Source organism: Streptosporangium sp. NPDC000095 (assembly GCF_042899335.1).
Lineage (GTDB): Bacteria > Actinomycetota > Actinomycetes > Streptosporangiales > Streptosporangiaceae > Streptosporangium.
In genome coordinates this window covers 57672-173014 of the sequence record NZ_JBIAZS010000013.1, presented here as the reverse complement: position 1 = coordinate 173014, position 115343 = coordinate 57672, and the positions used below count along the sequence as shown (strand labels likewise).

The window sequence follows — 115343 nt, the reverse complement described above, 5'->3', positions numbered from 1 at the left end:
TGATCGAGTAGACGACCCGGCCCTGCTCGTCCTGCTCGCCGGGGCTCACCAGGCCGTCGCGTTCCAGGCGGGAGAGCGTTGTGTAGACCTGGCCGATGTTGAGCGGCCAGGTCGCCCCCGTGGACGCCTCGAACTCGGCACGCAATTGGTAGCCGTAACGAGGCCCCTGACTCAGCAGGGCGAGAAGCCCCTGTCGGATCGCCATGAATACCGAGTATGCATACTCAGTATTCATGGCGCAAGAGATCTGCATATTCTGGACAGGCTCCGCCCTCGGGGCCGATACTCGGAGGATGAGCTCGACGCATCCCCCGGCCCGTGCCTCCGACGGGGACCGTGATCGCGCGATCAACGAGCTGCGCGACCGTGCCGTCGAGGGGCATCTGTCGCACGACACCTTCCTCGGCCGCGTCGACATGGCTCTGCGCGCACGCAATCAGAACGAGCTCGACAATCTGGTCGCCGATCTGCCGCAACGCGGCCGGTTTCGCCGCATGGTCACCGAGGCCGTCGCCTCGGCCTCCGACTTCACCAAGCGGGTGGAGTCGGCCTGGCGGCGCCCGCGGCTGCCCCGGCTCGCGCTGCCCGGCGACGGCAGGACCCGCTACGTGGTGGGCCGGGGGTCGTCCTGCGATCTGGTCCTCGCCGACCTGACCGTCTCCCGGGTGCACGCCGAGCTCCGCCGCGACGAGGAGGGCTGGGTCCTCGTCGACCTCGGCTCACTGAACGGCACCCGCCTGAACGACTGGCGCCTGGTCGGCCCGGCCAAGGTCCGGCCGGGCGACGTCGTCTCCTTCGGCGACTGCGGCTTCCTGATGATCACGCCCTAGAGGCAGGGGGATCCTCTCAACCCTCCTGGCCCCTGGCCGCTCCGGCTTCCTGGGCTTCCTTGATCTTCGCCGCCGTCAGGGTGTAGCGCATGGTCAGCAGGATGCTGAGCCCCATCAGGATCGCGGGCAGCAGCGTCGAGCCGTACAGTGCCGCCGTGGTCGCCGACTCGGGCTGGGCGACCGGCGTGGAGGGGTCGGACTCGACGAATCCGGTCGCGCCCAGCAACCAGCCGAGCACGAGCGCGCCGAACGCGAAGACCACGGTCTCGGCGGCCGTCCAGAGCCCGGTGAACACCCCGGCCCTGCGCTTGCCGGTGACCAGGGCGTCGTGGACGATCACGTCGGAAAGCATCGAGAACTGCAGCAGCTGCAACCCGGCGTAGCCGACGCCGACGAGGAACACGCACGCGTGCGCGTACGCCCAGCCGAGCGGACCGGCGAAGGCCATCCCGACGGCGCCCACCATGAACAGCGCCGACGCCAGGATCATCGCGCCGCGCTTGTCGTAGCGCTTGGACAGCCGGACCCAGAGCGGCATGGTGATCAGCAACGGACCGACGATGCCCAGGAAGAGCGTGGTGGTCGCCGCCGGGTCGCCCAGCGTGTAGGTGGCGAAGTACGGCGCTCCGGCGAGCATGGCTCCGGCGGCGAACATCTGGGCGCAGCTCAGACCGAGCAGCACCATGAACGTCGTGTTCGAGCGGGCGGCGGCGAACTGGGCGGCGATCGACGGCTCCGTCTCGGCCCGCGCGACCATCGGGGCCCGGGCCGTGCCGAAGAAGGCGCCGAGCATCGACAGCAGCAGCACGGCACCGATGACCAGCCCCATGGTCCGGTAGCCGGCGGCCTCGGTGCCCGCGATCACCGGCGCGACCGCCCCGGAGAGCAGGATCCCCAGGCCGACGAAGACCATCTTCCACTGCAGCAGCGAGGAACGCTCGTGGTAGTCGTCGGTCATCTCCGCGGGCATCGCCTTGTAGGGGACCTCGTAGAAGGCGTAGGCCGTCGCGGTGAGGAAGTAGAAGAAGGCGACGTACAGGGCGGCGGAGAGGCCGGTGAGCGGGGGGCCCGCGAAGGTGAGGGCGAACGTCACCGGCAGGGTGACCGCGCCCATGAGCAGCCAGGGACGGCGGGCGCCGAAGCGGGAGACCGTCCGGTCGGAGCGCTGGCCCACCCAGGGGTTGATGAACATGTCCCAGAGCTTGGGCAGGAAGACCACGATGCCGGCGATCCACGCGGGAACCGCGAGCACGTTCGTCATGTAGAACAGCAGCAGCAATCCGGGGACCGTGGAGAAGGTCGCGGTGCAGATCGAGCCGACACCGTAGCCGACGCGCACGCCGCGCGACACGGTGACGACGGCCGGTGAGGGCGCCGGGGAGACCATGCCACATTCAATCGCAGCGAGTGGACGTCCGGTAGGCCCCGGAACCTCGTGATCGCCGGAAGACGAGAATATTTCGGCTCCTGTCGGTCCGGGAGAGCCCGGCGACGAAACCGCCGTCCGGCCCGGATGACCCCCGCGGGACCACCTCCCTTCATGCGGCATATATCCAGCTCAAGTGGCCCATAGAGGGAAATTTCATCTCTCGGGCATCCCTGACGCCGACCGGAGCACCATCGGCCCCAGACGCCTATGCGATCACTCTGGTTTACCTGGGACTCACAGTAAATGTCCGGAATTTGCTGACAAGACGGATCTGTCACCGACAGAATGCGGGGGCCATCCAGCGTCTAACCAACCGGAGGAACCGACATGCGCAGACCGCTAGGGGCGGCACTGCTCTGCCTCGGGAGTCTGGCGGCCATCAGCACGCCGATCGCCACGGCTCACGCCGCGTCCGCTCCGCAGGCCGAGTGCCGTGTGTACGCCGCCAAGCCGTACGTCACCGCGGCGGGACGGATCCAGGCCTCCGCCGCGCGGCTCGGCTGCGACGACACCGCCCTGGTCCGCATCCGCGTCAAGCGCGCCGTTCCCGGGGCCGACCCGATCGTGAAGAGCGCGTCCCGGAAGGGCACCAACGGACGGGTGACGGTGAGACTGCGCTGCGCTCCCGGCGTCTACTACGCCGTCGTCACCGACTACCGGGGAAACAGCGGCCGCTCCAAGCCCGTCAGGCTCGGCTGCTCCCCCACCGACACCCCGGCCCCCACCCCCGCGCCGACCACTACCACCACCCCCAGGCCGACCCCGACCCCGTCGGCCAGCGCCACCCCCACCAAGCCCACCCCCACCCCCAGCTCCACTCCCAGCTCCGCACCGGGATCCTCCCTGTCCGAGGAAGTGGTGCGCCTGACCAACGTCGAGCGGCAGAAGGGCGGCTGTGGCCCGCTCATCTCCGACCCGCAGCTGCGTTCGGCCGCGCAGGGCCACTCGGACGACATGGCGGCCAAGAACTACTTCAGCCACACCTCGCAGGACGGCCGTGACATGACCGCCCGGATCAAGGCGAGCGGGTTCAGCCCGATGCGCGCCTGGGCCGAGAACATCGCGATGGGCCAGCGCACCCCGGCCGACGTGGTCACCGCCTGGATGAACAGCTCCGGGCACCGGGCCAACATCATGAACTGCGCCTACACCCACCTCGGCGTGGGCGTGGCGAACAGCTCCCGGGGCATCTACTGGACCCAGAACTTCGCCAAGCACTAGGAATCAGGCACAACCGGACCGCGAGGCACCCGGTGTGAAACGGCCCGTGCCCCTGGTGACGAGTTCTCGTCACCAGGGGCACGGGCCGCTGCTTTCGGCTCGGCGCCGTCACATGAACGCCGTCACATGAACGCCGTCACCCGAACCTCTACTTGAGCCAGCTCATCATCGGGCGGAGCTTGGCGCCGGTCTTCTCGATCGGGTGCTCGGCCAGCTCGTCGCGGTAGGCGGTGAACTTCTTCTGGCCGCCGTCGAACTCGTCCACCAGCTCCTTGGTGAACTCGCCGGACTGGATCTCGGCGAGGATGCGCTGCATCTCCTTCTTCGTCTCCTGCGTCACGATGCGCGGGCCACGGGAGTAGCCGCCGTACTCGGCGGTGTCGGAGACCGACCAGTACATCTTGTGGATGCCGCCCTCGTACATCAGGTCGACGATCAGCTTCATCTCGTGCAGGCACTCGAAGTAGGCGACCTCGGGCTGGTAGCCCGCCTCGATCAGGGTCTCGAAACCGACCTTGATCAGCTCGGAGACGCCGCCGCACAGCACGGCCTGCTCACCGAACAGGTCGGTCTCGGTCTCCTCCTTGAAGGTCGTCTTCAGCGCGCCGGCGCGGGTGCCGCCGATGCCCTTGGCGTACGACAGGGCGAGGTCCAGGGCGTTGCCGCTCGCGTCCTTCTCGACCGCGACGAGACACGGCACGCCGCGGCCCGCCGTGTACTGGCGGCGTACGAGGTGGCCGGGGCCCTTGGGAGCGACCATGGCCACGTCCACGCCCTCGGGCGCCTCGATGAGGCCATAGCGGATGTTGAGGCCGTGCCCGAAGAAGAGCGCGTCGCCCTCGACGAGGTTCGGGGCCACGTGGTCGGCGTACAGGTGGCGCTGGATGTGGTCCGGCGCGAGGATCATGGTCAGGTCGGCCTCTTCGACGGCCTCCGAGGGAGTGAGCACGCGCAGGCCGTCGGCCTCCGCCTTCTCCTTGCTCTTGGAGCCCTCGGGCAGGCCGACCCGCACGTCCACGCCGGAGTCGCGCAGCGAGAGCGCGTGGGCGTGGCCCTGGCTGCCGTATCCCAGAACGGCGACGTGCCGGCCCTGGATGATCGACAGGTCGGCCTGGTCGTCGTAGAAGATCTCAGTCACTTGCTTAACCTTTCGGGTTTCTCGTACGCGTTACGCGGTCCGGTCCAGGGCCCGGAGAGAACGGTCGGTGATGGAACGGGCACCGCGGCCGATGGCCACCATGCCCGACTGGACGAGCTCCTTGATGCCGAACGGCTCCAGGACCTTGATGAAGGCCTGCAGCTTGTCCGGAGTGCCGGTGACCTCGATGGTCACCGCGTCGGAGGAAACGTCGACACAGCGTGCCCGGAACAGGTTGACCAGCTCCAGCACGCTGGACCTGTTGTCGGCGTCGGCCCGCACCTTGATCAGCGTGAGCTCGCGCTGCACCGACTGCGCCGGGTCGAGCTCCACGATCTTCAGCACGTTGACGAGCTTGTTGAGCTGCTTGGTGACCTGTTCCAGCGGCAGGTCGGCGACGTTGACCACGATGGTCATCCTGGAGATGTCCGCGTGCTCGGTCGGGCCGACCGCGAGCGAGTCGATGTTGAACCCCCTGCGGCTGAACAGCGCCGCGACGCGCGCGAGCACGCCGGGCTTGTTCTCCACCAGCACGGAGAGCGTGTGCCTGCTCATGCCTAGTCCTCGCTGTCCCAGACCGGCGCCATGTCGCGCGCGAACTTGATGTCATCGTTGCTGGTCCCGGCCGCGACCATCGGCCACACCATGGCGTCCTGGTGCACCACGAAGTCGACGACCACCGGCACGTCGTTGATCTCCATGGCCTTCTTGATCGTCGCGTCCACGTCCTCGGGGCGTTCGCACCGCAGCCCCACGCAACCGTAGGCCTCGGCGAGCTTGACGAAGTCGGGGATGCGGCGGACCGTCTGCAGGTCGGTGTTGGAGTAACGCTGGTTGTAGAACAGCGTCTGCCACTGCCGGACCATGCCAAGGTTACCGTTGTTGATGATCGCGACCTTGATCGGCACTCCCTCGATCGTGCAGGTGGCGAGCTCCTGGTTGGTCATCTGGAAGCAGCCGTCGCCGTCGATCGCCCACACCGTGGTGTCGGGGCGGCCCATCTTGGCCCCCATCGCCGCCGGGACGGCGAAGCCCATCGTGCCCGCGCCGCCGGAGTTGATGAACGTGCCGGGGTTCTCGTAGCCGATGAACTGCGCGGCCCACATCTGGTGCTGTCCGACACCCGCGGTGTAGATCGCGTCCGGGCCGACGAGCGCGCCCAGCCGCTCCATGACGTACTGCGGGGCGAGGGAGCCGTCCTCGAACTCGGTGTAGCCCAGCGGATAGGTCGCCTTGTAGGCGTTGAGCGCCGTCCACCAGTCGGCGTAGTCGCCCTTGCGCCCCTCACCGCGCACCGCGGCGATCAGGTCGGAGATGACCTCCTTGCAGTCGCCCACGATCGGGACGTCCGCGTGCCGGTTCTTGGAGATCTCCGCCGGGTCGATGTCCGCGTGGACGACCTTCGCGTGCGGCGCGAAGCTGGACAGCTGGCCGGTGACCCGGTCGTCGAAGCGGACACCGAGCCCGATGATCAGATCGGACCTCTGCAGCGCGCCGACCGCCGAGACCGAACCGTGCATACCGGGCATGCCCATGTGCTGCGGGTGGCTGTCGGGGAAGGTGCCCCGCGCCATCAGGGTGGTGACCACCGGGATGCCGGTCAGCTCGGCGAACTCCAGCAACTCCCCCGACGCCCCGGCCCGGTGCACGCCGCCGCCCACGTAGAGGACGGGCCGCCTCGCCTCGGCGATCAGCTTCGCCGCCTCGCGGATCTGCTTGGAGTGCGGCCGGGTCACCGGACGGTAGCCGGGCAGCTGCATCGCGACCGGCCACTCGAAGGTCATCTTCGCCTGGAGCGTGTCCTTGGCGATGTCGACCAGCACCGGCCCGGGACGCCCCGTCGAGGCGATGTGGAAGGCCTCCACGATCGTCCTGGGAATCTCGTTCGGGTCGATGACCAGGAAGTTGTGCTTCGTGATCGGCATGGTGATGCCGGAGATGTCGGCTTCCTGGAAGGCGTCCGTGCCGATGGCGGCGCTGGCCACCTGACCGGTGATCGCGACCATCGGGACCGAGTCCATGTAGGCGTCGGCGATCGGGGTGACCAGGTTGGTGGCGCCGGGGCCGCTCGTGGCCATGCACACCCCGACCTTGCCGGTGGCCTGCGCGTAGCCCTGAGCCGCATGCCCCGCACCCTGCTCGTGCCGTACGAGCACGTGCCGGACCTTGGTCGAGTCGTAGAGAGGATCGTAGGCGGGGAGAATCGCGCCGCCCGGGATCCCGAACACGGTGTCGACCCCGACGAGCTCCAGCGCCCTCACGAGGGCCTGGGCTCCTGTCATCTGTTCGGTCATCGGCTCGTTCCTTGTGGCTGAACATGCTTAATGGCATAAAAAATGCCCCATCCCGCCTGGTCGGCGGAGCTGGGGCGGCGCGCAGGTCGTAGTGATTCGCTATCGGCCCGCGCGCCGGCGAAGTACTACGAGAATCCCACGGTGAAGCTGCATGGCTCCACCATGGCCGACGGAGTACCCCCGCGTCAAATTCATGGGACACATATCTCAGAGTCCGAGATGCGAGGTCACGCGGGAGACCCGAGGCTGGAGAGGCTGGTGCGGATCAGCGAGTCGACGCCGCGCGCGGCCATCGGGCGCGCCACCAGGAACCCCTGGCCGCGGGTGCAGCCCATCTCGCGCAGCAACTCCAGCTGCTCGGGCCGCTCGATGCCCTCGGCGACCACGATCAGCCCCAGGTCGTGCCCCAGCCGCACGATCGTCCGGGTGAGCAGGGTGAGCGTCTCGTCACGGCCGAGCCCGGACACGAAGGACGGGTCGATCTTGATCATGTCGACCGGGAGCTGCCGCAGGAACGCCAGCGAGGCGTACCCGGTGCCGAAGTCGTCGATGGCGAGCCGGACGCCGAGGGCACGCAGCTCGGAGAGCCGGGTGATGGTCTCCTCCGCGTCCTCGACCAGCATCTCCTCGATGACCTCCAGGGTGAGCGCGCTGGGCGGCAGCTCGCTCTCGGCCAGGACCGCCTCGACGGTCTCCACGAAGCGCGGCGCCATGATCTGCCGGGCCGAGAGGTTCAGCGAGAGCCCGATCTCCCAGGAGGAGGCACGCCAGGCGGCCACCTCCCTGCAGGACTCGCGCAGGATCCACTCGCTCAGCGGCACGATCAGGCCGGTGTCCTCCGCCGGGCCGAGGAACTGCTCGGGCGGGACGAACTCGCCGCCCCGGCACCAGCGCACCAGCGCCTCGACGGCGGTGACGCGCGAGGTGGCCAGATCGACCACCGGCTGGTACTCGATCGCGAACTGGTTCTCCAGCAGCGCCCGCTGCAGGTCGGCGGCGAGCTCCAGGCGTCGTACCACGTCGGCGTGCATGTGCGCGGCGAACACCTCGACCCTGCGCCCGCCCAGCTCCTTCGCCCTCGCCATCGCCACGTCGGCGTTGCGGATCAGGTCGGCGGAGGAGACGTCCGCGGTGGAGAAGGCCACCCCGACGCTCGCGGTGAGCGCGACGTCGCGGTCGGCGACCCGGAACGGCTCGGACGAGACCGTACGGACCAGCAGCTCGGCCAGGTCGACCGCTGTCTGGGCGTCGACCGGCGCCTCGAGCAGCACCGCGAACTCGTCGCCGCCCCAGCGCGCCAGGGTGTCGTCGGCCCGTACGGCGGCGCGGAGCCTGCGGGCCGCCTGACCGAGCAGGTAGTCGCCGCTGGCGTGGCCGACCGAGTCGTTCACCGCGGTGAAGCCGTCCAGGTCCAGGAAGACCACGGCGACGTTGCTCGCGCCGGGACGGGCCAGCACCTCCCGGGTGCGCTCCTCGAAGTAGGCCCGGTTGGGCAGGCCGGTGATGCCGTCGTGGAAGGTGAGGTGGGCGACCTGGCTGCGCAGGGCCTCCTGGTCGCTGATGTCGCGGGTGGTGACGAGGAGCAGGTCGTCGCCGCGCACGTGCCGGGTCGCCACCGACTCGGCGGGCCGCCACGTCCCGTCGGAGGCCCGGACCCGGCAGGCGACCATGCAGGCGCCCGGCCCCTCCTCGGCCTCCTCCTCCAGGCTCATCGCGCTCAGCGCCGCCTGGATCCCCGGCACGTCCTCGGGGTGGATGTAGTCGAAGATCTTCCGGCCGACCAGGTCGTCAGGACGGTAGCCGTACGTGATCTCGACGCCCTCGCCGATCTCCCGCACCACGCCGTCGTAGCCGCACAGCATGACCACGTCCCCCGCGCTCTCCGCGAGGTCCCGCAGCTGCCGCTCGCCGAGATGCAGCAGGCTCCGCATCCGCCCGGTCTCCATCAGCATCACGAACAGGCGCACCACCAGGACGGCGACGATCGACGCGCACACCGAGGCGAGGACCGCCGGGGGGCCCTGCACCCCGCCGCTGATCACGCGCAGGAGCACGACGACGGTGGCCGCTCCCACGAGGAACAGCGGCACCGCCGCGATCAGCGAGGACGTGCTCTCCCTGACGAACGGCTCGTCGTCCCTGGGCGCGACAGACCGCGTCGCGGGCCCGCTCCACGGGACCGCGGCGAGCACCAGGAACGCGGCGGGGGCGAGCCACACCCAGGTCAGGGACGGTGTGTCGCCGTTCACCCGGGCCACCGCGGTGATCGTCTCGGAGGTCGCGATCGCGGCGAGCACGGCGAGCGCGGCGAGACCGACCGGCCAGGCCGAGCGCCGGATCGGCACCACGGCCGGGCCCACGACGCTGGCGAGGATCAGGCAGAACAGCGGCGAGGCGAAGGTGACCGCGGCGTCGCCCGCGTCACCGCCGGTGCCGTAGAGCGGACCCACCAGCGACACCCAGACGATCACCATGATGGCCGCGGCGCACACGTAGGAGTCGGCGAGGTCACGCAGCAGGGCGTGCCCCCGCGCGGGTCTGGCCGCCGACAGCGCGGTGCCGACAGCGAGCATCGCCGTACCGGCCAGGAGCACCAGGTCGGCGAAGGTCACCACGAAGGGTGTGCCTTCCGCGATCGGCCGTACCCCTACCCCGGCCAGCCAGGTGAGCGATCCTCCGGCCAGCCAGCGCCAGGCCAGCGCCCTGCGCCGGTCGGTGATTTTGGAGGCGGCGGCGAACAGCGAGCCCGCGGCCGCCGCGGCGGTGACGACGCCCGCCACCGCCTCGACGACCACGGCCGGAGCGCCGCTGACGAGCGCGGCAACGAGCCCCACCACGCCCGCGGCGGCGGCGGTCAGCGGTACCCGGGGGTCACGCCAGCGGATCAATGTCGTCTGCCCATCAATGTCGTTTGGTGTTTTTCGCTTTCGCAGCTTCCCTTGCTCGCTGCGCCCGCGCTGCCGGTGCGAGCGCGTCGTCCTTCGTCCTCGGCGCTCGTACCGGCACAGGGCCAGTGTGTGCCGTCCGACCCGCGCGGGTGGTGACAACGCCGTAGTCGTCACCGATCTGATAACCACGCGAGCAACGGTGATCGCTTTTACCGACGGTACGCACCGCAGGTCACGGGGCAGCCACGGCCCGGATTCCTTTGCCGGTCAGTACGAACCCGTGATCACATCTTTGAGCGGCTCCCTCGCGAGGTGACGCGACGGCTGGGAGCGAGGGCTTGCCACAGGGGCCCCACCCGTCAGTACGAACCCGTGATCACGTTTTTGAGCGGCTCCCCCGCAAGGTAACGCAACAGCTGGGAGCGCAGAAGCTTCAGCGTGCGCCGTACGGACGCCGGAGTGCTGCCCGCGACGTGCGGGGTGATGAGAACCCCCGGCGCCGTCCACAGCGGGTGGCCCTCCGGCAGCGGCTCGGGGTCGGTGACGTCGAGCGCGGCGAGGATCCGGCCCGCCCGCAGCTCGGCGACGAGCGCGTCCGTGTCGACCACCGTGCCTCTGGCCGCGTTCACCAGGAGGGCGCCGTCCCTCATCGCGGCCAGGAACCCGGCGTCCACCATGCCGGTGGTCTCGGGCGTCGAGGGGACGAGCAGCACCACCACGTCCGCCTCCGGCAGCAGCCCCGGCAGCTCGTCCAGGCCGTGCACACCGGCCCTGGCGGTCCTGGCCACCCGGACGACGTCGACCTCGAAGCCGTCGAGCCGCCGCTCCAGCGCCTCACCGATCGAGCCGTAGCCGACGATCAGGACCGTGGAGTCGGCCAGCACCCCGGTGTGGTGGTAGGTCCACTCGCCCTCGCGCTGCGCGTGGACGAACCCGGGAAACTCCCGCAGCACGGAGATCATGGCTCCCACCGCCCACTCGGCGGTGCCCGCGTCGTGCACCCCCCTGGCGTTGCACAGCGTCACCCCCTCCCGCACGTGCGGCCGGTAGGCGTCGACACCCGCGGTGACGGTCTGCAGCAGCCGCAGGCCGGTCATGCGGGCGAGCAGACCGGGAAGATCCGCCAGCGGCGTGAGCGGCGGGATCCAGACCTCGGCCTCCTCCACGCCCTCGGGCACCGGCTCCGTGCCGTCGTAGACGACGCACTCCACTTCCGGGAGATCACACAGGACATCGGCGATGGCTTTGGAAGGTACCCAGATCTTCATGTGCGCATTATCCAGCCGTACGGCCGGTGGCGCCGCCCCTCACGACCGCACCGTCCGGCCGTGCGGGACGCGCCGGCACCGTGATTATTCGGACACGCACTTCAGGTCGAGTTCGGGGCGGTAGACCGTGGTCTTCTTGACGCGCTTGATCTCCTTGCCGTCCTGCTTGAAGACGCGCCAGACATCGATCGTGAACCCGTTCTGGCCGACCATCGGGATGCAGGTGGGGCCGCTGTCGGTCTCGCTCTTGAACGGGGTGACGTTGTATCTCTCCGAGGAGATCGACTCGATCTCGTAACGCTTGGTGCTCCAGAAGGCGACGGTGACCCCGCTGTCGTTGTAGGAGGTCTTCACCAGCACCCCGTACGGCGAGTCGTTCTTCCAGCGGAAGTCGGGCTGGGGCCAGGAGACCGTGGACTCGCGTCCGGCCGGGTAGCGGGAGATGTAGAACTCGTGCGCCATGTGCTGGACGTCCTCGAGGCCGCCGAAGAACACCGCGTTGTACATGGTGGTGACGAACTGGGAGATGCCGCCGCCGACCGAGTCGACCAGCCTGCCGCCCTGGATCATGGGGGCGGGGACGAAGCCGCGTGCCGTGTCGCGCTGGCCGACGACGCCGTTGAGCGAGAAGGTCTCACCCGGCTTCACCAGGTGACCGTCCAGGAGCTTGGCGATCGTCCTGATGTTGGTGACCCGCGGCGGGCAGCAGGTGTAGGGGGTGGTGAACTGGCTGATCCGCTCCTTGATGCCGAGCTTGCGCGCGTCGGCGTCGGACATCCTCGGCTTGACGGTGGCGAGGAGGACCGGGATCGTCCGGTCGCCGTCACGGGCGACCATGTTCGCCACGTCGGTGGCGAGCCGCTCGTCGTCGACGCCCTTGCCCTTGCGTCCGGGCACCAGCTTCGGCTTTCCTCCGACGATCTGGAACGTGGGGTCGCGGGGGGCGAGGGCCGAGTCGATCAGGTCCCCCTCCACGGAGGCCACGGCGTTCTTGGCGTCGAACTTCGGGCTCATACCGCCGGAGCTGTCCGGTTCGAAGGACAGGTGGGCGGCGAGGGTCTCCACCGGCAGCTGGGTCTGCTTGCCGGCGAAGGTCAGCGTGACCGGCCCCGACAGCGCCTTCCGCGCACTGGCCGCGGCCTGCTTGACCGTCTCCGCCCCGGCCATCGGCTTGATCACCGAGACCGGGAGGCGGACCTCCTTCTCCGGGCCGAGGAAGGCCTTCGTGATCGCGGCGACCGCGGCCTCCCGCTCCAGCTCCCGGCCGTCGCGGGGCGTGACGACGACGGGCTTGACGCCTTCGAACGTGACCGAGCCCTCACGGACCTTGAGATCGACCTTCTTGGCCAGGCCGGCGACCGCGGCTCTCATCTTCTCAAGGTCGGAGGAGACCTTGGGCTCCAGGTCGGTGGTGCCGGTGAAGGCCCGCCAGACCTCGGCGGGGCTGGGAAAGCCGCTGGGCGCCTGGGCGATGGTGGCGACCACGTCGAACTCCAGGCCCGACTTCGCGGGGTCGAAGTCGTAACGCTTGCCCGCCGCCAGCAGGGTCATCTTCTCGCCGGCCTTGCCCGACAGACGGTCTCTGAGCTTGTCGGCCGCCTCGGTCGCGGTCAGGCCGCCGATGTCGATGCCCCGCACGGTGGTGCCCGGCAGCATCTTTCCGGACATGATGACGGCGGGCACCGCGTAGGCGAGCGCGACGACGAAGAGTACGGCGAAAACGATCAGGAAGAGCCTGCGGGCCCCGCGGCGACGCGGAGGCGGCTCCTCGTAGCGGAGCCCGTCCGGTTGCGGGAACCCGCCGTCGCCACCGGGGACGAGCGTCGGCTCGTCGCGCCGGAAGGGGCGTTCCGGAGTGGCCATCTGCCAGGGCTGCGGGGGCTGGGCCGCGGGGGGAAGCGTCGTCCCGCGGGACGGTGCGGACTGACCACCGGGGCCGGGCCTTCCTGCACCCGGAGATCCTCCGTGGCCGGTGGGGCCGAAGATGTCGGGCGAGACACCGGGGGGAAGGCGCGAACCCCCCTGGGGTTGGGCGGCCTGAGTGCCGGGAGCTCGTCGCGGGTCGCGGGCGCCCGGTGGTACGGGGCGTGAAGGAAGGGGCATTGCCTCAAAGGGGTCCGTCGGTGGGTCCACAGACGCTCCGGCGTTCCGCACGGCCTCCGCATCCTCCTGCTTCGCAGCTTCCACCTCCGGCAACCTTAAACCACATTGGTCAGCCTCCGCCCAAAATGAAATAACAAATCATCCTGTCCATCGGTAGCGATGCTCGGGTCTTCCCGCCGTGCCGTACTTCGGGCGGAGCTCCGCCTGGCCCACCGCGCACAGGTGTTCCAGATACCGGCGGGCGCTCACCCTGGACAGACCGGTCACCGTCGCCGTCTCGGTCGCCGACAGGTCGCCGCCGCTCTCCCTGAGCGCCTCGGCGACGAGGGAGCACGTGGTGCCCGACAGCCCTTTGGGCAGCGGTGGCGGAACCCCCCTGACCGCGCCGAAGAGCCTGTCGACCTCGTCCTGACGGGCCTCGTCCCCGAGGGTGGCGAGCCGTCTGCGGATCTCGGCGTACTGTTCGAGGCGCTCGGTCAGGGCGCGGGCGGTGAAGGGCTTGATCAGGTAGTTGACCGCGCCACCGCGCATCGCCGCCCGGACCGTGGTGACGTCGCGCGCGGCGGTGATCACCAGGATGTCCACCGGTTGCGCGGCCCCCCTGAGCTTCCTCAGGACGTCGAGTCCCGACATGTCCGGCAGGTAGATGTCGAGCAGCACCAGGTCGGGCCTGCGCGCCGCGGCCGAGGCGATCGCGGCGCCCCCGGTGTGGACGACACCGGCGACCGTGAAGCCCGGCGTCCTGGTGACGTAGCCGCCGTGGATCCTCGCCACCATGAAGTCGTCGTCCACAACCAGGACGCGGATGTCGCCCATGTGCGTGTCCCCGGTCAACTCGGCACCTTCCGTTCCGTGGAGGCGGATTCCCCCGCTCCTTCCGCGAGAGGCGGGGCGGGCGCCGGCCGCGCTCGATCGCCCCACCCACCGAGGGCTCCTTCCGCGGCGGGCGGGGCGGGCTCCCTGGTGGGAAGGAGCGCGGTGAAGACGGCGCCGCCCGCGTTGTGCGCCCGCACCCAGCCGCCCCGGCGTGCGCACGTCTGGCGGGTGAGGGCGAGGCCCAGGCCGCGCGGTCCCGCGTGGGCCGCCTTCGTGGTGAAGCCCTCCCTGAACACCTCGTGGACCAGGCCGGGGGTGATCCCGGGACCGGAGTCGCCGACCCGGACGCGCAGCCCGTCCGCCTCGGTACGGACCGAGACCTCCACCGTTCCGCCGGTCTCCTGCAGCGCGTCGAGGGCGTTGGCGACCAGGTTGCCGACGACCAGGACCGCGTCGTGCGGGTCGCCGAGCATGCCCTCCTCCACCCGGGAGTCGTCGGACAGCACCAGGGTGGCGCCCCGCTCGGCCGCCTCGGCCGACTTGGCCAGCAGCAGGGCGGCCAGCGTCGGGTCGGCGACCTTCTCCCTGATGCCCGAGGCGTGCCTGCTGTAGGCCTCGGTGGTCTGGGTGATGTAGCTGACGGCCGTCTCGTACTCGCCGAGTTCCAGCAGGCCGACCACGGTGTGCATCCGGTTGGCGAACTCGTGGGCCTGCGCGCGCAGCGCGCCGGTCGTGGTGCTGGCCCGGTCGAGCTCGCGGGTCAGGCGCACCAGTTCGGTACGGTCCCGCAGGGTGACCACCCAGCCGCTCTGCAGTTCCCGTACCGCCACCGGGGTCCGGTTGAGTACGAGCACCCGGTCTCGGTGGAGCACCACCCTGTCGTCGCCGGGGTCCACCCCGTCGAGCACGTCCCGCATCCGGTCGGACAGGGGCATCTCCCGCAGGCTCCGGCCGACGTCGTGCCGGGAGAGGCCGAGCAGTTCGCGCGCCGCGTCGTTGACGAGCGTGACCCTTCCCTGGAGGTCGAGGGCGAGCACCCCCTCCTTGACGCCGTGCAACACGCCCTCGCGCTGTTCGAGCAGGGCAGCGATCTCTCCCGGTTCCAGGCCGAACGTCTGGCGGCGTACCCGCCGGACGATCAGCGCGGCGGCGCCCGACCCGGCGACGAGGACGGCGAGGACCGTCCACAGCAGCGGCGGGAGCGCCTCGCCGAGCTGGTCGGCGAGACGCTCCTCCAGGATCCCGACCGAGGCCAGGCCGATGACCCGCCCCGAGGAGTCGAAGATCGGGGCCTTGCCGCGTACCGAGCGGCCGAGGGTGCCCGTCTGGACGCCGGTCCAGCGCCGCCCGTTCGTGAGGATCTCCGAGCCGTCGGTGGACAGCCTCTTGCCGATCAGGCTCGGGTTGGGGTGGGCGTAGCGGATCTGGTCGCGGTTCGCGATCACCACGTAGTCGGCGCCGGTCGCCGCCTGCACCCCGAGCGCGATCGGCTGCAGGCTCAGCTCGGGTCTGGGCAGGGCGAACGCCTCGCGCACCTGGGGAAGCCCGGCCACCGACTCGGCGATCGCCAGGGCACGCTGCTGGTACTGACGGTCCAGCAGGGCGCGGGTGTGCTCCATCCAGACACCCGCCGTGCCGGCGACCGCGAGGAACACGATGACGGTCTGCAGCACGAAGAGCTGGGTGCCGAGCGAGGCGTCGAGTAAGCGTCGCACGAGTTGACTCCTGGTCGGAGACCTCGATGAAAGCAGTCCGAGATAACGGCGCGGTCGAGGACGTGTGACCAATACGACCGATACGACGGCAACCACGCAAAGCATCGACAGGCTGCCCTCCTGAGGTCAGCATCCTCACCACGCTTTATTGACGTTTGTTTGGAGCTGACCATGCGACTTCGGAGACTGGCCGCCCTCGCGGTGCTGTCCCTCGCCGCCCTCACCGCCTGCGGTTCCGATGGTGGCTCGGGAACGAGCGCGCTGAGAATCATGGCTCCGGCCTCACCCGGAGGCGGCTGGGACCAGACCTCCCGCGTCGCCGGCGAGGCGCTCAAGACCGCCGAGCCGTCGCGCAAGATCGAGGTCTACAACGTGCCCGGCGCGGGCGGCACCATCGGCCTGGCCCAGCTCGCGGGCGAGAAGGGCAACGGTGACCTGCTGATGACCATGGGCCTGGTCATGGTCGGCGCGATCGAGCAGAACAAGTCGAAGGTCACCCTCGCCGACACCACGCCGATCGCGAAGCTCACCGAGGAGTACGAGATCGTCGTGGTCCCCGCGGGGTCGCCGTACAAGACGCTCGGCGAGCTGGTGACGGCGTGGAAGGCGGATCCGACGAAGATCGCCATCGCGGGCGGCTCCGCCGGGGGCACCGACCACATCGTGGCGGGCCTGATGGCCAAGGCCGCGGGCATCGACCCCAGGCAGGTCAACTACATCGCCCACTCCGGCGGCGGCGAGGCGCTCAACGCGCTGCTCGGCGAGAAGGTCGCTATGGGGATCTCCGGCATCGGCGAGTTCGCCGAGCACGTGAAGTCCGGCAAGCTGCGCGCTCTCGGCGTCAGCTCTCCGGCGCGGCTCGGCAACGTCGACGCGCCCACTCTCAAGGAGGGGGGTCTGGACGTGGAGCTGGCCAACTGGCGGGGCTTCGTCGCGCCCGGCGGGCTGGACGACGAGGCGAAGAAGAGCCTCACCGACCTGGTCACCAAGATGCACGAGTCCTCCGCGTGGAAGGAGGCGGTGCTCAAGAACGGGTGGGCCGACGTCTTCCAGACCGGTCAGCCGTTCGCCGACTTCCTCGCGGCCGAGCAGACCAAGGTCAAGGGCATCATCGCGGAGATGGGCCTCGTCTCCTGATGCCTCCCGTGGAAGACCCGTCCGGCCGTACCGGCACCGGCGCGACCGGTGCCGGTACGGCCGGCACCGGACCCGAACCGGCCGCCGTCACCCGCGTGGGCGACGGCGGCGCCGATCCCGCCCTGGATTCCGGCTCGGGTTCCGGCTCGGGTTCCGGCCCCGATCCCACCCTGGATTCCGGCTCGCCTTCGGGAGGCGGGGTGGCGACCGCGGCCGGGTGGTCGTGGCGGCGGCCCGAGCTGGGGCTGGCGGTGCTGGTCCTCGCGCTGGGAGCGTTCGTGATCGTCGGTACCGCCGACGTCACCGCCGCGGGCTCCGTCCTCGGTCTCGGCCCCCGGTTCTTCCCCGCCCTCGTCGGGGGGGCGATGCTGCTGATCGGGCTGTTCTACGTGATCGACGTGCTCAGGGGAGGTCACGGCGACCCCGAGGACGCCGAGGACAGCGAGGACGCGGACTCGGCCGCGCGGGCGGACTGGCGTACGGTCGCGCTGGTCAGCGTGATCTTCCTGGCCTTCACCGGGCTGCTCGACCTGCTCGGCTGGATCATCGCGGGTGCGCTGCTCTTCTTCGGCCTGTCCGTGACCCTCGGGGCGACCCGGCGGCTGCGCGCGGGGGTCGTCGCGATCCTGGTGTCCTTCCTCACCTACCTGCTGTTCGTCAAGGGCCTCAGCGTGACGCTGCCGGCCGGGCTGCTGTCCGGGGTGATCTGAGTGGACTCCCTGCGGCTGTTGCTGGACGGCTTCGTGACCGCGCTCACCCCGGTGAACCTGCTCTACGCGCTGGTGGGCGTCACGCTGGGCACGCTGGTGGGCGTGCTGCCCGGCATCGGCCCGGCCATGACCGTGGCGCTGCTGCTGCCGATCACGTTCACCGTCCCTCCGGAGAGCGCGTTCATCATGTTCGCCGGGATCTACTACGGCGGCATGTACGGCGGGTCGACCACCTCGATCCTGCTCAACACGCCCGGCGAGAGCTCCTCGATGATCACCGCCCTTGAGGGCAACAAGATGGCCAAACGCGGCCGGGCGTCCCAGGCGCTGGCGACGGCCGCGATCGGCTCGTTCGTCGCGGGCACCATCGCCACCACGCTGCTGGTCGTCGCGGCGCCTCTGGTGGTGGACTTCGCGATCTCCTTCGGCCCCGAGGACTACTTCGCGCTCGCCGTCCTCGCCTTCACCGCGGTGTCGTCGGTGCTGTCCCGCTCCGTCGTACGAGGGCTCGCCTCGCTCGGCCTCGGCCTGGTCGTCGGGCTCATCGGCATCGACCAGCAGACCGGGCAGGCCAGGCTCACCCTGGGCGTCCCCCAGCTGCTCGACGGCATCGACGTGGTGATCGTCGCGGTCGGGCTCTTCGCCATGGGCGAGGTGCTCTACGTCGCCTCGCGGCTGCGGCACGACCGGCCGGAGGTGATCCCGGTCGGCCGGGCGTTCCTCGGCCGCTCCGACTGGTCGCGTTCCTGGCGGCCGTGGCTGCGCGGCACCGCGCTCGGCTTCCCGTTCGGCGCGCTGCCCGGCGGCGGCGCGGAGATCCCCACGTTCCTGTCGTACTCGGTGGAGAAGCGGCTGGCGCGCGGGGTCGCCCGCGAGGAGTACGGCAAGGGCGCGATCGAGGGGGTCGCCGGTCCCGAGGCCGCGAACAACGCCTCGGCGGCGGGCACGCTCGTCCCACTGCTCACGCTGGGCCTGCCCACCTCGGCGACGGCCGCGATCCTGCTCGCGGCCTTCCAGCAGTACGGGCTGCAGCCGGGCCCTCAGCTGTTCGACCACAACCCGGCGCTGGTCTGGGGCATGATCGCCTCACTGTTCGTGGGCAACACCATGCTGCTGGTGCTCAACCTGCCGCTCGCCCCGCTCTGGGCGCGGGTGCTGCAGATCCCCCGGCCCTACCTCTACTCGGGGATCGTGCTGTTCGCGGCGCTCGGCGTCTACGCGCTGAACTCCTCCTGGGTGGAGTTGGTCATCCTCTACATCCTGGGCATGCTCGGTTTCGCGATGCGCCGCTTCGGCCTGCCGGTGGCCCCGGCGGTGATCGGCCTGATCCTGGGCCCGATGGCCGAGATCCAGCTCCGCCGGGCCCTCGCGATCGGCGCGGGTGACGTGACGGTCCTGGTCAGGAGCCCGATCGCGGCGACGCTGCTGGTCATCTCGCTTCTGGCGTTGTTCACGCCCCTCGTCAGGAAGGTGGCCGCCCGCCGCGGCGCCTGACCGGAACCGGCCGCACCGGGTGCGGCACACGCGGGCACGGACGGAGGTCCGTGCCCGTTTCCGTTCCGGCCCCCGTTCTCCCGTCTGTCGCGCGGGCGTACGCTCCGTCTCCGCCCGGAGCGTACGCCCGCGCGGACCGTCGGAAGGCGTCCGGGCGCTCAGGGGGTGAAGGCGGCCAGCAGGTCGTCCAGCCCCGCCTTGACGCGCTCGACCGTCACCCCGTGCTCGCGCAGGCGGTGGGCGAGCAGCGGCGCGGCGAGCGGGGCGAGCAGGGCGTCGGCGAGGACGTAGGCGTCGGAGCCGGGGCCGGCCTGGGTGACGAGCATCGACAGGTGGGCGTGGTATGCCTCGTAGGCGCCCCCGAAGCGGGCGAACGGTGTCGCCGTCTCGGCCATCACCAGCAGGTCCAGCTGTTCCACCGTCCTGTCGGCGAGGGCGTGCAGGAAGCCGCGGATGCGGGCGGGCGCGTCGGCCCCTGGCCCCAGCGGCGGCGGTCCCTCGATGAAGGCCGCCTGGAACTCGCGTTCCCGTTCGTCGATGAGCGCGTACGCCAGCCCTGAGCGGTCGCCGAACCTGCGGTACAGCGTGCCGACCCCGACCCCCGCGGCGGCGGCGACCTCCGCCATCGACAGCCCGTCGACGCCGTGATCGGCGACGATGCCGGCGGCCGCGGCGAGGATCTTCGCCCGGTTGCGCGCCGCGTCGACCCGTTCGCGGCGGGGATTCGTGACGACGTCCACGATCACAGGCTACTGGAGGGTTGTAAGCGGAATCAGTTCCGCTTTATGGTTAAGCGGAACTGATTCCGTTTAAGGAGCACACCATGACATGCAGGGTCGCCCTCGTCACCGGGGGAAGCCGTGGGATCGGCTCCGCCATCGCCGCACGCCTCGCCACGGAGGGCACCGACGTGGCGATCACGTACGCGCGTTCGGCGGAGCGGGCGGCGGCGGTCGTCAAGGAGATCGAGGCCGCCGGCGCCCGCGGGCTCGCCGTGGCGGCGGAGGCCACCGACGCGGACGCGCTCGTCGCCGCGGTCGAACGGACCGTCACCGAGTTCGGGCGGATCGACATCGTGGTGAGCAATGCCGGCATCGCCCCGTTCGGACCCCTGGAGGAGGTGACGCTCGCCGAGGTCGACCGCACCCTCGCGATCCACTCGCGCGCCTCGTTCGTGCTGGCCCAGGCCGCCGCCCGGCACATGGGCGCGGGCGGCCGGATCATCTGCATCGGCAGCAGCCTCGCCGAACGCGTGCCGTACCCGGGGTGGACCCTTTACGCGATGAGCAAGTCCGCGCTGGTCGGCCTGACGAAGGGTCTCGCCAGGGACCTCGGCCCGCGGGGCATCACGGCCAACCTCGTCCAACCCGGCTCGACCGACACCGAGATGAACCCCGCCGACGCCCCCGAGGCGGAGGAGGAACGGCGCCTCACCGCCCTGGACCGCTACTGCGACCCCGGTGACATCGCCGCCACCGTCGCGCACCTGGCCGGAGAGGGTGGCAGGAACATCACCGGCGCCACCATCACCGTCGACGCGGGCACCACGGCCTGACCGGGCCCGCGCCGGGCCTGCGCCGGGGAAGACGACGGGTCCGTGACGGGAAAACGGGAAACGGCCGCCCGGTTGTGGGGAGCCGGGCGGCCGGGTCTTGTCCGGGAAAGTTCGGGGAAAAGGCTATTCCCGCAGGGTGTCGACGGCCGGTCCGTTGAATTTCAAGCCGTCCTCCCTCGCCAGATAGCTGCACGAAACCCATCCCGTGGTGCCGGAGGGCAATCCCGAGGCCGACCTGGCGCCCAGCCGGAAGTTACACCAGCCGCCCGTCGAGTTCGGGTTGAGAATCTGCCCGTAATCGCCGTAGTAGAGATAGCCGATGACCGTTGAGCCTCCCGCGCTCGATCGCAGGCGCACCCCGTCCGCCACCACCACCGCGTCCACGCCCGGGGCCGCCGACAGGACGAAAGCGCTCCTCACCGGGTCCGCATGAGCGGGAACGGCCGCAACGGCCATCCCCGCGGCGGCCGTCAACGTCGCGGCGGCGAATGCCAGAAGCTTTTTCATTGGACGTTCTTCCGATCGTGAGGTCAGGTCATGCCGGAGTTAAAGGTGAGACTGCAGTGATTACTGTGCAAGCCATCAAGAATTTCGTCAACACCTGTTCAGTTTCAGAAATGTGAATTACCACATAAAAGAGGCCCTTCCGATTAAGGGCACGCAGGCGACCGGAAGGATCCTCGACATCCGTCACCGGGCCGGTCCCGCCGACGGTCCAGGTCGCGTCGCAGGCCTCGCTCCGGGCGGCCACGGCGCCCGGCCCCTCGCGCTCCCAAGCGGAACACAAGTGGTCCACAAGTGATCGTTCCTAGGTTCCTCCGTAGAACCGGGGGCCGAAAGCGGCAACCCGGTGACCGGTTCTCGACACCGAGGCCGGAGGACCAGCCGGGGTCGCGACGACGCGGCCGAGAGGAATGATCATGTCGAAGATCACGATTGACGACCTGCCCTTCGAGGGTGCCGAGCTCGCCGAGGCCGAGCTGGGCGAGGTGTCCGGCGGCAAGTGGTCGGTCAGCGCGTGGAAGAAGGACCTGCCGTGCGAGTGGTGGCAGTACTAGTCCGCGGATCCAGCGGCTGATCGGGCCGGCCCACCGACGGGACCTTCCCCCCGGTGAGGCGGGCCGGACCCTTCGGCGGACGGGCGCATCGGACGAACACGGCGCGGTGGGACGGGAGACCCGTTCCGCCGCGCCTTCGAGACGGGACCGGACAGTGATTCTGATCATCAGCAGGCGGGGTGACGGGGCGGTCGAGAGGGTCGTGGCCGCACTCCGGCGGCGCGGCGCTCACCTGGTGGGAGCGGACGGCGACGCGAACACCACCGCGACCTGCTCGGGGACGCCCGTGCTGTGGTGGGACACCGGTGACTTCCCGAGCCGCAGCCGGATCACCGTGTCGTTCGCCGGCGGGGAACGACGGCTGCTGCTGGACACCGGCGCGGAGACGATCGACCTGTCCCGGATCACCGCGGTCTGGCGCAGCCGTCCGAGCGCGCCCTCCGCGGCCGACATCGTGACCGAGCCGAGTCACCGCGCGCACGTCGACCGGCAGGCGGAGTTCATGCTGGACGGGGTGTGGAGCCTCCTGCCCGCGCGCTGGCTGCCCGGCCGCCGGGCGGACGAACGCCGCGCGCACAACAAGATCTTCCACATGGCGCGTGCGATCGAGCTGGGCTTCTCCGTACCCGACACGGTCTACACCAACGATCCCGCCGAACTCGCGGGCGCGTACGAATCGGCGGAACGGCTGGTCGCCAAGCAGATCACCGCCGAGCCGTTCCAGGTCGACGGCGCCGAGCACCGCGCGTTCACGACCGTGGTCACCCGCCGCCACCTGACCTCCCGGCACCGCCTCCAGGACGAGCCGGTGATCCTGCAGCCCTACGTTCCCAAGGCGGTCGAGCTGCGGGTGATCGTCGTGGGAGAGCGCGTGTTCGCCGCGGAGATCGACGCGTCGGCCTCCCGGGCGGCGAGGGACGACTGGCGGCACTACGACAACGACCGGGTCAGGTACGGCGTACACGAACTGCCCGCCGAGGTGGCGTCGCGCTGCACCCGGCTGGTCGCCGACGTCGGCCTCACCTACGCGGCCCTGGACCTCATCGTCACCCCCGGCGGCGAGTACGTCTTCCTGGAGCTGAACTCCAACGGCGCGTGGGGGTTCGTCGAACTGTGGAGCGGACTGCCCGTCAGCGACGCGATCGCGGGCTGGCTCATGGACGGAGAGAAACCGTGACCGATTTCGCGCAGGCCCTGCGATCCGGGGTCTCCCTGCTCCGTACGCTGCCCCGCCGCGACGCGGGCGTCGCCGACGCCCACCGTGCCGTCGGCGAGTGGGCGGCGCGGCACCCGGAGATCCGGGCACAGCTCGTCGTCGACCGGCGCCCCGGAACCCCGGTGGTCGACTACGACCTGCTCCTCGACCATCCCGAGGGCGGCACGGTCGCACTGACCGCCCCTGCCGAGGACGGGGTGCCCTGGCTGATCGACCACTCGACGCACTGGGCGGCCGGGTATCTGGTCAGCGTCAACGACGTGGACGTGACGGTTCCCCAGGCGCTGACCATGCTGCGCTCGCTCTCCCGGAGGGACGCGTCGCCGTACCAGGAGATCGTCGACCAGTGCCTGCTCGTCGAGGCCACCGAAGAGGCCGCCGGCACCGAGCCGCTCACCGCCGCCGACCTCCAGGCGACGGCCGACGAGTTCCGCAGGAGCAGAGGGCTGCACGACCGCGCGTCGACCCTGGCCTGGATGACCGAGGCCGGGATGTCCGGCGAGCGGTTCGAGGCGTACATCACCGAGATCGCCCGCCGCCGCCGCTTCCGCCGGGACAAGGAGGCGGAACTCGCCCCGGGCCACCTGGCCGCGAACCCCGGCGCCTTCGCCCGGGTCAGGGCCGTGTGGGTCACCGGCGAGGAGAAGGTGTCCGCCGCCGGCACGACCGACCTCCTCTCCGCCCTGACCTCGTTCGGGGAGGGGACGTCGGCGGAGGAGACGGTGGTGACCTTCGCGACCCGCTGGGAGACGGATCTGCCCGAGGCACTGCGCGGCGCGGCGCCCGGCCGGGTCGTCGGCCCGGTGGAGCTGCCCGACGGCGGCTTCCTGACCGGAGCCGTCCTGTCCAGGAGCGCGGCCACCGGCGACGCCGAGACCCTCGCCGCCGCCGGACGCGCCGCGTTCGCCCGCTGGCTGGCGGAACGTCGCGCCTCGGCCACGATCGAGTGGCACTGGTCGTGATCGATCCGGACAGCACACAGGCCGTCCCGGCGCCTGGCCGGCACCGGGTGCGGCACTGGGAGGACAGCGAGGGGTACCGTACGCGGCCCCCCTACGCCCCTCCCGCCTCCCCTCCGCACCCCGCGGCCGACGCCGACGACCCCCGAACGCGTTTTCCCGCAACCGCCGACGCCACCGAGACGCGGACGCAGCCCTCCACCACCGCCGACGCCACCGACCCCCGGACGCGCCCCCCGGCCACCACCGGCCCCGGGGTGCCCTCCTCCGCGGCCGGCCCCGCCGCGCCGACGCCGTCCACACCGGCCGGTCCCCCCTCGGGGAGCGGTCACGGGCGGCCCATCTACCGGGAGGAGGCGCTGCGCCGGCACGCCGACTCCCGCGCCGCCGCCAAGATGCCGCTGGTGATCAGCGGTCCGTCGTTCCTGCTGCTGTGGATCGTGGTGGCCGCCGTCCTCGCGGCCGGTGCCACGCTGATCACGCTCGTGCTGGGAGCGGGCGGATGAGGAACCGCGTACCGGTCCTGCTGCAGAACAGCGTCACCGAGTGCGGCGCGGCGTGCCTGGCGATGGTGCTCTGCCACCACGGCCACCGCACCACGCTGCACCAGGTGTCCGAACGGCTGCAGGTCGGCAGGGACGGGCTGAGCGCCAAGGCCATCGTGGAGGGCGCCCGCGAACACGGCCTGAAGGCGCGTGCCTTCTCCCTCGCGCCCGAGGACCTGGCGCGTGTGCCGCTGCCCGCGGTCGCGCACTGGGAGTTCAACCACTTCGTGGTGGTCGAGCGCTGGTCACCCGACCGGGTTGACCTCGTCGATCCCGGGCGGGGCCGCCGCCGCCTCACCGCGGAGGAGTTCGGCGCCGGGTTCACCGGCGTACTGCTGGTCTTCGAACCCGGCGAGGGGTTCCATCGCGGCACGTCCTCGATGGCGAGCGCCTGGCGGCGCGAGTTCGTCCGCACCCTGTTCCGGCGCCGCCGCGGCCTGCTCGCGCAGGTCATCGCCGCCTCGCTGCTGCTGCAACTGCTGGGCCTGGCGCTGCCCCTGCTCTCCCAGCTGCTGATCGACAAGGTCATCCCTTCCCGGGGAGCGGACCTGCTCCCCCTCCTCGGCGGGGCCGTGCTGCTGGCCGGGGTGGCCCAGTTCGTGATCGGCTACCTGCGGGCGGCGCTGCTGGTGGCGGTACGGGCCCGCGCCGACCAGGAACTCACCGAGGGGGTGATCGGCCACCTGGTGACGCTGCCGTACCGGTACTTCGCGCAGCGCGGCAAGGGCGACCTGCTGACCAGGGCCGCCAGCGTCTCCACACTGCGCGACATCCTCACCGGCCAGATCGTGGCGGCGCTGCTGGACGGCCCGCTCGCCATCGGCTACCTCGTGCTCGTCTACATCTGGGATCCCGTCTTCGGGCTCGCCCTGACCGGGGTGGTCGTGGCTCAGGGGCTCCTGGTGCTGGCCACCACCCGCCGGATCAACCTCCTCACCCAGCGGGAGCTGACCGCCTACTCCGCGTCGCAGAGCAGCCTCATCCAGGCGATCACCGGCATCGAGACGCTGAAGGCATCCGGGGCCGAGAGCCGGGCGGTTGAGCAGTGGTCGGCCCACTTCACCGAACAGCTCAACGCCGACGTGCGCAGCGGCCTCACCCGGGGCCTGGTGGAGGCCGCGCTGTCCGCGATCCGGGTGGTCGCCCCGCTCGGCCTGCTGTGGCTCGGCACCTGGCGGGTCCTCGACGGGGAGCTGACCGTGGGCGCGCTGATCGCGCTCAACGCCATCGCGCTCGGCGCCCTCACCCCGCTGGGCTCGCTCATGACCGGCCTGCAGAGCCTGCAGCAGGCGGGCGCGCACTTCGACCGGCTCTCCGACATCCTGGCCTCGGAACCCGAACCCAGCGAAGGCATCGAGGTGCTCCGGCTGCGCGGCGCGGTGGAGTTGCGCGGCGTGAGCTTCCGGCACGACCCCCGCGGCCCGTGGGTGGTGAGGGACGTCTCGGTCTCCATCCGGCCCGGGCAGAAGGTCGCGCTGGTGGGCGCCTCGGGCTCCGGCAAGAGCACGCTGGCCAGGCTGCTGCTCACCCTGCACACCCCGGTGGAGGGCGAGATCCTGTACGACGGCGTTCCGGCCTCCGAGCTCAACCTGCGCACCCTGCGCCGCCAGTTCGGCGTGGTCGGCCAGGACTCCTCCCTGTTCAGCGGATCGATCAGGGAGAACATCGCACTGAACCTCCCCGACGCCCCCCTGGAGCGGGTCGTCGCCGCGGCCGAGGTGGCGGCACTGCACGAGGAGATCATGGCCATGCCGATGAAGTACGAGACGGTGCTGACCGACGGCGGCGGTCTCTCCGGCGGCCAGCGTCAGCGGCTCTCGCTCGCCCGCGCGATCCTGCCGCGACCGAAGATCCTGCTGCTCGACGAGGCCACCAGCAACCTGGACAGCGCCACCGAGGCGACCATCGAGTCCAACCTGTTCTGGCTCACCCAGACCCGCATCGTGATCGCCCACCGGCTGAGCACGATCAGGGACGCCGACCTGATCCTGGTGATCGACTCCGGACGCGTCGTGGAGCGCGGCACCCACGACGAACTGATGGCCGCCGCCGGCAAGTACGCCGAACTCGTAACCGCCCAGAGCAGTCCCACCTGACTTCGCTCCCCGCACGACACGAACCGACTCGATTTTCGAGATAACGCAACCGAACGGACGGCGCTTACCAACCTGCGGTCGAGTATTCGATCACCCGGCATGCATAAGAAGGCCAGAAGAATCGCGGATCGCGTCATCCGAGCGGACATCCGGTCCAACTCATCCTCAAAAACACCGGGCAGCCCGTCCAACGGCGCCATGTTGATCGACACCGAGGGCCAGCAATACCGAACAACGTACGGCGATATACAGGAAGGCGTCTCGTTCGCCGGATCGGTCACGATGAGCAGCGGCGACAGCCGCAAGGGGGTCCTCGTCTTCGAGGTCCCCAAGACCATGAAAATCAAAAAGCTTCAGTTCGCACTGGACAGTGGATTCGCCGACCACAAGGGCGAGTGGCTGACCGAATAGAAATACGTTCACAACGCGCTGATCCCAGCGAGATCAGCGCGTCCGCCAACGCGTTGTCAGCACGGGAGCGGTTGGCCGCGGTCCTCGCCGTCGATCCGGGCGAGCCGGCCCGTGATTGCGATCCGGGCCCCCGATAGGTCATCATGGCGGTCATGACCTACAGGAAGGGCGGCCACCGCCCCAGCCGATGAACCCCGGCACGTGGAAGCCGGGCGACGATCCTCTCGACGAGCGCCCCACCTTCCTCGCTCACGCCCTCGCGATGTCCCTGCGTTACGGGTCCGGCCCGTGGCCGCAGGACGCGGACCGGCTCCCCGATGACCAGCCCCGCCCCACCGGCGACGAACCGTTCATCAGCAGCGTCGTCATGGACGGCATCCAGAGCCATCACTTCGGTATCGAGTCCGACGACGACGCCGTCATCGAGATCGCCGACCTGCTCGGCAGGATCGTCACCGGCGATCCCGCCCATGACGATCTTCTACGGCTGCATGCTCGGTCAAGCGCCGTTTCGGCGCTCGGTATCGCCGACGATCTCGTCGACCGAATCCGGCGACTACGACTCCCCAGAGACCGCATAGGCGCGGTCGGCAGACATCTGGCCGAGCACGGCACCCACCGTGAAGCCGTCAAGATCGGCATTGTGCTGCTCGGCGCCTGTGGGGACGAACGGGACCGCGAGCTGCTGCTCCTGCTCGGCACACTGGAGGAACTCACCCTGTACGCGGTGGTGGCCCTGCAGCGCACCCAGCCCGACCGCCAACGCGCCACCTACGAACTGGCCCGCCGAGTGCGCGGCTGGGGCCGCATCCACGCGGTGGAACGACTCAAAGGGTGCGACGATCCACAGATCAGGGCCTGGTTGCTCCGCGACGGCTTCCGCAACGAGATCATGGACGAATACCTGGCCCACCTCGCGGCCACGACCGGTGACCTGTACTCGGCCCTGCTGGAGCCGGACATCGACGACGCCTTACTGGACGGCGCCGCGGACATCCTGGCAGCCCTGGCCCTGGGCGGCCCGGCCGAGGACATGAGCGACTACGCCGACGCCGTACCGGCCATGCATCGCCTCGCCGACCTCCTCGCCGACCGGGGAGCCACGATCGGCAGGCTGGACGCCGCGCTGAGAATCCTGGCCTTCCTCCGCGAGCTCGACGACGATTCGCCCTGGCCGCCCGACACGATCGCGCGGCTCCGCCGCCGCTACGAGGAACTCACCGCCCAACCTCGGTGGAACGACCTCGTACTGGAGTGCCTGACCGACCCGCACCACGCCCATTTCCACCACGCGATGTGGGTTGCCGACAGACTTCGGCTGCGGGTGGTCCCGCAGATCATCGCCCGGCTGAAGACCGATCCGCTGGACGAGTCCGCCTGGTACCACGCCATCCGGCTCGCCACCGCCGAGGAGGCCGAACAACTCGGACACCTGGCCGAACGGCTCCTTCCCCTCGCCGATCTGGCCGACGGGCCTGGTGATCACCGCGGCATCGGCAAGGAGTACCGGCCGGATCGAGCGCTGGAGTCCGTCGTAGGCGGACTGGAGGCCTTCCCCGGCATCGGACTGACACTGATCGACGTGGCGCTGCGCGGCCGACTCACCAGAGTCCGGCGCGCTGCCCTGGCCACACTGACCGGCTGGCCGAGCTCAGCCGTACCAGACGAGGCCAGACACTGGCTGCGGCAGGCGGCGTCGGTCGAACCCCACGAGAAGACCAGAACCGAGATGATCGACTTCCTTCGAAACTAACGCTGGTCAGCCGCTCGGCGGAGCGTTCGTCTCACATGGCGAAGGCCGACGTGTGGAACCTCCGGCGCGCCCACCCGGACGCCGGCGCACGGTCTTTTCACGGAACCTCCGGCGGCCACCTCCCGGACGCCGGCGCGCGGGCTCCTCGCGGAACCTTCCGCGTGGGCCTCCCGGAAGCCTCACGCGCGGGCCACTCTCAGCCCGTCGCGTGAGCCTCCGGGAGACCCCGCACGCGGATCGCCCGGTCAGCCGGAGACGCCGAGGCGCTCCAGGATGAGCTCGCGGGCGCGGCCCGCGTCGGCCTTGCCCCTGCTCGCCTTCATGACACCGCCGACCAGGGCGCCGACGGCGGCGACCTTGCCGCTGCGGACCTTGTCGGCCGCGTCGGCGTTGCTCGCCAGGACCTGGTCGATGATCTCCATGAGCTCGCCCTCGTCGTTGACGATCTGCAGGCCGCGGGCGGCCACCACCTCGTCGGGCGAGCCCTCACCGTTCAGCACGCCCTCAAGCACCTGGCGGGCCAGCTTGTCGTTCAGCGCTCCCCCGGCGACCATCGCGCACACCCTGGCGATCTGGTCGGGGGTGATGCTCAGCGCGCTCAGCGGGAGCCCGGCCTCGTTGGCGCGGCGGGCCAGCTCACCCATCCACCACTTGCGGGCGTCCGCGGGCGGGGCGCCCGCGGCGACCGTCGCCTCGACCAGGGAGATGGCGTCGGCGTTGTGCATGGAGGCCATGTCCAGGTCGGAGACGCCCCACTCCTGCTGGAGCCGCTTGCGCCGCGCGCCCGGCAGCTCGGGCAGGGCGGCCTTGAGGGTCGCGACCCACGCGGGGTCGGGGGCGATCGGCACCAGGTCGGGCTCGGGGAAGTAGCGGTAGTCCTGCGCCTCCTCCTTGGACCGTCCCGAGGTGGTGGTGCCGGTGTTCTCGTGGAAGTGACGGGTCTCCTGGATGATCCGGCCGCCGTCGGCCAGGATCGCGGCCTGACGCTCGATCTCACCCCGTACGGAACGCTCGACGCTGCGCAGCGAGTTGACGTTCTTGGTCTCGGTGCGGGTGCCCCACTCCGAGGAGCCGCGCGGCATGAGGGAGACGTTCACGTCGAAGCGCATGGAGCCCTCCTCCATGCGCACGTCGGAGACACCGAGACCGCGCACCAGCTCACGCAGCTCGGTGCCGTAGGCGCGGGCGACCTCGGGGGCGAGCCTGTCGGTCCCCGGGATCGGCTTGGTGACGATCTCCACCAGCGGGATGCCCGCCCGGTTGTAGTCGACGATCGAGTAGTCGGCGCCGTGGATGCGGCCGGTCGCGCCACCCACGTGGGTGGACTTGCCGGTGTCCTCCTCCAGGTGGACGCGCTCGATCTCGATCCTGATGGTCTTGCCGTCGACCTCGACGTCGAGGTAGCCGTCGAAGCAGAGCGGCTCGTCGTACTGGCTGATCTGGTAGTTCTTCGGCATGTCCGGATAGAAGTAGTTCTTCCGGGCGAAGCGGCACCACTCGGCGATGGAGCAGTTGAGCGCGAGACCGATGCGGATCGTCGCCTCGATCGCGGCGGCGTTCGCCGTCGGCAGCGAGCCGGGCAGCGCCAGGCAGACCGGGCAGACGTGCGTGTTCGGCGGTGCGCCGAACGCGGTCGGGCAGCCGCAGAACATCTTCGACGCCGTACCCAGCTCGACGTGCGTCTCCAGGCCGAGCACCGGCTCGAAGCGCTCCAGCGCCTCGTCGTACGGCATCAACGTCTCAGCGCTCATTGTCGTTCACCGCTCCTCGCTCGCTACGCGGAGCGCTCGTCCCTCGCGCGCCACTCCGCTCACTGCGTCGGGCTCTCTCAGCGCTCATTGTCGTTCACCGCTCCTGTGTTCATAGATATCCAAGTCCCTTCAACGCGTTCCTCGTCTCGGCCACCCAGTTCGCGTAGGCGGGCACCTGGGCCAGAACGGCGAGGTCGATGTTGCGTCCTATGTACTCGAAGTAGTCGCGGGCGGGCTTGCCGCGCTGGGGGACGGTCGTGGCCAGCACCCCCGCGGGGTCGGAGATCCTCTCGACGTCGCGAGGTCGCGCGGGCAGCCTGCTGAGGTCGCTGCCCTCCAGTTTCGCCCACGCGGCGGGGTCGGCGAGCATCCAGCCTTCGGTCTCGCCCATCCCTATCACCGGCACGAGGTAGTGCGAGTGATAGCGGACACCCTCTCTGCGGCGGCGCTCCCGCTCGTCTTCGTGCGTGAAGAGCAGGTGGCAGTCGGCCGCGAGCTCCTCCAGCGCGGTGACCAGGTGCTCCCGGTCACAGGAGACGACCTCCGTCGCCTCGACGTCCACGGCGTACGGCGACATCCAGGTGAGCTCGCGCAGCTGCCTGGAGATCAGGACGCCGAGGAAGCCCTCGTCGACCTCCCCTTCCGCGATGAGTCCCGGCACCAGGGGGCGGCTGCTCATGCCGCCGCTCCCAGGTATTCGCGGACCTGCCGGGGCGAGACGAACGTTCCCGGCTCGCCGTCCGGCTGGATCGACTTGGCCACGGTCACCCGCGAGACCCGGTCGTTGTCGGGGTCGACGCGGACCGCGGTGTCGAGGAACGTGAGCGCGTCCGGCTCGGTCCGGTAGACCTCGGCGACGACGATCGGGGACTGACTGGTGAGGATGAGCTGCCGCAACGGCTCGGGACCTCCGGGCACGGTGATCCGGCGGCGCACCCGCCGGAGCAGCTCGCCGAGACGGGCCGGGTGGACACCGTTCTCGATCTCCTCCACCAGCAGCGTGCCCGGGTGGTCGGGATCGTGCAGGGCGGTGAGAAGGCCGAGGATCCGCAGGGTGCCGTCGGACAGCAGCGCTGCGGGAACCGCTCCCTGGCCGTCGACGAGCAGCTCGAAGGAGCACTCCCCGCGCTCGACGCGCGGCACCAGGTCGATCACGTCGGGAACCACCCCGGCGAGATCGGCCGCGAGGTCGGCCAGCGCCCCCGTACCCGCCATCCGCCCGAGCACCGCGGCCAGGTTCGCGCCGTCGGCCGCGAGCGGCCCCCGGTCGGCCGAGGGGCACCGGCGGCGCATCGCCGCGGGTGACGGCGAGTATCGCCGCCACGACTGGACCGTACGGCGAGGCGTGCCCTCCGGGTCGGGGTCCTCGACCATGAGCTCCAGCAGCTCCTCGGGGATCCGCTGGACCGCGTGGCTGACGACGGCACCGCTGGATCTGGGGATCTTCAGCACCATCTCCGCGCCCACGTCGAACCTGACCGGGACCACGGAGCCCGGCTCCGGGGTGACCAGCGCCTCCACCGAGACGACGAACCCCGGCACCGCCGAGCCGTGGGCGACCCGGTGGAACTGCTCCCCGGGCAGCCCTCGGGTCGCCCCGAGCAGCCCCCCGGAACCTTCGATCTCGGCCGCCACGAACCCCACGGCGTCGAAGAGGTTCGACTTGCCGCTCGCGTTGGGACCGACCAGCGCGAGGAAGGGCGGCACATCGAGATCGAAGCTCAAGAAGGACTTGAACCCGTCGATCTCGATCCGAGTGATCATGCCACCGTTCTCCCTGTCACCTGTCTCCCCCTCGCCCCACGATCCCGGAAAAGCCCTACAGCTCCGGTGCTTTGGACAGCAGGTCGCCGCCCCACCGGCTCTGGAGCGCCTTCTCCACCGCGGCGCCGACCCGGTAGCAGCGGTCGTCGCCGAGCACCGGGGCCATGATCTGCAGACCGACGGGCAGTCCGTCCTCGTCGGCCAGGCCGCACGGCACGGAGATCGCCGCGTTGCCCGCCAGGTTGGTCGGGATGGTGCACAGGTCGGCCAGGTACATCGCCATGGGGTCGTCGGCGCGCTCGCCGATCGGGAACGCCGTGGTGGGCGTCGTCGGCGAGATGAGCACGTCCACCTGCTGGAAGGCGGCCTCGAAGTCGCGCGCGATGAGCGTGCGGACCTTCTGCGCCTGCCCGTAGTAGGCGTCGTAGTAACCGCTGGACAGCGCGTACGTGCCCAGGATGATGCGGCGCTTGACCTCGGGGCCGAAGCCCTGCGCGCGGGTCAGGGCCATGACCTCCTCGGCGCTGCGGGTGCCGTCGTCGCCGACGCGCAGGCCGTAGCGCATCGCGTCGAAGCGGGCCAGGTTGGAGGAGCACTCCGAGGGGGCGATGAGGTAGTACGCCGGGAGCGCGGTGGTGAACGACGGGCAGGAGACCTCGAAGACCTTCGCGCCCAGCGACTCCAGCAGCTCCACGGTCTCGTGGAAGCGCGCGAGCACGCCCGCCTGGTAGCCGTCGCCGCCGAACTCCTTGACCACGCCGATGCGCAGCCCGGCCACGTCGCCGTTGCGCGCCGCCTCGACGACCGAGGGCACCGGGGCGTCGACGGAGGTGGAGTCCATGACGTCGTGCCCGGAGAACGCCTCGTGCAGCAGCGCCGCGTCGAGCACGTTGCGGGCGAAGGGGCCCGGGGTGTCGAGCGAGCTCGCGAAGGCGATCAGGCCGTATCGGGACGAACCACCGTAGGTGGGCTTCATGCCCACGATGCCGGTGACCGCGGCGGGCTGGCGGATCGAACCGCCGGTGTCGGTGCCGGTGGACAGCGGGGCCTCGTACGCGGCGACCGCGGCGGAGGAGCCGCCCGAGGAGCCGCCGGGGATGCGGGAGAGATCCCAGGGGTTGTGGGTGACGCCGTACGCCGAGTTCTCGGTGGAGGAGCCCATCGCGAACTCGTCGAGGTTGGTCTTGCCGAGGATCACCAGCCCGGACTCGCGCAGGCGGCGGGTCACGGTCGCGTCGTACGGCGGCTTCCAGCCCTGGAGGATCTTCGATCCGGCCGTGGTCGGCATGTCCCTGGTGGTGAAGACGTCCTTGTGCGCGATCGGCACCCCGGCCAGCGGGCCGAGCTCCTCGCCGGCGGCCCTGCGGGCGTCGACGGCGCGCGCCTGTTCCAGGGTCGTCTCGGCGTCGACGTGGAGGAAGGCGTTCACCTTCGGCTCGACGGCGGCCATCCGGTCGAGGTGGGCCTGGGCGACCTCGACGGCGGAGACCTCACCGCTCGCGATCAGCGCGCCGAGGTCCGCGGCGGACTTGCGGATGAGGCTCATGCTTCCTCCCCGAGGATGCGCGGGACGCGGAAGCGGTCGTCCTCGACCGCCGGGGCGCCGGACAGCGCCTCCTGCGGCGTCAGACTGGGTCGCACCTCGTCGGGACGGTAGACGTTGGTGAGAGGGAGCGCGTGCGAGGACGGCGGGATGTCGTCGGCCGCCACCTCGGCGACGCGGGCGACCGCACCGATGATCACATCGAGCTGGGCGGCGAAGTGGTCGAGCTCCTCGTCGGCCAGCGCCAGCCGGGACAGCCGGGCGAGGTGAGCGACCTCGTCGCGGGTTATGGCGGACATGAGTCGTTGAACCCGTTTCGTGGAATGGCAATTGGACACTGTCATCCTATGGCTCGCGACCTGAGGGTCCCGACTCATTAACACGGCCGCAACCGAGCGAAGATCTCTTACTCAGGGCGGTCAGACCGCGTCCGGGCCGTCATCCCTCGCGGGAAACCCCCCGAAGTCCGCCGGTGCGGGTCCGGACGGGGTCGCGACCACGATCCCGACGGGCCGTCGATCGCGAATCGGCTTCCGTCACGGACTCGGGCGACGTCCGGCGAGAACCTTACGCCCCGGAGGGAGCGGCCCGTCTCGTCCCGTGCGAACGGTCGGCCGTGCGCCTTTCCTGAGGAGATCGCGGAGCACGCTCCTCATCGCGTAGAAGCGTACTTCTTAGAAGTACGCTTCTACCTTCCTTCGCCGACAATACTATCGCCAGCGATAGTATTGTCGGCGATAGTATCGCCGTTGGAAGTATCGGGGGAGGCGTGGGCGAGTTCATCGGCAGGGAACGCGAGCTGGCGGCTCTCGGTTCCCTGCTCGACCGCGTCCGGACGGAGGCGACGACCGGGCGTCCCGGGCGGTGCGTACTGATCCGGGGACGCAGGCGGATCGGCAAGTCGGCCCTGGCCGAGGAGTTCATCGCCCGCAGCGGCCTGCCGTCGCTCTTCTACACCTCTGCGCGGGCGGACGCCCAGAGCGAGCTCCACCAGATCATGGCCGATGTCGCGATGTCGGACCTGCCGGGCAGGAACACGTTCCTGGAGGCGGCACCCGGCACCTGGAACGGAGCACTGCAGCTGCTGGCGGACGCGCTTCCCGACGACAGCCCGTCCATCGTCGTGATCGACGAGGTCCCCTATCTCATGGACCGCGTCGACGCCTTCGAGGGACTGCTCCAGCGCGCCTGGGACCGGTTTCTCAGCCGCAAGCCCGTGCTGCTGATCCTCATCGGATCCGACCTGTCCATGATGGAGGCGCTGAACAGCTACGAGCGCCCCTTCCACCAGCGTGGCACCGAGATGATCGTCGGGCCGCTCAACCCCGGTGAGATCCAGCAGATGCTCCGCCTCACGGCCGCCGACGCGTTCGACGCGGCCCTCGTCACCGGCGGTCTCCCGCTCGTCTGCGGGGAGTGGCCTCGTGGGGCGTCGCTCTGGGAATATCTGCACGCCGCCCTGACAAACCCGGTCTCGGCCCTTCTGGTGTCCGCCGAGCGCTCCCTCGCGGCCGAGTTCCCCTCCGCCGCCCAGGCGAGTGAGGTGCTCCGGGCCATCGGCAGCGGCGAGCGCACGTTCACCAACATCGCCAGAAGCGCGGGCGGGATCTCGCACAGCACCCTCTCCAGGGCGGCCGAGCTTCTCACCTCCAAGGGGATCGTCACCGGTGACCTGCCGCTGTCCACCCGCCCTTCCAAAGAGCGCCGATACCGCGTGACCGACCCGTACCTGCGCTTCTGGCTCCACTTCGTCCGGCCGCACATGCCCGAGATAGAGCGTCGCAGGGGTGACCTGACCATGCGGCGGGTCGCCTCGCAGTGGAGCAACTGGCGAGGCCGAGCCGTGGAACCTCTCATCCGCGAGTCACTGGCCCGGCTGCTCCCCGACGACCGGTTGCCGGAGGCGCCGGCGATCGGCTCCTACTGGACCAGGAGCAACGACGTGGAGATCGACATCGTGGGTGCGGACAGGGGGCCGATCGCCCGGCGGCTGTGTTTCCTGGGGTCGATCAAGTGGCTGGAGAACGCCTCGTTCGACGACCACGACCTCGCCGCCCTGGCCGGACACCGAGCGGCCTTGACGGACGAGCCCATCCCGCTCGTCGCGGTCTCGCGCGGCGGAGTCTCCTGCGCCGGCCTCACCGCCGCGTACGGCCCCGATGATCTCATCCGGGCGTGGAGCTGACCCCGTTGCCGGCAGGTACCTCATCGTCGCGAGTCGGCGGCCGTGTTCGCTCCGGCGCGGCGGGTGATCACCCCCGGGCCGATCGGGGGGCACGCGGGGCGGTGCGGCCGGGACATCAGGGTGCGTGGACGTCCCCCGACGGCATGGCGGCCCGCCCCAAGGACGACCTAGGCCCTCTGGGGATCGAGGATCTCGGTGCGGCGCAGGAAGCCCAGGTCATGGGTGGCGATGGCTCGATGTTCGCGCAACCATACGGTCGCGTCGGCAGCGGACATGGGTTCGGCGAACAACCAGCCCTGGCCGAGGTCGCAGCCCATGTCGGCCAGACGCTTGGCCACCTCCTCCGACTCGACGCCCTCGGCGACCGAGCGCAACCCGAGAGAGCGGACCAGGTCGATGATGGAGCGGACGATCCGCTCGTCGTCCTTGGACTCGCCGATGCGGCGGACGAACGAGGAGTCGATCTTGACCTCGGAGACGGGAAGGCGCTGCAGGCGCACCAGCGAGGAGTAGCCGGTGCCGAAGTCGTCCAGCGCGAGCGGCACCCCCAGCGCGGTGAGGGCTCGGACGGCCCCGTCGGTGTACGCCTGGTCGGTCATCAGGATGCGTTCGGTGACCTCCAGCTGGATCGCCTTGGGCGGCAGCCGGTAGCGCGCCAGCCCTTCCCCCAGCTGGTCGGAGAGAGCGCAGTCGAGCAGGTCGCGGGCCGAGACGTTGACGGAGATCTGCTCGTGCAGGCCGGTGTGCCACCAGTGGGCGGCCTGCTCCAGCGCGGCGTCGATGACGTATCCGGTGAGGTGGCGCATCAGATAGGACTGCTCGGCCATCGGCACGAACTCCCCCGGAGGGATCATCCCCCGCTCGGGGTGGCGCCACCGCAGCAGTGCCTCCACGCCCCTGACCTGCCCTCCCTCCAGGTCGAGCTTGGGCTGGTAGTGCAGCCGGAGCTCGGAGCGGTCGATCGCCCTGCGCAGGTCGCCGAGAAGATTGAGGCGTTCCGGACTGTTGCGGTCCTTGTCGGCGGCGTAGATCTCGACCCCGCTCCTGCTCTCCTTCGCGAGATACATCGCCACGTCGGAGCGTTGCAGGAGCATCTCGAAGTCGGGGGCGTGGTCGGGGTAGATGGCGATGCCGAACGAGGCGTCCAGGTCGAAGCTCATGCCCTCCAGCCGGACCGGCTCGGTGATCGCCACCCGCAGGCGGGCCGCCACCTCCCTGGCCGCCGTGGCGTCCCGCACCGAGGGCAGCAGGACGGCGAACTCGTCGCCACCGAGCCTGGCGACCACGTCGCCGGGCCGGACGCTGTGGGTGAGGCGGTGCGCGACCAGTTGCAGGAGCCGGTCGCCGACCGGGTGCCCGAGGGTGTCGTTGATCTCCTTGAACCTGTCGAGGTCGAGCAGGAACAGGCCGACCCGCTCGCCGTCGCGCGCCTCGGCGAGCGCCTCCTCCGTGCTGAGCACGAGCATCTTGCGGTTGGGCAGCCCGGTCAGCACGTCGTGCGTCGCCTGGTGGTCGCGGCGGACCGACATGGTGGCGGTGAAGTAGACCGCCACCATCGGCGCCAGGAAGAGCGGCACCAGGGCCGGTGAGTGGTTCATCACCACCACGACGAGCGGGGCGAGGCCGAGCAGCCCCGTGTAGACGAGGCTCTGGTGGCCGACGGTGGTCCTGATCACCCGGTAGATCGACCTGCGCTCGTGCAGCGCCACCGCGCCGGAGACCAGCAGGGCCCGGATGACGAAGTAGGCGAGCCCGGCCAGTCCGATCGCGAGCAGGTCGGAGCCCGTCGGCACCCAGGCGGTCGCCGTGACAGGCCGGTCGCCGAACAGCCCGAGCACCAGCCCGGCCGCACCGCAGGCCATCGTCACCTGCGCGATGTTGAACATGATCCGATGGATCGCCTTGCGGGTGACGGCCCCGTTGACGATCATGGCGACCGCCTGCAGCAGCACGGCGACCGGCAGGCCGTAGTGGAGCAGCGCGGCGAAGGTGAACATGGTCGACGGGTAGGTGCCCCCCACCGTCATCGACGACGACAGGACCACCGGCCGCAACTCGCCCAGCACGATGAGGGCCGCGAGCATCCAGAACAGCGGGCTGCGGACGAGCTCCGCGGCCTCGGCCACGTTCATGCTCAGCAGGGATACGGCGAGCGCGGTGAACCCGATCGTGATGACGACGGCGAGATAGGCCCACAGGGGCGTCCCCGGTCGCGGTCCGGTGTCGCGAGTGTCGGTTGGGTCGGCCATGAGTAACAAAACCCCCATTAGTTCACTATGGGAGAGTACGGCCTACGGGCCACTTCGCGGAACCGATTGCGCACGTTCTGTCACTATCAATTCGCACGTTTTTGAGACACAAGTCTGGGGTGACCCCTACTCCTCAGGCTTCACCGTGACCTCCGACGCCGCCTCGGGCCCCTCGCTCAGCAGAACCCGCAGGCCCGCCTCGTCGAGGATCGGCACGCCGAGCTTGACCGCCTTGTCGAACTTGGAACCGGCGTTCTCCCCCACCACCACGAAGGAGGTCTTCTTCGACACCGACGCCGAGACCTTGCCGCCGCGGGCGGCCAGGGCCTCGCCCGCCTCGTCACGGGTGAAGTCGGCGAGCGTGCCGGTCACCACGAAGGTGAGACCGGCCAGGGTCTGCGGGAGCTGCTCGGCCGGAGGGTCGTCGACCATCCGGACTCCGGCCGCTTTCCACCTGTCGACGATCTCCCGGTGCCAGTCGACCGTGAACCAGTCGTGGATCGCCGCGGCCACGCGCGGGCCGACGCCCTCGACGGCGGCGAGCTCCTCCTCCGACGCCTCCGCGATCGCGGGGATCGAGCGGAACTCGTCGGCGATCGCCTGGGCCGTCGGAGGACCGACATGCCGGATGGAGAGCGCGACGAGCACCCGCCAGACCGGCTGGGTCTTCGCCTTCTCCAGCTGCTCCAGCATCTTCTCCGCGTTCTTGCTCGGCTCGCCGCTCTGGTTGGCGAAGAAGGTGACGACCTTCGGCTCGCCGCTCTCCGGATCGGTTTTGGGCAGGCCGGTGTCGGGGTCGCGGACCACCGACCTGATCGGCAGCAGCCGATCCATCGTCAGGTCGAACAGGTCGGCCTCGGTGCGGACCGGCGGCTCCTGCGGCGGCAGCGGCTGGGTCAGCGCGGTGGCCGCCACGTAGCCGAGCCCTTCGACGTCGAACGCCCTGCGTCCGGCCGCGAAGAAGATGCGCTCGCGGAGCTGGGCGGGGCACGCCCTGGTGTTGGGGCAGCGCAGGTCGGCGTCGCCCTCCTTCTCGTACGCCAGCAGGGTGCCGCACTCCGGGCAGTGCTCCGGCATCACGAACTCACGCTCGGTGCCGTCACGCAGGTCGACGACCGGGCCGACGATCTCGGGAATGACGTCGCCCGCCTTGCGCAGCACCACGGTGTCACCGATCAGCACGCCCTTGCGCGCCACCTCGGAGGCGTTGTGCAGCGTGGCCCGCTCGACCGTGGAACCCGCCACGACGATCGGCTCCATGACGCCGTACGGGGTGACCCTGCCGGTGCGGCCCACCGCGACCTGGATGTCGAGGAGCTTCGTGTTGACCTCCTCCGGCGGGTATTTGTAGGCGATCGCCCAGCGCGGGGCCCTGCTGGTCGAGCCCAGGTTGTGCTGCAGCTCGATGCGGTTGACCTTGACCACGACGCCGTCGATCTCGTAGGCCGGGTCGTGGCGGTGCTCGCGGTAGAACTCGATGAAGCCGTTGATGCCGTCGAGATCGTCGACGACCCGGTAGAGGTCGCTGACCGGCAGGCCGAACCCGCCGAGCCGTTCGTAGATCTCCGACTGGGTGCGGGGCGCGGCGGCACCCTCCCACTTGCCGATCCCGTGAACGATCATGTAGAGCGGCCGCTGGGCGGTGATGCGCGGGTCCTTCTGCCGCAGGGAGCCCGCCGCGGAGTTACGCGGGTTGGCGAACGGCGCCTTGCCCGCCTCGACCAGCTGCTCGTTGAGCTTCTCGAACTCCTCGACGGGGATGTAGACCTCGCCCCTCACCTCCACCACGTCGGGCACGTCGTCGCCGGTCAGGCGGTGGGGGATGTTGGCGATCGTGCGGACGTTGGCCGTCACGTCGTCGCCGACGCGGCCGTCGCCCCTGGTCGCACCCCTGGTGAGGCGCCCCTTCTCGTAGAGCAGCGCGATCGCCAGGCCGTCGATCTTCAGCTCGCACAGGTAGGGCGCGGGGTCGCGCTCGGCCAGCCGCTCGGCCCTCGCCCGCCAGGAGGCGAGGTCGTCGGCGTTGAAGGCGTTGTCGAGGCTCTCCATGCGCTGCAGGTGACTGACCGGGGTGAAGTCGCTGGAGATCGGCGCGCCGATCTTCTGGGTGGGCGAGTCGGGCGTGCGCAGGCTCGGGCTCCGCTCCTCCAGCTCGCGCAGCTCACGCATCCACCCGTCGTACTGCGCGTCGCTCACGGTCGGCGAGTCGAGCACGTGGTAACGCCAGTTGGCCTCCTCGACCAGCTCCGTCAGCTCCGCGTGCCGCTCCAGCGCCGACACCGGCACACCCTCGACCTCAGCGCCCATCGCCCGCTTCTCCCCTCGTCGTGACCCGAGACAGTCGTGGCCCATGACAAACGTATCTTCGAGCACCGACAACGCGACCCCGTCATTGCCCCGAGTTGGACAAGCCCGAGCCGCCCCCGTCCGGGCGCCCGCGCGAGATCACTCGCCGGGGTCGTCCCGCAGCACGGCGGCGGCCTTGCGGCAGGCGGCCAGGGCAGCCCTGGCGTAGGCGGGCGAGGCCCCGGCCAGCCCGCAGGCGGGGGTGAGCACGACCTGCGAGGCGAGGGTCGAGGAGGGGAAGCCGAGGCGGCGCCAGAGCCCGACGGCGGGTTCGGCGACCGCGCCGACGTCCGGGATCGCGGAGTCCACGCCTGGTACGACGCCGAGGAACAGAGCGGTCCCGGCCTCGACGGTCTCGCCGATCGCGTCCTCGTCGCGTCTCCTCATCAGGTGGGCGTCCAGCGAGACGCCTCCCACACCCGCCGTGCGCAGGACCCCGAAGGGCACGCCGGGGGCACAGCAGTGCACGACCGTGAACGTCTCCGCGGGGAACACCGCGCCGAGCCGGTCGGCGACGATCTGACGGTCGACGGCGGCGAGCCGCCCGAAGCCCGAGGCCGTCGGCACCGTACCCCGCAGGACGCCGGGCAGCCCCGGCTCGTCGATCTGCACCACGATCCGCGAGGCGCCGGGAACCCTGCGGCGCACGTCGGCGACGTGCGCGGTGAGCCCTTCCGCCAGGGATTCCACCAGGTCGCGCACCGCTCCCGGGTCGGCGAGCGTCTTGTCGCCGTGCCTGAGCTCGATCGCCCCCGCCAGCGTCCACGGCCCGCACACCTGGATCTTGAAGGGCCCCTCGTATCCCTGGGCCACCTCCTCCAGGCCGTCGAGGTCGCGTACGAGATGGTCGCGGGCGCGCTTGAAGTCGCGTCCCGGCCGGTCGGCGAAGCGCCAGCCGGACGGCTGCACCTCGACGGGCAGGTCCAGCAGGAGTGACGCGGTGCGCCCGATCATGTCGGCGCCGACACCGCGGGCCGGTAGTTCCGGCAGGTACGGCAGCGCGGGTGACTCCCCGAAGGCGACCCTGACCGCCTCGGCGTGATCCTCACCCGGATGCGACCCGATGCCGGTCGCGGTGGCCTCGCCCCATGGGTACTGGCTCAAGACTGCTCCTGGTTTCGCGTGGGGACGTGGGCGGGAACCCGCCGGCGCCTGCTCGGCTCCCCCGCCCAGGCCAGCCTATGGCCGCCGGATCGCGTCTCCGGCCGTGGCGATCCCGCCGCACCGTGACGGCGTGCGATCAAGCTGAGTAGGGTGCTGCCCGGTATTCACCCTTTTCTGGGGCCTTATCGCTCCGGAAGCGTCTCGGTGCGGGGCCGTTTCGCTCGGGGGACCGTTCGTGCTGGTTCGTTCTGGGGGCGTTTCGTGATCGGTCGGATGCTCGTCACGATGCTGGTGCTGGCGGCGGTCGCCGCGCCACCGGCCGTGGCGAAGAGTACAGAGGCGAAGGGTACGGAGGCGGAGACCGCGGCACGGGCCGCCGCGACGGCGGGGACGGCCTCGGCGGGCAGCGCGGGTACGGCGACCGCGGGGGGCGTTTCGACGGCGAAGGGCGGGGTGGGCAGCGCGGGTACGGCGACCGTGGGCGCTTCGACGGCGAGGGGCGGGGCGGGAACCCCGGGAACGTCCGCGCCCGCCAAATGCAACCCCCGGCGCGGCACGACCAGCATCGGGGAGTCCTGGGCCCAGCGCCGGCTCAGCCTCCCCGAGGTGTGGGAGCTGACCAAGGGGGCCGGGGTGACCGTCGCGGTCGTCGACAGCGGGGTGGACACCAGGCATCCCCAGCTGAGGAGGACCCGGTCGATCGACCTGACCGCGACCGGTGCCCGCGACTGTCTCGGCCACGGCACCGCGGTGGCGGGCATCATCGCGGCGGCCCAGATCAAGGGGGTGCCCTTCACCGGGGTCGCGCCGCAGGCGAAGCTGATCTCCATCAAGCAGACCTCGGACGGTACCGGCGACGTGGGCCGGCTGGCCGCGGCCATCGTGCGGGCCGCCGAGCTGGGCGCCGACGTGATCAACGTGTCGGTCCAGGCGGGCGACCAGGCCGACCTGCGCGACGCGGTCGCCTACGCCCTCGCCATGGACGCGGTCGTGGTGGCCGCGGCCGGCAACGTGCAGAAGGAGGACGGCACCCCCGCGCCCGCCTACCCGGCCGCCTACGAGGGGGTCCTCTCGGTCGGGGCCGCCGGTCTCGACGGCGCGAGGGCCGACTCCTCCAACGCCGTCACCCCCGTCTCCGTCCTGGCTCCGGGCCGGAACGTGACGAGCACCTGGGCCGGGCGGACCTACCGCGAGGACCTGGAGGGAACCAGCTTCGCCGCCCCGTACGTGGCCGGTGTGGTCGCGCTGGTCCGGGCCCGCCATCCCGGGCTGGACAACGTGCGGGTACGGCGGCGCGTCGAGTTGACCGCCGACGGCGGCGCGGGGGCGGGTACCGGCGCGGGGATGGTCAACCCGCTGCTGGCGGTCTCGGCGATCCTGCCGTCCGAGCAGGTGGCGCTCGCGCCGCGCCTCGCCGCCCCGCTGCCGGGAAACGTGGTGCGGCCCGCACCTCCCGAGGATTCCCGGGCCGTCTCGATCTCGATCTGGGTCGCGCTGGGAGCGCTCGTCGTGGGCGTTCTGGTGACCGTGGCGGGCATCGCGATACCGATGGGACGCCGCAGGGGTTGGCGACCGGGCACCATTGACCGCCAAACGTAACGAACAGGACTAAAAATACGATCTGGTGCGGCAAATTTGGTTGGATGGTGCCCGATTAGTTTAAAGCGGCTTTATTGACAGCTGTGCTGGAAGGAATGCAATGGGGTATTTGCACCCATTACTACCCGAAGATCCCAAGCGCATCGGTGTGTACATCCTGGTCGGCCGGCTCGACCAGGATCCAGGACACGCCGCCTACCTGGGACATCTTCCCGACGACGACATCATCCGCGTCATCCGCCTCCTCCCCGCCGAACCCGGGGCTCCCGACCCCAGGACACGGGAGCGGATCACCAACGAACTGCACGCCGCCAAGCGCGCGTCCGGAGCCCACGCCGCGAGACTGCTGGAGGTCGGCTGGTTCGACGACCGCCCGTACGTGGTCCGCGAGCACATCGAGGGACCCACGCTGCGGCAGGCGGTGGCCGAGGGCGGGCCGCTCACCGGGGACGCGCTGGAGCGGTTCGCCACCGGCACGCTCACCGCGCTGACCGCCCTCCACCTGTCCGGCCTCGCCCACGGGTCCCTCACCCCCGACACCGTGCTCCTCGGCCCGGACGGTCCCCGCGTCTTCGACATCGGGCTCGAACCCGTCACGGGCGAGCGGGAGCCGGACTACCGGGCCCCCGAGCACATTCGCGAGGAGGCCACCTCCGCGCCGGAGGCGAGCAAGCCCGCCGACCTCTTCGCCTGGGCGGCCACGGTCGTCTACGCCGCGACCGGACGGCCGCCCTTCGGCGGACTTGCCGAGAAGGTCCGGGAAGGCCACGCGGACCTGACCGGCCTGCCCGCGGAGCTGAGGCCACTCCTCGCCTCCTGCCTGGACGCGCGAGCCCGGGAGCGCCCGGACGCCAAGGCCGCCATGCTGCGCCTGCTGGGCGAGCCGGAGGTCACGGACGCACCGGCTCCTCTCCCCGGCATCGCCACCGGTCCCGCGATCCCCTCTCCTCCCGGCCCTGTCTCCGGCGTCCTGGGGCTCCCGGGCGTCCCCGGCACCGTCTCGGACGCCGGAACGGAGATCGGGGCACCGGATACCGGCGCGGGGGCGCGGCCGGGCACGGGGATCACGGGGATCACGGGGGAAGACGACTCATCACGAGGCGAGCAGGTTCCCGGTGCCGCCGCACCGCGACAGGCGGAGCCCGCGACGTCGGTCTGGGGAGCTCCGCAGCTTCCCCAGGTCGCGTCGGCCGCTCCCGGAGCCCCGGACCCGGCACCCGCGAAGGCGGTCAAGGACCGTCCGAGGACGGGCAACTTCTCGATGGCGCTCGCCGCCTGCGTCGGTGTGATCGTCCTGCTCTCCGGGCTCGGGATCTGGGCCGCCGGACGATACACCGCCCTGAGCGAGCAGCGGGCCTCCGCCGACGGCGCGCTCCCCGAGGTCTCGCTCGGGCTGGTGGACCGGTCACGGAACGAGCCGCAGGGGCAGGACCCCGTGCAGAACACCGGGGAGAACCCCTCGGGCAAGGTGACCGTGCCCTGGGGTACGACGCCCGACCCCGAGGTCGCCGAGGTGGGGCCGCTGCAACTGCCGAGCGACGCACCCACCGAGCTGCCTCAGGTCCCGGACATCGGCATGTACACCAACCCTCCGCCCGTGCCGACGGCACCGCTCACCGAGGCTCCGAACGTGCCCGGGGTGCCGAGTCCCACGGCCGGGGTGCCCTCGGCGGCGGAGACGTCCGCCCCCGCGGCCCAGCCGACGCCGACACCGACACCGTCGTTGACCGTCGAGCCGGAGGGGCCCCCGACCGGAACGCCGACCCCCGAGCCGAGTCCCACCCCCACCCCGGCCCCGCCCGGCACCCCCGAACCGACGCCGACCGCGCCCAGGGGAACCCCGACGCCGACCCCCACCATCGCGCCGACCCGTCCGGCCGCGAGACCGACGTCGTCCCCTGCCCCACCGTCCTGGAAGCCCTCGCACACCGCACGGCCCTCATGGACGTTCAGGCCCTCGCAGACGGCCAGGCCCTCGTGGACGTTCTCGCCCCCGAGTCCTTCGTCGTCCGCGCCGGCGCGGCGCGCCAACCCCTACACGCCGGAGAAGGTCTGCGGGCCGGGCTTCGTCGTGCAGCGGCAGTCCCCGTTCACGGGCGGGACTGTCTACCAGCTCTTCAACGCCGCCACGAAGAACACCTGCGTGGCCACCCTGAAGAACGAGAACGTGGGGGTCGCGTCCCCGCTCTGGGCCACCCTTGAGGTGCAGGGCAGCCGGGCCAAGACCGAACGAGGCAGCCACGAGTACTACCTGGGACCGATCATCGTCTCCGCCCAGGGCAAGTGCGTGCGCTTCAGCGGCGGTGGATCCGCCGGCTCCGCCTCCGTCGACTGGGGGAACTGCCGGTAATGCGCGGCCAGCGGGAGAGCATGCCGGGCATGTCCGGCAAACCGTACTCACCGACCGGGGACCCGGAGGCGGACCGGCTCCTCACGGTGATCGGGGAGCAGACGACCCGGATGGAGGAGGTCGGCCGGAACCTGGCCGAGGCCAGGGGCCACGGCCGGGCGGCCGACGGCCACGTGTCGGTGGAGGTGCTGGCCAGCGGCGCGCTGGCCGCCCTCCGCATCGACCCGCGTGCTCTCCGCCTGGGCTCCGAGGCCCTCGCGGAGGCGATCCTGGAGGCCTCGGGCGAGGCCGTCAGGGACGCGGCCGAACAGAGCGGCGCGCTGCTGAACTCCCTCCTGGAGGACCCCTTCGGGAACCAACCCCTCTGACCAGGTGACCGGTCGGCCCCGGTTCACCCTGGTCGTGGATCCGGCCCCGGGCTTTCGCCCGGGGCCGGATCCACGACGGGAGCACGGCGAGGGCCGACGAGGGCCGACGAGGGCCGACGAGGGCAGGGCCCCGCTCAGACCGGTGGCTTGGCCGCGCGGGAGCCGTGCACGATCACCTTGGAGACCCACTGCTCCCAGGTGGGGAGGGCGGGGTCCCCCTGGACCGTGTTGTCCGCCACGGTGTACGTGCCCGAGCCCACCAGCCGGGACATCAGGTTGCCCGCCGCGTCGTTGGGGAACGCCCTGCCCCATGGGCCGATCTTGGTCAGGTCGAAGGCCGCGTTGAAGGCCATGTTGCTGACGAAGCCCCGGCCGAACTGCTTGGTGTTCTCCCCCTCTCCGGTGACGTCGTTGCCGGTGAGGTCCTTCTTCACCCCGGCGAGATCGAAGATGCTCCACTGCAGCACCTGCTGGCCGCCCGCGTAGCCCACGCTGTCACCCAGGTAGTAGAACGAGTTGTAGATGATCTTCTCGACGCTGATCTTGAAGATCTTCATCTGCAGGATCGCGCGGCCCTTGAAGAACCTGTCCATGATCTGCTTCTGCACGGCCGCCCCGATGCCCGCCGTGGCCCAGCCCCAGGCCACCGTGTAGACCATGTTCATCCACGCCTGGACGGCGAGCACGATCAGCACGTACCGGGTGATCTCCACGGCCTGCGCGTAGTCGCGGCAGGCCTTCGCGATCGCCCGGCAGAACGTGGCGACCTCACCGGGATAGGGCCGGAAGGTGCCCGTCCACAGCGTGTTGAACTCCCGGACGGCCGCGCCGCCGTTGTTCTTCCAGACCTGCTCGGCGACACCGTTCGCGTCGGTGCCGGAGCCTTCGATGGTGTTGGCCAGGTTGTCCCAGATATCCGCTGCCGTGCGCAGCTTGTCGGGATCGCCTTCCGGCCAGCCCACGCCGAGCATGGACGTGACGAACGCGGCGGCCCCGAGGGAACCCGCCCCCATCGCGGTCTTGACCGGGTTGGCCCTGGCGAACGCCCCCACCGCCCCCAGGGGACCCGTGGGCAGGCCCAGGCCACTCATTCGAGCTCGGCCTTGCTGCCCGGAGCACCGATCTCGGGGCCGACGACCGCTTTGACCATCTCCCCGACCGTCGCCCAGTTCGCCCCGGTGACGTTCTCACCGACCAGGCCCAGGTTGTCGCCGATCTTGCGGTAGCCGTTCCCGATGCCCTCGACATGGCTCTTCGCCTCGTCGCGGGCGGCGAGGTAGCCGGTGCCCCCCGCGGCGCCCGCGAACTTCCGGCCGACCTCGTCGTTGCCCCAGAAGGCGCCCAGGGCGTCGAGGTCGGCCATCGCCTTGGCGAAGGCCGTGGCGAGCTCGTCGCTCTCGGCGTGAAAGTCTTCCTTACGTCTTTTCAGATCGGCCGGACTGATATCCGTCGGCTCCGAAGGAAATGACAAGAGAGCCCCCTGAACGTTACGCACGTTTTCCGGGTGAAACTATTCATCAATTGTTACGCGAGATGTTACGGGTAACGTTCTCCTTTGTTTCTTCCCGTTCACTTGTCCGTATCGGGCTGGGAGACGAACGCGGTCTGGATGAGGCGCACGCCGTTCCTCCGGTCGGACAGATAGGCGCGTCCCGGCGGCAGCGCGTGGGGCCGCACCCCGAACAGCACACCCTCGTCCTTGTGGCCCGACATCATCACGGCCGGGGTCGCCATGTCCTTGAGCCGTTGGAGCACCGGGTCGAACATGGCGCGTCCCGCGCCGCCCATCGCGCGGGCCAGCACCAGGTGCAGGCCGATGTCGCGGGCCTGGGGCAGCAGGTCGAGCAGCCCGCCGAGCGGGTTCGCGCCCGAGGCCACCACGTCGTAGTCGTCGACCACGATGTAGATGTCCGCCCCCTTCCACCAGCCGCGCGAGCGCAGTTCCTCCGGCGAGAGGTTCGCCGGGGGGAGCCGCTTGATCAGCGAATCCCTGAGCTCGCCGATGAACTCGGTGGCGGCCGTCGAGGAGGCCGCGTACCCGATGCGGTGCTCGGTGTAGGCGGCGTCCAGCAGCGAGCGGCGGTAGTCGATCACGACGAGGCGCGCCTTCGAGGGCTCGTGGCGGGCCACGACCCCCTCGGCCACCAGGCGCAGCAGGTTGGACTTGCCGCTCTCGTTGTCGCCGATCACGACCAGGTGCGGATCGGCGTCGAAGTCGGCGAGCACCGGCGAGAGGGTGCTCTCGTCGATGCCCAGCGGGATGCGCGCACCGGTCTCCTCGGGGCCCGGCAGGCTCTCGGGCGCCAGGACGGCGGGCAGCAGCCGCACCCTGGGAGCGGACGGGCCGTGCCAGGCGGCGGCGACGGACTCGACCATCGCCCGGGTGGCGGCGGGCAGGTCGTCGCTCCGGTCGCCGCCGTCGACGCGGGGCAGCGCGCTCAGGAAGTGCAGGCCCTCGCGGGTGAGGCCGCGCCCCGGCACGCCCTCGGGAACGGCCATCGCGGTCCTGCGGTTCACCTCCGACTCGTAGGCGTCACCCAGCCTCAGCTCCACCCGGGAACCGAACAGGTCGCGGATGGAGGGCCGGAACTCCGACCACTTGTTGGTCGCGGCGACCACGTGGATGCCGTAGCCGAGACCGCGGGCGGCCAGCTCGGTGATCGTGGGCTCCAGCGACTCGAACTCCTGGCGGACCGTGAGCCAGCCGTCGACCAGGAGGAACACGTCCCCGAAACCGCCGGGATCCACGGCCCCGGCGGCGATCTGGCGCCGGTAGGCGGCGATCGAGTCGACGCCCAGCTCGGCGAACTCCCGCTCTCGCCGCGCGAGCAGCGCGGTGACCTCGGCGACGGTACGGCGGACCCGGTCGCTGTCCATCCGGTTGGCCACCCCGCCGACGTGCGGCAGGCCCTCCAGCGAGGCGAGCGCGCCGCCGCCGAAGTCCAGGCAGTAGAACTGCACCTCGGCGGGGGTGTGGGTGAGGGCGAGGCCGGCGATCAGCGTACGAAGCACGGTGCTCTTGCCGCTCTGCGGCCCCCCGGCCACGGCCAGATGCCCGGCGGCGCCCGACAGGTCGAGCCAGTACGGGTCGCGCCGCTGCTCGAAGGGGCGGTCGACGACGCCGAGCAGCGCGTGCAGCCCCCCGCGCCCCTGCCAGTGCGCGGTCGTCAGCCCGTGCTGCGGGGTGACGGACAAAGGCGGCAGGAGCTGGTCGAGCGAGGGCGGCTCGGCCAGCGGCGGCAGCCAGATCCGGTGCGCGGGCGGACCCTGCCCGCCCAGCCTGCGGACCACGACGTCGAGCAGCGTGTCGCGCCCCGCGACGACGCTCTCGGGCTCCTCCTCCGGCTCGGCCTGGCGGGGAGGCGCGATGTAGGCGGGACCGTAGGGGACGATCTGCCGCCCCTCGGCGCGCTCGCGCCGCACGACCCGCCGCTCGGGAGTGTAGGGGCCGGAGACGTACGCGGCCTTGAAACGGACCATCCCCGTGGTGTCGAACTTCAGGAAGGCGTTGCCCGGCGCCGAGGGCAGTTCGTAGGCGTCGGTCACGCCGAGAACCACCCTGCTCTCCATCGCCGAGAAGGTCCGCAGGCCGATCCGGTACGACAGATGGGTGTCCAGGCCGCGCAGCCTGCCCTCCTCCAGCCGCTGCGAGGCCAGCAGCAGGTGAACCCCCAGGGACCTGCCGAGGCGGCCGATCATCACGAAGAGCTCGATGAACTCGGGCTTGGCCGACAGAAGCTCGCTGAACTCGTCCAGCACCACGAAGAGCGTGGGCATCGGGCGCAGGTCGGCCCCCTGCTCCCTGGCCTGCTCGTAGTCGCGCAACGAGGCGTAGTTCCCCGCGGCGCGGAGCAGTTCCTGGCGCCGTACCATCTCGCCGTGCAAAGCGGCGTGCATGCGGTCGACGAGCGGCAGCTCGTCGACGAGGTTGGTGATGACGGCCGAGACGTGCGGCAAAGAGTCCATGCCCAGGAAGGTCGCGCCGCCCTTGAAGTCGACGAGCACGAAGTTCAGGACCTCCGACGAGTGCGCGACGGCCAGCCCGAGCACCAGCGTGCGCAGCAGCTCGCTCTTTCCCGAGCCGGTGGCGCCGATGACGAGTCCGTGCGGGCCCATGCCGCCCTGCGCGGACTCCTTGATGTCCAGCTCGACCGGGCGCCCGTCGGTACCGACGCCGATCGGCACCCGCAGCCGGTTGCGCGGTGCCCTGGGACGCCAGAGCAGCGCCGGGTCCAGCCCCGCGGGGTCGCCGAGCCCCAGCAGCTCGGCCAGCGTGGTGTCGGCGGCGAGCGCGTCGCCGCCCCCGGCTCCGGCCGGTGAGCCACGCAACGGGGCGAGCCGCCTGGCGAGCCCGTCCGCCTGCAGGTACGAGAACCGGTCGGGCCTGCCGAGCGGGGTGACGACCTCCTTGCCCGCCTGGTCGGTGGTGACCCGGCTGAACAGGTCCTCGGTGACACGCAGCCTGAGCATCGTCTTCTCGCCCGCCGGCGTGGTGGTGCCGTCGAGGTCGATGAGGGTGACCCCCTCGATCGCGTCCGCGCCCAGCGGGGAGTCCTGCGGGACGTGCCCGCCGTCGATGATCACGATGTGGTACGGGAGCGCGTCGGGGGAGATCCCCGGCTTGAACCGTGCCCGGTTCTTGAAGTCGGCGCCCAGCAGCCGGTCGAGCTCGCCCAGGTCCTCGGTCATGAGGCGGACGGGCCCCGCCGCGTCGGTCTCGTGCGGGTGGAGGGCGTGCGGGAGCCACTTGACCCACTCCCAGTGGGCCATCCACTCCCTGGACGCGCACACCGCGATCCTGAGCTCGTCCGGCGAGTGGAAGACGGCGAGCTGGCCGACGAGCGCCCTGACCATGTCGCGGACGGCCGCCTCGGGGCCGGTGAGCCTCACCCTGGCGAAGGAGTGCAGGGAGATGGCGATGGGCAGGTCGGCCACCGTCGAGTGGGCGCGGACGAAGCGGCGCAGCGCCCCGGCGGACATGGCGTCCAGGTCCTCGACCGGCTTGGACTCCGGCGGTATGAGCTGGATCGCGAGACGCTGGGAGCCGGTGCCCACCCTGACGGCGCCGAAGTCGGCGTCCGAGGGGCGCCGCTCCCACAGGCGGGCGCTCAGCGCGATCGCCCAGAGGGCGTCGGGGGCGGGGCCGTTCCAGTCGAGCGCCTCACGTTGCCTGGCGGCCGCGCGCCTCACCTTGGCGCGGGTCTGGGACAGGTAGCGGAAGTAGTCGCGGCGCTGGCCGTTGATCCGTAGCTTGCGCTCCCCGCCCGCCCTGCCCATCTGGCCGACGGTCATACCGACCATGGAGAGCGCGAACATGCCGCTCGCCACGTACATGATCGGGTTTCCGCCGCCGCCCCCGGCGAACATCAGCCCCATCGCGGCGCCGCCCGCCACCATCGGCAGGTACATGAGCACCTGCGTGAACCCCGCCGAGGTGGTCTCCGGGATCTCCGGCGGCGACTCCAGGAGGATCTCGCCGCGCGGTGGTGCCGGAGGTGGGCGCCGCTCAGGACGCCGAACGACCACTATGCCCACTTCGCCCCCGATGTGAGTTAAGCAAATATCGTGCAGTCCGGATCACCGTAGCGAAACCGCCCCCGATGTTCGACGGGGTCTTCGAGAACGTCCCGGGACCGATACCGGATGATCGCTGGGGTGTGACTCCACCGCCCGTGACCGGATGATCAGGATGACTCCACTGCCCGCGGACCGGGTGGTCGCGGGCTGAACACCGTGCGGTTCGCCCCCCGACGGGTGCCGGATGATCGCGGAGGTGGCTACCATGCGCCCTGTGAACCAGGTGACCGCAATCTCCCTGTGCCGCATCACCGTCGTCACCCCGCGCCGCCGGGTCGACCTGGCGGTGCCCTCGGACCTCCCCCTCTCCCATCTGCTGCCCGACCTGCTCGCCGCCACCGGCGAGAGCGCCGAGGAGGTCGCGCCGGTCGGAGGATGGGGACTCCAGCGGATCGGCGCGGCACCCATGCCCCCCGGCGCGGGCCTGAACGAGCTGGGCATCAGGGACGGCGAGGTCCTCTACCTGCTGCCCCGCTCGTCCCAGCTGCCCGAGGCGGTCTTCGACGACGTCGCCGACACCGTGGCGACCGGCGTCAAGGAAAGGACCGGGCGCTGGCGGCCCGCGCACACCAGGGGCGTGGGGCTGGGCACCGCGGCGCTGTCGATGGTCGCCGCGGCCGTGGTGCTCGCGGTGAGCGGGCCTCCCTGGAGCCCGGTCGTCGCCTTCGCCGGAGCGTGCGCGATCCTCGCCGTCGTGGCGGGCGCCGCGCTCTCCAGAGCCCTGGGCGACGGACGTGCCGGCGCGATCATCGGCTACACCGCGCTGCCCCACGCCTTCCTCGCCGGGGCCTGCGCACCCGCTCCCCCCGCCGGCTCCGCCGCCTTCGGAGCGCCCAACCTGCTCGCCGGGTTCGCGGTGACCGCGCTGGTCGCCACCGTGACCGGCTGGGTCGTCGCCGAGGGCCTGCCCAACTTCTTCGGCGTCGGGCTGGCCGCGGTCATCGGGACGATCTGTTCGGCGGTCGTCATGTTCACCGGGGCGCCCGCCGCCGGTGTGGCCGCGGTGGCCGCCGCGGTGACCCTCGCCTGCGCACCGCTCATCCCGACGACGTCCTTCCGGCTGGCGCGGCTCCCGCTGCCCGCGCTGCCCGCCAACGCCGAGGAGTTGCGCGCCGACACCGAGGACATCGACGGCGCGGACATCCGGCGCCGCGCGACGGAGGCCGAACGGTTCGCGACCGGCCTCACCGCGGGCGTCGCCCTGGTGGCACTGGGCACGCTGCCCGCCCTGCTCACCGCGAGCGGATGGACCGCCCCCGCGACGTTGGTCACGCTCTCGCTCGCACTGCTGATGCGCGCCCGTGTCTTCCAGGGGACGGGTCAGCGTCTCTGGCTGCTCGGCTCAGGGCTGACCGGCCTGCTCGCACTCATCCTGGGCGTGGCGTTCACCACGCCCGGCTCGGCTCCGGCGGTCACGGTCGGCCTGGTGTGCGCGACGGCGGTGGCGGGCGGGATGGCGCTCTTCCTCCCCCAGCGGCGGCCCTCCCCGTTCTGGGGTCGCGCCGGGGACATCCTGGAGTTCTGCCTGATCCTCGCCCTGATCCCGCTCGCGCTCGGGGTGATGGACGTGTACGCGGCCATCAGGGGCCTGTCGGGCTGACCGGCGACAGCGCATCCCGACCGCGAGCTCGTCGACAGCGGTGAACGCCAGATACCGGTGCCGTTCACCGTTCGCGCTCTTTGCACTGATCGTCGATCACGCTTCTATGCTGTCGGCGACCGCGCACCCGACGAGGCGGAGGTGGGATGCAGACCCGTCGTGATCTCTATCAGGCGCACAAGCTGATGACCCAGCGCCTGGGCATGGCCCTGCTCCAGGGCGAGCCCGACGTGCCGGAGTCGCCGATGCGCAGGCAGAACGTCGCGACGTTCTGCGGCATCCTGGTCGCGGTGCTGGTGGCGGTGGCGTTCGGCGTCTACGGGCTGCTGCGTCCCGGCGGCGCCACCGCGCTCACCGAGCCGGGAACGGTGATCGTCGAGGAGGAGTCGGGCGCGACCTTCGTCTACAGCGCCACGCGGGGGCAGATGATCCCGGTCGCCAACGTGACCTCGGCCAGGCTGCTGCTCGGCGGCGGGCAGGGGGTGAAGGTCCGCACGGTCACCACGGCGTCACTCGCGAGCTTCCCCCGCGGGCTCCTGGTCGGCATCCCCGGCGCCCCCGAGTCGCTGCCGCCCCGCGAGCGGCTCGTCCGCGCCCCCTGGTCGGCCTGCGTGGTCGAGGGCGTGGACACCGCGGGGACACGTACCCCGCACACCTCGCTCGTCGGCGGCTTCTCGGTCGGCGGCACCCCGCTCGGCCAGGACACCGCGATGGTCGTGCAGGAGGGTTCGCAGACCTGGCTGCTCTGGTCGGACCGGCGGATGCGGGTGCCGCAGAAGAGCCTGCGGGCACTGACCGAGGAGCAGCCCCGGCAGGTCCCCGCGGCCTGGCTCAACGCGCTGCCCATCGGCCCCGACTTCAGCGCCCCGGCGCTCGCGGCCCGCGGCAGGGTGATGCGCGGCCCCGACGGGGGGCGCTCCGCCGCGGGCCGGATCTACACCGTGCGGGCCACGTCGGGGGACACCGCCAAGTGGTACGTCCTGCTCCCCGACGGCCTGGCCGCGCTCACCCCAGCCCAGGCCGAACTCCTGCTCCAGGACCCGGCGAGCAAGAGGGCGTACGGCAGGGCGCCGGTGCGCGCCGTGGAGATCGACGCCGCGACCGCGAACGGGATGCGGCGCTCGGCCACCCGCTTCGATCCCGCGGGGCTTCCCGCCACCATGCCCCGGGTCGTCGCCCCCGATCCCGCCTCGCCGGTGTGCGCGGTCTACGCCGAGACCGAGCGCGGATCGACGCGGGCGCGGCTCACCGTCGGCAGCACCATGCGCATTCCCGCACCGCCGGCGGGCCGCTTCGACCAGGACTCGGTGGACCAGGTCGTGCTCCCGCCGGGCACCGCGTCGCTGGTGGGCGTGCTGCCGGGGAACGACAGGCTGGACGCGGTCACCTCGGTCTTCCTCGTCAGCGACCAGGGGCGACGGCACGCGATCACCGCGACGGAGTCGCTGGCGAGCCTCGGCTACACGGCGGCGGACGTCGCGCCGCTGCCCGCGCACATCGTGCATCTGATCCCGCAGGGACCCGCGCTCAGCCGGACGGCGGCGGGAGTCCCGGTGCCCGTGGGACAACCGTGATCCCCGTTATCAACGGTACATCTGTTCGTTACAGGTGAGAGATGCGATGGTTGTCCACTTTGTAATGATCGAAAGACCCATGTCAGTCGAACACCATGGAGGTGTCACGTGGTTCAGAGGACCACCGCGTACCATTCGCGGCTTGGTGAGGCGTCACAGAAGACCGACGACGCCAAGGGCACGATCAACCAGATCAAGACCCAGCTCGACGGCCACCGGGGCGAGCTGCGCTCCGGCTGGGACGGCCAGTCCGCGGTCTCCTTCGACGGCGTGTTCAACGCCTGGAGCACCGAGATGACCAACATCCTGCGCGAGCTCGAGGGCCTGTCGATCAAGCTCAAGAACATCCAGAAGAACTACGAGACGGCCCAGGAGAACCAGACCGCCGTCTCGCAGCGGCTCGGGGCCGACATCAACAGCTGACAGCTCAGAAACGGGGATCACCATGGCTAGCGACTTTGACCGCACTCTTGTCGACTTCGGCCAGATGGACCGCTCTGCCGCGGACTTCGCGCGGCAGTGGCAGATGTTGGAAGGGACCCTCCAGAACCTGGAAGGGGACCTCGACCGGTTGCTCGGCGACTGGGAGGGCGACGCCCGCACGGCCTACTACGGCGCCCGTGCGCAGTGGGACGCCGCGTCCGGCCGGATGGCCGCGCTGCTCCAGCGTCTCGGTGGCGTCATCGAGATCGGCAGGGAGAACTTCGCGAACACCGAGAAGGTCAACGTCACGATGTTCGACGGACGCTGACCCCGCGAACGGGGCGGGTCACGGCGCTGCCGCGGCCCATGTCACCGGGGAGAACCAACCGGGTCGCGGCGTCGCCGCGGCCCCTTCAGTAACGGGGAGAGAGGCATGTTACCTCCCGAAGACAGAGTCGCGCCCCCCTGGCCAGGCCTCGACAAGGACCGTCCGGCCGTCGAGATCAAGCGCGACCGGATCAAGCAGCTCCTCAAGGCCCTTGAGGAGGACGTCGCGCGCCTTGAGGGCTCGAACGAGGGCGCCCTGCAGGACATGCGGGCCATGACCAACCTGACCGAGACCCACTTCGGCGCATGGGACACCGCCAAGGACGTCGCCAGGACCGCGGGCAAGGCCCACATGAAGGTCGGCACGGTATACCAGGACACCATCGTCAAATACCGGGCCGCGATCGAGCTGCTGCGCGTCGCCGCCTACAACTACCAGGACGCCGAGCAGGCCAGCACCACGAACAAGGCGGGCTGAGGCGATGGGCAACGACCACGCGCTTCACCACATCAAGTTCGACGGTGAGGGACCTCCTGGGATCGGCAGCCGTGGCCACTACAGCGGCTACAGCGCCGAAGAGATCAAGGTGATGCTGCAGAACACCAACCCGCGGGCCATCGAGGACGCGGGCCACGCCTACAGTTCCGCCGCGTCCACACTGCGCGCCAGCCACACCCTCATCCGGCAGATCGCCGGAGAACTCGCCCAGGTCTGGAGCGGTGACGCCTCGATCGAGGCGCAGAACGCGCTCCAACTGGTCCACAAGACGGTCAACGAGCTGTCCACCCGCTGCGGCCAGCTCGGGCCACCACTGACCCACTACGGCAGGGAGGTCCTTCCCAAGTACATCGAGTACGCCAACAGCAGGCCCTCGATGGGCTTCCTCGACGGGGTCGACTTCCTTCCGGGAGACGACATCGCCGTCGGGAAGGTCGGTGACACGTATCTCTTCACCAACAAGTCGACGAACGACTTCGCCCGCGAGGACCTGATGGCCCTCAACCAGGAGCTGGTCAACCTCTACGACCGCATTCCCGCGACCGTGGAGAAGGACCTGCCCCAGTTGAGCGGCGCGGCCGACCCCGCGCTCACCAACCAGAACTACCCCGGCGGCCTGGGAGGCTATCCGGGAGGCGGGGGTTACGCCGGGGGCGGCGGCATACCCGGCGGCTACGGCGGGGGTGGCGTCGGAGGGCTGCCCGGTTTCTCGGGCGGTTATCCGGGAGGCTCGGGGAGCGGCTATCCGAGCGGGAGCGACTATCCCGGCGTCTCCCACCCCTCCGTCCCGGCCTATCCCGGCGGTCCCGGCGCGGGCAATCCGGGTACGGGACTTCCCGGTCCCGGTGCTCCCGGCACGGGCCTTCCCGGCACGGAGCTTCCCGGTCCGGGTGTTCCCGGCACGGGCCTGCCGGGCAACGGCAACCTTCCGCCCGGACACACCGACCCGACGGTTTTGAACCCGAACGACCCGCGCGCGGGCCTGGATCCGAACGATCCGCGCAACACCAAGCTGGCCGGTTTCGAGCCCACCGTGCCCGGCCCCGGAACCGGGCTCGGTCCCGGCACGGGAGCCGGTCCCGGCACCGGGCTCGGCCCCGGAACCGGTCTGCCCCCCTACACCGGGGGCGGTGGAGGGGGCGCGGGTCCCACCGTGTTCGGCCAGAACGGTCCCGCGGGGCCGAGTTCCTGGGTCGGCAACGGCGGCACCACCGGGACCGGTGGTGGTCTCGGCGGCGTCGGCGGGGTCGGCGGCCCGAGGCTCGACGGCCGTGGCGGCATGGGCATGGGCGGCATGCCGTTCATGCCCATGAGCGGCGCGGCGGGCCAGGGAGACCAGGACCGCGAACGCTCCACCTGGCTCACCGAGGACGAGGACGTGTGGGGTGGTGACCGCGGTACCGCGCCGCCCGTGATCAACTGATCGGACCGCGCGGAGGGCACCGCCTTCCCGGCAGCCCCCCGCGCGGTCCGCCCTCCCTCCCCGAGGGGCCGTGATCTCGGCTCCTCATAGAGTGAGGGGATGAGACTTACGAAATTCGGGCACGCGTGTGTCCGCCTGGAGAAGGACGACTCCGCCCTCGTGATCGACCCGGGCTCCTTCAGCGAGGAGTCCGCGCTCGACGGGGCACAGGCCGTGCTCATCACCCACGAGCACTTCGACCACGTGGACGCCGACCGGCTGCGCCGGGCCGCCGAGGCGAACCCGTCCCTGGAGATCTGGACGAACGAGGGCGTGGCCGCCACGCTCACCGACGTGCCCGCGAAGATCCAGGTGGTACGGCACGGCGACGCCTTCGACACGGCCGGTTTCGGGGTGAAGGTCGTCGGTGAGTGGCACGCCCCCAACCACCCGGACCTGCCGATCGTGCGCAACGTCGGCTTCCTGGTGGACGAGGAGGTCTTCTACGCGGGTGACGCGTTCACCCTTCCCGGTGTCGAGGTGCCGACGCTCCTGGTGCCGACCAACGCGCCGTGGATGAAGGCGTCGGAGATGGTCGAGTATCTCCGCCGGATCCGTCCGGCCCGTGCCTTCTCCACCCACGACGGCCTGATCAACGACATCGGGCTCCGGCTGGTCGACATGTGGCTGGAGATGGAGTCGGACAAACAGAAGGCCGACATGCGCCGCCTCAAGCCCGGCGAGTCGGTCACCCTGCCCTAGCCTCAGGAGGCCGAGGCGATGGTGGCCGAGCCGATCACGGTGTCGCCGAGATAGAGCACGGCCGCCTGCCCCGCCGCGACCCCGGTGGCCGGGTCGTCCAGCGTGATGTGGACCTCCCCGCCGGAGAGCTGGGCACGGCAGCCGTACACCTCGCCGTGGGCGCGGAGCTGGACCGTGCAGGCCAGTGGCTCGCGCGGCTCGTCCACCGGGCCGTTCCAGACCGGCCGCTCCGCGACGATGGTCGTGACCTGGAGGGACGAGCGCGGTCCGACGGTGACGGTGTTGGAGACCGGCTCGATGGAGAGCACGTAGCGCGGGCGGCCGTCGGGGGCCGGGCGGTCGATGCGCAGGCCCTTGCGCTGGCCGATCGTGAAGCCGTAGGCACCCTCGTGGCCACCCACGACCTCGCCGGACTCGTCGACGATCGGGCCGTGCTCCGCGCCGAGGCGGTCGGCGAGGAAGCCTCGGGTGTCGCCGTCGGCGATGAAACAGATGTCGTGACTGTCGGGCTTGTCGGCCACCATGAGGCCACGCCGCGCGGCCTCCTCACGGACCTGGGCCTTGGTGGAGTCACCCAGTGGGAAGATCGCGTGAGAGAGCTGCTCCCTGGTGAGCACGCCCAGGACGTACGACTGGTCCTTGCCCTGGTCGGGGCTGCGGCTCAGGACACCGTCCGTGATCCGCGCGTGGTGCCCGGTGGCCACCGCGTCGAAGCCCAGCGCGAGAGCCCGGTCGAGCACCGCCTCAAACTTGATCTTCTCGTTGCAGCGCAGGCACGGGTTGGGCGTGCGTCCGGCGGCGTACTCGCTGACGAAGTCCTCGACCACGTCCCGGTGGAACCGCTCGGCCATGTCCCAGATGTAGAAGGGGATGCCGATCACGTCGGCGGCCCTGCGGGCGTCTCGCGAGTCCTCGACCGTACAGCACCCGCGGGCGCCGGTCCGATAGGACTGGGGGTTGGCGGAGAGGGCGAGGTGGACACCGGTGACGTCATGGCCCGCCTCGGCGATGCGGGCGGCCGCCACTGCGGAGTCGACGCCACCGGACATGGCGGCAAGCACACGAAGACTCATAACCCCTTGAGCCTACCCGCGTCGGGCGCCCACCCCCGTCGGATCAGGAGGCCCCTGGGCCGTGAACCGGCTCGCGCCCGGCCGAGAGACCGGGAGCCCCGGAAACACGGACCGCCCCGCCCGAGATTCGGCACGTGCCCGGTACGACGGACACCTGTACGACGAGGATCAGCTCATGCCCGCACGGCGGGCGCGCTCGACGACGAGGCCGATGACCTCGACGAGCCGGTCCACGTCCTCCTCGGTCGAGGTGTGCCCCAGGGAGAAGCGCAGCGAGCCGCGGGCCCGCACCCCGTCGGCGCCCATCGCGAGCAGCACGTGGGAGGGCTGGGCCACCCCGGCCGAGCAGGCCGAACCGGTCGAGCACTCCACTCCCTTGGCGTCCAGCAGCATGAGCAGGGCGTCGCCCTCGCAGCCGGGGAAGGAGAAGTGGGCGTTGCCGGGGAGGCGGCTCACCGGGTCGCCGTTGAGGATCACGCCGGGCACCGCCTGGCGGACCCGGTGGATGAGGTCGTCGCGGAGCCCGGTCAGCCGGGCGGAGGTCTCGGCCTGCCTGGTCACCGCGGCCCGCACCGCCGTGGCGAAACCGGCGACGGAGGGGGCGTCGAGCGTACCGGAGCGGATGTCGCGCTCCTGGCCGCCGCCGTGCAGCACCGGCATCGGGTCGACGCCCCTGGCGAGCAGCAGGGCGCCGACGCCCATCGGGCCGCCGACCTTGTGCCCGGAGATCGTCAGCGCGTCGACCCCCGAGTCGGCGAAGTCCAGGGGAAGCTGGCCGACGGCCTGGACCGCGTCGGTGTGGAAGGGGATGCCGTGCTCCCGGGCGATCGCGGCGAGCTCGTGGACCGGCTGGATGGTGCCGACCTCGTTGTTGGCCCACATCACGCTGACCAGGGCGACGCTCGCCGGGTCACGCTCGATGGCGTCGCGGAGGGTCTGCGGGTGCACCCGGCCGACCTCGTCGACGTCGAGCAGCTCGACGGTCGCGCCCTGGTGGTCGCTCAGCCAGTGCGCGGGGTCCAGGGCGGCGTGGTGCTCCACCGCGCTGATCAGGATCCTGTCGGCGCCCCCGGCGCGACGGGCCCAGTACAGGCCCTTCACCGCGAGGTTGTCGGCCTCGGTGCCGCCCGCCGTGAAGACGACCTCGCTGGGCCTGGCGCCGAGCGCGGCGGCGATGGTCTCCCTCGACTCCTCGACGACCTGGCGGGTGCGGCGACCGGCGGCGTGCAGGGACGACGCGTTGCCGACCCGGCCGAACTGGGCTGTCATCGCCTCGATCGCCTCGGGAAGCATCGGCGTGGTCGCCGCATGATCGAGATAGGCGGGCTTCACGGCCGCATTCCCTCCCCCACTCGCTGTCAACCTTCCAAGGGTATCCGCGCCCGCCCGGGACCTGATCCCCGAGTTGACTACTAAACCGTCCAGACGGTACAGTAACCGCCATGAGACGGGAAGAGCTGTTGGACGCGGCAGAGGATCTGCTCTGCGACCAGGGCTCTCAGGCGCTCACCCTGGCGACCGTCGCCGAGCGCGCCGGATGCAGCAAGGGCGGTCTGCTCTATCACTTCGGCACGAAGGAAGCCCTGATCAAGGGCATGGTCGAGCGGCTGATCGAGGAGTTCGACGAGCTCATCGCGGCTCAGGGACACGACACCTACACCAAGAACTATCTGGCGGCCACGTTCGCCGCCGTGCAGAGCGGCAGGCTGCGACGCTGGGCCGTGGTGACGGGAGCCTCCGGCAACCTCTATCTTCTGGCGCCGCTGCGGGTGGCGATGGCCCGCTGGCACCGCGAGGGGCTCGACCGCGAGCCCGACCCGGGGGCCGCGCAGATCGTGCGCCTGGCCTGCGAGGGACTGTGGGACGTGGCGAGCCACGACCCCGATCTCTACGACGCCGAGCACTTCGAGGGGCTGAAACAGCGCCTTCTCGCCCTGCTGCCCGCCTGAGCACCCCGCCCGCCCGGACACCCTGCCCACCTGATCATCCTGGCGCCCTGACGCGCCGATCGGTGGGCGTCTGTTCCGATCATTCACCGAGCAGGTAGGCCCCTAAAAACTGGTGGTCGCTTTCGCGTGCGAAAGCGACCGTCTTCGGCATGCCCGCTCCCCGGTTTGTCAAAACATTTATTGAAGGGATTACGTCATGACCCGCGACCTGAGGGCGGCCCGAACCGGGGCGGTTCTCACATTCGTGCTCGCCGGGCTGCTGTGCGGATCGATGACCGTGCGCATTCCGGCGCTCTCCGACAAGCTCGGCCTGTCCGAGGCGTCGGTGGGCGTCACCCTCCTCGTGTGGGGGCTGGGAGCGCTCATCACCATGCAGTCGATGCGCGGGGTGATGGCACGCTTCGGCAGCCGGAGCATCCTGCGGGTCGCGGCCCCCCTGACCGCGATCACCCTGGCGCTGCTCGCGGTGGCGCCCTCGTTCCCCCTCGTCCTGGTCGCGAGCGGCCTGTTCGGCATGGCGTTCGGCGCGGTGGACGTCGCGATGAACGCGCAGGGGTCGGCGGTCGAGCGCGCCTACGACCGCCCGCTGATGAACGGCATGCACGCCGGCTGGTGCGTGGGGGCGATCTCGGCGGGCCTGCTGGGCACCGTGGCGATCGTGGCCGGGCTCTCGATCACGGCCCACCTCGCCCTGGTCGCGCTGCTCGCGCTCCCCGTGACGGTCTTCCTCAGCCGCTCCTACCTGCCCGACCCTCCGGCGCCCTCGGGCCGTTCGGCCGGGAGCCGGAGCACGACGAGGCGCCGGATGCCTCCGGTGGTCTACCTCCTCGGCGTGATCGCCTTCTGCGCGTTCATGGTGGAGGGCACGGTCGCCGACTGGAACGGCCTGTACCTGCGCAACGTGCTGGGGGCGCCGGAGGCGCTCGCCGCCCTGGGCTATCCGATCTTCGAGGCGGGCATGCTCGCCGGACGTCTCGCCGGCGACCGGGTCCGGATCCGCTTCGGGGCCCGCGGCATGACGGTCGCCTCGGGTCTGGCCACCGCCGCGACCTTCGCCGTGGTCATCACGGCCCCCACGGCGCCGATCGCCCTGTCGGCGATGCTGTTCGTGGGCGTGGCCGTGGCGACGGTCTCGCCGATGGCGATGTCCCTGGCGGGCGGCGCGACCGGCGATCCCGGACCCGCCATCGCCCAGACCGGTGCGATGGGCTACGCGGGGCTGCTGCTCGGCCCCGTGATCATCGGTTTCCTCTCCGACCTGGTCACGCTCAGGGTGGGCCTCGGCATCGCCGTGGTGCTCGGCGTCCTGATCGCCGCCGCGGCGTGGTTCCTGCCCCGCTCCCGCGCGGTCACCGTCCCGCTGGAGAGTCCCAGGCGCGAGCTGTCCATGGCGGCCTGACCCGCCCTGTCCTGGCCTGTCCCTGCCCAGGCTCGGCCTGGGCCCCTGGCCCCGCCCTGGCTTGTCCTGTCCTGGCCAGGTCTGGGCCTGGCCTCGTCCTGGTCCCTGCCTGAAAACGGGACCGGTCCGACGAACCACGAACTCCGCCCCACACGCCACAGGTCCGGGGCTTCGCGGGTCACGGATCTCGCGAAGCCGTTCCGGTCCGGGAGCCCTCCGTGAGAACCGGAACGAAAACGGCAGGGGCACCGCACGTCGAGTGCGGTGCCCCTGCCGTTTTCCTGCCTGTCGGTACGCCGGGTGACCCGAGCGGGTCACTTGCGCTTGGTGATCTCCTCGGTCAGCTGCGGGACGATCTGGTGCAGGTCGCCCACGACGCCGTAGTCGGCGAGCTCGAAGATCGGCGCCTCGGGGTCCTTGTTGATCGCGACGATCGTCTTCGCGGTCTGCATGCCGGCCCGGTGCTGGATCGCCCCGGAGATGCCCGCCGCGATGTACAGCTGCGGCGAGACGGTCTTGCCGGTCTGGCCGACCTGGAACTGGTGCGGGTACCAGCCGGCGTCGGTGGCGGCGCGGGAGGCGCCGACGGCCGCGCCGAGCGAGTCGGCCAGCTCCTCGATGATGGAGAACTTCTCCGCGGAGCCGACACCCCGGCCACCGGAGACCACGATCGCGGCCTCGGTGAGCTCCGGGCGAGCGCCCTTCTCCTCCTTGACCCGCTCCACGATCCTGGCGCTCTTGGCGGCGTCGGACACGGTGAAGGTGACGTGCTCCTCGGTGCCCGCGCCCGCGGCGGCCTCGACGGGAGTGGCGTTGGGGCGCACCGCGACGATCGGGATGCCCTTGGTCACCCGCGAGCGGACGTTGATGCCGCCGCCGAAGATGGACTGGTCGGCGACCAGGCCGTCCTCGATGCCGACGACGTCGGTGAGCACGCCGGAGTCGATCTTGATCGCGAGACGACCGGCGATCTCCTTCGCCTCGGCCGTCGCGGCGACGAGCACCGCGACCGGCGACTTCTCGCCCACCAGGTGGGCGAGCAGCTCCGCCTTGGGGGCCACGACGTAGTCGCTCACCTCGGCGGAGTCGGCCACGTAGATCTTCTCCGCACCGTACTCGGCCAGCCTGGCCTGGGCCTCGGGAGAGTAACCCGCGCCCGTCCAGACCGCCGCCGGGGTGCCCAGCTTCCTGGCGAGCGTCAGCAGCTCAAGGGTGACCTTCTTGACCTGGCCCTCGACGTGCTCGACCAGAACGAGAATCTCGGACATTTCACCTAACCCCCGTTCTCAGACGAACTTCTTCGACGCGAGGAAGTCGGCGGCCTTCACGCCGCCGTCGCCCTCGTCCTTGACGACCGTGCCCGCCGCGCGGGGCGGGGCGACCGCGAACTCGGCGACCTCGCTCCAGGAGTTGGCCAGGCCCACCTGGGAGGCGTCGATCTCGGCGTCGGCGACGCCGAGCTTCTCGACCGGCTTCTTCTTCGCGGCCATGATGCCCTTGAAGGACGGGTAGCGCGGCTCGTTGATCTTCTCCACGACGGAGACGACGGCGGGCAGCGAGGCCTCGACCTTGTCATAGCCGTAGTCGGTGACGCGCTGGATGGAGATGGCGCCCTTGTCGACCTGCACCTGGTTGGCGAAGGTGAGCTGCGGCACGCCGAGGCGCTCGGCCAGCATCGCGGCGAGGACGCCTGTGCGGGCGTCCGTCGACTCCGAGCCGAGCACGACCAGATCGAAACCGATCTTCTTGAGGGTCTGTGCCAGGGCGTGTGAGGTGCCCAGGGCGTCCGAGCCGTGCAGCGCGTCGTCCACCAGGTGGACGGCCTTGTCGGCGCCCATGGCCAGAGCCTTGCGGATGGTGTCGCTCGCCTTGGCGGGGCCCATGGTGAGGACGGTCACCTCACCGCCGTGGGCCTCCTTCAGGCGCAGTGCCTCCTCGACCGCGTATTCGCACAGCTCGTTGATGACGCCGTCGGCGGCGTCGCGGTCGAGCGTATTGTCATCGGACCTCAGCTTGCGCTCGGTCGCCGTGTCGGGGACCTGCTTCACGCAGACGACGATGTTCATGGCCGGTGGCCGACCTCCCGTGTTCGCGTACGCCACCGCGTCGCTGCGGTTGACGCCGAATGCGGTACGTGCACGCGGGGTACGTGCACGCGCTGCCAAGACTGCCAAATGCTCTCGGGCGGCGTGGCAGTGGGTTGCCCGGTCGGTACGTGCCCGCCCCGGCCTCCCTCAATTATGTTACCCACGAGTAGCTTAGGTGCAAACCACCAGGTTGCACGGCTCACATCGGGCAGCCGTAACCTTCCCCGAGGAACACGCCCCTACCATACCGAGCTATGTTCCGGTGCTCGCGGGCGGGTTCCACACAGCGGGACGGCCCTCGCCCGCTCAGCTCGCCACCAGGATCCCGGCCAGGACGAAGACGACGGTGCCCAGCACCAGCGCCAGGGTGAGCGTACTGAAGAACGTGCTCAAAACCGCTCCCAGCGCGACGGCCCCGGCCCCCGCCGCCAGGTCGAGGATCATGCGCCCACGGTCGCGGCGGGCGAACAGCGCGATGCCCGCGTCGACGAGCATCACCGAGCCGTACCCGGTGAGCAGCAGCAGCGCCACCTCCGGCAGCGGTTCCCTCGCGGTCGCGGCCAGCAGGGAGACGAACAGGCCGGTGCCGACGACCCAGCGACGGTGCAGGACGACCCTGCGGCGCGCGAAGGCCTCCTCCGGCGAGGGCCTGCCCGCCGCCCGGCGCGGCTCCCCCGGCCGCCACTCCCGGGTGCTGAGATCCTGCATCCCGGTGTCGGCCGGTCGTCTGCTCTCCGGCACCGAGACGTCCCGGTGCCGGGCCCCGGCGTCAGAAAGGTCCGCCTCCACGAACGGCGAAGGGTCACGGAACCCGACCCTCCGCCGCCGCATGCCCCTGCCCCGGGCGCTCTTCCCCGCGACCTCGTGGCGGGGTCCGGCCGGTCGGACGACCGGCGTACCGTCCAGCCACTCCAGGATCGTGTCCGCGGACGGCCGGTCGGCGGGAACGCGCAGCAGGCACCTGCCGAGCGTCGGCTCCAGCCATCCGGGAACGCCGTCGAGGTCGGGAGAGTGGTGGACGACCCGGTAGCCGACCGCCGACGCCGGCCCCGTGCCGTAGGGGTGCCGCCCGGTGGCCGCGTACGCCAGCGTCGCCCCGAGGGCGAAGACGTCGGCCTCGGGGCCGGCCTCGGCGCCCTCAAGCACCTCGGGCGCCAGATAGCCGGGGGTGCCGAGCACGGCCCCCGAGGCGGTGACCGAGGGCGAGTCGAGCGCGGAGGCGATGCCGAAGTCGATCACGACCGGTTCGCCGTCGGTCAGGATCACGTTGGCGGGCTTGAGGTCGCGGTGCACCACCCCGGCGGCGTGCACGGTGGCGAGGGCCTCGGCCAGGCCGCGCGCCAGGCGTACGAGATCGTCGCCGGCGACGGGACCGTCGGCGGCGACCACCGCGCTGAGCGGCCGGCCCTGCACATAACGGGTGACCAGATAGGGGCGGGTCCCCTCCAGGGAGGCGTCCAGGACCTCGGCGACCCGAGGCCCCTGGACCAGCCGCATGGTCTCCACCTCGCGGGCCAGCCTGGTCAGGGCCGTCTCGTCCGCCGCGACGTGGGGGTGCAGGATCTTGACCGCCACCGTGCGTCCCCGGGGATCCAGCGCCAAATGGACCTCGCCGAAACCTCCGGCGCCCAGTCGCGACAACAGGCGGTAGGGGCCAAGACGTTCACCGTCGGTCGCGACCATGCGACTCCTTCCGGCCGGTCACATCCATCGTGCAGCAGAGAAGACGATCGCGCACCGGTCCACCGGCCGGAAAAACCCGCCGACGGCCCCGACGTGCCGTTATCTCCAGAAGGTGAGGAAGCCGAGACCGAGGCTGGTCATCAGGTCGTCGAAGAGACCCCCGACGAGGTCGAGCACGCCCATCGTGCCCTCGTTCGCCGTCTGCCGCCACTGGGCCGTGAGGTCTTCGACCACCTCGGTGGGGGGCTGCCACGGCGAGAAGGAGGGGACCACGCTCCACGCCGTCATGACCGCGAAGAACGCCAGCGTGCCCAGCACGATCGTGGTCACCATGCCCGCGCCGGGGCTGCGGATGACCCCGCTCAGCGCGCGGGCGACGGCCTTGCGCGGCTTGCCGCCACCGGGCAGGACGAACAGCCCCGCCACGAAGGCGCCCGCGGCGTAGGCGGCCGCGAAGTTCTTGTTCATGTCTCCGGCGTAGACGAGGAAGCCCCACACGCACATGCCGAACATCGCGGACAGCACCGCGCTGGTGAGCGTCCCGAACGCGGACCTGATCAACGCCCACGGGGTGCCGAGCACCGCGAGCAGCGGGTCACTCGCGCTGCTGCCCCGGATGGAGCGGCGCTCCGCCAGCTCGCCGAAGAGATGCTCGCCCACCCGCAGGCAGAGCGCGGCGGCCAGCGCGAACACGCTCACCACCACGGGCAGCATGCAGGCGAGTGCCACCAGGATCGTGAGCAGCAGCGCCGCGGCGAGCGGATGGCCCGCGCGGTAGCGCTCCTGCGGAGGGGTGCGGGGCGCGGGCCGGTCCTGGGTCGGCGCCTCACGCCGCGCCTGGACCGGTGGCGGGTAGGGCCGAGCCTGACCGGTGGGCGGCGGCGCCGGATATCCGGCCACCCGCTGGTCGGGGAAGGGCGGCGGGGCCGCGGCCCTCGCCTGCGCCGAGGGCGGCGCGGGGACGTAGGGCGGCGGTTTGGAAGCCGGGACGTAGGGGGGCGGTGCCGTCGCAGCGGACCCCTGACCTCGCTGCTGCCCGGGCTCCTGTCTGGGCCTGCGCTCGCGCCGCTCCGGCTTGGCGTACTCGACCGGCGGGAGCAGGTCGGCGTAACCGTCGTCCTGCGGCAGCACCCGGGTGCCCTGCGGGGGCGGGGGCGGCGGCGGGACACCGTCCAGGACCCTGGTGCCGTCGGTGTTGAGCACCTTCGTGCCGCCGTCGAGGACGGCGGTGGGCGGCGTCTCGTGGAAGGCCGTCACCCTCGGGTCGAGGGCGCGGGCCATCCTGTGCAGCTCCGGCGCGGACGGCCTCGCGGTGGGGTCGACGGCGAGGGCCCGCCTGAGCCAGCCCCGCAGCCACGCGGGGGCCAGGTCGACGTTGGCCCTGCCCTCCATGATGTTGAAGCAGACGACCTCGAAGCTGCCCGTGCCGAACGGCGGCTTGCCGGTCGCGCCGAAGAAGACCGTCGAGGCCAGCGCGTGCACGTCGGCCGCCTGGGTGATCTCGGAGTCGCGGATGATCTCCGGGGCGAGATAGCCGGGGGTGCCGACGAACATGCCGGTCTGGGTGAGCCGGGTCGCGTTGACCAGGTGCGCGATACCGAAGTCGATGACGAGCGGGTCACCGTTTACGATCATCACGTTGGACGGCTTGAAGTCGCGGTGGATGACGTCGGCGGCGTGGATGGCCACCAGCGCCGCGCACATGCCCTGCGCCAGCCGGATGAGCTGGTCCGCAGGGAGCGGGCCGTCCTCCAGGACGGTCTCCTCCAGCGTGCGGCCGGGGGCGAACCTGGTCACGATGTAGGGCTGCCTCGCCGTCAGTTCGGCGTCGAGCACCTCGGCGACGTGCGGGCTGCGCACCCGCCGCATGGTCTCCACCTCGCGGGTGAGCCGGTCGCGCGCCTTGAGGTCGGCGGCCACGTGCGGGTGCAGGACCTTGACGGCCACCTCGCGCCCGTCCTCGTCGAGCCCGAGGTGGACGACGCCCATGCCGCCCTCGCCGATCTTCCTGAGCAGGCGGTACGGACCCAGCCGCTCGGGCGCCCGCGTGTCGCCGGTCATCACGCCGCCTTCCTTCGTAGGTCTACCAGTTCGTCCACCACCGTTCCGACGTCGACCGGCGTCCACACCGCCGATCGCGCTGCGTCTCCCACGGTGCCGATCGCCAGGAAGACCATCAGCGCCGCCACCGCGGCCAGTCCCGCGGCGGCGACGATGGCCGCGCCGCGCGACGGCAGCAGTGATGCCAGCGTACGTCTCATCTGGCGGCTGGGGCCTTCGACACCGGGTCCGGCGCAGACGGTCCAGAGCGCGACGGCCACGCCCCAGCTCAGCGCGTTGGTCTCCGGCATGTCCCTGACCAGCACGGCGAGCAGGAGCGTCACCGGCAGGCCGAGGATGAGCGCGTACGGCACCAGGGCGACGGTGATGCCGATCGACTTCAGGAGCGCGACCGGCTGGCCGAGCACCCGCAGGACGTCGGCCGCGGCCTCGCCCGCGTTTCTTCTGGCGTTGAACGCCGGCTGGGCGATGTCGGCGGCGCGCAGCAGGATCGCCGCCGGGATCACCAGCGCGGCGACGATCACCGGGGCGATGACCGCCGCGGCCGTCATCACGACCAGCATCAGCACACCCGCCACCCCGTACGCCTTGGAGCGCTGCAACGCGTGACCCGGACGCTGGCCGGGGTGGAGCGCCGGCGGAACGGGCTGCTGGGGCTGCTGGTGGTGCTGTGCGTACTGGTGGGCCTGCTGCTGGTGCTGCGCCTGGGGGTGCGGATAGGGGTAGGGCGGCGGCGTGGGGGTGCGGACCTGCGGGGTCTGCTGCTGGTCGGGCGGTGCCTGCCGCTGCGGGTAGGGCGGCGCGGGCCGGCCGCCCGGCAGCGGCGACCGGCTCTGCTGACCGTGCTGACCCGCCTGCGCCTGCTGACCCTGCTGTCCCGGCTGGTTGGTGTACTGGCGGATGTATTCCTGCAGATCCTGGGGGCGGACCCGCTGGGTGGGGATGTCGCCGTCGGAGACCGGCGCGGTGGCGCCCTGGTCGTGGACGGCGGGAGTGGGCGGGCCGGGCATCGCTCCGGGGACGACGCCCGGGGTGCGGGTGGGGACGTCCTCGGGGGCGAGCATGCCGGTGGGCAGGTCGTGCGCGGCCTGCTGGGCCGCCGCGGCCTGGCGCAGCTCCTCGGACGTCACCCGGCGGGTGGGCCACGGGTCGGGCTGCTCGGCGCCGAGCATCGAGACGTACTCGTGGGGCTGGGCCACGGGGGTGGGAGGCCAGGAGGTGGGCTGCGGGACCGCGGGACGTGACGCCACCGGGGTCGGCACGTCGCCGGGCTCGACGGCGGCGCCCTGACGGCCGGGAACGTGCGGGACCGGTGACCCGGATCCCGTGGAGCCCTGCCCCTGCCGGGCCGCCTGACGACCGTGATCACCCTGCCCCGGCAGGCCACCCTGGCCGGACCGCGCGCCGGGGACACCGGGGACACCGGGGACACCGTACGTGCCGGGGACGCCGGAGGCTCCGGGACGGCCGGAGGTGCCCGGGGTGCCGGGCGTGCCGGGCGTACGGGAGCCGGGGGCGGAGTCGTCGAACTCGGCGACCGTGGTGATCTCGTCGGGCACCCGGGGCCTGCCGGAGGCGGGCAGCAGGCGTCCCACCCGCTCCGCCAGCTCGGCGGCCGACGGCCGCCTCGCCGGGTCGCGCTGGAGGGCGGCCCGCAGGACCGGCTGGAGCGTCTGCGGGACGGCGTCGACGTTCGCCTTGCCCGCGGTGATGTTGTAGAAGATCATCTCCAGCGTGCCCTTGCCGAAGGGCGGCTGGCCGGTGGCGGCGAAGACCAGGGTCCCCGCCCAGGCGTGCACGTCGACCTCCGGCCCGGCCTCGTGCCCCTCGATGATCTCGGGGGCGAGATAGCCGGGGGTGCCGATGAACATGCCGGTCTGGGTGAGCCGGGTGGCGTCGACCGCCTGCGCGATGCCGAAGTCGATGAGAACCGGCTCGCCGTCCAGGATGAGGATGTTGCCGGGCTTCAGGTCGCGGTGGATCACCCCGACCGAGTGGACGGCGGCCAGCGCCGACGCCACGCCGTGCGCGACCCGCAGCAGCGCGGGCAGCTCCATGGGGCCGTCCTGCTTGATCACCTCGTCCAGCGGACTGCCCGCGACGTATCGCGTCACGATGTACGGGCGATGGCCGGTCACGTCGGCGTCGAGGACCTCCGCGATGTATTCGCTGCGCACCCGCCGCATCGTCTCGACCTCGCGCGAAAGACGGCGACGCGCGACGTCGTCGCCCGCCACCTCCGCACGGAGGACCTTCACCGCCACCTGCCGGCCCTGCGGGTCGACGGCCAGGTGGACCACGCCCATACCGCCCTCGCCCAGCCGCCTCAGCAGCCGGTAGGGACCCAATCGGTCGTCCTGATTCATGGCATGAAGCACCATATCGGCTTAGATCCCGCCCACGAGATGAACCATCGGGCCACATTTCCCGATTGAATAACGTTCACAGAACCTCGACGGTTTCCCGATTTCCTCTCCCACTTAATCTCATTTTCGCGTCAGTTCGCCAGGTGAAGAACCCGTGCCGTCTTCAACCCCGCCAGCAGGGAGCCGGAAACGGCGAGCTTGGAGCGGCGGACACCGCTGCCGATCACGACCCCCGGGTGGGCCGCCACCGCCTCGTCGACGAGCACCGGCCAGTCCTCGGGCAGCCCGAGCGGGGTGATCCCGCCGTACTCCATTCCGGTCAGCGTGACCGCGTCGTCCATCGGCGCGAACGAGATCTTCCGCGCGTCCAGGTGGCGCCGGATCACCCCGTTCACGTCGGCCCTCATGGTGGCGAGCACCATGCACGCCGCGTAGCGGGTCTCCCCCGCGCGCCTGGCCGCCACGATCACGCAGTTGGCCGACTCGTCCATGCCCACCCCGTAGCGCTCGCAGAAGGCCGCCGTGTCGGCGAGCTCCGGGTCGATCTCGGCGACGGTTATCCCGGCGAGCCCACCGACTCCGCCGGCCCCGCCGCCGAACCCGTCAAGCTCCCCGACGGCCCGCGCCACCGGCTCGGCCAGCAGGTCAGGCCGCTCGGCGGCACTCGTCCAGTCCAACGTCCCGATCGTCATCGCCGTCTCGTCTCCCTAGGAATTCCCTTGGAAATTCTCTCGCACCGAAGACTTTACGGCCGTGCGGTGACACTCAGGATGTCGTCTGGAGTACCCGGTGGTGCAGATCGGTGACGGCTCTCCTCGCGGACTCCATCGCACCGGCCTGCCAGGCGGTGAGGTGGGTGAGCCAGTCTCCGGCGAAGTGGACCCGGCCCGCGGGGCGCTGCAGCAGGGCGAACGCGCCCTCGTAGGAGGGCCAGCTCGCCCAGCCGCCCTCGATGTGCGGCTGGCGCCCCCAGGAGATCGAGATGCTGGAGCGCAGCTCCGCGCGGTACTTCTCCCCGTGGATCTTCTTGCCCTGGGTGAGCGCGCGGTTGCGGCGCTCGCGGTGGGAGAGGCCGGTGTACACGTCGGCGTTCTCGTCCCTGTTGTAGTAGCCGACCACCAGGCCGCCGCGGGAGTGGTAGCCGTGGGAGGGGTACCAGATGTGAGTGATGTCCAGGTCCGTCTCGGTGGCACCGCCGTAGATGTGGTCGTCGATCTCCCACCAGCGCCTCCCGTACTCCAGCCCGATCTTGCCCGCGGAGACGGGTACGGGGGTGCGGAGGGCGGCGGTGATCGGGGTGCCGAGATTGTGCGGCAGGCGCGCGAGCAGGTGGGGCGGCAGGGTCGCGACGCAGTAGTCGGCGCGGACGACGCCGTCCTCGGTGCCGCTCCGGTGGGTGATCTCCACCCCGTCGGACAGGTTCTTGATCCCGGTCACCCGGGTGCCGGTCCTGATCCGGTCGCGGCCGACCGCGTCGGCGAGCGCGACGACGATGGCGTCCATGCCGCCCACCGGCTGGAACATGGGCATCACCTGGTCGTAGCCGAAGTCCATGGTGACGTATCTGCCGGTGCCCGCGGCGAGCACCTCGCGCAGGGAGGCGGCCGCGTCCACGGGCACGCCCTCGCTCACCCCCGGGTAGGTCTCGAACCCGCGCCGCCTGGAGTCCCGCTGGTAGGCGAGGTCGGGGCCGAGGTCGCCGAAGCGCCGCAGGAACTCCTCCAGCCGCTCGCGGTCGTCCTTGGTGAGCCTCCGGTTCAGCGCGCCCGCGTTGCTCGCCTTGGCGAGCAGCTCGGCGACGTAGCCGTACAGGTCGGCGCGGGCCGCGCGCGCCCTGGCCGGGGCGGTCATGCCCTGGGTGTAGACGTACGCGGAGGCGTTGTTGTTGACGAAGATCTCAACGGGTACGCCCAGTTCGCGGCAGTAGTCCATGGTGACCATCCAGGGCGCGATCCGCGCGGCCCCCGCGTTGAAGTAGATGCCCTCCTCGAACGCCGCGGTCTGCGTCTCGCCGCCCAGCTCGTCCAGCCGGTCGCCCGCGCGCAGCGTGAGGGTCCTGCCGCCCACCCGGCCGGACGCCTCCAGGACCGTGCAGTCGTACCCGGCCTTGCCCAGCTCGTAGGCGCAGGTCAGCCCGGCGACGCCCGCGCCGAGGACGACCACCTTGGCCGCCGCCCTGCCGGTGAGGGAGAAGTCGGAGCGCTGCGGGGGCGTGAAGTCCCTGTTCTGGGACTCCGGTGCGAGACCGAGCGCGCCCATCGCCGCGAACATCGCCCCGGCGCCCCCGGCGGCGCCCACCCCGACCAGCAGCGCCCTGCGCGTCAGGCCCGCTCCGGCGGGCGGCTCGGCCTTCGCGGAGGGCGCGGCCTTCGCGGCGACGGGCACCGCGGAGGAGGTGTCGGGCCGCTCGGGACCCGTCTCGTCACTCATGGGGGTTGTCACAGCACATCGGGCACCGTCGGGTCGAAGGGGGTCGCCAGGGCGAAGGGGGTCGTCAGGACGAGGGGAATCGCGCGTCGCAGGTTATCCCGATCGATGGCGACTGGGCGCCGAAAGAAGGGCGAAAAGGACAGCGAGCGGTCATCGGAAGGGTCACCCGTACGCGCCGCTGCCGCAGGCCACCTGGCCGCCGATCATCGCGAAGATCCCCAGCAGGGCCATGATCTGCGAGAAGTCGTCGGTGGTGAACTCCGTGTGCCGGGGGCCCGCCGCCGTCACACCGGGGATGATCGCGCATCCGGCGGCGATCGCGGTGGAGTTCCACTCGACACCGAGGACGAACGGCGGCTCGGGGGCGCACAGGCGGAAGTCGGCCACCCGGTCGAGCGCGCGGGCCGTCGCCTCGCGGATCCGGGCCTGGGCGACGGCGGGCGGCAGGAGTTCGGCGGCGAACCTGTCGACGCCCTTCTTGACCGCGACGGTCTCCACGTCGCCGAGCAGCTCCCTCGCCTCCTCGCAGACGGCCTCGTCGCCGGTCACCAGGACCACCGGCACGCCGAGCGTCCCCGCGAAGGAGGCGACGAGACGGGTCTCCCCGCAGACCTCGCCGTTGAGGTAGACGTTGTGGATCTCCCTGCCCATCCAGGTGTGGTTGAGCACCCCGTGCTGGACGCCGGCCCGCGCGTGGTAGCCGACGAAGCAGGCCGCCCGGTGGCTCGCGTCGAGCCCCTGTCCCATCCGCAGCGGCTTGCCGGGACCGCGCAGGAGGGTCGCCCGCTCGTCGAGCAGGTCGATCCTGAGGTTCTTCGTCGAGCCGTGGGCGTCGTTGACGCGCACGGCGGTGGCGCCGGCGTCGAACGCCCCCGCGACGACCGCGTTCGCGTCGCCGGTCATCAGCTCGCAGCCGCGCTCGTAGCCCCGGCCCCCGGCGTGCATCTCCTCGGGGTCGGTCAGCCCGGTGACGCCTTCCATGTCGACCGAGACGTAGACCTTCACGGCATCCCCCACGTCTCGACGCGGCGCGCCTCGTCCTCGCTCATGAAACCGATCTCCCCGTCCACGAAGTCGTGAACCTGCTTGCGCCACGGTTCGGGAATCTCCGCGACCGCGGGCGGGTAGCAACGGTCCAGCCAGGCGGTGGAGGACTCGGTCGCGCGCAGGTGCCGCGCCGCCGCGGCGAAGACCGTGTCCTCGATGCCGGGCACCCTGGCGCAGCCGTACTCGATCATCTCCTGCCCGCCGTACGGGGGCGGTTGCTGCCACTTGCGGGCGACCGGGCGGCCCGCGGTGATCGTGGTGCGGAGCGGACGGCGCTCGACGGCGGCCTGGATGAGCTCCTTGTACAGGCACTTGCCGCAGGTCCCGCAGGGGCCGCCCACCCCGCGCAGGCACCAGCGGAGCTGTTCGCGCAGGTCGGAGCCGAGGGCGAGCCGCATCGTGACGGCCTCGCTCACCCCGCCCACCGGGAGTACGAGGTGCAGCCCGGCTGCGGCGAACGCCCGGCCCCAGGCGCCGTGCGGGGCCCACATCAGGTTGTCGGGCGTGTACCGGTGCACGTAGCGGGCGCCCCCCAGCCAGCGCGATCCCAGCTCGTAGCCGAAGGCGAGGCCGCCCAGGTCGAGCTCGTCGGCCATCAGCAGCGCGCCCACGGCGACCGCGTGGTGCTCGGGGTAGCCGGGACGTGGCTCGGCGAGGGTGAACTCCAGGTCGGAGCGGACGACGGTGAGTTCGCGGCCGGTCTTCTCCGCCAGCGAGGCCAGCACGTCGGAGCGGTAGTGGGTCCACCGGTTGGGCACGCGCGGGTGGGAGACCCGCTGGAAGTGCACGAACGGCGCGTCGGGCAGCATCGCGGCCACCGCGACCGAGTCGGCCCCGCCGCTGTAGGAGATCGCGAGCCTGCCGCCGGATCGCGTCCCGGCAGTCCCGGTGGGACCGGCCTCGACCCCCCAGCCCTCGCCGATCGCCCCGGCGAGTTCCGGCGAGATCGGCCGGTCGAAGGTGACGCGGCGCCGGGTCCACGGCGCGATCACGGTCCACGCGGCGAGGGCGAGCAGGTCGGGGTGGATGTCACGCGGCGGGTGCGGCAGCTCGGCCCTGAAGGTGTTCGTGGCCAGTTTCAGTGCCTGGCCGTCGGCGCAGTGGCCGGTGACGTCGTCCTCGGGGTCCAGCCGGAACACCAGGTGCCAGGTGCCGCCGTCGGCCGTCCAGGCCACTCTCACGCGCCGCTCCCCCTCCCGACGCTCGCCGCGCCTTTCGCGCCTTCAGTGCCTCCCGTGCCTCCCGTGCCTCCCGGTGCCCCTGCGGTCCCGGAGGTCCCGGTGGCGCGGTCCACGGCCTGCCAGAGCAGCACCTCGTTCCTGAGCACACCGTCCAGCGCCACCGCGGTCTCCTGGGCGAGCCGGTGGGCGTCGTCCCAGCGCCCGGCCCGCACCGGGTCGAGTTTGACCCCGGCCACCCGCGTCCGCAGCTCGACGACCTCCGCGCGCAGCGCGGTGACCTCCCTGGCCAGCGTCTGCACCTCCCAGAGCGCGTCCTTCACGTCCTGCCTGTGGTCGGCCCTGGAGATGTACCGAGAGTCGAACCAGCCGAGAACCGCCCGCCGCAGCGGAGCGGGCACCAGCGCACGCTTCACCAACCGCACCATAATCCGGCACGATACCGGCAATTCTTGATCAGCTAGGACCGATCCCATCAAGCCCGGCCGACCTCACCGGACAGGTCAGCGGCCGGTGAACGTCGCCGTGGACCTCTCGGAGAAGGCGCGCATGCCGATCCCGGCGTCGTCGGTGGCGAACAGGCCGGAGAACTGCAGGCGCTCGATCTCCAGACCGGTGTCGAGGTCGGTCTCCAGGCCGCGGTCCACGGCCTGCTTGGCGGCGCGCAGCGCGAGGGCGGGGCCTCCCACGAACCGGGCGGCGTAGGCGAGCGCCTCGGTGTACACGTCGTCGTCGGGGACGACCCGGTCCACCAGGCCGATGCCCAGCGCCTCGGCCGCGGACACGTGGCGCCCGGTGAAGATGAGGTCCTTCGCCCTGGCCGGGCCGACCAGCCGGGGCAGCCGCTGGGTGCCTCCGGCGCCGGGGATGATGCCGAGCAGGATCTCGGGCTGGCCCAGCTTGGCCGACTCCCCGGCGATCCTGACGTCCGCGCACAGGGCGAGCTCGCAGCCGCCGCCGAGCGCGTAGCCGGTCACCGCCGCGACGACGGGCTTGCCGATCCTCGCGACGGCGGTGAAGCAGTCCTGCAGGAGCCGCGAGTGGACCGCCATGTCGGCGTACGACATGCCGGCCATCTCCTTGATGTCGGCGCCGGCCGCGAAGACCTTCCCCCCGTAGACGACCACGGCGTACACGTCGTCGGCGGCGTCCACCTGCCGGGCACACTCGGCGATCTCCAACTGGACCTGCCGGTTGAGCGCGTTCATCTTCGGCCGGTCGAGCCTGATCGTCGCGACCCCGTCGGCCGTCTCAACCCGCACGAACTCACCCATGGACGTCCTTCCGCCTGCCGGGATCCCCTTCGGTCCCCGTACCGCGATCCACCATAGGGCGCCTCTCAGTTGACGGGCATGGCCAGGTCCCTGCTCTCCCCCGCGCTCCTGCCCGGTTTCTTCGCCGCCCGTCCCGGCAGCCCGGCGATCGTCCTGCGGTAGATCGCCTCGTACGCGCGGGCCATCGCCTCCACGCCGAAGAAGCGCTCCACCCGGACGCGGCAGGCACGCGGGTCGAGCGTGTCCGCCGCCTCGATCGCGGCGGGAAGCTCGGAGGGATCGCTCCTGATGAACCCCGTGACGCCGTCCACGACCACCTCGGGCACGGCCCCCCTGCAGAGGGCGACCACGGGGGTGCCGCAGGCCATCGCCTCGATCATGACCATGCCGAACGGCTCCTCCCAGACGATCGGGAAGAGCAGGCACCTCGCCGCCGCGAGCAGCTCGTGTTTGCGCGCGGTGTCGGCCTCTCCGACGTACTCGGCGTCGGGGCCGAGCCTGGGTTTGACGTACTCGTCGAAGTAGTCGCACTCGACCTTCTCGGTGAGCTTGCCCGCGAGCAGGATGCGCCGCCCCGCCGCGCGGGCGGCGTCGATCGCCAGATGGGCGCCCTTGTCCTCGTTGAACCGGCCCAGCCACAGCACCCAGTCCTCCTTGCGCTCCCTGAAGGGGAAGGCCGTGACATCGACCGCGTTGTGGACCACCCCCGCCCAGTTCAGGTCGGGGGCGATGCGCCGCTGTGCCTCGGAGACGGCGACCATCGACACGGTGGTGCCGAGCGCCCGGTAGTACTCGCCGAACTCGCCCTCCATCTCCCCGTGGCAGGTGATCAATGTCGGGACGCCGCGCGCCGGCGCGGTCAGCGGCCCGGCGAGGCTGTGGTCGTGGATCACGTCCACGACGAGCCCCGAGGTCATCGCGTACGCCCTCGCCGCGTGCAGCATCTCCGGCAGCGGCTCGCCGATCCGCTCGGAGGGCGCACGCCCGTAGGTGCTCAGGAAGCGCGCACGGGTCCCCGCTCTGCCCGCACCGACCAGCGTGATGTCGTGCCCGCGCCGGGTCAGCCCGGCGACGAGAACGGCCACCATCGACTCGATGCCCCCGTAGCCCCGGGGCGGTACGTCGTACCAGGGCGGCGCGACCATCAGGACGCGCAGGCCGTCTGACCATCCGGGAACGATTCTCGAAGAAACCACGGTCACCTCACCTGAAGAGACACGGAAGTTGGAACCGGGAGGAGGCTGGAGAAGCGATCAGCGGACCCGCCCCGCGGTGGCGGTGAGCGGGCCGCACGGCTCGTCGATCAGGGTGATCCCCTCCGGCAGCCCCGCCATGGTGGCGCCGTCGGGGCCGACCTCGATCGTGACCCTGGAGCCCGCGAGCGGCAGCCCCTGGATCCGCAGGCCCTCCAGCCCGACGGGATCCAGCCACACCCGCCTGTAGGGGATCCACGGCTCGAAGCGCAGCAGGCTCCTGACCAGCTGGATGGGGCTCGCCGCGGCCCACGCCTGCGGGGAGCAGGAGGTGGGATAGGGCACCGGCCGGCCGAACTCGGCCCGGTCGAATCCGCAGAACAGTTCGGGCAGCCGCCAGCCGAAGACCTCGGCCGCGTCCAGCAGGCTGAGGGCGACGCGCTGGGCCTCGACCGTGAAGCCGTAGCGCATCAGTCCCGCCGCGATCAGGGCGTTGTCGTGTGGCCAGACCGAGCCGTTGTGGTAGCTCATCGGGTTGTAGGCGCCCATGGTGGTGGCGAGGGTCCGCACCCCGTACCCGGTGAACATCTCCGGCGAGAGCAGCCTCTCGGCGACATAGGGTGCCCGGCCCTCGTCGACGATGCCGGTCCACAGGCAGTGGCCCATGTTGGAGGCGAGACTGTCGATGGCGCGCCCGGCGCCGTCGAGGCCGATGGCGTAGTAGCCCCGGTCCGGCAGCCAGAAGCGCTCGTTGAAGGCGTCCCTGATGCGTTCCGCGCGGGCCCTCCACTGCTCCTCCAGGATGCTGTCGCCCACCGCGTGGGCGCAGTGGGCACGGGCGACGTAGGCGGCGTAGACGTAGCCCTGGACCTCCGCCAGCGCTATGGGCGGGTTGGCCAGGGTGCCGTCGGCGAAGTTGACGCCGTCGAAGGAGTCCTTCCATCCCTGGTTGATCAGCCCGTGGTCGGTCTTGCGCCGGTAGGACAGGAACGGGTCGGCGGATCTGCGGATCCAGTCCAGGGCCGCGTCGACGTTCGGGGTGAGTTCCTCGATGGCCTCCCCGTACACACCCCATCGGCGCAGCTCGCCCATGACCATCACGAACAGCGGGGTCGAGTCCACCGACCCGTAGTAGGCGCGGCCCGCGTGCGGTGAGGCACCGGTCCGCGTGCCGAAACGGAGCTCGTGCAGGATCTTGCCCGGCTCCTCCTCGGTCAGCGGGTCGTCGACGGTGCCCTGCAGCCTGGCCAGGCGCCTCAGGGTGCCCAGCGCCAGGCACGGGTCCATCGGAAGGGCCATCCACGACGTCAGCAGCGAGTCGCGACCGAACAGGGTCATGAACCACGGCGCGCCCGCGGCGATCGTCGGCGGCTCGTCGGGCATGCCGGCGTCGAAGAGCCGCAGCGCACCGAGATCCGCCTTGGAGCGTTCCAGCACCTGGGCGAGGATGCGGTCGGAGGTGACGACGATCGGGCTGGCGCGCTCCCAGTCGGCGCGGCGCCTGGCGGGCTCCGCGTGTTCGAGCGGGTGGTGGGTGGAGAACCAGGCGGGCGACTCCTCGCCCTCCAGGATCGGATTGACCTGCAGGCTCGCGGTCCACTCACCCCGCGCGGGCACGACGACGCGGAAGACGAGCACGCCCGGCATGGCGAACGGCTTCGGCTCGGCCACCACCCTGGTGCCGCGCGAGCGGCAGGAGGAGACGATCAGCAGTCCCGTCCTGTCGGCCGTCACCTCCACGTCGGTCACGTGCCGGATCCGGCCGGCCTTCACCTCGAACAGATCCGCCACGTCGGAGGCGACGTGGATGTCGACGACGCATCCGGCGGGCTCCCCGGACAGGTTGCGCAGGGTGAGGTCCTCGCGCAGGCCGCCCCCGACGTAGCGGTCCCTCATCACGAGCAGACTGCTCTCGGCCCGCCCGGGGCGGGGGGCGGCCCTGCCGAGGAACATCGCGTGGTACGGCTCGGCGGGCAGCACCCTGAGCTCCTCCACGGGCAGCTCGTCCACCCTCAGCTCCCAGCGCGACAGGATCCGGGTGTCCGCGTAGTAGACGCCCTGCGCCCCGCCGGGGAGGATGTCGCCGTTGCGGGCGCACACGCAGAAGGAGCCGCCCTCGACCAGCGTGACCGCGGCGTCACCCAGTGCGCCCGGCTGGCCCTTCAACGTCCATGCGTCCACTGCTCTCCCCCGAGTGCGCTAGATGTCGGCTATCTACCCATCCCCAGCACAAACAAGAAAGAACTCCACAAAAGGCGCATATGGCCGTATTTTGCACTTTAAGAGGAGTTTTGCCCGAATCATCGTAACGGTGGCACCGAGAGCCGACGGCCGGCCCTGCCGCACCTCTTCCGGCCCTCTCCATGCCCTCTCCGGCCCCCTCCGGCCCCCTCCGCGCGGCTCCCCGCCGCGGTTCCCTCCGCGTGGCCCGCGGCACCGACCTCCGCGGGCCACGCGCCGCCGGGCCGCCGTACGATCAGACGCGCTCCGGGGTCACGGCGCCGGGAACCTCTGCTGGGCGCCAGGTCGAGTGGCCAAACATACCCACCTCACCACGCGCGGCGGCCGAACGAGAGCACTTCTCGGCCATCCGTGTCGGGTACGACCGTTCAAGCGTGATTCACCCCGGATTCATGCGCGACTCATACGCCACCGTTCACCGGACCGAAACGTTCGGCGGCTCGCACACTCGCCGGGCCAGGCCGTCCTGCGGGCCGAACGCTCACCGGACAGAACGCTCACCGCCGGACCGTCCACCACCGGACCGTTCAGCGGCCGGAGCGCTCAACGGGCCGGAACGCTCAACGGGCCGGAACGCGAAAGACCTCCGTGGTCCTCCCCGAGAACGGGGAGGACCACGGAGGTCCCGTCACCCGGCGCGCGCGCCGGGTGATCACGCGGTCAGCGCAGGGTGCCGTTGGTCATGCCGACGGGCTCCTCCGGCACCGCGACCAGGCCGAGCTCCGAGTTCGAGGCCACCAGCGGGTGGTCGGGAACGACCCGGACGGTGTAGCCGAAGGGTCCGGTGCGGTCGAGGGGTACGGTCCCGGCGAAGACGGCCCTGCCGTCGTCACCCTCGGTCTCGACGGCGAGGTCCGCATAGCAGGGATCCGCGAGGTCGTCGTGGTCTCCGACCCTGCCGTAGGCCGCCTGGACCCGGATGTCCCCCGGCTCCAGCTCGCCGAGCGCGATGGTGGCCTTCAGCTCCAGGGAGGTCCCGAGCTCCGGGGTGCCGTCGCCCAGACCGGTGGCCTCCACGTGCTCGACCCGCACGCCCGGCCAGGCCCTGCCGACCCTGAGCTTCCACGCCGCGAAGCCCTTCGCCTGCTCGTACCCCTCGCCGGAGAGGGCGCGGGCGGACTTGGCGGCCGGGGCGTAGAGGTCGACCACGTAGTCGCGGAGCATCCGTCCCGCGAGCACCTTGGGGCCGAGCGAGGCCAGGGTGTGCCGCACCATCTCCAGCCAGCGCCGGGGCAGCCCGTCGGCCCGGTCGTAGAAGCGGTCGGCGACCTCGTGCTCGATCAGGTCGTACAGCGCGGCGGCCTCGAGCTCGTCGCGGCGGTCGGGGTCGGCGACGCCGTCGGCGGTGGGGATCGCCCAGCCGTTGGTGCCGTCGTACCACTCGTCCCACCAGCCGTCGCGGATGGACAGGTTGAGCCCGCCGTTGAGCGCGGCCTTCATCCCCGAGGTGCCGCACGCCTCCAGCGGGCGCAGCGGGTTGTTCATCCACACGTCGCAGCCCTGCACGAGCAGCTGGCCCAGGGCCATGTCGTAGTCGGGCAGGAAGACGATGCGGTGCCGCACGTCCTCGGAGTCGGCGAACTTCACGATCTGCTGGATGAGCTTCTTGCCGCCCTCGTCGGCCGGGTGCGCCTTGCCCGCGATCACGATCTGCACCGGCCTGGCGGGGTCGAGCAGCAGCGCGCGGAGCCGGTCGGGGTCGGACAGCATCAGGGTGAGCCGCTTGTACGAGGGCACCCGGCGGGCGAAGCCGATGGTGAGCACCTCGGGGTCGAGGGCGTCGTCGATCCAGCCGAGCTCGGCCGGCGAGGCGCCCCGGTTGATCCACGACTGGCGGAGCCGCGCGCGGGCCGCGACGACCAGCTTCTCGCGCAGCCGTCCCCTGATGCCCCAGACGTCGCCGTCGGAGACCTTGGCGATGCTCTCCCAGCCCTGGGCCCGTTCGACCAGGGTGGGCAGCTCCTTGCCGGCGAGCTCCATGATCTCCCGGCCGACCCAGGTGGGTGCGTGCACGCCGTTGGTGATGGACCCGATCGGGACCTCTTCGATGTCGAAGCCCGGCCACAGGCTCTTGAACATCTCCCGGCTCACCGCGCCGTGCAGCTCGGAGACGCCGTTGACCCGCTGGGCCAGCCGCATGCCCATCGCGGCCATGTTGAACTTGCCCGGCTCCTCCTCGGCGCCCAGCGCGAGGATGCGGTCGACGGGGACCGTGGGCCACGCGTTGTCGCCGCCGAACTGGCGTCCGATCATCTCGGCGGGGAAGCGGTCGATCCCGGCGGGCACGGGGGTGTGCGTGGTGAAGACGGTCCCGGCCCGCACCGCCTCCAGCGCCTCGTCGAAGGAGAGCCTCGCCTCGGTGAGCTCGCGGATGCGCTCCAGGCCGAGGAAGCCCGCGTGGCCCTCGTTGGTGTGGAACACCTCGGGCTCGGCGTGCCCGGTGACCCTGCAGTACGCGCGGATGGCGCGGACGCCGCCGACGCCGAGCAGCAGCTCCTGCAGCAGCCGGTGGTCGCCGCCGCCGCCGTACAGGCGGTCGGTGACGTCACGGGCGGCGTTGTCGTTCTCGGCCACGTCGGAGTCGAGCAGCAGCAGCGGCACCCTGCCGACCTGGAGCACCCAGACCTGGGCGTGCAGCGTGCGCTGCTCGGGAAGGCTGATCTTGATGCGTACCGGGCTGCCGTCCTCCTCCCGCAGGAGGGTGAGCGGCAGGCCGCCGGGGTCGAGGGAGGGGTAGTGCTCCAGCTGCCAGCCCTCGGGCGAGAGCGACTGGGTGAAGTAGCCGTGGCGGTACAGCAGGCCGACGGCGAGGATGGGCACGCCGAGGTCGCTGGCGGCCTTGAGGTGGTCTCCGGCGAGGATGCCGAGCCCGCCCGAATACTGCGGCAGGGCGGCGGCGATGCCGTACTCGGGAGAGAAATAGGCGATGGCCTTCGGGGCCTCGGAGATGGTCTGGTACCACCGGGGTGCGGTCATGTACTCGCGGAGATCGTCGGCGGCGTCGGCGAGCCGCCTCAGGAAGCGACGGTCGGCGGCGAGCTCACGGAGCCTGTCGGCCTCGACCGCGCCCAGCAGGGCGACGGGGTCGTACCCGACGCGTCCCCAGATGGCCGGATCGACCTCACCGAACAGATCCAATGTCTCGGGGTGCCACGACCAGCGCAGATTGAGGACGAGCTCGCCGAGGGAGGCCAGCTCCGGCGGCAGGACGGTGCGGACGGTAAACCTACGGATTGCTCTCACGCTGCCAGACCCTAGTTACTCAGCGCCACGAGGGCGACCTCAACACTCACGCGTCTCCCCCTCACCGCTATCAATCCACCCCAAACACATCAAAGAGAGGTGATCGACTGTTAGGACAACTCGCGGAAGAGTAAGAGGTCCCGCACTCTATCCATCGGCAGGCATGAAGATGGACTATTGGGGCACCGGAGATACGAGCCAGAATGTACTGCCCTCGGGAAACCGGCCGTCCCAGCAGGGCGGGGTCTCGGCCTGCCACGAGACCGACCGCCCCGTGATGCTTGCACAAACGAAGATCCTTCCTTGCTGACTTCCCCGGCGGTACCGGGCGTGCCGCCGCTACCTTGAGACGCGATGATCGGACGAATTCCAATTCAGGACATCCACCCCACGGTCGACTGCGGGCGCCGCCCCGCCAAGGCCGCCGCGGGTGAGACCTTCGAGATCTCCGCGACCGTGTTCCGGGAGGGACACGACGCGGTCGCGGCAGGGGTCGTGTTCACCGGCCCCGACGGCGTGCGCGGCCCCCTGTTGCCGATGGGCGAGCTCGCCCCCGGCACCGACCGGTGGGGCGTGGAGGTGACGCTGCCCACCGAGGGTGAGTGGCGTTTCCGGGTGGAGGCGTGGGGCGACCCCCTCGCCACCTGGTTGCACGACGCGGGCATCAAGATCCCTCGGGGCCTGGACGCCGACCTGATGTGCGAGGAGGGCGCCCGGCTCTTCGACCGCGCGGCGAGAGCGGTGCGTGCCGCCGACTGCGAACCCGTGACCGGTACGGTTGCGACCGGCGGGCCGGTGAGCGGCAGGAAGCCCGCGGCGAGGACGGCGAGGCGCGCCAAGGAGGCGCAGCAGCACGTCTGCGGGCACCGGGCCGCGCTCCAGGCGGTCGCGGCCAGACTGCGCGACACCGAGATCGACCCGCGCGCCCGGTTCACCGTCGCCCAGCTTCCCGAGACCGCGGCGCTGCTGCGCGCCCACCCGCTGCGCGACCTGGTGACGAGGTCGGCTCCGCGCACGGTCCTGGTGCACCGCCGCAGGGCGCTGTTCGGGTCGTGGTACGAGTTCTTCCCGCGCTCCGAGGGCGCGATCATCGAGCAGGGCGTCGCCCCCAAGTCCGGGACCTTCCAGACCGCCGCCAAGCGGCTGCCCGCCGTGGCGAAGATGGGCTTCGACGTCGTCTACCTGCCACCGATCCACCCGATCGGACACAGTTTCCGCAAGGGGCGCAACAACACCCTGACCCCCGAGCCGTACGATCCCGGCTCGCCCTGGGCGATCGGCTCCGAGGAGGGTGGCCACGACGCCATCCACCCCGACCTGGGCACGTTCGAGGACTTCGACGCCTTCGTGGCCAAGACCCGCGAGCTGGGCATGGAGATCGCGATCGACCTCGCCCTGCAGTGCGCGCCCGACCACCCGTGGGTCAAGGAGCACCCGGAGTGGTTCAACATCCGCGCCGACGGCTCGATCGCGTACGCGGAGAACCCGCCGAAGAAATATCAGGACATCTACCCGCTGAACTTCGACAAGGACCCCAAGGGGATCTACGAGGAGATCAGGCGGGTCGTACGGCTCTGGATGGACCACGGGGTGCGGATCTTCCGGGTGGACAACCCGCACACCAAGCCGGTCTCCTTCTGGGAGAAGCTGCTGGCCGACATCCACGCCACCGATCCCGACGTGTTGTTCCTCGCGGAGGCGTTCACCCGCCCCGCGATGATGCGGACGCTGGCCAAGGTCGGCTTCCACCAGTCGTACACGTACTACACGTGGAAGAACTCGCGCCCGGACGTCGAGTCGTACCTGGGCGAGCTCTCCCACGAGACGTCGCACTACATGCGGCCGAACGTGTTCGTTAACACTCCGGACATTCTCCACGAATACCTTCAGCACGGGGGAGTCCCGGCATTTCATATCAGAGCGGTGCTCGCGGCGACGGCGATGCCGACGTGGGGCGTGTACGCCGGATATGAACTTGCGGAGAATGTACCGGTTCGACCGGGTAGCGAAGAATACCTAGATAGTGAGAAATATCAGTACAAACCCCGCAATTGGGTTGAGGCTGAGCGGGAAGGCCGTAGCCTGGCCCCGTTCATCACGCAACTCAATTTGTTCCGAAGAGCACACCCGGCGCTCCAGGAACTGCGTAATCTACGTTTTCACAGCGTCAACCACCCGGATGTGATCTGCTTCTCCAAGCGGTTGCCCGGCGCCTATGACACGGCCACACGACGGCACGGCCTGGGCGACGTTGTCCTCGTCGTCGTGAACCTGGATCCGCACAACACCCACGAGGCGACGGTGTCGCTGGACATGCCCGCCCTCGGTCTCGACTGGCAAGCCGAGTTCGTCGTGGACGACGAACTGTCGGGCGAGTCGTATCGCTGGCGGCAGGACAACTACGTGCGTCTCGATCCCCACATCCACCCAGCGCACGTCTTCACTCTGCGTGCAGCGGCGGCGAGCCAGCGGTGAGCCGGCGGGTGCACGTGTACCGGCAGAACAGCGGGGAGTCCACTGGTGAGTCAGCTACCTGAACCGATTCCGAACACCTTCGACGAGGAGAAACCGCGCGACCCGTACTGGTTCAAGCGCGCCGTCTTCTACGAGGTTCTCATCCGGGGTTTCGCCGATTCCAACGGCGACGGCACCGGAGACATCCGCGGTCTCATCCAGAGACTGGACTACCTCCAGTGGCTCGGTGTCGACTGCCTCTGGCTGCTTCCGCTGTACGAGTCGCCGTTGCGTGACGGCGGCTACGACATCGCCGACTTCATGAAGATCCTTCCTGACTTCGGCGACCTCGGAGACTTCGTGAAACTCGTCGACGAGGCACACAAGCGCGGCATGCGGGTCATCGCCGACCTGGTGATGAACCACACGAGCGACCAGCACCCGTGGTTCCAGGCCTCCCGCCACGACCCCGAGGGGCCGTTCGGCGACTTCTACGTCTGGAACGACCACGACGAGCTCTACAAGGACGCCCGGATCATCTTCGTCGACACCGAGACGTCCAACTGGTCCCACGACCCCGTCCGCGGCCAGTACTACTGGCACCGTTTCTTCTCGCACCAGCCGGACCTCAACTACGAGAACCCGGACGTGCAGGACGCGATGCTGGAGGTGCTGCGCTTCTGGCTGGACCTGGGCATCGACGGCTTCCGGATGGACGCGATCCCGTACCTCTTCGAGCAGGACGGCACCAACTGCGAGAACCTGCCCAGGACCCACGAGTACCTCAAGCGGGTCAGGGCGGAGGTCGACCGGCTCTACCCCGACCGGGTGCTGCTCGCCGAGGCCAACCAGTGGCCCGCCGACGTGGTCGAGTACTTCGGCGACGCCGCCACCGGCGGTGACGAGTGCCACATGGCGTTCCACTTCCCGCTGATGCCGCGCATCTTCATGGCGGTGCGGCGGGAGTCGCGCTACCCCATCTCCGAGATCATGGCCCAGACGCCGAAGATCCCGGAGAACTGCCAGTGGGGCATCTTCCTGCGCAACCACGACGAGCTCACGCTCGAGATGGTGACGGACGACGAGCGCGACTACATGTACTCGGAGTACGCCAAGGACCCCAGGATGCGGGCCAACGTCGGCATCCGGCGGCGGCTCGCCCCGCTGCTGGAGAACGATCGCAACCAGATTGAGCTTTTCACGGCGTTGCTGCTCTCCCTTCCGGGATCTCCCGTGCTGTACTACGGCGATGAGATCGGGATGGGGGACAACATCTGGCTGGGCGACCGCGACGGTGTCCGTACCCCCATGCAGTGGAGCCCCGACCGCAACGCGGGATTCTCCGACTGCGACCCCGGACGCCTGTATCTCCCGGTCATCATGGACCCGATCTACGGCTACCAGGCGCTCAACGTCGAGGCGCAGCAGCGCAGCGCGGGCTCGCTGCTGCACTGGACCAAGCGGATGATCGACATCCGCAAGCGGCACCCGGTCTTCGGCCTCGGCGAGTTCACCGAGCTGAACTCGTCCAACCCGAGCGTTCTCGCCTTCGTGCGCGAGCTCGGCGACGACCGGATGCTGTGCGTCAACAACCTGTCCCGATTCCCGCAGCCGGTGGAGCTCGACCTGCGCCGCTTCGAGGGATCGGTCCCGGTGGAGACGATGGGCGGGGTTCCTTTTCCATCGGTTGGGGAGCTTCCGTATCTTTTGACGCTTCCTGGGCATGGGTTCTACTGGTTCACCCTGCCACCCGCATCCCAGGAGGCGTAAAGCCGTGTTGACGGAGCTCCTTACCGGCTGGATCACCCATCAACGATGGTTCGCCGGTAAGGGGCGCCCGATCGACGATCTCGTCATCGACTCGGACGTGGAACTGGCACCGCGCCTGCGTCACCTGATCATCTCCGTCCACCAGTCAGGGGGCCGGGACCGCTACCAGCTGCTGCTCGGCAGCGAGGCGCCGGAGTGGGCCCGCTTCAAACCGGCCCACATCGGCGACGGCTACTACGACGCCGCCTACGACGCCGACCTCACCACCGCCCTGCTCGACGGCATGGCGGAAGGCCGCGACCTCGGCGCCGTCCGCTTCCGCCACCTCGACGGGGTGGAGATCGACACCTCCAAACGGAGCCTCGTCCTCGGCGCCGAGCAGTCCAACACCTCGCTGGTGTACGGCGGCACCTACATCTGCAAGCTGTTCCGCCGCCTGACCGCCGGGGTGAACCCCGAGTTGGAGATCGTCACCGCCCTCGCCCTGCGCGGCAGCACGCACATCGCCAAGCCGTACGGCTGGATCGAGACGGACCTCGACGGCGAGACCACCACGCTGGCGATGACCCAGGAGTTCCTGTCCAACGCCAACGACGGCTGGGCCCTCGCCCTGGCCAGCGTCCGCGACCTGTACGGCTCCCTCGAACCCTCGGCCTCCGACGCGGGCGGCGACTTCAGCTCCGAGTCCTACCGCCTCGGCGTGACCACCGCCACGGTCCACCGGGAGATGGCCGAGGCGTTCCCGACCGACGTGATCGAGTCGCAGGAGGTCAAGCGGATGGTCGAGGAGTTCCGCCGCCGCCTGAACGTCGCGGTGCAGGAGGTGCCCGCCCTCGGCGCCCAGGCCCACGTCGCGGAGGAGGCCTACCAGCGGGTCTCGGACGTGGCCGGGGAGATGCCCGTCCAGCGGGTCCACGGCGACTACCACCTCGGCCAGGTGATGCGCACCAACAACGACTGGGTCATCCTCGACTTCGAGGGCGAACCCGGCCGGCCCATCGCCGAGCGCCGCGCCCTGTCCTCCCCGCTGCGTGACGTGGCCGGGATGCTCCGCTCCTTCGACTACGCCGCCCGCCACCTGCTCGCCGACCACCCCGACCCCGACGCCCTCCGCCCCCGCGCGGTGGAGTGGGCCGAGCTCAACCGCTCCTCCTTCCTCGCCGGCTACTCCGCCGGAGGCGGCCATCTGCGCGCCGAGGACGCCGTCCTGCTGCGCGCCCTGGAACTCGACAAGGCCGCGTACGAGGTCGTCTACGAGTCCCGCAACCGCCCGACCTGGCTGCACATCCCGATGGCCGCCTTCGAAACCGGCCATTAGACGCCCTCCCGTGGCGCGGGGAGAGCGCCGAACGGCCGCCGGTCGGTGGACCGGCGGCCGCACGAACATCTCAAGAGGTCAGGGGAGCTTACGGACCTCCACCTTCGCCTTGCGGTAGTTGTTGCCGTTGCCGTCGGGCTTGTAGTTGCCCTCCACGTTGCCCGCGATGTCCACGGCGAACCAGTGGACGTCGGAGGTCTTGTCGAGCGTGATCTGCTGGGTGCCCTCGCGCATTCCCGCGCTGAGAAGCTTGGTGGAGTTCAGCGTCGGCCGGCTGCCGTCCAGGGTGTAGTAGATGTTGGCGGGCTCGTCGACCTCGAAGGTGAACGTGGTCGACGTTTCGGCCCGGTCGGTCACCTTCACCTTGGAGGCGGGCTTCTTCTTGTCATCGGCGTACTGGCGGGCCACCTCCAGGATGCCGATCTGCCCGGACGAGAACTCCATCGCCTCCTCGTGGCCCTCGGCGAACGGCGGCTGGAAGCCGACCGCCTCGAAACGCCCGGTCTGCGGGTTGTAGACGTCCGCGCCGACCTCGAAGCTCCAGCCGATGATGCCCCGGTTGTACCAGTGCTCGTCGGCGCTGTTACCGGCCGCGGAGTACAGCACGTCCGGGATCGGACCGGTGCGGCCCGGCCAGATACCGTTGCCGCGCCAGGACTGGACGCTGGAGAGGATGTGGTTGGAGGCACTCCAGAAGAAGTTCTCCGTACCGAAGTCGGGCCGCGGCAGCGTCTCACGCCCCGCGGACTTGTACGAGCCCGGAGCCCACATGAAGTAGCCGCCGTAGGAGTGCGTGTTCATCGCGAACTTGATGTTCGGGTACTGCTCGGTGATCCAGACCTCGTTGCGAGCCTCCGGCTCCGACAGCTCGGCCGGGCCCGCGTAGGTGCCGCTGGTGCAGCTCGTCGAGGCGCCGCTGTAACCGTCGAAGACCGAACCGACCGAGAAGTTGCGGTTCAGGTCCACACCCCAGGCGTTGCGGTTCGCGGGGTCGGCCGCGTTGACCGGGCAGTGGTTGGTCATGGTCTTGCGCTGCATGTTGTAGTCGTACACGCTGTAGTGCCCGCCGTCGGGGTTGACCGTGGGCATGATGAAGATGTCGAGGTTGTCGACCAGCTTCTTGGTCTCCCCGTCCCGGGCGTAGTTGCGCAGCAGCCGCTCGGCGGTCTCCACACAGGTCAGCGGGGTCACCCATTCGCGGGCGTGCTCCTGGCAGTAGAGGAACACGCCGACCTTCGAGCCGTCGCGCTGCTTGCCGATGCGCAGCGCCTTCGTCTGGAACGGCTCGCGCGAGACGGTCGCCGGCGCCTTGAGGTTGTCGGTCAGCTTCGTCGCCACGGCCGCGGCGACAAGACCGGCACCCGCGTTGCCCCGGTAGGTGGCGGCGGTCAGCAGCGCCGACGCCGCGGCGTTGCCGTTGAGCGCGTCCACCACCGCCTTGGCGGTGCTGTTGATCGCGGAGGACTCGTTCGTGCCGAGGTTGACCACGACGTTCTTGCCGCTCACCGACACGCTCAGCGCGGCCGAGGCGGCGTCCGGCTTCACCAGCGCCACGCTGATGTCGTTGCCGCCCTCGTGCCCGTACGCCTTCGAGGTCACGTAGAACGTGCTCGCCGCGACGGTGCCGAACTGGGCCTGCGCCGCCCGGCGGTAGCCGTTCGTCTTGTGCGGCAGATCGATGATCTGCGAGATCTTCGGGAATTCCTGGGCCAGGCCGGAGATCCGGTCGGTGATCTCGGTCGGGTCCATGTAGCGGTCGACGAAGTCCACGACGTAGTGCTTCTTCGGGGGCTTGCGCTTCTCACCCAGCCACTTGGTCACCGGAACCGTGACCGAACCACCCCGGTTGCTGGTGATCGTGGCCTTGGTGGGAACCGCGGTCACGGCCAGCGGCGAGCTGAACCGGTGGTACATGTACTGGCCGGCGTCGGTGAAGCGCGACATCGTCGCGGTGCCGCCCGAGTCGGGGGCGGTGCCCTTGCCGCTGTCCCAGGCGACGGTGAGCACCGTCGCCGCGTCGATGGCGCTCGACTTCACCTCGACGGAGAGGAAGTTCTGGTTGTCGAGGCTGGTGAACCACTCGGCGCGGAGCGGGGTCAGCGTGTCGACCTCCGCCGCCGCCTGGGCCTCGGCCGCGACGGCACTCCGCCGCTGGACCAGGTTCTCGGCGAACTCCGTCTGGTCGGAGATCTTGCCGACGATGTTGAAACCGAGATCGCGGAGGTTCTGGGCCTCCTCCGGGCTCAGTACCGCGTGCATCTCGAACCCGCCGTCGACGGGCTTCTTGTACTCCGCGAGGTCGACGCCCATGGAGTTGAGCCGGTCGATGCCGGCCTCGTCGGGGACGATGACGCGCAGCAGCGCCACACCGTTCTGCTCGGTGCTGGACTGATGGTCGGGGACAACCTCGCTGACCGGCGGGGACGGCTCGGCGAGAACGGGGAACGAACCGAAGCTCAGGGCAATGGGAAGAGTGAGCACGACCGCGATACGGCCGAGTCTCCTGCCATCGAGAGAACTCCTCATGAGAGATGCCTCCAGTTGGCGCACGTCTCCGGGTAGTGGGTCATCCCGGCAGAAAGTACGCAATCGGCAAGAATCTCCACTAGAGGACGTATCTTCGTCAAGACCCCAAAAAGCAGCATTCTGCGCATTCGATAATTTTACGGTAAAATTTATATGATATTTATACATAAAGTACACGTTTTGAGATGCAGTCGCCGTAGCCCCAATCTCAAGTCTTGCCAGATATAATCTAATTTGTCGCTTTTAAGGCTGTTTTGGGTAGTTCTGTCTCCCCTGCCCGGCCGCGACCATCTGGGACGGAGGCTTCCTGCCCCCGACCACGAGGTGGTCCAGCAGCTTGGTCGGCCCTTCCTTGCCGGCCGGCGGCTTCCTGGACGCGGCCGACCGAGGCGATCGGCCACGATATTGGCCGGCGAACCACGCCGCTATACGCGGCTTTTACCTCGCCTGTGGAACGCTCTGGGCAAAGCAGACGGCCAAGATCGAGCGGGGATCAGGTGTCATCAGGCAGTGGAGCATCGGCGCGGTGGCGTCCTGGACGGATGATCGCCTCGGCTGCGGGGGTCGTCGCGATGGCACTGGTGGCGGCGGGGTGCTCCTCCGCCGACACCGCCGACGAGGCGCCTCCCGTCGCACGGCAGTCCGCCACCCCACCGGCGGTGCTCGACACCGCGATCGGGAAGGCACCGCCGGTCGACCCCGCGTGGCCCCGGTGGGGGCTCACCCACACGGGGGTGAGCGCCAACAACGTCACCGAGCAGTTCGAGCGGGTCGTGGCCGGGACTCTCGCCAGAACCCCGATGCTGCAGAACCAGCACATCATGGGATTCGGAGCGCTCAACCCCCAGCCCCGTCCGAAAGAGTTCTACTGGGAGGACCTCGACAGCCGGACGAACCTCATGAGGCTGTCCGGCGGCACGCAGATCATGACGCTCTGCTGCGCCCCCGACTGGATGAAGGGCGGCCCCGAGGGCCCGACCACGGACGTGGGCTGGAGCGAGCACCTGGAGGACGCCCCCTACCCCAAGCACTTCGACGACTTCGCCAAGCTGTCGGCGGCCGTCGCCACCAAGTATCGCGACGTCAAGTACTTCATGGTCTGGAACGAGTTCAAGGGCTTCTGGAAGGACCACTCCAAGCCCGCGGACTTCAAGGGCTACACCGAGCTCTACAACAAGGTCTACGACGCGGTGAAGGCGGCCAGGCCCGACGCCATGGTCGGCGGCCCCTATCTCGGCTTCGACAGCAACAGGACGGGAAAGTCCGAGCTGCGGGGGCCGTGGGGGGTCGTCAACCAGAACGCCCTGGACGCCTTCGAGTACTGGTTCAAGAACAAGAAGGGCGCCGACTTCATCGTGGTCGACGGCGCCTCGCTGACCGACGCCCACGAGATGCTGCCCGACGCGTTCGGCGCGCTGGGCAAGTTCAGCGCGGTCACCACCTGGCTGCGCGAGAGGACCGGCGACATGCCGGTCTGGTGGTCGGAGTGGTACTTCGTTCCCGAGGACAAGACCACCTGGCCCGAGCCGATGCGGCTCGCCGTCCAGGCCGCCTCGATGATCGAGTTCGCGAAGAGCGGTGCCGCCACGGCGCTGTACTGGAATCCACAGACCAAGCAGGGCACCTGCCAGGGGTGCATGTGGGACCCGGGGACCGGCGCCGAACTCCCGACCGGCAAACTCATCGCCGACTTCGCCACCTGGTTCCCCGCCGGAGCCAAGCTTGAGCCCGTCACCTCCTCCGACCCCGGCGTCCGGGTGCTCGCGCAGCCTCGCCGGCTACTGATGGTCAACACCGTCGACGCCGAGATCACCACGACCGTGGACGGCAGGTCGTTCACCCTGCTCCCCCACGAGATCAAGTGGAGCGACCGCTAACCTCCGAACGTCGCCCGGAGCACCGACGGCCGGACACATTCCGTATCGTCAGCGGACCTTGCGGAAGAACGTCCGGACGTCGTCGATCAGCAGGTCGGGGGCCTCCATCGCGGCGAAGTGACCGCCCCGGTCGAACTCCGACCAGTGGATCACGTTGTGCTCGCGTTCGGCGACACGCCGGATCCCGCCGTCGCCGGGGAAGACAGCGACCCCGTGCGCGATCTCCGAACGTTCGACCGGCGTCCCCCACTGTGCCGAGCCCTCCTTGTAGAGCCGGGCGGACGAGGCGGCGGTGCGGGTCAGCCAGTAGATCGTCACGTCGGTGAGCATCTGGTCACGGTCAACCGCCTCCTCGGGCAGGTCGTGCGCGGGGTCGGTCCACTCCTTGAACTTCTCCACGATCCAGGCCAGCTGGGCGGCGGGGGAATCGTGCAGGCCGAAGGCGACGGTCTGCGGCCGGGTGGCCTGAAGGACCGCGTAGCCGGAGCGGTCGTTGTCGGCGTAGAGCATCATGCGGGCCTGCTCGGTCTCGGTAAGGCCCTCCATCTCGGCCGGGTCGAAGGTCGGGAAGCCGAGCGCGCCGTTGACGTGCACGCCGACCACCCGGTCGGGGGCGACGCGGCCGAGCTCGGGGGAGACGACCGAGCCGCTGTCGCCGCCCTGGGCGCCGTAGCGCTCGTATCCGAGGCGGCTCATCAGCTCGGCCCACGCGCGGGCGACCCGGCGCAGGTCCCAGCCGGTCTCACGGGTGGGACCCGAGAAGGCGAAGCCGGGTATGGACGGGGCGACGACGTGGAAGGCGTCGGCGGGGTCACCGCCGTGGGCGCGAGGGTCGGTGAGCGGGCCGATCACCTTCGTGAACTCGACGATCGAACCGGGCCAGCCGTGGGTGAGGACGAGCGGCAGCGCGTCCGGCTCGGGGGACCGCACGTGCAGGAAGTGGATGTTCTGGCCGTCGATCTCGGTGGTGAACTGCGGGTACTCGTTGAGCGCCGCCTCGTGCTTCCGCCAGTCGTACCCGCTGCGCCAGTACTCGGCCAGTTGCCGCACGTACGAGACCGGGATGCCGTACGACCAGCCGACGCCGGGCAGCTCGTCGGGCCAGAGGGTGCGCGCCAGCCGGTCGTGCAGGTCGTCGAGCGCGGACTGCGGGATATCGATGCGGAACGGAGCGATCTCCGTGGTGAACGTCATGGTGATCACGCTAGGGAGGGGTTAGGACAGGATCGGTCCTAGAAGTACGGCAATCTGGGGGCATGTTGGAGACATCGGCCCGGTTGCTCAGACTGCTCTCGCTCCTGCAGACCCACCGGGAGTGGGCGGGTGCGGAACTGGCGGAGCGGCTCGGCGTGACCACCCGGACCGTCCGCCGTGACGTCGGGCGGCTGCGCGAGCTGGGTTATCCCGTGCACGCCACCGCGGGCGCGCCCGGCTACCGTCTCGGCGCGGGCACGGACCTGCCTCCGCTGCTGCTGGACGACGACGAGGCGGTGGCGGTCGCGGTGGGCCTGCGCACGGCGGCCGGGAGCTCGGTGTCGGGGATCGAGGAGACCTCCGTGCGGGCGCTGGCCAAGCTGGAGCAGGTGCTGCCGTCCCGGCTCCGGCATCGGGTACACGCGCTGCGGTCGATGACCGTGCCGATGGGACGGGCGGGTTCGGCGGTGGACCCGGCGTCCCTGAGCGCGATCGCCGCCGCCTGCCGCGACCACGAGACCCTGCGGTTCGACTACCGCACGCACGACGGGCAGGAGAGCGTCCGCGCCGCCGAGCCCTACCGGCTCGTCCATTCGGGACGGCACTGGTATCTGCTGGGCTGGGACACCGGCCGGGCCGGCTGGCGCACCTATCGGATCGACCGCCTGAGCCTGCGGACGCCGAACGGGCCGCGATTCGTGCCTCGCGACCCGCCCGACCCCGACCTGGCGGCCTACATGTCCCGTTCGATCTCCGGAGCGCCCTATCGCTACCAGGGTCGCTTCACGATGCACGCTCCGGCCGAGGTCGTCGCCGAGCACATGCCGGCCACGATGGGGGCGATCGAGCCGATCGACGAGCGGTCCTGCACGGTGTCCAGCGGTGCGAACGACCTCGACGAGCTCGCCGTCTGGGTCGCGCTGATGGACATCGACTTCGAGGTGCACGAGCCGCCCGAGCTCGTCGACCGCATCCGCGCCCTCTCCACCCGCCTCGCCGCCGCCACCCCCACCTGATGGGAATCGGCTCACTGTAAGCAGCCCGTTATCGAAGTCCCCCGGCTCGGCGGGGCCCGCGATCTACCTGGTGCACAGCCACGCAGCCCCCACTGCTTTGGAGATCCTTAACGTGCTGGAAGGCCGTTGGACCACGGTCACGCCTTCCCAATACCAGCACGAGCGCGAGGCCCCGGAACACGTCCGCTCGGTACTACCCGACGCGGATCCGTACCGTGCCTGGTCGAACTTCACCTTCACCGCCAACACCGGGCACGTCCGCGAGGTCGACCTGTTCGTGGCCGCGCCCGCAGGGTTCTTCCTCTAGCCTCCGGACGTCGCCTGGACACATCCTTCAACGGCCTGAAGTGCCTGGCACATCCCAAAACGCGCCGACCGGCGGCTTCCGCTCGCGTGCACCCCTGTGATCAGAAAAGTGCCTCCTTGCCGCCAACTTAATGCCAGGGTTAAGCCATGGATGGAGCTGGCTAGCAGGGAGTACGAATGAGCACGGTCAACTGGGACGAGGTGAAGCAGCGGGCGCGGGAGCGGCGTCAGGCTGCGGGACTGCCCGTGCAATCGGATGACGAGAAGTCCGCCGCGATGGAGCAGCTCGCCGCTGAGGTCAGGGCGCACAAGCTCGCGGAGATCAGACGTGAGCAGGATCTGACCCAGCGGGATGTGGCCACCACCATGGGGGTCTCCGGCCCAAGGGTCTCAGCCATCGAACACGGGGAGGTCGACCGTGTCGAGGTGGCGACCTTGCGCTCCTACGTCGAGGCTCTCGGCGGACGGCTGCGTGTCGTGGCCGACTTCGGCGACGTCGAATACACCGTGGCATAGCCCATACGGCAGCAGAAGCCCTCGGCCAGGCGACCGAGGGCTTCTCTCGCTTCCTGAGGCGGAGTCAGAAGTCGAACTCGCCCTTCTTGGCGCCGTCCACGAAGGCGTCCCACACGCTCGCACTCACCACGAACGGCGCCCGCTCAGGAGCCTCGGTATCCCGCAGCCCCACCCGACCACCCGACAACGGAGCCACCTCCAGGCAGTTCCCCTGGTTAGATCCGCTCTTGGTGGCCTTACGCCAGGCTGCAGTCCTCAACTCATCGCTCAGATCCACAGTTTCTCTGCCTTTCTGATCAACTCGATGGATGCGCGCTCAGGCTGCGCCTCCGCGCGCAGGGCGTCGTATCTGGCGTGGATAGCTTCCACATCCTCTGGACGACTCGACACATATCCATTGGTTGCGGACTCGATATACACCATATCCGGGCTCCCTGGAAGCTGTGCGATCATGAAGCCGCCGAGAATTCCCGTCGTTACTCCCAGTTCCATGGGAACGATCTGGATGCCGATTCGGGAGGACTCTATCGCCTGCGCGAGACGTTCGAGTTGTTGACGCATGATCTCCTTGCCGCCGATGGGGCGGTACAGAACGCCTTCGTCAATCACCGCCCGAAATAGAGGCGGGGTCGCACGGTCAAAGACCATCTGGCGTTCCACCCGAGCAGCGACAGCCTTTTCTGCCTGCCCGTCGGTTATGCCGGGCTCGCCGCGGATAACCGCCCGCGCGTACCCCTCTATCTGGAGAAGGCCGGGTATGACGAGCGGCTCCCAGGTGTGCAGCGTGTGCGCCTCCTGTTCGATGTCCAGCCACCCACGGAACCACCGAGGGCTCGCCGAGCGGGTGATGTGCTCCCAGAGCCGAACGAGCTCCCCGCCCGCGCCCACGGCCTTGTCGTAGTGCTCCATGAAGCTCCGGCCTGCCCTGCGCTGCCCTCGCTCGGTGAAGCCGATCAGGCTCGCACTGAAAGGGATGACCTCCGCCAGGCGCTCTATGGAGATGCCTGTTCTCTTTCGGTGTTTGCGAAGTTCGGCCCCCAAAAGGACCAGCGGCTTTACCGAAGGGTCGGCTTCCTGGAAAGCGGACATTTCAGCTCCGTCCTGTGGGGGCGCTACTCCGGCAACACAAAAAAACACAGTCCACTACAAAGTGTCCTGGTGGTGTGCGGGGAGTTTCGATACCTAACGTAGCCGGTCGAGGGCACCCTGTGAAGAGAACGAAAGGCGCGAGAAAATCATCGGATAAGCCTGCTTACCACATGCACCAAAAGACCCCGGTAAACCTGTCGCCAAAATAGGTGGCTATGTCCGGAAAAGAAGGTCAGAAATGACGCCGAGGTGCCGGAACATGCGACATCGACAGGTAGTTCATGCATCCGCCGGATACAGACCTGTCACCACTCGGCAAGTCCTGATCGGACAGCCGGAAGTCATCTGACGCAGGCACAACCCGCCGGACAGCGCCGAGCCCGCCCCGGAAAAGCCCCCACCCCAGAAACGAAAGCGGGACCCGCCACGGCATCGCAGGCCGGGACGAGCCCCTCGACCGGACATCGGAGGTCCGATCTGATGCATCACCCTAAAGGAAACCCCAGGCCCATCAGGGTGCGTTGGCACGCGGACCGGCCGCCGATGCCGCTCGGTTGCCGGTGGTGCGGTCATCCCCCGTACGCGCACGAGGCCGACAGCCTCCCGCACCGCGCCCGCCACCACTGGGAGCAGCCCACCCCCGCGCAGGTCCACGCCCGGATGACCGTCCGCCGCCGCCTCGGCCTCTCGGGCCACCCGCCGGTCGCGACGCCCATCCGTTCGATCCCCGCCCCCACACCCCCCGCCGTTTCCCCGGTGCGGCTCCCGGAGGTCTCCCCCGGCCGGCACCGGCGCCCTGAGCCGTCCGGGGTCACGGTCGCCGCCGTGCCGTACCGGCGAGGACGACCGCCGGGTCCCCGCACCCCCTCCGGCAAGCACACCCCGCACCGGCAGGGAGCGACGACATGAACGAACGCGTCTCCCAGCCCCGGCAGAGCGGGAGACACCGGCGCGGGGCCGCCATCGCGCGGGTCGACTTCCGAGCCTGGGACCTGGCCGAGCGCGCCGCCGCCGAGCAGCTCGACCAGATCGAGCCCGCCTGGACCGTCTGGTACGGCACCGGCACCCGGCACTTCCACGCCGTCGCCGTCTGGCCCGCCGCCGAACCCCTGATCGTGCGAGCCCGCACCGCCGACGAACTACGCGCCCTGATGCGCGAGGCCGAAGACATCACACCGCCGTCCCGAGGAGAGGCCATGCCCGAGACCCCTGACGCACCGCACCCCACGGACGGCCCGCGCACCGTCTGCTGGGACCTGCCGCACGATCTGCCGATCGTCGGCAAGGCTCGCGCCATGGTGAGCGAGACCCTCGCGGCCTGGGCGCTGCACCACCTCGTCGACGACGTCGCCCTGGTGGCCGGCGAGCTGCTCGCCAACGCGATCGTCCACGGCGAGCCCGTGGTCAGGCTCTCCCTGCGGGCCGACGCCGACGAGTTCCAGGTCCAGGTCACCGACCGAGGTCCCGGGCAGCCACGTCATCTCACCCTGGATCCCGAGTCGCTGCACGGCCGCGGGCTGGCCATCGTCAGGGCCCTCGCCCACGATCACGGCGTCAATCCTCTTCCCGACCGCCCCGGTAAAACCGTCTGGGCCCGCTGGCGTCTCTCCGTCGGCGACCGCTGAGACCTCAGCCCCGAGCCCGAACGACCTCCGCCCGCCCGCTCACTCGCTCGCGACCAGATGATCTTCTTCCGGTCCATCGGGACGACAGGGCCGCGTACCTCGCTCCCTCACGGAAAATAATCCTATATATCCAGATATGTCCCAATAGCGAGTATTAGTCAACAGATGCACTGACCAGCGGTTGATTAAAGGGGAAACACGTAGTTCGAGAGTGACTGTCTGTTCTTGGTCGCAGCCGTGATGCTACGGTGTCTGCCTGTTCACGCTCTGCTGTTGAAACGGCACCGCATGGCCGTCCCGCCTTACAGGGAACAGCAGGTTCGACGCGGCCCTGTCATGCCCTGCCGCCACCCCCGAGGACGCCGATGTCAGTAGATGCACCCCACCGGGCGCGGAGAAGGTTTTCACCGAGGGAACTGGTGGTCCTCGCCGCTCTCGGCACCATGGTCATTACGGCCTGCGCGTGGTTGTGGGCGATATACGCCGCCCCCTATGAAGCCAGAGGGCTGATGGCACTCGTCGGCGGGGTCTCGGCCCTGCTGCTGTCCGGCGCCGTCGCCGCCGCCGTCCACTACGCCGGCACCGGTAACCGGCTGCGTGAGCAGGCCGAGTGGGCCGGCGCGCGGTTCACCTGGCTGGAGCGGGAAACGCTGCGGATGGCCGAGGAGTCACTGCCCTCGCTGGGGCGTCAGGTGCGCGAAGGCGCCTCGGTCGCCGACGCGCTCTCCCAGATGCCTCAGCCTCCGGAAGGCCCGCTGCGGCACCTGCTCGGCTCGGCCGGGCACGAGCTCGAACTACTCGAACGCGAGCGCGCCGTCGCCCAGGTGTCCCGTGAGACAACCGAGGACGAGATCTCCCGGCTGATCGACGACACGCTGCCGGAACTGGTCCGGCGGATCCAGACGAACCGGATGTCGGTGAGCGCCGCGCTGGCCGAGATACCCCAGCCGGAGCACGAGCCGCTGCGCGACCTGTTGCGCGAGACGGCGCGGCAGCTCTCCGAGAGCGAGCGCAGGGGCACCGCCGTGATGGCGGCGTGCGCCGGGGCCGCGGCCCGGGTGCAGGCGCAGGCCACCAGCCTGCTCGCCCGGCTGCGCGAGCTGGAGGAGCAGTACGGCGATGACGAGGAGGTGTTCGCCGATCTGCTGGACCTGGACCACCGCATCTCCCAGGTGAGCCGGCTGGCGGACAACGTCGCGCTGCTGAGCGGTGGCCGTTCCGGACGGCGATGGACCCGGCCGATCGTCATGGAGAGCGTCCTGCGCGGCGCGATGGGCCGCATCGGCGGCTACCGGCGCATCCGGCTGCACTCCACCAGCACCGCCGCCGTCGCGGGATACGCGGCCGAGGGCGTGATGCACGCGCTGGCCGAGTTGATGGACAACGCCGCCACGTTCTCGGCGCACGGCACCGAGGTCCACGTGTACGTGGACGAGGAGGACGCCGGCGTGGTGATCACGATCGAGGACAGTGGCCTGGGGATGCGCCCGCGCGAGCGGCAGCACGCCACCAGGATCGTGTCCGAGCCGCTCGACATGCGGACGCTGTCCGGCACCCGGCTGGGCCTGGCGGTCGTGGGACGCCTGGTCGACAAGTACGGCCTGACGGTCAGCTTCCGGTCGTCCGCCCGCGGCGGCATGGGGGTCGTGATGCTGATCCCGCGCCTGCTGATCACACAGCCCCTGTCGATCACCGTGTCGCCCGACGCCGAGACTTTGGTCCGCCGCCCCGTGCGGGCCGCCGTACAAGCCGGCGTGCGGGCCACCGCGCAGGCCACCGTGCAGGCGACCGTACCCGCGCAGGAGGGGCCGGCCGACGAGTCCGAAGACCTGCTGCCCAGGCGGCGCCGGGGGCAGACGCTGGCCGAGGCGACCAGGGCTCGGCAGGCGTCGCCGGCCAAGCCCGTGCGCGAGGGGCGTGACTCGGCCGCGAGGTTCGCCGCGTTCCGCCAGGCCGGCGGTCGTGGACCCACGTCCCCTCCGGACCCTTCCCCGGACCCGGGCGACTCTTGACACGTGTCCGCCGACCACCGGACATCTTTGGATTCACAGATGAGGAGGCAGGGGCCGTCCCTCCCGGGCCCGCGCCGCAGGGGCACCCCGTCGTTTCTATGAGCACAACCGACGCTTCGAACACCACCGATCGTGACTTCGACTGGCTACTGGAGAACCTCAAGAAGAAGACCCCGGGGATCAGGCATGTGCTGGTGCTGACCAGGGACGGTCTGAAGATGAGCTTCACCGCCGGCCTCGGCCGGGACGGTGCCGACCAGCTCTCCGCCCTGGCCGCCGGGATCCAGAGTCTCTCGCTGAGCGCCTCCGCCGAGTTCGGGGACGGCATCGGAGCGGGGCAGGCGATGGTGGAGTTCGCCGGCGGACTGCTGCTCATCGTGCCGGCCGGGGACGGCGCCCACCTGGCCGTGGTGGCCGACGAGGACGGCGAGGTGGGGCTCATCGCGCACAACATGAACGAGCTGGTGGAGCAGATCGGGGTCTACCTCACCGCGGCACCGCGGCAAACGAAGAACGGCGACGACCACGGATGACACGGCGAGCCATCGACCGAGAAGACCCCGACCGGCTTTATACGGTCACCGGGGGGCGTACCAGCGCCGATGAGAAGACCTTCGACTCCGTCTCCCTCATCGTCGCCGAGTGCGCCCCCACCCCCGGTATGCAGTCCGAGCACATCAAGATCCTGCGGATGGCCCAGCGGCCGACGGCGGTGGTGGAGATCTCGGCGGAACTGCGACTGCCGGTCAGCGTGGTGAAGATCCTGCTGCGCGACCTGCTGGACACCGGTCGCATCACCGTCCGTCATCCGTCGATCGCCGCACAGGCCGGACGACCGGATCCCGAAATCCTGAGGCAGGTGCTCGTTGCACTCCACAACCTCTGACCAGATGGCGGCCGCCGCGCGAACGCCACTGCGCACGACCGCCGCGGACGCCCTGAAAATCGTGGTCGTCGGCGGGTTCGGCGCGGGGAAGACGACCTTGGTCGGCTCGGTGAGCGAGATCCGCCCGCTGAGCACCGAGGAGGTCATGACCCAGGCGAGCGTGGGCATCGACGACGCCAGCCAGGTACGCAACAAGTCGACCACCACGGTGGCCTTCGACTTCGGCCGGATCACGCTGAACGAGAGCAAGGTGCTCTACCTGTTCGGCGCGCCCGGTCAGCAGCGGTTCTGGTTCGTGTGGGACCAGTTGTTCGCCGGCAGTCTGGGCGCGGTCGTCCTGGTGGACGCCCGCCGCCTGGAGGATTCCTGGTACTCCATCGACCGGCTGGAGCACCACCGGACCCCGTTCGTCGTCGCGGTCAACCGCTTCAGCGACGGGCCCTCCCTGGATGCGGTGCGCGAGGCGCTGGCGCTGTCGCCCGAGGTCCCGCTCATCGACTGCGACGCGAGAGAGCGGTCCTCGTCCAAGCACGTGCTGATCACGCTCATCGAGCACCTCACCCGCATCTACGAACAGTCGCCCGTCCGAGAGAGCATGCCGTGACGAACTCCCCTCCCCTGCCCGACTCCACAGACCCGTCCGCCACCTCGCCCGGATCGCAGAATCCCGAGCGGAGGCGGGAGTTGCTGGAGGGATACCCCGACCACGCCGATGCCGTACCCCTGTACGGGGCACTGATCGGCGACGACCCGACCGCGCTGTTCCAGGAGATGCGCCGCCGGCACGGCCCCGTCGTCCCCGTTCTCCTCGACGGCATCCCCGTCTGGTACGTGATCGGTTATCGCGAGCTGCACCATGTCGCCAGCCAGCCGCAGTTGTTCGGCCGCGACTCCCGGCGCTGGAACATGAATGATCACCTCCCCCCGGACTGGCCGTCGCTCCCGCAGGTGAACTGGCAGCCGTCCGTGATGTACTCCGAGGGGGCCGAGCACCAGCGGCGGATCGGCGCCGTCAGTGACGCGATGGACGCCGTCGACCGCACCGAGCTGGCCCTGATCTGCGAGCGGATCGCCGACCTCGCGATCGACGAGTTCGCCGGGGACGGCCACACCGACCTGATCTCCCGGTACGCCTACCGGATTCCGGCTCAGGTCATCACCCGGCTGTTCGGGCTGGCGGAAACCGACCTGCCGGAACTGGTCGAGGACGTCAACTACGTGTTGAGCGGAGGCGAGGAGGCCCCCTCGGCGATTGCCCGAATCCTGGACAAGATAGGCCGGCTCATCGCCGACAAGCGCACCCTGCCGGGCCACGACATCACCTCGCGCGTACTGGCACACCCCTCGCGGCTCACCGACGAGGAGATCGTCATGGATCTGATCGTGGTGATGATCGCCTCCCACGACAGCACAGCCAACTGGATCGGCAGCGCCCTGCGGCTGATGCTGGTGGACGACCACTTCTCGATGAGCCTGCAGGGCGGCCGCAGCAGCGTCGGCGAGGCGCTGAACGAGGTGCTGTGGAAGGACCCGCCCACGCCGAACCTGCCCTCACGCTGGGCCGTGCAGGACTGCGAGCTGGCCGGGCGGCGCATCCGCCGGGGCGACATGCTGGTGCTCGGCGTCACCGCGGCCAACGCCGATCCGCAGGTGCGACCGGCCTCCCATGGCGGCTCCGGCGCCAACCGGGCGCACATGTCCTTCGGCCACGGCGAGTACGGTTGTCCCTTCCCCGCGCCCGAACTCGCCGAGATCATCGCCAAGACGACCGTGGAGGTCCTTCTCGACCGGTTGCCCGATGTCTATCTCACCGTGAAACCGGACGAGCTGCGATGGCGCCCTTCGCTGTGGGTTCGCAGCCTGGAGGCCCTGCCCGTACGGTTCAGCCCGATCGTGCCGACCGGCCGCCCGTGGAGCACCTGAAGCGCCCCGGAGGTTGATAACTTCTCGAAAATGGGAGAAGCCAACACATTCCGCATCGGAGGCACGATCGACGTACGGCGACTCGGGTTCGGGGCGATGCATTTGCCGACCGAGCCCGGCGAGGCCCGTAAGAGTGCCGTCGAAGTGGTCCGGCGCGCCGTCGAGCTGGGTGTCACGCTGATCGACACCGCGTATCTGTACGGGTGGGGCGCGAACGAGGAACTCCTCGTCGAGGCGCTGTATCCCTATCGGGATGAGACTCTCATCACGACGAAGGTGGGCGTCGTGTCACCGGACCCGCCGCGCGACGCGGCCCTGTGCGGACGGCCGGAGGTCCTGCGGGATCAGGTCGAGCGGGCCCTGCGCCGGCTCCGGGTCGACCGGCTTGATTTCCTCCAGTTGCACCGCATCGACCCGGAGGTGCCACTCGCCGACCAGGTCGGAATGCTGGGCGACCTGCGGGCCGACGGCAAGATCGGCCATATCGGGCTGTCCGAGGTCACCGTCGCCGAGCTCGACCAGGCACGGCGGATCGTCGACATCGCCGGTGTGCAGAACCGCTACAACATCCTCGACCGCGAGCACGAGGCCGTGCTCGACGCCTGCACCGCGGCCGGGATCGCCTTCCTGCCCTGGCGCCCCGTCCACCCCGCGGCCTCGGAGCCGACGGGCGAGATCGCCGCTGTGGCGACCGAGCTCGGCGCCACGGCGGCCCAGGTCGCGCTGGCGTGGCTGCTCGACCGTTCACCGGTCATGCTGCCGATCCCCGGCACCGCCTCGATCGAGCACCTGGAGCAGAACGTCGCCGCGGCGAGTCTGCGGCTGAGCGACGACCAGCGGAGCCGTCTCGACGCCATCCGCCCGTCCCTCTGACCGCTCACGTCTGTTTACATCTGTTTACGCCTATGCATTCCGGTCGAAAAAAGGTGACCGATCACTGGAATACATCAGATATGGCGCTAATCATCGTCCGGCACTCGCGATATGGGCCTACAAAGGATCGTGGTGCGGGCGTAACCTGATCGCCAGACGATCGGCCGGACACCGACACGAGCAGGTGGCGCGTTGAGTGACGAGGCGACTCGCGTGGCAGGGAAACTCGCAATGTGGCTGTCAGGGCTATTTGTGATCGTCGCACTGCCGGTCGGAGTCATAAACCTGTTTCTCCCCCGGCCGATACCCGTACCACTCGATCTCGTGGCGGGATATCTCCTGGGCACCTTGGCGACCTTCATCGGATATGTCTACGGGCGCCTCGAAAACATCCGCGACAGACAGGAGAGGCTGCTCAGGCAACCGGCGAGGGGAATCGAGGTCTTCACCACCAGCGAGGAGTTTCTTGAGAAGCTGGTCGGCATCACCGTCGGGGCCACCACCGTCAGCACCCTGAACCTGTCGCCGCCCAAGGGAGAACATCCCGGTCTGGACAAGTATTTCACGGAGGTCCACAACAGCATAAAAAGTCGCCGGAGCCCGCTCAAGAGCTTCCGCAGCATAGCCAGCGTGGACACCCTGCAGAAGTCGTTGTGGCTCGCCGAGCGGAGTTGCGAGCTACTCGCCACCGGGCGGGTCTCCTTCGCGGTGTTCGACCAGGACTACATCGGCCCTCTCCCCCATCCGCTCAGCCTGCACATCACCCACAAGGAAGGCAGGGTGAACGTTTTCATATTCCCGCCGGTCGACCTGACGGGATCGATGGATTCGGTGCTGATCTCCGATCCGGTGCTGGCGAAGATCATGCTCGACTACTTCAACATGCTGTGGCATTTCTCGCCGAAGATAAACGAGGGCAAACAGGTCCGGGCAGCCGGTCTGGAGCGATTGGTAAAACTCAATCCCGATATTGAGAACAGCGTTCACTACCAGACACTCAAGAAGGCACTCAACTCGTGAACAACCTCAGAAGCAGACTGGACTCACAGGACGTCCTGCTGGGCACTTTGATCACTCTGGATTCCCCGGAGGTGGCACTGCTGCTGCAGAAAGCCGGGTTTTCCTGGTTCTTCCTTGACCTCGAACATTCAGCCATACTCGATCTGAAGAGTACGCAGAGAATCATCGAGGTGCTGCAGCCCGCGTCATATGCCGTGATCCGGGTTCCCGACGACTCGGAGACATGGATCAAACACGCGCTGGACACGGGTTGCGACGGAATCATCGTTCCCCATGTGTCAACCGCCCAGCAGGCCAGAACCACCGTGGAGCGAGCGAAATATCCCCCTGCGGGCAAGAGAAGCGTCGGTATAGCGAGGGCTCACGGTTACGGAACGAGTTTCGCGAGATATCTGGAGACCTCGGGCGAGAGCGTGGCCGTGATCGCTCAGATAGAAGACACGGAAGGCGTCGAGAACATTCACGACATCCTGAACGTACGAGGCATCGACGCGGTCTTCGTCGGACCGTACGACCTCTCGGGCAGCATGGGGATCCTCGGTGACCTCGCCAACCCCCTGCTCATCGAGATGATCGGCCGCGTCCGCACCGCGTGCGAGGAGAGCGGGGTCCCCCTGGGCATCTTCTGCCCGAGCACCGCCGCCGCGAGAAAGGAGGTCGATCACGGCGCGACGCTGATCGCCGTCGGGTCGGACACCGGCTACGTCTTCGCCGGAGGTTCCGCCGCGCTGACGGAGCTACAACAGAAGGGGTGACCACTTGTTGATCAGATCGCACTCACTGGAGCGATCCCTGGAGGACCTCCTGAGCGATCCGGCCGTGCTGGCCCTGCAAGTGCCTTCCTACGTATCGGACCGGATATGCGAACACGCCCGGCTGAATGCGATCCCATCGGTCCTGGAGAGTTCGCTCCAGAGAATATACAGAAGCCAGGTCAAAGCCTTCTCCGAGACCGTGAGCGGTGAGGCAGACGGCTCGGAGGAATACCTGAGGCGGTCCCGGGCGGTCCTGCGCTCGCTCAGGGAGGCGTTTCTTCCCTTCGCGAATCCGGCGGACGTGTTCAGGGCGGAGATCGACGAGATCTGGCCGGGCGGCGCGGGCCTCCTGAAATATCATGACCGGCCCCTCGTCTTCGGAATGATGAGAAGCTGGGAGGCGGGAATGTCCGCGTTGCCGCACTTCGACATCATCGGCGAGGCCGGCCCGACCCTCCGCGGCAGGTTCCGGTTCACGGAACAGTTCGGGGTGAACCTGTATCTGGAGGCCCCGGAGAACGGCGGAGAACTACATGTCTGGGACCTGACCTTCGAAGGGGTCAAATCTCGAAATATCCCCTCCATGTCAGGGACGTATGGCTTCGATGTAGAAAGCCTGCCTTCACCTGACATCACCATAAAGCCAGGCGTCGGCGACCTGGTCATCATCAGATCAACACGACTCCATGCGGTGAAAGAGACGACACAGGGGCGGCGTGTCAGCATTTCAGGATTCTTGGGGAGGGAGCAGACGTCGGATATCCTGCGCCTCTGGAGCTGACCTCATGAAGCCACGGCACCAATCGATGGGCAATTCATGTATAACAGTCATCACGGCCTTTCCGCAACGATGTCGGCGCACGATCAGAATAATTCATGGAGCCTGGACGATCTGGCTCCAGCCAGCCTGTTCGACATGAGCGGCAAAGTCGCCCTGATCACGGGAGCCGGTGGCGGGGTCGGAGGATGGTTGACCGCGGGACTCGCCGCGGCGGGGGCACGTGTCATCGTCAGCGATGTCAGTGTGGAGCGCTGCGCGGATCTCATATCCCTGTTGGAGGCGGGGAAGGTGGAATTCGCGGTGGCGGCGGCCGATCTGCGGGACCCGCGTGCCCCCAAGAAACTCGCGGACGCGGCGCGGAAAGAATTCGGCACCCTCGACGTGCTGGTGAACGCCGCCGCCATCAACACCAGAGAGCCCATAGCGAACGTCACCCCCGAACTGTGGACCGAGATTTCCGATGTGAATCTGAAGGCGGCGTATTTCCTCGCCCGCGAGGCGATGCTCGTCATGCGGACGACAGGGGGCGGCTCCATTATCAATGTCACGTCGATCAACACGGAGATCGGGCTCGAAGGCGTCTCCGTCTACGGCGCGAACAAGGCCGCCCTCGCGCAGGTGACCAAGACGATGTGCATCGAATGGGCCCGATACAACATCAGGGCGAACTGCATATCCCCCGGGTTCCTGATGACCTCGCTGTCCCGGCCCCTCTGGGAGGACGCCGACCGCGCCTCCTGGATCCTGGAGCGCTGCCCGCTGCGCAGGCCGGGGATGCCCTCGGAACTGGTCGGGGCGTGCCTGCTGCTCGCCTCGGACGCGGGGTCCTTCATCTCCGGGACGAGCATCCGCGTCGACGGCGGTCTCGTCGCCGGAAGCCCGTGGAAATCCGCGCCCGGCTGAGCACCGCCCTGTTGGGCCCGAGTCCTCCGCGCACCACCCGGAACATGCCCGGGAGCCAGGGAGGATGGAAACTTTCATCGAAGAGGGCCGGGGCATCCGTACCGCTTTCGCCACCAAAGGTGTTTCTCACCTGCGAGAAACCGCCGCGGAAAGGAGGGCGTACGCCGGACGCGAACCCGCACCCCCATCCTGTGATTGAAAATTTCGGCTAACAAATTTAACTTTCGGCGACAAGCGTGAGACGTCGAACGCCGGGGCCGCGAAGGTCAGGGGGCTCCGGCGATCGGCCACGGCCGAAAGGAGATCGACGATGTCCGACAGCGATGTTCCACGCCGGACCGACCGGGGACCGGGGAGGAGTCGGCTGAGGACGGCACTGCGAATGGCGTGCGCGGTCCTTCCCCTCCTGCTCGGCTTCGCGCTCACCACCTCGCCCGCGTCCTCCGCCTCCCTGGTGGAGGTCACCGGCTTCGGGACGAACCCGAGCAACCTGCGGATGCACCTCTACGTCCCGGACCGGGTGGCGCCCCGTCCCGCCATCCTGCTCGCGGTGCACTACTGCACCGGCTCCGGCCCCGCCTTCTACTCCGGCACGCAGTTCGCCTCGCTCGCCGACCAGTACGGGTTCATCGTGATCTACCCGTCGGCCACCCGCAGCGGGAACTGCTTCGACGTCTCCTCCTCCGAGGCGCTCAGGCGCGGCGGCGGGAGCGACCCGGTCGGGCTGATGTCGATGGTGAACTACGTCCAGCAGCGTCACAACGGCGACCCCTCCCGGGTCTACGTGACCGGCGCCTCCTCGGGCGCGATGATGACGGAGGTCATGCTGGGCCTGTACCCGGACGTGTTCAAGGCCGGGGCGGCCTTCATGGGAGTGCCCTTCGGCTGCTTCGCCAGCACCTCCGGATGGAACAGCGAGTGCGCCAACGGCACGATCGTGAGAACCCCCGAGCAGTGGGGCAACCTCGTACGGGCCGCCTACCCCGGCTACACCGGCGCCCGGCCCCGCGTCCAGCTGTGGCACGGCACCGAGGACTCCACCCTGCGCTATCCGAACCTGGGCGAGGCGGTCAAGCAGTGGACCAACGTCCACGGTCTGAGCCAGACGCCGACCTCCACCGACACCCCCCGGCAGGGCTGGAACCGCAGCCGCTACGCCGACTCCACCGGCACCGTCAAGGTCGAGGCCTACAGCCTGCCGGGTGTCGGGCACAACCTGCCGCAGGGCGGGATGGCCGAGTCGGCGATCCAGTTCTTCGGCCTGAACACCTCAGGCCCGACCCCGACCCCCACCCCGACGCCCACCCCCACTCCGACCCCGACGCCCACCCCCACTCCGACGCCGACGCCGACGCCGACGCCCGGCGGTGCCTCCTGCCAGGTGACCTACAGCGCCAACAGCTGGAACACCGGCTTCACCGCCAACCTGACCGTCACCAACACCGGCACCTCGACGATCAACGGCTGGGAGCTGAGGTTCACCTTCCCCGGCAACCAGCAGGTCACCCAGGGCTGGAGCGCCACCTGGTCGCAGTCCGGGCAGGTCGTGACCGGCCGCAACGCCTCCTACAACGGCACCCTGAGCCCCGGGCAGTCCGCCGGAATCGGCTTCAACGGCGCCTACAGCGGCACCAACGCCGCCCCCGGCTCCTTCACCCTGAACGGCTCGACCTGTAGCTGACCTCGGGAACACGACATCGGCTGCCTCCGGACCCCGGAGGCAGCCGATGTCGTACCGGTCACCGGTTGAGTAGGGGATTACTCACGACACGAACCCCCACGAGCCCTACCTTCGCCGCAAGAACGGACGATGGGGGGACACCATGCATCTCGTTCCGCTGGCGCCGGACGCGCTGGACAGGCTGGAGGCACGCTTCCACGAACTGAGGACCGCCGGGATCCTGCCCGAGCACCTCACGTTCGAGGACTACTACGCGGTGTGGCGCTCCGAGCGTCGCGGGCCGCGCGCGGCGGGCCTGGACGACGGCAGCGCCACCCCGCAGGATCCCGACGCGAGCCTGATCAGCCGGCCGCCCAGGAAGCTCAGGGGCGTCGTCAGAACCCTGGTGCTGCTCGTCGACTTCGACGACCGGCCGCACGACCCCGCCCACGACGCGGCGCACTTCGAACGGCTGCTGTTCGGCACCCAGCCGGGCAGCATGCGCGACTTCTACCGGAAGGTGAGCGGCTTCGACGGCGACCCCGAAGGGCGGGGCATCGACGTCCAGGGCGAGGTGTTCGGCTGGTTCCGGCTGCCGCGGACGCTCGCCTTCTACGCCAACGACAAGTCGGGGATGGACGAGCGCAACTTCCCGCGCAACGCCCAGGGCATGGCGCGCGACGCCGTGCTCGCCGCCCTGGAGGCGGGCGTCGTCTTCGACCCCTCCTACGACGCGCTCGGCGAGAACCGGGTCACCGCGCTCTTCGTCGTGCACGCCGGTCCCGGCGCCGAGACCTTCTCCGACGCCGCCGGGCTGCGGTTCATCTGGAGCCTGAAGTGGACCGTCGGCGATCAGCCGATCACGGTCGGGCCCGGCCTCCAGGTGAGCACCTTCCTCACCGTTCCCGAGGACTGCAACGTCGGCGTCTGCGCCCACGAGTGGGGGCACCTGGCCGCGCGCTGGGCCGACTACTACGACACCGACCGGGCGCAGACCGGCGTCAAGTCGCACGGGCTGGGCAACTTCTGCCTGATGGCGGCGGGGTCGTGGGGCAACGGGGGCGTCACGCCCGTCTTCCCGACCGGCATGCTGCGCATGTTCCACGACTGGGTCACCCCGCGCCTGGTCACCGAGACCACCCGCGGCATCACGCTGCGGCCGGCGGCCGAGGGCGGCGACTTCGTCGTCGTCCACAACGACCGGACGATGACGAGCACGCAGTACGTCGTCGTGGAGTACCGCCGCCGGCGAGGTCAGGACGAGTTCCTGCCCGACCAGGGCGTCGCCGTCTACGTGGTGGACGAGTCCGTTCCCAACGTCGACGACGAGCGGCGCCTCGCGATCGAGCTGATGCAGGCCGACGGTCTGCGCCAGCTCGCCAGGCCGGGCAGCCTGGGCAACCGGGGCGACGCGAACGACCTGTACCCCTCGCTGGGCAACGCGAGAATCGGCGGGGACACCTCACCGGCGCTGAACCTGCCCGAGGGCGGGTGGACGGGCGTGACCGTCGAGGTCTCCGGCACACCGGGCGACGACGAGATGACGATCGACGTCGTCGTCGCCTCGTGGCCGAGTGACTCCAAGACCGACTCAGTGACCGACTCCGTGACCACGTGGCCCGTCGCGGCCCTGAACGCGGACGAAAGCTCCCAAAAACCAACAACGTAAACCAAAAGTGCAATACGCCTTTGGACCCGCCGGGACACTCACCGATCGCTACTCTTCGCAAGGAAAAGTCAACGGTGAGTAAAGAAGGTGCTCATGGGGCGAAGACTGATGGTGATGGCGGTCGCGGGAGCGGGGGTGGCCGTCGTCGCCGGGGCGGCGCTGTTCGTCTCCGGCGAGCAGGGGTCGCAGGCCGCGGGGGCCGCCCTGCGAGCGCCCGCGCGGGAGGACCCGCTCACCGGCCAGGAGGTCGCCAAGGCCACCACGATCGCGTCGGCGGGATCCAGGTCGCACATGGCCGCCGGCCGGATCAAGCTGCTCTACGTGGAGCGCGACGACGACAAGGACGCCTCCGACCGGCGCCGCGCCGACGCGTACCTCTACGACTACGGCAGCGACAGGCTCATCGTGCGGACCGTCGACCTCGGCCGGGGCGAGGTCGTACGGGAGACCGTGGCGCGGGGGGTGCAGCCACCGCCGTCGCAGGAGGAGGAGACGACGGCCGCCGCCCTCCTGCTCGCCCACCCGGGATACGGCAAGACCGTGCGCGAGGCGTACACCAAGGCGGGGGGCGGACCGCTGAGGTCGGCGGCGGAGCTGGGGCTGCGCGGGCTGATCTTCACCCCGTACGGCGAGCGCGGGTCCGCCAAGGAGTGCGACGTCCACCGGTGCCTGCGGCTGTTCGTCCGGTTACCCGACGGCACCTGGCTGGACACCAGCCGGATGGTCGTCGACCTGTCCGCCAAGAAGATCCACACCCTGGAGTGGTAATCCGTGTTCCTCCGCCTCACCCTTTCCTGCGCCCTGCTCGCCGGAGGGCTCGCCGCGCCGCCCTCCGCGCCGAGAGCCCCCATACCGCCGCTGCCACCACAGCTCACCTCCTCCGGCGCGGCGCCGTCCCCCGGCCCGCAGACGGCGCCGGCGGCGACGGGAACCGGCGCGCAACCTCCCGCGGCCCCCTGCAACGCGCCGTACCGCGTCGACAAGACCCTGCCCAACGGGGCGCGCTGGCAGCTCTGCTGGGAGATGCGCAACGTCGAGGGCCTCACCCTGACCGGGGTCGTCTACACCCCGAGAGGCCATCGGCCGATCACCGTGCTGCGCAGCACCTCGCTCGCCCAGATCCACGTGCCGTACGACAGGGGCAGGCCCCGCTACCACGACATCGGCTCGCTGGGATATGCCGCCATTCCGCTGCGGGCCGCGGACTGCCCGCTCGGCGAGCGTCGCGAGCAGTTCGTCTGCGTGACGACGAGGGCGCGCGGCCACGCGTACCTCAAGGCGGTGCCCGATCAGCTGAACATGACGGCCCAGGGGCGTGACCTGGTGGTCTTCGCCGCCTTCCAGGTCGGCTGGTACACCTACCTCGCCGAGTGGGCCTTCTCCGACGACGGCGCGATCACCCCGCGTGTGGGGGCCACGGGGTCGCTCGCCGGGTTCACCACCACGCCCGAGCACGGCTGGCCCATCGGGGTGGGCGCCACCGGGTTCGAGGCGAACCACACCCACAACATCTTCTGGCGCCTGGACTTTGACGTGGCGGGCCGGGCGGACGACGTCGTGGAGCAGTACGACTTCGGCGGCTCCGGCACCGCGACCCGCAAGATCCAGCGGACGGTGTTCGGGACGGAGGCCAAGGCCGTCAGCAGACCGATGCGCTGGTGGCGGGTGGTCGACAGGAAGGTGCGCAACGCCGACGGGCACCGCGTCTCCTGGGAGATCAACAACTCCGACACCGCCCAGTACCGGGGTCCCGCCGACGAGGCCTTCACCCGGGCCGATCTCTACGTCACCGACTACCGCTCCTGCGAGCGCCTCGCGACGGTCAACCCGTCTCCCGGGTGCGCCCTGTCCGTCGACCGCTACACCAACGGGGAGCGGCTCACCGATCCGGTCCTGTGGGTCAACGTCGGCTACCACCACGTCCCCCGCGACGAGGACGCCGACCCCATGCCGAGCCACTGGCAGGGGTTCCGGATCACCCCCCGCGACGTCACCGCCAAAAACCCGCACTGACCTGCTGCTTTCTGCTGCTTTATGCAGCTTTTGGCCGCACAGGGCGGCACCGGGCGGTGTTGGGTGATGTGATCATCGGAATCGGCCGGGTTCAACCGGGACGCCGCCGCCGATGATCGGATACGGTCGGCGCACAGCGTTGTGATGGCCCCACATGACCGACAATCGTGACTTTTCCCTCCTTTGGCTCCGCGCGTTTCCCAATACGCATGGTGATAGCGGACATGGGCATGGGTTCGGTCACCCGAGTAGGGCAAGGTAGGGGCTATCGATCTACGGGAGTAAAGCCATGAGCGCGCACTTGGACCTGGACCGGCTCGCGGGCGGAGCACATCATGATCCGCACTCGATCCTCGGGTCGCACCTGGGTCCCGAGGGCGTGACGATCCGGACGCTGCGCCCCATGGCGCAGCGGGTCCAGGCACTCGTGGACGGCAAGGCCCACGACATGAAGCACGTCGCCCACGGCGTGTTCGCGGTCACCCTGCCCGGAGTCGACAAGATCCCCGACTACCGCCTCCGGATCGCCTACGCCGGCGCCGAGCCGTACGAGACCACCGATCCCTACCGGCACTGGCCGACCCTGGGCGAGATGGACCTGCACCTCATCGGCGAGGGACGCCACGAGCGGCTCTGGGAGGTCCTCGGCGCGCGGGTGATGCGGCACGAGGACGTGGACGGCACGGCCTTCGCCGTCTGGGCGCCCAACGCCCGCGGGGTGCGGGTCATCGGCGACTTCAACCACTGGGACGGCGCCGCGTACCCCATGCGCTCGCTCGGCGGGTCGGGCGTGTGGGAGCTGTTCGTCCCCGGTCTCGGCCCCGGCGACCGCTACAAGTTCAGCATCCTCGGTGTGGACGGGGTCTGGCGGGCCAAGGCCGACCCGATGGCCCGGCGCACCGAGCTGCCCCCCGCGACCGCGTCGGTGATCGAGAAGTCGGACTACGCCTGGCGGGACGACGAGTGGATGCGGCGCCGCGCGGAGGGCAACGCCCTGCGGGAGGCGATGAGCGTCTACGAGGTGCACCTCGGCTCCTGGCGCCCCGGCCTGTCCTACCGCGAGCTCGCCGTCGAGCTGGTCGACTACGTGGTGGACATGGGGTTCACGCACGTGGAGCTGATGCCGGTCGCCGAGCATCCGTTCGGCGGCTCCTGGGGTTACCAGGTGACCTCCTACTACGCCCCGACCTCTCGTTTCGGCACCCCCGACGACTTCCGCCACCTCGTCGACGCCCTGCACGAGGCGGGCATCGGGGTGCTGGTCGACTGGGTGCCCGCGCACTTCCCGATGGACGACTGGGCGCTGGCCAGGTTCGACGGCACCCCGCTGTACGAGCACGCCGACCCCGCGCGGGGCGAGCACCCCGAGTGGGGCACCTACATCTTCGACTTCGGCCGCCGGGAGGTGCGCAACTTCCTCGTCGCCAACGCCGTGTACTGGCTGCGCGAGTTCCACATCGACGGGCTGCGCGTCGACGCGGTCGCCTCGATGCTCTACCTCGACTACTCGCGGCGCGAGGGCGAGTGGACGCCCAACGAGTACGGCGGCAGGGAGAACCTCGACGCGGTCGCGTTCCTCAAGGAGATGAACGCGGTCGCCTACCGGGAGGCGCCGGGCATCGTCACCGTCGCCGAGGAGTCGACCGCCTGGCCGGGCGTCTCCCGTCCCGTGCACCTGGGCGGGCTCGGCTTCGGGTTCAAGTGGAACATGGGCTGGATGCACGACACGCTCGCGTACCTCAAGCACGAGCCGGTCTTCCGCCAGTACCACCACCACCAGATGACGTTCTCGCTGATGTACGCGTACTCGGAGAACTTCGTGCTGCCGCTCTCGCACGACGAGGTGGTGCACGGCAAGGGGTCACTGCTCGGCA

92 protein-coding genes and 1 pseudogene (2 of these 93 cut by a window edge) are annotated in these 115343 nt (G+C 70.1%); 50 read left to right on the top strand and 43 right to left on the bottom strand.

Annotated features, from left to right (window positions below):
• A protein-coding gene (locus ACFY3V_RS27160) for a PadR family transcriptional regulator (protein ID WP_389777376.1) crosses the window boundary here: on the bottom strand, positions 1-205 show its start. 401 nt of this gene lie to the left of the window's left edge; the window shows 205 of its 606 coding nt (coding positions 1-205); the start codon lies at positions 203-205; the stop codon falls past the left edge of the window.
• Positions 206-293: 88 nt separating this feature from the next.
• On the opposite strand from ACFY3V_RS27160, the gene ACFY3V_RS27155 reads away from it, so the two are divergent.
• Entirely contained in the window at positions 294-830 is a 537-nt protein-coding gene (locus tag ACFY3V_RS27155) for an FHA domain-containing protein (protein WP_389777373.1), read from the top strand.
• A gap of 16 nt (positions 831-846) precedes the next feature.
• On the opposite strand, the gene ACFY3V_RS27150 is transcribed toward ACFY3V_RS27155, so the two are convergent.
• Complete coding sequence (locus ACFY3V_RS27150; RefSeq protein WP_362899446.1) at positions 847-2217, bottom strand: MFS transporter; 1371 nt, start codon at positions 2215-2217, stop codon at positions 847-849.
• A gap of 369 nt (positions 2218-2586) precedes the next feature.
• Here ACFY3V_RS27150 and ACFY3V_RS27145 point away from each other — a divergent pair, with 369 nt between their 5' ends.
• Positions 2587-3480, top strand: a complete 894-nt coding sequence (locus ACFY3V_RS27145) for a CAP domain-containing protein (protein WP_362899444.1) — start codon at positions 2587-2589, stop codon at positions 3478-3480.
• 148 nt (positions 3481-3628) lie between these two features.
• Here ACFY3V_RS27145 and ilvC read toward each other — a convergent pair whose 3' ends face one another.
• From ilvC to ACFY3V_RS27105, 8 genes and pseudogenes are all read right to left on the bottom strand, one after another.
• Positions 3629-4609 carry a ketol-acid reductoisomerase gene (gene ilvC / locus ACFY3V_RS27140; RefSeq protein ID WP_362899664.1) on the bottom strand — a complete coding sequence of 327 codons (981 nt, stop codon included), beginning with the start codon at positions 4607-4609 and terminating at the stop codon, positions 3629-3631.
• 39 nt (positions 4610-4648) lie between these two features.
• Positions 4649-5173, bottom strand: a complete 525-nt coding sequence (gene ilvN / locus ACFY3V_RS27135; protein WP_350947623.1) for an acetolactate synthase small subunit — start codon at positions 5171-5173, stop codon at positions 4649-4651.
• 2 nt (positions 5174-5175) lie between these two features.
• A pseudogene (locus ACFY3V_RS27130) lies at positions 5176-6915 on the bottom strand (acetolactate synthase large subunit); the annotation flags it as partial.
• Positions 6916-7139: 224 nt separating this feature from the next.
• Positions 7140-9800 (bottom strand): putative bifunctional diguanylate cyclase/phosphodiesterase, encoded by a 2661-nt coding sequence (locus tag ACFY3V_RS27125; RefSeq protein ID WP_389777368.1) that lies wholly within the window; start codon positions 9798-9800, stop codon positions 7140-7142.
• 359 nt (positions 9801-10159) lie between these two features.
• Entirely contained in the window at positions 10160-11068 is a 909-nt protein-coding gene (locus ACFY3V_RS27120; RefSeq protein ID WP_389777365.1) for a 2-hydroxyacid dehydrogenase, read from the bottom strand.
• 84 nt (positions 11069-11152) lie between these two features.
• Entirely contained in the window at positions 11153-12931 is a 1779-nt protein-coding gene (locus tag ACFY3V_RS27115; protein ID WP_389777362.1) for a VanW family protein, read from the bottom strand.
• Between the two features lie 378 nt (positions 12932-13309).
• The gene (locus ACFY3V_RS27110; protein ID WP_350947648.1) at positions 13310-13987 is read right to left on the bottom strand and encodes a response regulator; all 678 of its coding nucleotides are present in this window, start codon (positions 13985-13987) and stop codon (positions 13310-13312) included.
• A gap of 14 nt (positions 13988-14001) precedes the next feature.
• Positions 14002-15702, bottom strand: coding sequence for an ATP-binding protein (locus ACFY3V_RS27105; RefSeq protein ID WP_389777359.1), 1701 nt, complete (start codon positions 15700-15702; stop codon positions 14002-14004).
• Between the two features lie 171 nt (positions 15703-15873).
• On the opposite strand from ACFY3V_RS27105, the gene ACFY3V_RS27100 reads away from it, so the two are divergent.
• The 3 genes from ACFY3V_RS27100 to ACFY3V_RS27090 are packed head-to-tail and all read left to right on the top strand — an operon-like array spanning position 15874 to position 19043.
• On the top strand, positions 15874-16839 hold the full coding sequence (locus ACFY3V_RS27100; protein ID WP_362899433.1) for a tripartite tricarboxylate transporter substrate binding protein: 966 nt from the start codon (positions 15874-15876) through the stop codon (positions 16837-16839).
• On the top strand, positions 16839-17549 hold the full coding sequence (locus ACFY3V_RS27095; protein WP_389777356.1) for a tripartite tricarboxylate transporter TctB family protein: 711 nt from the start codon (positions 16839-16841) through the stop codon (positions 17547-17549). Before ACFY3V_RS27100 ends, ACFY3V_RS27095 begins: the two co-directional genes overlap by 1 nt.
• On the top strand, positions 17550-19043 hold the full coding sequence (locus tag ACFY3V_RS27090; RefSeq protein WP_389777353.1) for a tripartite tricarboxylate transporter permease: 1494 nt from the start codon (positions 17550-17552) through the stop codon (positions 19041-19043). It begins immediately after the preceding gene.
• A gap of 158 nt (positions 19044-19201) precedes the next feature.
• On the opposite strand, the gene ACFY3V_RS27085 is transcribed toward ACFY3V_RS27090, so the two are convergent.
• The gene (locus tag ACFY3V_RS27085) at positions 19202-19783 is read right to left on the bottom strand and encodes a TetR/AcrR family transcriptional regulator (RefSeq protein WP_389777350.1); all 582 of its coding nucleotides are present in this window, start codon (positions 19781-19783) and stop codon (positions 19202-19204) included.
• Positions 19784-19866: 83 nt separating this feature from the next.
• On the opposite strand from ACFY3V_RS27085, the gene ACFY3V_RS27080 reads away from it, so the two are divergent.
• The gene (locus ACFY3V_RS27080) at positions 19867-20598 is read left to right on the top strand and encodes an SDR family NAD(P)-dependent oxidoreductase (RefSeq protein WP_389777347.1); all 732 of its coding nucleotides are present in this window, start codon (positions 19867-19869) and stop codon (positions 20596-20598) included.
• A gap of 123 nt (positions 20599-20721) precedes the next feature.
• Here ACFY3V_RS27080 and ACFY3V_RS27075 read toward each other — a convergent pair whose 3' ends face one another.
• Positions 20722-21105 (bottom strand): SH3 domain-containing protein, encoded by a 384-nt coding sequence (locus tag ACFY3V_RS27075; protein WP_350947615.1) that lies wholly within the window; start codon positions 21103-21105, stop codon positions 20722-20724.
• Between the two features lie 413 nt (positions 21106-21518).
• Here ACFY3V_RS27075 and ACFY3V_RS27070 point away from each other — a divergent pair, with 413 nt between their 5' ends.
• The 7 genes from ACFY3V_RS27070 to ACFY3V_RS27040 all read left to right on the top strand — a co-directional run bounded on the left by ACFY3V_RS27070 (position 21519) and on the right by ACFY3V_RS27040 (position 28636).
• Positions 21519-21656, top strand: a complete 138-nt coding sequence (locus tag ACFY3V_RS27070; protein ID WP_350947614.1) for a putative ATP-grasp target RiPP — start codon at positions 21519-21521, stop codon at positions 21654-21656.
• A 154-nt stretch (positions 21657-21810) separates the two neighbouring features.
• Complete coding sequence (locus ACFY3V_RS27065) at positions 21811-22833, top strand: MvdC/MvdD family ATP grasp protein (RefSeq protein WP_389777343.1); 1023 nt, start codon at positions 21811-21813, stop codon at positions 22831-22833.
• Positions 22830-23834 (top strand): TIGR04500 family putative peptide maturation system protein, encoded by a 1005-nt coding sequence (locus tag ACFY3V_RS27060; RefSeq protein WP_362899419.1) that lies wholly within the window; start codon positions 22830-22832, stop codon positions 23832-23834. The genes ACFY3V_RS27065 and ACFY3V_RS27060 overlap by 4 nt, the downstream gene beginning before the upstream one ends.
• Complete coding sequence (locus ACFY3V_RS27055) at positions 23819-24337, top strand: hypothetical protein (RefSeq protein ID WP_389777339.1); 519 nt, start codon at positions 23819-23821, stop codon at positions 24335-24337. Before ACFY3V_RS27060 ends, ACFY3V_RS27055 begins: the two co-directional genes overlap by 16 nt.
• Entirely contained in the window at positions 24334-26472 is a 2139-nt protein-coding gene (locus ACFY3V_RS27050) for a peptidase domain-containing ABC transporter (RefSeq protein ID WP_389777336.1), read from the top strand. The genes ACFY3V_RS27055 and ACFY3V_RS27050 overlap by 4 nt, the downstream gene beginning before the upstream one ends.
• Before the next feature lie 99 nt (positions 26473-26571).
• On the top strand, positions 26572-26883 hold the full coding sequence (locus ACFY3V_RS27045) for a DUF4352 domain-containing protein (RefSeq protein WP_350947609.1): 312 nt from the start codon (positions 26572-26574) through the stop codon (positions 26881-26883).
• 187 nt (positions 26884-27070) lie between these two features.
• Positions 27071-28636, top strand: coding sequence for a hypothetical protein (locus ACFY3V_RS27040; protein WP_389777332.1), 1566 nt, complete (start codon positions 27071-27073; stop codon positions 28634-28636).
• 245 nt (positions 28637-28881) lie between these two features.
• Here ACFY3V_RS27040 and gatB read toward each other — a convergent pair whose 3' ends face one another.
• The 5 genes from gatB to gatC all read right to left on the bottom strand — a co-directional run bounded on the left by gatB (position 28882) and on the right by gatC (position 33993).
• On the bottom strand, positions 28882-30387 hold the full coding sequence (gatB, locus tag ACFY3V_RS27035; RefSeq protein ID WP_389777329.1) for an Asp-tRNA(Asn)/Glu-tRNA(Gln) amidotransferase subunit GatB: 1506 nt from the start codon (positions 30385-30387) through the stop codon (positions 28882-28884).
• Between the two features lie 109 nt (positions 30388-30496).
• Entirely contained in the window at positions 30497-31066 is a 570-nt protein-coding gene (locus ACFY3V_RS27030) for a hypothetical protein (RefSeq protein ID WP_389777326.1), read from the bottom strand.
• Complete coding sequence (locus ACFY3V_RS27025; protein WP_362899412.1) at positions 31063-32151, bottom strand: AAA family ATPase; 1089 nt, start codon at positions 32149-32151, stop codon at positions 31063-31065. Before ACFY3V_RS27025 ends, ACFY3V_RS27030 begins: the two co-directional genes overlap by 4 nt.
• Before the next feature lie 55 nt (positions 32152-32206).
• Positions 32207-33697 (bottom strand): Asp-tRNA(Asn)/Glu-tRNA(Gln) amidotransferase subunit GatA, encoded by a 1491-nt coding sequence (gene gatA, locus ACFY3V_RS27020; protein ID WP_362899410.1) that lies wholly within the window; start codon positions 33695-33697, stop codon positions 32207-32209.
• A complete protein-coding gene (gene gatC / locus ACFY3V_RS27015; RefSeq protein ID WP_350947603.1) occupies positions 33694-33993 on the bottom strand; it encodes an Asp-tRNA(Asn)/Glu-tRNA(Gln) amidotransferase subunit GatC in 300 nt (99 codons plus the stop codon). Before gatC ends, gatA begins: the two co-directional genes overlap by 4 nt.
• A gap of 470 nt (positions 33994-34463) precedes the next feature.
• Here gatC and ACFY3V_RS27010 point away from each other — a divergent pair, with 470 nt between their 5' ends.
• A complete protein-coding gene (locus ACFY3V_RS27010; RefSeq protein ID WP_389777321.1) occupies positions 34464-35879 on the top strand; it encodes an ATP-binding protein in 1416 nt (471 codons plus the stop codon).
• A 167-nt stretch (positions 35880-36046) separates the two neighbouring features.
• On the opposite strand, the gene ACFY3V_RS27005 is transcribed toward ACFY3V_RS27010, so the two are convergent.
• From ACFY3V_RS27005 to ACFY3V_RS26995, 3 genes are all read right to left on the bottom strand, one after another.
• Positions 36047-38128, bottom strand: coding sequence for an EAL domain-containing protein (locus ACFY3V_RS27005; RefSeq protein WP_362899406.1), 2082 nt, complete (start codon positions 38126-38128; stop codon positions 36047-36049).
• A 126-nt stretch (positions 38129-38254) separates the two neighbouring features.
• A complete protein-coding gene (gene ligA, locus ACFY3V_RS27000; protein ID WP_389777318.1) occupies positions 38255-40435 on the bottom strand; it encodes an NAD-dependent DNA ligase LigA in 2181 nt (726 codons plus the stop codon).
• A gap of 138 nt (positions 40436-40573) precedes the next feature.
• On the bottom strand, positions 40574-41578 hold the full coding sequence (locus ACFY3V_RS26995; RefSeq protein ID WP_362899402.1) for a methionine synthase: 1005 nt from the start codon (positions 41576-41578) through the stop codon (positions 40574-40576).
• Between the two features lie 261 nt (positions 41579-41839).
• Between ACFY3V_RS26995 and ACFY3V_RS26990 the strand changes: the two genes are divergently transcribed.
• The 3 genes from ACFY3V_RS26990 to ACFY3V_RS26980 all read left to right on the top strand — a co-directional run bounded on the left by ACFY3V_RS26990 (position 41840) and on the right by ACFY3V_RS26980 (position 45895).
• Positions 41840-43177 carry a S8 family serine peptidase gene (locus tag ACFY3V_RS26990; RefSeq protein ID WP_389777314.1) on the top strand — a complete coding sequence of 446 codons (1338 nt, stop codon included), beginning with the start codon at positions 41840-41842 and terminating at the stop codon, positions 43175-43177.
• Positions 43178-43277: 100 nt separating this feature from the next.
• Positions 43278-45527 carry a serine/threonine protein kinase gene (locus tag ACFY3V_RS26985; protein WP_362899398.1) on the top strand — a complete coding sequence of 750 codons (2250 nt, stop codon included), beginning with the start codon at positions 43278-43280 and terminating at the stop codon, positions 45525-45527.
• A 29-nt stretch (positions 45528-45556) separates the two neighbouring features.
• Positions 45557-45895 (top strand): YbaB/EbfC family nucleoid-associated protein, encoded by a 339-nt coding sequence (locus ACFY3V_RS26980; RefSeq protein ID WP_389777310.1) that lies wholly within the window; start codon positions 45557-45559, stop codon positions 45893-45895.
• 134 nt (positions 45896-46029) lie between these two features.
• On the opposite strand, the gene ACFY3V_RS26975 is transcribed toward ACFY3V_RS26980, so the two are convergent.
• The 3 genes from ACFY3V_RS26975 to eccCa form a co-directional block, all read right to left on the bottom strand.
• On the bottom strand, positions 46030-46986 hold the full coding sequence (locus tag ACFY3V_RS26975) for a hypothetical protein (RefSeq protein WP_389777307.1): 957 nt from the start codon (positions 46984-46986) through the stop codon (positions 46030-46032).
• Complete coding sequence (locus ACFY3V_RS26970; RefSeq protein WP_362899394.1) at positions 46983-47366, bottom strand: hypothetical protein; 384 nt, start codon at positions 47364-47366, stop codon at positions 46983-46985. The genes ACFY3V_RS26975 and ACFY3V_RS26970 overlap by 4 nt, the downstream gene beginning before the upstream one ends.
• Before the next feature lie 98 nt (positions 47367-47464).
• The gene (gene eccCa / locus ACFY3V_RS26965) at positions 47465-51421 is read right to left on the bottom strand and encodes a type VII secretion protein EccCa (RefSeq protein WP_389777304.1); all 3957 of its coding nucleotides are present in this window, start codon (positions 51419-51421) and stop codon (positions 47465-47467) included.
• Between the two features lie 265 nt (positions 51422-51686).
• Between eccCa and eccD the strand changes: the two genes are divergently transcribed.
• The 7 genes from eccD to ACFY3V_RS26930 all read left to right on the top strand — a co-directional run bounded on the left by eccD (position 51687) and on the right by ACFY3V_RS26930 (position 58059).
• Complete coding sequence (gene eccD, locus ACFY3V_RS26960) at positions 51687-53072, top strand: type VII secretion integral membrane protein EccD (RefSeq protein WP_389777301.1); 1386 nt, start codon at positions 51687-51689, stop codon at positions 53070-53072.
• A gap of 146 nt (positions 53073-53218) precedes the next feature.
• A complete protein-coding gene (gene eccB, locus ACFY3V_RS26955; protein WP_389777298.1) occupies positions 53219-54646 on the top strand; it encodes a type VII secretion protein EccB in 1428 nt (475 codons plus the stop codon).
• Between the two features lie 108 nt (positions 54647-54754).
• Entirely contained in the window at positions 54755-55069 is a 315-nt protein-coding gene (locus ACFY3V_RS26950) for a WXG100 family type VII secretion target (RefSeq protein ID WP_350947590.1), read from the top strand.
• 22 nt (positions 55070-55091) lie between these two features.
• Complete coding sequence (locus tag ACFY3V_RS26945) at positions 55092-55397, top strand: WXG100 family type VII secretion target (protein ID WP_350947589.1); 306 nt, start codon at positions 55092-55094, stop codon at positions 55395-55397.
• A gap of 105 nt (positions 55398-55502) precedes the next feature.
• Complete coding sequence (locus ACFY3V_RS26940; RefSeq protein ID WP_362921008.1) at positions 55503-55874, top strand: hypothetical protein; 372 nt, start codon at positions 55503-55505, stop codon at positions 55872-55874.
• A 4-nt stretch (positions 55875-55878) separates the two neighbouring features.
• Positions 55879-57318, top strand: coding sequence for a WXG100 family type VII secretion target (locus ACFY3V_RS26935; protein WP_362921006.1), 1440 nt, complete (start codon positions 55879-55881; stop codon positions 57316-57318).
• A gap of 99 nt (positions 57319-57417) precedes the next feature.
• On the top strand, positions 57418-58059 hold the full coding sequence (locus tag ACFY3V_RS26930) for an MBL fold metallo-hydrolase (RefSeq protein ID WP_350947586.1): 642 nt from the start codon (positions 57418-57420) through the stop codon (positions 58057-58059).
• Positions 58060-58061: 2 nt separating this feature from the next.
• Here the strand turns inward: ACFY3V_RS26930 and mnmA are convergent, their stop codons facing one another.
• Positions 58062-59132 (bottom strand): tRNA 2-thiouridine(34) synthase MnmA, encoded by a 1071-nt coding sequence (gene mnmA, locus ACFY3V_RS26925; RefSeq protein ID WP_350947585.1) that lies wholly within the window; start codon positions 59130-59132, stop codon positions 58062-58064.
• A 168-nt stretch (positions 59133-59300) separates the two neighbouring features.
• Positions 59301-60464: a cysteine desulfurase family protein gene (locus ACFY3V_RS26920; RefSeq protein ID WP_350947584.1), complete on the bottom strand. Its 1164-nt coding sequence runs from the start codon at positions 60462-60464 to the stop codon at positions 59301-59303.
• A 110-nt stretch (positions 60465-60574) separates the two neighbouring features.
• Here ACFY3V_RS26920 and ACFY3V_RS26915 point away from each other — a divergent pair, with 110 nt between their 5' ends.
• Both ACFY3V_RS26915 and ACFY3V_RS26910 read left to right on the top strand, forming a co-directional pair.
• Entirely contained in the window at positions 60575-61081 is a 507-nt protein-coding gene (locus tag ACFY3V_RS26915) for a TetR/AcrR family transcriptional regulator (protein ID WP_350947583.1), read from the top strand.
• Between the two features lie 196 nt (positions 61082-61277).
• A complete protein-coding gene (locus ACFY3V_RS26910; protein WP_362921002.1) occupies positions 61278-62480 on the top strand; it encodes an MFS transporter in 1203 nt (400 codons plus the stop codon).
• Positions 62481-62794: 314 nt separating this feature from the next.
• On the opposite strand, the gene ACFY3V_RS26905 is transcribed toward ACFY3V_RS26910, so the two are convergent.
• From ACFY3V_RS26905 to glgP, 14 genes are all read right to left on the bottom strand, one after another.
• A complete protein-coding gene (locus tag ACFY3V_RS26905; protein WP_389777289.1) occupies positions 62795-63748 on the bottom strand; it encodes an electron transfer flavoprotein subunit alpha/FixB family protein in 954 nt (317 codons plus the stop codon).
• An 18-nt stretch (positions 63749-63766) separates the two neighbouring features.
• Entirely contained in the window at positions 63767-64546 is a 780-nt protein-coding gene (locus ACFY3V_RS26900; RefSeq protein ID WP_350947580.1) for an electron transfer flavoprotein subunit beta/FixA family protein, read from the bottom strand.
• Between the two features lie 327 nt (positions 64547-64873).
• Positions 64874-66250, bottom strand: a complete 1377-nt coding sequence (locus ACFY3V_RS26895) for a serine/threonine-protein kinase (protein WP_350947579.1) — start codon at positions 66248-66250, stop codon at positions 64874-64876.
• A 99-nt stretch (positions 66251-66349) separates the two neighbouring features.
• Complete coding sequence (locus ACFY3V_RS26890) at positions 66350-68311, bottom strand: serine/threonine-protein kinase (protein ID WP_362920997.1); 1962 nt, start codon at positions 68309-68311, stop codon at positions 66350-66352.
• Entirely contained in the window at positions 68311-70677 is a 2367-nt protein-coding gene (locus ACFY3V_RS26885; RefSeq protein ID WP_389777284.1) for a protein kinase, read from the bottom strand. Before ACFY3V_RS26885 ends, ACFY3V_RS26890 begins: the two co-directional genes overlap by 1 nt.
• A gap of 131 nt (positions 70678-70808) precedes the next feature.
• Positions 70809-71369, bottom strand: a complete 561-nt coding sequence (locus ACFY3V_RS26880; RefSeq protein ID WP_350947576.1) for a YbaK/EbsC family protein — start codon at positions 71367-71369, stop codon at positions 70809-70811.
• A 73-nt stretch (positions 71370-71442) separates the two neighbouring features.
• Positions 71443-73107 carry an FAD-dependent oxidoreductase gene (locus ACFY3V_RS26875; RefSeq protein ID WP_350947575.1) on the bottom strand — a complete coding sequence of 555 codons (1665 nt, stop codon included), beginning with the start codon at positions 73105-73107 and terminating at the stop codon, positions 71443-71445.
• Positions 73108-73269: 162 nt separating this feature from the next.
• Positions 73270-74124, bottom strand: coding sequence for a M55 family metallopeptidase (locus tag ACFY3V_RS26870; RefSeq protein ID WP_350947574.1), 855 nt, complete (start codon positions 74122-74124; stop codon positions 73270-73272).
• Positions 74109-75335 (bottom strand): DUF6395 domain-containing protein, encoded by a 1227-nt coding sequence (locus ACFY3V_RS26865; RefSeq protein ID WP_350947573.1) that lies wholly within the window; start codon positions 75333-75335, stop codon positions 74109-74111. The genes ACFY3V_RS26870 and ACFY3V_RS26865 overlap by 16 nt, the downstream gene beginning before the upstream one ends.
• The gene (locus ACFY3V_RS26860; protein WP_350947572.1) at positions 75332-75748 is read right to left on the bottom strand and encodes a hypothetical protein; all 417 of its coding nucleotides are present in this window, start codon (positions 75746-75748) and stop codon (positions 75332-75334) included. The genes ACFY3V_RS26865 and ACFY3V_RS26860 overlap by 4 nt, the downstream gene beginning before the upstream one ends.
• Before the next feature lie 87 nt (positions 75749-75835).
• Positions 75836-76606: an enoyl-CoA hydratase-related protein gene (locus ACFY3V_RS26855; protein WP_350947571.1), complete on the bottom strand. Its 771-nt coding sequence runs from the start codon at positions 76604-76606 to the stop codon at positions 75836-75838.
• 65 nt (positions 76607-76671) lie between these two features.
• Entirely contained in the window at positions 76672-77802 is a 1131-nt protein-coding gene (locus ACFY3V_RS26850; protein WP_350947570.1) for a glycosyltransferase family 4 protein, read from the bottom strand.
• Positions 77803-77859: 57 nt separating this feature from the next.
• Positions 77860-79980 carry a glycogen debranching N-terminal domain-containing protein gene (locus ACFY3V_RS26845; RefSeq protein ID WP_350947569.1) on the bottom strand — a complete coding sequence of 707 codons (2121 nt, stop codon included), beginning with the start codon at positions 79978-79980 and terminating at the stop codon, positions 77860-77862.
• A gap of 720 nt (positions 79981-80700) precedes the next feature.
• A complete protein-coding gene (gene glgP, locus ACFY3V_RS26840) occupies positions 80701-83283 on the bottom strand; it encodes an alpha-glucan family phosphorylase (RefSeq protein ID WP_350947568.1) in 2583 nt (860 codons plus the stop codon).
• A 354-nt stretch (positions 83284-83637) separates the two neighbouring features.
• On the opposite strand from glgP, the gene ACFY3V_RS26835 reads away from it, so the two are divergent.
• Genes ACFY3V_RS26835 through ACFY3V_RS26825 form a run of 3 tightly spaced genes read left to right on the top strand, consistent with a single transcriptional unit; the run spans position 83638 to position 88825 of the window.
• Positions 83638-85758, top strand: coding sequence for an alpha-1,4-glucan--maltose-1-phosphate maltosyltransferase (locus ACFY3V_RS26835; RefSeq protein ID WP_350947567.1), 2121 nt, complete (start codon positions 83638-83640; stop codon positions 85756-85758).
• 45 nt (positions 85759-85803) lie between these two features.
• Complete coding sequence (gene treS / locus ACFY3V_RS26830; RefSeq protein ID WP_350947566.1) at positions 85804-87507, top strand: maltose alpha-D-glucosyltransferase; 1704 nt, start codon at positions 85804-85806, stop codon at positions 87505-87507.
• A gap of 4 nt (positions 87508-87511) precedes the next feature.
• Positions 87512-88825, top strand: coding sequence for a phosphotransferase (locus tag ACFY3V_RS26825; RefSeq protein WP_389777274.1), 1314 nt, complete (start codon positions 87512-87514; stop codon positions 88823-88825).
• Between the two features lie 78 nt (positions 88826-88903).
• Here ACFY3V_RS26825 and ACFY3V_RS26820 read toward each other — a convergent pair whose 3' ends face one another.
• A complete protein-coding gene (locus ACFY3V_RS26820) occupies positions 88904-91351 on the bottom strand; it encodes a M14 family zinc carboxypeptidase (RefSeq protein WP_350947564.1) in 2448 nt (815 codons plus the stop codon).
• 542 nt (positions 91352-91893) lie between these two features.
• Here ACFY3V_RS26820 and ACFY3V_RS26815 point away from each other — a divergent pair.
• The gene (locus ACFY3V_RS26815; RefSeq protein WP_362899336.1) at positions 91894-93228 is read left to right on the top strand and encodes a xylan 1,4-beta-xylosidase; all 1335 of its coding nucleotides are present in this window, start codon (positions 91894-91896) and stop codon (positions 93226-93228) included.
• Positions 93229-93276: 48 nt separating this feature from the next.
• Here ACFY3V_RS26815 and ACFY3V_RS26810 read toward each other — a convergent pair whose 3' ends face one another.
• Positions 93277-94422: an epoxide hydrolase family protein gene (locus ACFY3V_RS26810; protein ID WP_389777269.1), complete on the bottom strand. Its 1146-nt coding sequence runs from the start codon at positions 94420-94422 to the stop codon at positions 93277-93279.
• 62 nt (positions 94423-94484) lie between these two features.
• Here ACFY3V_RS26810 and ACFY3V_RS26805 point away from each other — a divergent pair, with 62 nt between their 5' ends.
• The 3 genes from ACFY3V_RS26805 (at position 94485) to ACFY3V_RS26795 (ending at position 96260) form a co-directional block, all read left to right on the top strand.
• The gene (locus ACFY3V_RS26805; protein WP_362899332.1) at positions 94485-95438 is read left to right on the top strand and encodes a WYL domain-containing protein; all 954 of its coding nucleotides are present in this window, start codon (positions 94485-94487) and stop codon (positions 95436-95438) included.
• Between the two features lie 112 nt (positions 95439-95550).
• Positions 95551-95745 carry a hypothetical protein gene (locus ACFY3V_RS26800; RefSeq protein ID WP_362899330.1) on the top strand — a complete coding sequence of 65 codons (195 nt, stop codon included), beginning with the start codon at positions 95551-95553 and terminating at the stop codon, positions 95743-95745.
• 176 nt (positions 95746-95921) lie between these two features.
• On the top strand, positions 95922-96260 hold the full coding sequence (locus tag ACFY3V_RS26795; RefSeq protein ID WP_362899328.1) for an XRE family transcriptional regulator: 339 nt from the start codon (positions 95922-95924) through the stop codon (positions 96258-96260).
• A gap of 64 nt (positions 96261-96324) precedes the next feature.
• On the opposite strand, the gene ACFY3V_RS26790 is transcribed toward ACFY3V_RS26795, so the two are convergent.
• Both ACFY3V_RS26790 and ACFY3V_RS26785 read right to left on the bottom strand, forming a co-directional pair.
• On the bottom strand, positions 96325-96537 hold the full coding sequence (locus tag ACFY3V_RS26790) for a DUF397 domain-containing protein (protein ID WP_389777264.1): 213 nt from the start codon (positions 96535-96537) through the stop codon (positions 96325-96327).
• Positions 96528-97349 carry a helix-turn-helix domain-containing protein gene (locus ACFY3V_RS26785; protein ID WP_389777261.1) on the bottom strand — a complete coding sequence of 274 codons (822 nt, stop codon included), beginning with the start codon at positions 97347-97349 and terminating at the stop codon, positions 96528-96530. The genes ACFY3V_RS26790 and ACFY3V_RS26785 overlap by 10 nt, the downstream gene beginning before the upstream one ends.
• A 480-nt stretch (positions 97350-97829) precedes the next feature.
• Here ACFY3V_RS26785 and ACFY3V_RS26780 point away from each other — a divergent pair, with 480 nt between their 5' ends.
• The 17 genes from ACFY3V_RS26780 to glgB form a co-directional block, all read left to right on the top strand.
• Entirely contained in the window at positions 97830-98258 is a 429-nt protein-coding gene (locus ACFY3V_RS26780) for a hypothetical protein (RefSeq protein ID WP_389777258.1), read from the top strand.
• Positions 98255-98974, top strand: coding sequence for an ATP-binding protein (locus ACFY3V_RS26775; RefSeq protein WP_389777255.1), 720 nt, complete (start codon positions 98255-98257; stop codon positions 98972-98974). Before ACFY3V_RS26780 ends, ACFY3V_RS26775 begins: the two co-directional genes overlap by 4 nt.
• A 419-nt stretch (positions 98975-99393) precedes the next feature.
• Entirely contained in the window at positions 99394-100986 is a 1593-nt protein-coding gene (locus ACFY3V_RS26770; protein ID WP_362899320.1) for an ATP-binding protein, read from the top strand.
• A 98-nt stretch (positions 100987-101084) separates the two neighbouring features.
• A complete protein-coding gene (locus tag ACFY3V_RS26765; RefSeq protein WP_350947539.1) occupies positions 101085-101519 on the top strand; it encodes a roadblock/LC7 domain-containing protein in 435 nt (144 codons plus the stop codon).
• On the top strand, positions 101516-101872 hold the full coding sequence (locus tag ACFY3V_RS26760) for a DUF742 domain-containing protein (RefSeq protein ID WP_350947538.1): 357 nt from the start codon (positions 101516-101518) through the stop codon (positions 101870-101872). The genes ACFY3V_RS26765 and ACFY3V_RS26760 overlap by 4 nt, the downstream gene beginning before the upstream one ends.
• Positions 101873-101876: 4 nt before the next feature.
• The gene (locus tag ACFY3V_RS26755) at positions 101877-102476 is read left to right on the top strand and encodes an ATP/GTP-binding protein (protein WP_362899661.1); all 600 of its coding nucleotides are present in this window, start codon (positions 101877-101879) and stop codon (positions 102474-102476) included.
• On the top strand, positions 102473-103795 hold the full coding sequence (locus tag ACFY3V_RS26750; protein WP_362899315.1) for a cytochrome P450: 1323 nt from the start codon (positions 102473-102475) through the stop codon (positions 103793-103795). Before ACFY3V_RS26755 ends, ACFY3V_RS26750 begins: the two co-directional genes overlap by 4 nt.
• A gap of 30 nt (positions 103796-103825) precedes the next feature.
• Positions 103826-104668, top strand: coding sequence for an aldo/keto reductase (locus tag ACFY3V_RS26745; RefSeq protein WP_389777249.1), 843 nt, complete (start codon positions 103826-103828; stop codon positions 104666-104668).
• 192 nt (positions 104669-104860) lie between these two features.
• Positions 104861-105688 (top strand): hypothetical protein, encoded by an 828-nt coding sequence (locus tag ACFY3V_RS26740; protein ID WP_362899309.1) that lies wholly within the window; start codon positions 104861-104863, stop codon positions 105686-105688.
• Positions 105685-106443 carry an aldolase/citrate lyase family protein gene (locus ACFY3V_RS26735; protein WP_362899307.1) on the top strand — a complete coding sequence of 253 codons (759 nt, stop codon included), beginning with the start codon at positions 105685-105687 and terminating at the stop codon, positions 106441-106443. Before ACFY3V_RS26740 ends, ACFY3V_RS26735 begins: the two co-directional genes overlap by 4 nt.
• A 4-nt stretch (positions 106444-106447) precedes the next feature.
• The gene (locus ACFY3V_RS26730) at positions 106448-107224 is read left to right on the top strand and encodes a 2OG-Fe(II) oxygenase (protein ID WP_389777245.1); all 777 of its coding nucleotides are present in this window, start codon (positions 106448-106450) and stop codon (positions 107222-107224) included.
• Positions 107225-107359: 135 nt separating this feature from the next.
• The gene (locus ACFY3V_RS26725) at positions 107360-108127 is read left to right on the top strand and encodes an SDR family oxidoreductase (protein WP_362899304.1); all 768 of its coding nucleotides are present in this window, start codon (positions 107360-107362) and stop codon (positions 108125-108127) included.
• A gap of 310 nt (positions 108128-108437) precedes the next feature.
• Positions 108438-109808 (top strand): PHB depolymerase family esterase, encoded by a 1371-nt coding sequence (locus ACFY3V_RS26720; protein ID WP_389777241.1) that lies wholly within the window; start codon positions 108438-108440, stop codon positions 109806-109808.
• 142 nt (positions 109809-109950) lie between these two features.
• A complete protein-coding gene (locus tag ACFY3V_RS26715; RefSeq protein ID WP_389777238.1) occupies positions 109951-111456 on the top strand; it encodes a M6 family metalloprotease domain-containing protein in 1506 nt (501 codons plus the stop codon).
• Positions 111457-111549: 93 nt separating this feature from the next.
• Positions 111550-112224 carry a hypothetical protein gene (locus ACFY3V_RS26710; protein WP_389777235.1) on the top strand — a complete coding sequence of 225 codons (675 nt, stop codon included), beginning with the start codon at positions 111550-111552 and terminating at the stop codon, positions 112222-112224.
• 3 nt (positions 112225-112227) lie between these two features.
• Positions 112228-113469, top strand: a complete 1242-nt coding sequence (locus tag ACFY3V_RS26705; RefSeq protein WP_389777233.1) for a copper amine oxidase — start codon at positions 112228-112230, stop codon at positions 113467-113469.
• 289 nt (positions 113470-113758) lie between these two features.
• Positions 113759-115343: the 5' portion of a 1,4-alpha-glucan branching protein GlgB gene (glgB, locus tag ACFY3V_RS26700; protein ID WP_362899296.1), read on the top strand. 716 nt of this gene lie beyond the right edge of the window; the window shows 1585 of its 2301 coding nt (coding positions 1-1585); the start codon lies at positions 113759-113761; its stop codon lies beyond the right edge, outside the window.

Coding starts and splice junctions, on each gene's coding strand:
- ACFY3V_RS27025 (WP_362899412.1), bottom strand. CDS start 32,151: ATGATCACTCGGATCGAGATCGACGGGTTCAAGTCCTTCTTGAGCTTC.
- ACFY3V_RS26880 (WP_350947576.1), bottom strand. CDS start 71,369: ATGACGATCGGGACGTTGGACTGGACGAGTGCCGCCGAGCGGCCTGAC.
- ACFY3V_RS26815 (WP_362899336.1), top strand. CDS start 91,894: ATGATCGCCTCGGCTGCGGGGGTCGTCGCGATGGCACTGGTGGCGGCG.
- ACFY3V_RS26760 (WP_350947538.1), top strand. CDS start 101,516: ATGACACGGCGAGCCATCGACCGAGAAGACCCCGACCGGCTTTATACG.
- ACFY3V_RS27110 (WP_350947648.1), bottom strand. CDS start 13,987: ATGGGCGACATCCGCGTCCTGGTTGTGGACGACGACTTCATGGTGGCG.
- ACFY3V_RS26885 (WP_389777284.1), bottom strand. CDS start 70,677: ATGAATCAGGACGACCGATTGGGTCCCTACCGGCTGCTGAGGCGGCTG.
- ACFY3V_RS26725 (WP_362899304.1), top strand. CDS start 107,360: ATGAGCGGCAAAGTCGCCCTGATCACGGGAGCCGGTGGCGGGGTCGGA.
- ACFY3V_RS27100 (WP_362899433.1), top strand. CDS start 15,874: ATGCGACTTCGGAGACTGGCCGCCCTCGCGGTGCTGTCCCTCGCCGCC.
- ACFY3V_RS26720 (WP_389777241.1), top strand. CDS start 108,438: ATGTCCGACAGCGATGTTCCACGCCGGACCGACCGGGGACCGGGGAGG.
- ACFY3V_RS26780 (WP_389777258.1), top strand. CDS start 97,830: ATGCATCACCCTAAAGGAAACCCCAGGCCCATCAGGGTGCGTTGGCAC.
- ACFY3V_RS26820 (WP_350947564.1), bottom strand. CDS start 91,351: ATGAGGAGTTCTCTCGATGGCAGGAGACTCGGCCGTATCGCGGTCGTG.
- ACFY3V_RS26795 (WP_362899328.1), top strand. CDS start 95,922: ATGAGCACGGTCAACTGGGACGAGGTGAAGCAGCGGGCGCGGGAGCGG.
- ACFY3V_RS27095 (WP_389777356.1), top strand. CDS start 16,839: ATGCCTCCCGTGGAAGACCCGTCCGGCCGTACCGGCACCGGCGCGACC.
- ACFY3V_RS26915 (WP_350947583.1), top strand. CDS start 60,575: ATGAGACGGGAAGAGCTGTTGGACGCGGCAGAGGATCTGCTCTGCGAC.
- ACFY3V_RS26775 (WP_389777255.1), top strand. CDS start 98,255: ATGAACGAACGCGTCTCCCAGCCCCGGCAGAGCGGGAGACACCGGCGC.
- ACFY3V_RS26940 (WP_362921008.1), top strand. CDS start 55,503: ATGTTACCTCCCGAAGACAGAGTCGCGCCCCCCTGGCCAGGCCTCGAC.
- ACFY3V_RS27005 (WP_362899406.1), bottom strand. CDS start 38,128: ATGGCCGACCCAACCGACACTCGCGACACCGGACCGCGACCGGGGACG.
- ACFY3V_RS26805 (WP_362899332.1), top strand. CDS start 94,485: ATGTTGGAGACATCGGCCCGGTTGCTCAGACTGCTCTCGCTCCTGCAG.
- ACFY3V_RS27150 (WP_362899446.1), bottom strand. CDS start 2,217: ATGGTCTCCCCGGCGCCCTCACCGGCCGTCGTCACCGTGTCGCGCGGC.
- eccB (WP_389777298.1), top strand. CDS start 53,219: ATGCAGACCCGTCGTGATCTCTATCAGGCGCACAAGCTGATGACCCAG.
- gatB (WP_389777329.1), bottom strand. CDS start 30,387: ATGAGCGCTGAGACGTTGATGCCGTACGACGAGGCGCTGGAGCGCTTC.
- ACFY3V_RS26895 (WP_350947579.1), bottom strand. CDS start 66,250: ATGGTCGCGACCGACGGTGAACGTCTTGGCCCCTACCGCCTGTTGTCG.
- ACFY3V_RS26905 (WP_389777289.1), bottom strand. CDS start 63,748: ATGTCCGAGATTCTCGTTCTGGTCGAGCACGTCGAGGGCCAGGTCAAG.
- ACFY3V_RS27050 (WP_389777336.1), top strand. CDS start 24,334: ATGAGGAACCGCGTACCGGTCCTGCTGCAGAACAGCGTCACCGAGTGC.
- ACFY3V_RS26835 (WP_350947567.1), top strand. CDS start 83,638: ATGATCGGACGAATTCCAATTCAGGACATCCACCCCACGGTCGACTGC.
- ACFY3V_RS26945 (WP_350947589.1), top strand. CDS start 55,092: ATGGCTAGCGACTTTGACCGCACTCTTGTCGACTTCGGCCAGATGGAC.
- ACFY3V_RS26985 (WP_362899398.1), top strand. CDS start 43,278: ATGGGGTATTTGCACCCATTACTACCCGAAGATCCCAAGCGCATCGGT.
- ACFY3V_RS26980 (WP_389777310.1), top strand. CDS start 45,557: ATGTCCGGCAAACCGTACTCACCGACCGGGGACCCGGAGGCGGACCGG.
- ACFY3V_RS27145 (WP_362899444.1), top strand. CDS start 2,587: ATGCGCAGACCGCTAGGGGCGGCACTGCTCTGCCTCGGGAGTCTGGCG.
- ACFY3V_RS27120 (WP_389777365.1), bottom strand. CDS start 11,068: ATGAAGATCTGGGTACCTTCCAAAGCCATCGCCGATGTCCTGTGTGAT.
- ACFY3V_RS27075 (WP_350947615.1), bottom strand. CDS start 21,105: ATGAAAAAGCTTCTGGCATTCGCCGCCGCGACGTTGACGGCCGCCGCG.
- ACFY3V_RS26855 (WP_350947571.1), bottom strand. CDS start 76,606: ATGGGTGAGTTCGTGCGGGTTGAGACGGCCGACGGGGTCGCGACGATC.
- ACFY3V_RS27080 (WP_389777347.1), top strand. CDS start 19,867: ATGACATGCAGGGTCGCCCTCGTCACCGGGGGAAGCCGTGGGATCGGC.
- ACFY3V_RS26715 (WP_389777238.1), top strand. CDS start 109,951: ATGCATCTCGTTCCGCTGGCGCCGGACGCGCTGGACAGGCTGGAGGCA.
- ACFY3V_RS26930 (WP_350947586.1), top strand. CDS start 57,418: ATGAGACTTACGAAATTCGGGCACGCGTGTGTCCGCCTGGAGAAGGAC.
- ACFY3V_RS27070 (WP_350947614.1), top strand. CDS start 21,519: ATGTCGAAGATCACGATTGACGACCTGCCCTTCGAGGGTGCCGAGCTC.
- ACFY3V_RS27115 (WP_389777362.1), bottom strand. CDS start 12,931: ATGGCCACTCCGGAACGCCCCTTCCGGCGCGACGAGCCGACGCTCGTC.
- ACFY3V_RS26875 (WP_350947575.1), bottom strand. CDS start 73,107: ATGAGTGACGAGACGGGTCCCGAGCGGCCCGACACCTCCTCCGCGGTG.
- ACFY3V_RS27030 (WP_389777326.1), bottom strand. CDS start 31,066: ATGAGCAGCCGCCCCCTGGTGCCGGGACTCATCGCGGAAGGGGAGGTC.
- ACFY3V_RS26935 (WP_362921006.1), top strand. CDS start 55,879: ATGGGCAACGACCACGCGCTTCACCACATCAAGTTCGACGGTGAGGGA.
- ACFY3V_RS26890 (WP_362920997.1), bottom strand. CDS start 68,311: ATGACCGGCGACACGCGGGCGCCCGAGCGGCTGGGTCCGTACCGCCTG.
- ACFY3V_RS26765 (WP_350947539.1), top strand. CDS start 101,085: ATGAGCACAACCGACGCTTCGAACACCACCGATCGTGACTTCGACTGG.
- ACFY3V_RS26710 (WP_389777235.1), top strand. CDS start 111,550: ATGGGGCGAAGACTGATGGTGATGGCGGTCGCGGGAGCGGGGGTGGCC.
- ACFY3V_RS26745 (WP_389777249.1), top strand. CDS start 103,826: ATGGGAGAAGCCAACACATTCCGCATCGGAGGCACGATCGACGTACGG.
- ACFY3V_RS26810 (WP_389777269.1), bottom strand. CDS start 94,422: ATGACGTTCACCACGGAGATCGCTCCGTTCCGCATCGATATCCCGCAG.
- ligA (WP_389777318.1), bottom strand. CDS start 40,435: ATGGGCGCTGAGGTCGAGGGTGTGCCGGTGTCGGCGCTGGAGCGGCAC.
- mnmA (WP_350947585.1), bottom strand. CDS start 59,132: ATGAGTCTTCGTGTGCTTGCCGCCATGTCCGGTGGCGTCGACTCCGCA.
- gatC (WP_350947603.1), bottom strand. CDS start 33,993: ATGTCCGCCATAACCCGCGACGAGGTCGCTCACCTCGCCCGGCTGTCC.
- ACFY3V_RS26785 (WP_389777261.1), bottom strand. CDS start 97,349: ATGTCCGCTTTCCAGGAAGCCGACCCTTCGGTAAAGCCGCTGGTCCTT.
- ACFY3V_RS26975 (WP_389777307.1), bottom strand. CDS start 46,986: ATGAGTGGCCTGGGCCTGCCCACGGGTCCCCTGGGGGCGGTGGGGGCG.
- ACFY3V_RS27155 (WP_389777373.1), top strand. CDS start 294: ATGAGCTCGACGCATCCCCCGGCCCGTGCCTCCGACGGGGACCGTGAT.
- ACFY3V_RS26910 (WP_362921002.1), top strand. CDS start 61,278: ATGACCCGCGACCTGAGGGCGGCCCGAACCGGGGCGGTTCTCACATTC.
- ACFY3V_RS26755 (WP_362899661.1), top strand. CDS start 101,877: ATGGCGGCCGCCGCGCGAACGCCACTGCGCACGACCGCCGCGGACGCC.
- gatA (WP_362899410.1), bottom strand. CDS start 33,697: ATGAGCCTCATCCGCAAGTCCGCCGCGGACCTCGGCGCGCTGATCGCG.
- ACFY3V_RS27040 (WP_389777332.1), top strand. CDS start 27,071: ATGAACCCCGGCACGTGGAAGCCGGGCGACGATCCTCTCGACGAGCGC.
- ilvN (WP_350947623.1), bottom strand. CDS start 5,173: ATGAGCAGGCACACGCTCTCCGTGCTGGTGGAGAACAAGCCCGGCGTG.
- ACFY3V_RS27045 (WP_350947609.1), top strand. CDS start 26,572: ATGCATAAGAAGGCCAGAAGAATCGCGGATCGCGTCATCCGAGCGGAC.
- ACFY3V_RS26900 (WP_350947580.1), bottom strand. CDS start 64,546: ATGAACATCGTCGTCTGCGTGAAGCAGGTCCCCGACACGGCGACCGAG.